The sequence below is a fragment of the Enterococcus sp. DJ147D b genome (assembly GCF_058216655.1).
The window spans coordinates 461,374-576,716 of record NZ_CM177104.1; the positions used below are offsets into that span (position 1 = coordinate 461,374).

Sequence of the window (115,343 nt, forward strand, 5' to 3'; positions counted from 1 at the left end):
CAAATTGATCTTGAAAAAATTCCGGGAAGTGGAGCAGCTGGTGGCATAGGTGGAGCGTTATTTTTGCTTGGGGCACAGATGATTAATGGCTTTGAATTAGTTAGCCAAATGCTTGGATTAGAAGAAAAAGTCAAACAGGCAGATTTGATTGTTACGGGTGAAGGAAGAATCGATCAACAGACAATTCATGGAAAGGTTCCTTATGGTGTCGCTGTGTTAGCAAAAAAATACAATAAACCGATTGTTGCTTTTTGTGGTAGTCGCCAGCCGGATCTAGGTGAATTAACCAACTATTTACCAGCAGTTTTTAGTATTCAATTAGGGCCAATTCGATTAGATGAGGCAATGGAACATGAACGAACAATGGAAAATATTGCTATTTTGGCAGGAAATATTTGTCACCTTATCCAATGTTAATTTTTTTGATTGACAAAAATTTAAATTCTATGTTAACGTAATAGGCAAATAAGCCAAAGTGAGGGATCCGTGCATTGAAAAAATAAGTCAATTGATTGAAGCTGCATTCAGACTGTACCTTGAGAAGACAAGGGAGCAGTGTGCAGATTTTCAGGATTGGCTAGTTTTTCAATGGAGGGGTCTTTTTTTGTGCCCATACCCTTGTGCCCAGTTCTGAGAATAGGACTGGGCTTTTTTTACGAGGTGAATGATTGATGTCTAAAATTGAAATAAAACAACTAACTTTTGGTTATGATAACCAAGAAACAACTATTTTTAATGAAGCGAACTTAAACTTCGATACACAATGGAAATTAGGATTGATTGGCCGAAATGGTCGTGGTAAAACAACGCTCTTAATGATTTTACAAAACAAATTACCTTATCAAGGACAAATCATCCATCAACAGGAATTTGTCTATTTTCCGCAAAAAACACAAGATACTAGTCGCTTAACTTATTATGTCTTGACTGATGTGACTGACTTTGAGATTTGGGAAATTGAACGCGAATTGAATTTGATGGGAACAAATCCGGAAATATTGTGGCGTCCATTTGATACTCTTTCTGGTGGAGAAAAAACAAAAGTCTTATTGGCATTGTTATTTGTAGACGAAGCGCACTTTCCATTGATTGATGAACCAACGAATCATTTAGACTTAGCAGGTCGGCAACAAGTAGCAAAATACTTGAAGAAGAAACATCAAGGATTTATTGTGGTTAGTCATGATCGAACGTTTATTGACGAAGTGGTGGATCATGTATTGGCAATTGAAAAAACACAGTTAGAGCTCTATCAAGGAAATTTTACTGTTTATGAAGAACAAAAACGCCTTCGTGATGAATTTGAATTGGCGCAGAATGAAAAAATAAAAAAAGAAGTTAGTCGATTAAAAAAAACAGCTGCAGAAAAAGCAGAATGGTCTCGTTCCCGTGAAGGCGATAAAACGAAGAAGCGTGTTGGATTTGTTGATACGGAAGACCGCCGAAAAAACCTTGGAGCAATTGGGGCGGACGCTGCTCGAACAATGAAACGCTCGAAGGCAATCGTCAATCGAATGGAAACCCAGATTGGTGAAAAAGAAAAATTGTTAAAAGATATTGAATATATCGATGCATTGACAATGAATTATCAGCCTTCCTATCATAAACGTTTGTTGAGTGTTGAAGATTTACAATTGGGCTATGAGTCACCATTGTTTAAAAAAATTAGTTTTGCGGTTGAACAGGGGGAACGAGTTGCATTAGCGGGACCAAATGGTGCTGGAAAGTCTTCAGTAATTTACTACTTACTCGATCAATTTCAAGGAACTGCTGATGGAAAAGTGAGTTATCCTCAGAATCTTCGCATCAGTTATGTGCGCCAAAATTATGAAGATAATCGTGGAACACTTAGTGAATTTGCTGAAAAAAATCAAGTGGACTATCAAGCTTTCTTAAACAATTTGCGAAAATTAGGTATGGAACGCGAAGTCTTTCATAATAAAATCGAACAAATGAGTATGGGGCAACGGAAAAAAGTTGAGTTAGCGAAATCGTTAGCGCAACCTGCTGAATTATATATTTGGGATGAACCTTTGAATTATTTAGATGTGTTCAATCAAGAACAACTAGAACAATTGTTACTCAGCATAAAACCAGCAATGCTCTTTGTGGAACATGACCAAACTTTCTTGAAGAAAGTCGCGAATCAAGTGATTACTTTAATGCCGATTAACTAGTTCTTATTTACTTGAAAGGTGGACGTTATTGCCAGCTTTTGGTATGTTGTAGGTAGTTTGTAAAAATCAAAGACAAAGAGCAAAGGGAGTTTTATGAGATGTTATATGTAACTAGGCATGGAGAAACTACTTGGAATGTTCAAGGACTTGTTTGTGGAAGAGCAGATGTTCCTTTAACAGAAAAAGGAAGACAGCAAGCAAAAGCATTAGCAGATAAAGTTGCGACACTTGAGGTGCCAGTAACTAAAATCATTCATTCGCCATTACAACGAGCAAAAGATACAGCACAAGCTGTTGCTGATAAAATAGATTTGCCACTAGTATCTGACGCACGTTTGATGGAAATGGATTTTGGTGCATATGATGGCATGCCTAGTAATGAAACGATATTTCAAGAAGCACGTTTAGAATTTGGGGTACGATTTCCAGAAGGTGAGTCACTCTTTGATATGTACGCGCGTGTAGTGCCAGTTTTACAGGAATGTCTAGCAGATGAAGAAAATACTTATCTGCTAGTCTGTCATAATGCGTTGATCCGGGCAATCAATGCTTATTTTACGCCAATGCCAAATGATAAATTTTTTGATTTCTTTGTGGAAAATACCGAATTACTATCCTATAACTAAATGAGTAAAAGTAGCGTGACAAAGAATAGTCACGCTATTTTTTTGTTTATTGAAGAAATAAAATTTAATTATTTTTATAAAAGTATTGAAATTTCATTTCTTAAGCGTTATACTCTGTTCATAGAAATGAAGACGGATACATAAAGCGAGGGATAAACATGTTTGGGTTTTCAATATTTATGAATGAACCATTAACTCTGCAAAAGAAAGCGTACATTCATAAAATGGCAACTAGCGGTTTTATTGGTATCTTTACTTCGATGCATATTCCAGAAGATGACGTCAGTGCTTATCAAGCACGACTAAGGGAATTGGGTGAAGAAGCGAAAAAAAATCAGCTAGAACTAATGGTGGATATTTCAGGAGATGCGTTGAAGCGAGCCGGATTTTCTTTCACTGATCTAACACCACTAAAAGAAATCGGTGTAACCGGTTTACGAATGGACTATGAATTATCAAATGAACAGATTGCTGATTGGTCACATCAATTAAAGATTAGTTTAAATGCTAGCACGATCACACCAGAAGATATTAGCGAGTTAAAAAGGTATCAAGCAGATTTTTCTAATCTTGAAGCGTGGCATAATTACTATCCACGTCCAGAAACGGGCTTAGCTAAATCATGGTATCAAGAAAAAAATCAATGGTTAGCTGATCAAGGATTTACAATTCAAGGATTTGTTGCTGGTGATACTGATTTACGAGGTCCTTTATATCAAGGATTACCTACTTTAGAAAAACATCGTGGTGTACATCCACTAGCAGCAGCTCTAGAGTTAGCTGAGTGTAAAACGGATTTGATTTACATTGGTGATGCAGGTTTATCAGAAAGCGTGCAACGACAATTTGCAACTTATCAAAATGAACAAATGATTTCATTACAAGTAGAAGTAATTGATGAAAACTTGAGTGAATTAGTCCTAGGAACGCACGTTAATCGCCAAGACGAAGCAAGAGATGTCATTCGAAGTGCTGACGCACGATTTAAGAAAATCCCGCCAATTTCACCTAATCAAACGATTGAACGAACAGTCGGAAGCGTTACGATCGACAATGAGAATTATCTTCGTTACATGGGTGAGATTCAAGTAATCAAAAGAAATTTACCAGCTGATGAAAAAGTGAATGTCGTGGCTCAAGTGATTGCAGAAGACTTGCCATTGATTCAACAGATTCATGCAGGTACCAACTACCAACTAATTCGTAAAGAGGGAAGAAAAGATGAGCAAAATTAATTTAGAGAACTTAACAACAGAACGTAGAAACCAAGAAACATTTGGACTGGATGAGATGAGCGTAACCCAAGCGGTTGAATTGATGAATCGTGAAGATCAAAAAGTCGCAGAAGCAGTTGCAAAAGAACTAGGTAGTATTGAACCAGTGATTGCCCATACGATTGACTCATTTAAAAAAGGTGGACGTTTGATTTATATGGGTGCAGGTACAAGTGGTCGTTTAGGTGTACTAGATGCAGCAGAATGTGTACCAACATTTGGTGTTGAGCCAGAAATGGTGATTGGCTTAATCGCAGGTGGTGAGGCAGCAATGACCGTGGCTGTTGAAGGTGCAGAAGATTCATTCGAGCTTGGCGAAGAAGACTTGATCCATTTAAACTTAACGAAAAATGACATGGTCATCGGGATTGCCGCAAGCGGACGCACACCTTATGTCATTGGCGGTTTAGATTATGCACGTTCAATTGGTGCATTAACTGCAACGATTTCTTGCAATAAAAATGCTGAAATCAGTAAACATGCAGATTTCCCAATCGAAGTCGATGCAGGGCCAGAATTTTTGACTGGTTCAACGCGTCTGAAGTCTGGGACAGCTCAAAAATTGATTTTGAATATGATTTCAACAATCAGCATGATTGGTATTGGAAAAGTCTTCAATAATTTGATGGTCGATGTTAAACCAACCAACGAAAAATTAGTGGAACGTTCAAAACGAATTATCATGCAAGCAACAGAAGTTGACTATGAAACTGCTGAGCGATACTTTAATGAAGCAGAACAAAATGTTAAATTAGCAATCGTTATGATTTTAACAAATAGTGATAAAGAAACAGCGCAGGATAAATTAGTTGAGGCAAATGGTTTTGTAAAAGGAACCTTATAAGGGGGAGCAACTGATGGCTAAAAATGAATTGACTTTAGAAGAACTAGCAAAACGTATTTATGAAGAATCTGGTGGAATGGACAATGTTGAAAGCATTGTCCACTGCATGACACGCGTACGAATGAAAATCAAAGATGATGAACTCGTTGACATAGAAAAATTAAAAGCGATTCCAGGTGTCTTAGGTGTTGTTGAAGATGAACAACTACAAGTAATCATCGGCCCTGGGAAAGTAAACAAAGTTGCTCAACAAATGGTTGATCTCGCGGGTGTGAAATTAGGTGAAAAATTGCCAGAGCATGCTACAGCAGAACACGCAGCAAATTCAGGCAAAGATTTGGTGAACGAACGAGCACAAGCAATGAAAGCAGCACAAAAATCAAAACAGAAACCATCGAAAATCAAATCAATCTTAAAAGATATTTCTAATATCTTTGTACCAATGATTCCCGCTTTTGTTGGAACGGGGATTGTCGCGGGGATTGCCGCTGTATTGGCTAACTTAGTTACAGCAGGAAGTCTTGATGCAGCAACTTGGCAACAATATATCGATGTAATGAATATCCTGAAAAATGGAATGTTCAGCTACTTAGTCATCTACACGGGGATTAACGCAGCACAAGTTTTCGGTGCAACGCCAACTCTTGGTGGGGTAATTGGTGCCGTTGTGATGCTAACTGGAATGAATCCAGAAGCCCCATTGAAAAATTTATTTACTGGTGAAGCTTTGGCAGCGGGGCAAGGTGGGATTCTTGGTGTAATTTTTGCCGTTTGGTTACTTTCAATAGTAGAAAAGAAATTACACAAAGTGGTACCAGATTCAATTGATATCATCGTGACACCAACATTATCTCTGATCGCAATTGGCTTAGTGGAAATCTTCTTGATTATGCCATTAGCTGGATTTATTTCAGACGGCATGGTCGGCGGAATCGATTGGGTATTAAATGTTGGCGGAGCATTTGCAGGGTTTGTTCTAGGAACATTATTCTTACCAATGGTTATGTTTGGATTACACCAAATTTTGACACCAATCCATGTGCAAATGATTGATGAAACAGGTCGTACACTATTGCTTCCAATTCTTGCGATGGCAGGTGCTGGGCAAGTTGGTGCAGCGTTAGCTTTATGGGTTCGTTGTAAAAAAGATAAAGAATTAACAGAAATGATCAAAGGTGCTTTGCCAGTTGGTATCTTAGGAATTGGTGAACCACTAATTTATGGTGTAACTTTACCACTTGGTCGTCCATTTATCACTGCATGTATTGGTGGTGGTATCGGTGGTGCAGTGATTGGAATGATTGGTAATGTGGGTGCGATTGCTATTGGGCCTTCAGGTGCAGCATTGATTCCATTAATTTCAGATGGTAAATGGTGGGGCTATGTTCTAGGTTTACTTGCAGCTTATGCAGGCGGATTTGTGGCAACATTCTTCTTTGGAATTCCGAAAGAACAATTAGAAAAAGAAGCGTTAGCAGAAGAAACAAGTGGCAATGCAACAACAAATGAAGTTGTATTGACAGCAGTTGCTGATGGAACAGTTTTATCATTAGAAGAAGCAAGTGATCCTGTCTTTTCGCAAAAGATGATGGGGGAAGGATTTTTTGTTGAACCAACTAACGGACAAATTTATTCTCCAGTTGCTGGTACAGTTCAATCCGTCTTCCCAACAAAACACGCAATTGGTATTACAACACAAAATGGAATCGAAGTATTACTTCATATGGGAATCAATACTGTTGATCTTGGTGGGGCGCCATTTGATGTGAAAGTGACAGAAGGACAAAAAGTGACGACTGATACATTGGTAGCAAATGCTGATCTTGATGCAATCAAAGCTGCTGGAAAAGAAACGTCAATGATGGTTCTTTTGACAAATATGGATCATGTGGAAAATTTTGTTCTAGAAAAAACAGGTGAAATGAAGGCTAAAACAGCTGTGATGGATGTGAAAACAGTATAAGGAGGTTGCAGCTCCAAGCGATCAGCTCCGAAAAAATAATTGAGAAGCCACTCAAACTTTTTGATCTGAACAAACGTACAGTAATTCCAGCTAGCAACAAAGAAAAGAATCGCCCGACGACGCTTTTATAAGTGTCGTCGGGCGATTCTTTTTATCGTTAATTGGTTAAGTTTATTACCTAATCAATGTTCTTCTAGTTTATTGATTGTCAACAAACACTTGAGTCAATGTTTGATAGATTTGTGCCACATCAGTTGGTGTACCACGTAGTTCATAATCAGCTAAAAAAGGAAATCCAAACTGTTGTGCGTATTGTTTAGCTGTTAAACAATATTGATTATTGAAATTTTTGTTGCCGCTACCAACAACACCTAAACAATAGCGATAATTATTTTGAAATTCTAGATATTCACGCATCGTTTCAGTCAAAATTTCAGTATCACCATTATCAACTCCGTTCCCGCCTTCCAAATAAGTCGGAACAAATGTAAAGAAGGGTTCAGTTTCTTGTTCAAAATCACTATTTTCATGAATTTCTTTCAGCGTGATTTCAGGTAAAGTGTTATCTTCTTGATGTTTTTCTTGTGCATATTCCATCAAGTGACGAGCGAAAGCACGCGTATTACCAGAGATTGAGATATATAAAATGTTCATTTGAGTTCCTCCTATTCGTCTGTTTAGTATAGCATGTTTTTTAGGAAACAGAAGAAAGAAAAAGGCGAATGTTTATGCGGTGTTATGTGAATAATTAGAAAAAAATGTATAAAATAATAATTTTGTGAGAGTTTTGATGAAATGACGAAAAGCAACAGTGGTTTGTTATAATTTGATAAAAGCGGTTTTTTATTTGGAGGATACTTGCATGAATGAGATAGAGCGACAGAAAAAAGGGATCGGGCTAATTCCGTTAGCTGCCATGGTCATTGGTTCGGCGATCGGAGGCGGCGTTTTTGGTATCATGACGGACATCTCTGGTTCAGCAGGAGGTGCAGCGCTCTTTAGTTGGTTACTTGTCGGCTCGGCAATGTTGATGTTATCTTTGTCTATTAACAATTTGAACAAGAAACGACCAGATTTAGAAGGCGGAATCTTTAGCTACGCGGAAGCGGGCTTTGGTCGGTTCGCAGGATTTATCAGTGGTTGGGGCTATTGGCTGACTTGTTGGTTAGGAAATGTTGCTTTTGCAACGTTACTGATGAGTGCATTGGGCTATTTTTTCCCAGTATTTGCTGGTGGCCAAAATATTCCTTCCGTGGTGATGAGCACTCTTTTACTTTGGGGATATGCTTGGTTGGTCAATCGTGGCGTAGAAAATGCGAGTATCGTAAATGCAATCGTGACGATTTGCAAATTAGTTCCACTCTTTTTGTTCATTGTTGTAGCAATCAGTACGTTCTCGATTCAACAATTTATTGCAAACTTTTCAAGTGATATTATTTTGACAGCCAATGGGCAAGTTGTTCCATTTTCAAGTCAAATTTTAAGTTGTATCATGGTAATGCTCTGGGTCTTTGTCGGGATTGAAGGAGCATCTGTTGTTGGTTCGCGTGCAAAGAAAAAATCAGATGTTGGGAAAGCAACGATTTTAGGGATTCTTGGCTTAATTTTGATTTATGTGTTAGTTTCCATGCTTCCATACGGAACGATGCCCATGAAAGAACTTCAATCGATCCAAACACAACCAGCTATGGGATACGTGTTTGAGAAAATGGTTGGTAAATGGGGAGCCATCGTGATAAATGGTGGTTTGATTATTTCTTTATTTGGCGTATGGCTTTCGTGGACGATTTTGCCAGTAGAAACAATGCGTAATATGGCACAGGATGGTCTGTTACCAAACAGTTGGGGCAAAGTAAATGCGCAAGGTGCGCCGACTTTCGCAATTGTTTTAACAACGTTATGTACAAATGTCTTCTTGTTATCACTTTTATTTACGGATAGAGCGTATAATTTTGCGTATACTTTGGGGACGGCAGCAATTTTCTTTACGTGGTTATTTCTTGGATTGTATCAAATGAAGTTGTCTTATCAACGTCGTGAAATCGGACAGTTTTTGATTGGATTATTAGCAAGTGCCTTTCAAGTTTGGGCAATGTTTGTTGTTGCTTTTAATGAAGTCATGCTCGTTTTAGTTCTTTTCTTGCCAGGTATTTACTTCTATCTTCAAGCTAGAAAAGAGCAGGAACAACCAGTCGACCATGTGAAAATCGATCGCTTCTTGTTGATTTTAGTCACTTTAGTAGGGGTCGTAGCCTTACTTCTATTTGGGACAGGAAAACTTCATGTGTAGTTGATAGCAAGTTCTTTAAAGAGTGAAAAAAGTTATGAATAGAAAGTCTTGAAATAATAAACAAAGAAGGTAGCTAAGGGGAAGAACCTTAGTTACCTTCTTTTTTGTTTAAAAGGGGAAAGCTACTTGCACACTATTAATAGCGTAATACAAATCAATAAAAATGATAGCTGTTTTTGACGTAACGTACGCAAATTGACCGAATTCATTTTTTTCTTTTTTAATGACCACTTGTCATTTTGATGCCAACGATACTAATCAATAAAAGTCCGACAAAAAGCCAAGTTGCTGTATTCAATTTGTCATGAAACAAGACAACACCGATGATAACGGAACCCAGTGCTCCAATCCCTGTCCAGATAGGATAAGACAAACTCATAGGTAGGTGTTTGATGGCTTTTGATAAAAAATAAAAACTGGCAATCATGCCAATAATCGTATAGATCGAATAATTGACTTTTGAAAAACCATCACTCCATTTCATCATTGTTGACCAGAATACTTCTAGAACCCCCGCTACAATTAATTCTAACCATGCCATAACCAATGCTCCTTTCTAAAATTTTGAACACAAAAAAGAGGAGGACCATTCCTTCAAAGACCTAACGGAATGATCATCCTCATATGCTACCCGGTGGCAGCTTTGTATTCGATTGATAGTGTCAGTATAGCACATTTTACATACGTTGGCATTTCTAAAGATAAAAAAACATTATCCAACAAAATTGTAAGAGAAATAATTGTTCTTAGAATGGTGACATTCCTTATTACTTAGTATACTTGACAAATGTTATTAAATAATGAAAATCGTTGGAGGTTCAAGAGTGGCTTTTAAAGGAATAAATAGTTTTCAATTAAAATGGTTCGCAATTGTTTTTATGGTCGTGGATCACGTAAATAGTTATTTTGGGTCACAGTTAGGTTTTCCCTTGTGGGTAGCTTGGTTAGGGAGATTTGTTGCACCATTATTTGTCTTCTTATTAGTAGAAGGGTTCAGGCATACACGGAGTCGAGCAAAGTATGCGAAGCGTTTGGGCTTGGCGGCACTTGTCACGGCAAGTGGAAATGTCGTGTATCAATTGCTGACAGGCGCTTATATTGATCCTTTGACACATCAACCTAATTACTTTTTGTTTTTAGGGCCGCATAATATTTTTCTTACGCTATTTCTTTTGTTTTGTATGATGTGGGTGCTAGCTGTCATGAAACAAAGCAGTGTAGGTCGAAGAACTATTTTGATTTTGACATTTTTAGTTTTGCTTGTACTCACGGCAGCATCAGAAGGAGGGATCTATCTGATTCCAATGATGCTTATGATGTTTGTTTTCCAAGAAGAAAGGCAAAGAAACAAATTATTCATCGGTATTTTTGTTTATACTATGATTTTACTTGGCCTAGCTATTGCTAGTTATGTCCAGATGCCGGTATATCAAAGTTTGTATGGTTATTTAACTTTTGATAACGAATTTATGATGGTGACAGTTGTTCCATTAATTGGATTGTATAATGGACAATTAGGTGGAACAGGTAGTAAATGGAATAAATATTTCTTCTATGTTTTTTATCCTGTTCACCTTTGGATCATTTATTTTATCTTCTACTTGATAGGCTAAAGTTCTTATAAAAAACTGTAATCGTTGTGTGACTGATTACAGTTTTTTTGATTTTGACAACCAATTGACAGAATTTTCGCACATTGAAGTTTTTTCATTTGATTTCATCTATATTTTCATTCGGATTTGTTTTATAATTAAAAAATATCTTGTTATTTGGGGGATGAAAACAAATGGAGAATTATCTGAGCCTTTTAGGCGTTTTAATTGTTATTATTGGTTTTGCACTAAAATTAGATTCAATCTTGATTGTGATGGTTGCTTTAGTCGTGACTGCTTTAACAGGTGGTTTAGGGATTAATGGCATGCTTGAATTATTAGGAACCAGCTTTGTAAATAATCGAGGAATGGCTATTTTTATTATTATCATGTTAGCAACCGGAACGTTAGAAAGAAATGGGCTGAAAGAGTCTGCTGCCGCTTTGATCCAACGATTTAAAAAAGTTTCAGCTGGCATGATCATCGATATTTACGGAGTTTTCCGAATGATTTTTGCGGCATTTAATGTAAGCTTTGGGGGCGTTGCAGGTTTTGTTCGTCCAATTATTTTACCAATGGCATTAGGTACCGTTGAATCAAAAGGACTGAAAGTTCACCCAGAACACGAAGAAGAGCTTAAAGGAATGGCATCTGCTATGGAAAATATTTGCTGGTTCTTTGGACAAGTTTTATTTATTGGTGGTGCGGGCGCCTTGCTTGTACAATCAACACTAAAAGATTTAGGTTACGAAGTGACTTTAGGACAACTAGCCTTGGTTGAAGTACCAGTAGCCCTTACGGCATTAGTTGTTTCTAGCATTTATTTCTATTTGAAAGAAAAGAAATTAGCGAAGAAGTACTATTCTCAAGAAAAGGAGCAATAAGATGAATTTTTTTACGAATCCTGCTATTTTATTAAGTGATAAATTACTTGAAATTTTATATATCATCATGGGTCTAGTCTTGATTTATACAGGGCTACGAAATCTACTTGATAAAACGAATCCGCATCGCTATGGCTCGGCCTTTTTTTGGGCAACATTAGGTGTCGTGATTGCGGCTGGTCGATGGCTGCCACCGCTAGTAAGTGGTATCTTGATTTTTGCTATGACGATTCCGGCCATTGCGAAAAGAGTCAGCAAAGGTGACAGCCACTTGCCTTCAAAAGAATATATGGAAAAAATGTCAAGTAAACTAGGCATGAAAATTTTTATTCCAGCGTTAAGTATTGGGGTATTTGCAATTCTGTTTGCCTTGTTCACTAAGTTAGGTGCTTTAGTCGGTGTTGGTGTCGGCGTCTTTGCAGCGATGGCAATCTTGATGTTCTTTTCTCGCGACAATCAGCCTACCACGTTCTTAGATGATGCAGCTGATATGTTAGGAACAGTTGGTCCGTTGAGTATGTTGCCAATGTTACTTGCTTCATTAGGTGCTGTGTTTACTAGCGCAGGAGTAGGAACGGTGATTTCAAATGCTGTCGGTACGATTGTTCCTGAAGGAAACGTGAATATTGGGATTATTATCTATGCAGTGGGAATGGTTATCTTCACAGTAATTATGGGGAATGCCTTCGCAGCAATTACAGTTATGACGGTTGGGATTGGTGCACCATTTGTCTTTAGTCAAGGAGCAAATCCAGCGTTGATTGGAATGGTTGCTTTGACTTGTGGTTTTTGTGGGACACTCTTGACACCGATGGCTGCAAACTTTAATATTGTGCCAGTCGCTATGTTAGAAATGAAAGACAAGTACGGCGTAATCAAAAATCAATTATTTATTGCTTTATTTATGTTAGTATTCCAAATTGCTTATATGATTTTATTTAAATAATTAGGAGGAACAAAAGATGAAAGTATTAGTAACAGGTTTTGATCCATTTGGCGGCGATAAAGTAAATCCAGCATATGAAGCTGTAAAAAAAATGCCTGCAGAGATTGCGGGAGCAGAAATTATCAAATTAGAAGTACCGACTGTATTTGGCAAAAGTAGCCAAGTAGTTAGAGAAGCCATTAAAGAACATCAACCAGAAATTGTTATCTGTGTTGGACAAGCAGGAGGTCGCTCAGCCGTTTCATTTGAACGAGTAGCAATCAATCTAGCAGAAGCGCGTATTCCTGATAATGAAGGAAACCAACCATTTGATACGGTATTGGAAGAAGATGGACCAGCCGCTTATTTCACTACATTGCCAATCAAAGCAATGACTAAAAATGTTCACGATCACGGACTACCAGCATATATCTCTTACACTGCAGGAACGTTTGTCTGCAATGATATCATGTATCGTTTATTACATGTCCTTCACACAGAATTTCCAACCATTTGTGGTGGCTTTATCCATGTGCCATTTTCACCTGATCAAGTAATTGATCGCCCAGTAGGTACAGCTTCTATGTCATTAGATGATATTGCCGATTCATTAACATATGCGGTTGAAGCTGCAATTGAAAATGAACACGATATTTCTGGTAATGCAGGTACGACTCACTAATAATTAGCAATCAAATAGTAGAGGTAGAGGCTGGCAACTAACGAATCGTTAGTTCTCAGCTTCTTTTTTAAGGGGGAAACGTTATGGAAGAATGGAAAGCAGTGTTTGAAGAATGGTTTCCCAAAGAACTAAACAAAAAGAATTATCCAATCAAAGTATCAAAACAATATACCAGCAATCAACGCTTTGAAATTTATGAACGATTGACGAAACCACAACGCCAATTAGTTGATCAATATCGGCGCTATTTAATCAATTCACGCTTTATGGAAGAAAATTATTTAGCTGCTACAGACTGGGTATTTGCTGATTTTAAAATCAATCCTTTTTTTCGGACTTCCCGAAGACAAGAAAAGTTATATTGTGATTGTGGGCGAGAATTAAAAGTTCAATACATCGTTAAATCGCCAAAAACAGGAAAAATTCTAAAACTAGGAATCAATCACTTTGCCGAACATTTGCACGTTTCACCAACAATCGCGAGTTCAATCCATCAAGGGATGACAAAAGTTGATTTAGCATTGGATGAGCTACTATGGCTAAAACAACAAAATATCGAATTTCCAGAAGAGTTGTGGCAAGAATATCTCTTTTCTTTGTACCACAATCGACGAATAAAACGTCCGTATTTGCCAGACGTTCATCTGGCTAAACGAGTAGCAGATTTTCGACAAGCACAGATGCCTATTTATTTAGCAGACTATCAGGCACTAGCGCATGAAATCAAAAAAATGGGGGAACAGATTGCCAATCAACCAAAGAAAAGTCGAGCAAAGAAGGAATTATTTGAGGATTTTACAGAAGAACTAACGAGGGACGTTGAAGAATTTCTGACAAATTACCGTTCATTTTTGCGAAAAGATTGGCAAGTTGTCTTGCGAGATACAAAGGCGAAATTACCAGTCAGTTACTTTGACTCGTTGATTGCGGAACTGCGTTTGTTTAATCGAGAACAACCAACACATCAGTTAGCTGAAGCGAGGGAGTGTGCACAACAACAGCGTTTTATCCAACCGGCTATCTACACCTTGATTTGGGAAAAGTATGCTTGTTATGGATTTACAGAAGGTTTTTTTGATAGTTTGCCAAGAGTGATCCGTAATGGGTTTTTAAAAGCCCTACGTCGAGAATCCTCGCCGACCGCTAAAGTCAAATCAACCAGTAAACAGGTAGGCACACAAGAATGGAAAGACCTTGCTCACTCGCTCCACAACCAAAAAATCGCTGAAGTGCTTGTTGATTTTGAACAACGAGAGTATGTTTTTTCAAAAGAACAAAAAAAAGCGTTAGATTATTATCAAAAACTAGAACATTCTCTTTACTTAGAAAAGCCAGAAGTTAAATCACTATTGAAAGAATTGTTATAAAAAAACTACTGTGACGAAAAAGTCGCAGTAGTTTTTTTTTGTTTCAAGATGTTTTCAGAGTTGAACGTTTTGCGCCACAACCTTTATCCACGGTGTTCCCAAAACAACTCCTCAATATAGCTTGCATTCACATCAAAATATGAAAAGCTATTTTGAGTGTCTGTTCGCTATCTAGTCGGAGCTGAACGTTTTGCGCCACAACCTTTATCCACGGTGTTCCCAAAACAACTCCTCAATATAGCTTGCATTCACATCAAAATATGAAGAGCTATTTTGAGTGCCTGTTCGCTATCTAGTCGGAGCTGAACGTTTTACGCCACAACCTTATGCATGTTGATGCGTCTGATAATATTCTTCTTCCATTTTTTGCATTCTTTCACGTTCTTTTTGGTTGTACCAAGGAGAAACTGTAAAGGCCAAAACATCGTTTAATAAGTAAACAGAGCTGTTAACAAACATTGCTAGACTTGCAGAACCATGTGTAAACGATACATACCAAAGAACCATTTGAGCTAGACCAGAAGCTAACCACCAATAGTATTGATTGTTGTATCGCAAGAAGCTAATGATACCAGCTGAAAGACTGATTGAAAAAGCAATTGCATCAATCCAAGGACGAGGATCGTCAGTATAACGACCAATCAAGAAGCCTGAAACAAAATAAACAAGAATTGTGCCGATAATTGCGATGAACCAACTTTTACCAGTAAATTTACGAATTTTTGAAGCCATATTGTGGTTCCATTCTTTACTTAATAAAACCGGAATGTCCAAAGTCACCATATAAGCAATCTGTTCACCAATACTTAAATAATTTTTAGCTGAAAAGCCAACAATGATGAAACAAATGGCAGATAAAATGCCTAAGACACCATTCACAGATTTCGCAGCGTTGATCGATAGGATACATAAAACACCTAAATTAGTTCCGATAAAGGCAATAATCGATAGCCAAGTAATAGGGCTATTCACGAGTGTCATTATTTGACATCCCAGACTAAAAAAGAAAAGATAATAATTTTGTTGAGGCCAGCCTTTTAGCTGATGAGCTAGAAAATGAAAATATGATTTCATGTATAAGAACTCCTTTAGACACAAAATGTAGTGTCTCTAGATTTTTTTACCACAATCTATTGTATGCTTTTAAATGATAAAATCTAGTCTTACAATTAAAAAAAATCTGTGTTATGATATTTTTATTTTAAATTTCTGAAAAAAAGAAAACATTTCAAAGCATAGCTTAAACAAAAAAGCCAAGAGTCAATTAACTGACTCTTGGCTTTTCTTTTTATTGAAGTGAGAATGTCATCTGAACTGGATTATGGTCTGAGTAAGCAAACTGCGTATCAATTACTTGGATATTTTTGACTGAAAGATTGTCAGAAACCAAAAATCCATCAATTAACGTGACGAAAGTTTTGTTTGGCTGATAAGCTTCGTTTAAATTGCGTACAGAAGGAACTGCTTTTTCAGCTAAATTTTTGCGAACGATGTGCATGCCCTTCGGTAAAAGTTCTTCAGGGAATGCGTGTGTCCAACTTAGTTCTTCTTTTGCTTTGCCAAAAATTTTTTCGCTGTCAGGTAGTAGCGTATGATTATAGTCGCCTCCTACAATAACATAATTTTTTTCTGCTTGATCTTTTTTCAATTGTGCAGCTAGTTTTTTGATTTGTGCTTTTTGGATAGCAGGATCTTTTGTATAAGCCGAAAGATGTAAGTTATAAAGGGAAAGAAATCTGCCGTTTGCAACAGGAACCTTACTTACTGTAAATGCACGGTCTAAGTCAAAAAATTTATTGAATCCAGTCTCGATGGGTAAAGAATACCGTCTACTTTCAGCAATCATTCCTTTACTAAAAGTAACCAGACCGGATTGTGATTTACCAATCGGTTGCGTGATTGGATAAAAAAGATAAGCTGAGTTATAATTTTGACCATAAACAGATGAATAGTCGCTAAAATTTTGTGAAAGTGCGGTAACTTCATCCACGTTATAAGAACGAGTTGCCTTTTTGTCAACTTCTTGAAGGAAGGCAAAGTCTGGTTGTTGTTCTTGAATAACATCCTGAATTTTCTGTAAGTTATGTTGAACATTTTGTTTAGTAAATGCGCGTGACTCAGTGCCTCCATCCATGAAAAAACTATAATTAGGCGGATAGGCGGCATAACCAATATTATAGGTCATGATTCGATAATCTTGAGTTGTCTGGATATCTTTAGCTGCCCTACTTGACTGGATAGGGAGTACCTGATCATCGGCTTCTCGGTGATAACTTAGATACACATAGCCAACATAGACTGTTATAATAAGTGAAAGAATTGCGAGTATTGATAAAAGTATTTTTAGTGATTTTTTCATTTTTTCCTCCTTGAAACATCTTTATCTTAGCAGTAATTCAACTAAGAAGCGAGGAGTTTGTGATTATAATAAATAGATGAAATTATCATGATTCTAAAAGTTTTACTAACAAGTTTTTGTTTTAGTTAAGAAAGGAAAAAAAATAATGAACTTATCAACTATCCACCATGTAGCAATCATTGTTTCTGATTATCAAAAATCACGAGAATTTTACGTCGAAAAATTAGGCTTTGAAGTAATTCGTGAAAATTATCGTGCAGATAGAGATGATTACAAACTAGACTTAAGATTAGGAGAGACTGAATTGGAGATCTTTGGAATTGCTTCTGCACCAGCAAGACCCAATTATCCAGAAGCATGTGGGTTACGCCATCTGGCTTTTAAAGTCGATCGGATTGAACAAGTTATAGCTGAACTTCAGGAAATGGGGATTGAAACAGAGCCGCTTAGAACAGATACCTTTACAGGGGAAAAAATGACGTTTTTCTTTGATCCAGATGGCTTGCCACTTGAATTACATGAATAGATAACAAAACTGTCACTTCTTTTTCACTTGCTTCGATTTTTCCAAAAATAGAGTCTTGGTATACTGAAAAAAAATTGGGAAAAGGGAGTAAGCAAATGAAAAAAATCGTTCTTACTTTGGCTGCTTTAGTGTTCGTTGGTGTTGCGGGTGGAATGGGTTTGTTAAATGCGACTTTTCAACCAGATGATCTGAGTGAGCAAGATTATCAAATTTCTCTAGAACAAGCCATTTCAATTTTTGAAGAGGAAGCACACAGTCAGAAAGTAACAAGTATCGGCTTTTTTTTACCTGATGAAGTTAAGAGAACTGCTAGTTCAGCTTATAGTTATTTATTTGTAGACAAAGATCATGAAGTTGTTGTCAATCCAACGACAGGAAAAGCAACGATGAGAGCTGTTAGCCAACAAAAAAAACAAAATCAGAAACAATTAGATATAAAAAAACTGCGCAACGTCAAAAAACCACAAGTGGCTATGAAAGAGGCAATCGCTGTTTCTGGGAATAAACGAGCGAAAGTTCATGCTTGGGAAATTCTCGAAAAAGAAGGAAAGTTTTACTACAATATCCATCTTTTAGCTGAGAAAAAAATCCGACAATTTTTAATATCAACATAGTCCGAAAAGAGAAGGTTATCACTTCTCTTTTTTTGCATATAAGAGTAATCTAAAAGTGTGAAAACTGAAAGGAAGTTGAGATTATGGAAAAGATGATGTGCCCACATTGTGGTAAAAGATTTGCGTATCATGAAGTTGGAAATGTTGTAGAACACGTGGATAAAGAGGTGCCAATTGTCTGTCCTTATTGTCGCGAAGAAGCAGCGAAACGAGTCTCTCACGGTTACTTTGTTACCCAAAAAATTGAAAATTATTTAAAATAACGAATTTTGCACTTTCTTTTTCCAAATGCTACAATGGCAAGAAAAGGAGAGAGAATAACTATGATTCGTTTTGCAAAAAAAGAAGACGGACCTGAAATTGCGCCGTTGATTTTGGTCATTTTGAAAGATATGGAGTTACCTTTTGTTCAAACCTTTGGTGAGCAAAAAACAATTGAAGTTTTAATTGATGCAATAGCTGATCCTAACTATCGTTATAGCTATACTCGTGGGATCGTTGAAGAAATAGATGGCAAAGTGGCAGGTATTGCTTTTGGTTACACAGATGAGGAAGAACCTGTGATTGATTTGCCTTTGGCTGATATTTTAGAAAAACATGGACTCCCACGTGATCAATATTTATTTATAGATAAAGAAACGCTTCCTAATGAATGGTATCTGGATACGATTTCTGTTTCTGAGAAATTTCGAGGAAAAGGAATTGGTTCTAAATTATTAGAGGCGTTGCCAATGTTAGCAGAAAAAGCGAACCGAGCAACCATCGGTTTGAGTGTAGATCAACAAAATCCACAAGCAAAAAAATTATATGAACGTCATGGTTTTAAGGTTGTTGAAGAAATGAAAATCAGTGGACATCAATATGAACACATGCAAAAAACAATATAAAAGTAGTTTGTAGATTGATTAGGTTTGAATAATAGAAAAAACTCCTGAGACACTCAGTATGTCTCAGGAGTTTTTTATTGAATGGATCTATTTGTAAATCGCACTAGTGTCTGTTGTGAAGAGTGTTTCGTTATCTGTTCCGATTATTGGATCAGTGATAACGTCCCACATAGCAGAATCGTATTTTAATTGTGCTTGGAACTCATATCCCATAGGTGCATCTGGGATTGGAAGCGTTGGGTATTGTGCTAAAAATCCACCGTAATCAATAGTGATATCTGCTGTTACATCTCCTTGACCAATCCAGAGTGAAGTTGGGACTGTAATCAAAATACGGTCTGAATAAGATTGAACGTTTTCTGGAGAAATTGGCTCAGTGTTATGTCCTAGAATTGTTTTTGCCGATACATTGCCTGTAATGTGTTTTGCAAAATCAGGTACAGAAGCCACGAACTTAAATTGTTCAGGTAGTTTAATCATTAATACACCAATATCGCCATCAACAAAACCGTAGTTTTGAGCACTGTAGTGTAAATCCATTTTTCCTGTGAAATCTAGTCCTTCAATATAAGGAACCATTTGACCTTCTAAGTTTCCATTTGCAGCAACAATCAAAGTGTAAGGATCAATTCCAACGTCACCTTCTTTAACTGTTGATGTTTGAATAACGTTATTTTCTTGAACATCTGCGTGCACAAGTGGTGTTCCAAGTGTGCCAACTGCTAAAAGTAACCCTAATGAACTTGCTAAAACTGTTTTTTTCATTTCTCTACCTCACTTATTTTTTTGTTATATAAATTTTATTACATAACTGATGATACAGATGGTATGCGTTTTCGTCAAACGGCGATATATAACCATAACATTTGTGTTTTTACTAAGTGAAAAGATTGTTGTGAAAAGAATAACATGTGCATTTTATGTTTTTTAAAATAACGATTTTATTTTATGTTATGTTTTTTTTAGTTTATTTAATTTTGAAAATCAATCTTAAAAAATGAGGAATGTCAAGTGACGCAAGGAATCTAGCATTAAAATTGAAAAATAATAATAAAATAACTTTGACATTCATTTTTTTAAAAAATATTATTAAAGCATACTTAGTAAAGGGGATGAAAAAATGAAGAAACATTTGTATTGCAGAAGGATTTTGAAGGGTATTGTATCCGCAACAATGATTTTGACTTTAACGGGTCAAATCATCGGTAGTCAAACAATTATTACACATGCAGAAGAAGTTGTAGGTATTCAAAGTAGTTCGGGATTAACACAATATGTGGAAAATTTTACTCAGCTGAAAAATTATTTAGAGGGAAACAACAATATCACAAATGTGATTGTTAAAAATGATATTGTGATGACTTCTGGGATCTCAATCAGTAAGAATAAAGCATCGGTAACAATTGATTTTCAAGGACATAAGTTGACAGAAAAAAATTCCTCAAGTCTTTATGATACAATTCACGTTTCTTCTAATACAGGAACAAAAGAAGTTAATTTGAAAAATGCAGTAATTGAAGGAAAAAATTACTATGGAACGATTGGGATTGCTGAAATTGCTAAAAATGTGACAACAAATTTTGAGAATATTAGCTATACTGGACCACAGTTCCTTAGAAATTCTGGTGGAACTGCGACTTTTTTTGGAAATAATACGTTTGAAATCGCAAATGTTGATTCTGTTTCTCCAGTCAAACAATTTGCGGAAGTTGCAAATATGTCGATTGCAGGTAATTTTGATGTGAAGCATGTTGGAAATACAGATACAACCTTTAATTTTACTTCAGCTCATCCTTCCTTGACCATCAATGAAGATGCACAGGTGAATATTTTGAATGAAGGTGCCCAAGCATTCCAAAATAGTGCTGGCAACTTGGATTTAAGTATCAAATCTGGTGCACAGGTAAAATTTATTTCTGCTGCAGAACTTAGTAAAGATAATGGTTTTAGTACAGTAACAATTGATCGTAATGCGTTGCTATCAGTCAATCGTGAAAAAACAATCCACCCAGGATCACCAACACTCATTGTTAATAAAGAATTAGTAGCTAATCCTGAATCAAGTATTGTGATTGACCATAATGAGAATGTCCATGCAGATGTTATCAAAACTGGACCTGACGTGACTATGACTTTTAATGGAATGAAAAAGCTTGAATTAAAAGGGATTTTGGGGGATCTTGCGACGAACTTTGGCGAAAGAGGGATTCTTAATCTTACAACTGATCATATTGCTGGTTGGGAGACATCTATAACTGAAAAACCGGATTTCGCAGTTAATGAACACTTGGAAGCTAGCTTTAACATGAAAGGCGGTAGTATTGGAAGTGTGATCCAGTCGAATATCGCGGATATATTAAGTAAGCTAACGTACAAAAATCCTTATAAATTAGTAATTGGTGATGACATCGCAGAAGAAGTTCCTAAACCTTCCTTTAATGAAGTTTATGACAGAGATAACAAAATAACTGGGATAGGTGTTCCCGGAGATACGATCATCGCAACCATCAACGGTGTTGAGATTGGTCGAACTGTGGTAGGCTCGGATGGAAAATGGTCAATTGATATTACACCACAAGAGGCTGGAACGGTTATTACAGTGGTACAAGAAAAAGATGGGCAACAAAGTGAGCCTGTTGATCAAGTAGTGAGGCATTTAGATGTCGAAACAATTAATCACTTCAAATTAGGTTATTGGCAATCTTATGGTCTGATCTTGGAAGGATCCATTGATAATGCTGATTACGACTTGACGAATTCAGATAATGTTCATAAAGTGATGTCTTTATATGATGCTGAGAATAATGCGGTATTTTCAGTGAACTGTGTTAATACAGATTGGTATAATACAGGAGTGTACAATGGTTATCAAGCAATCATTACGAAAGATGACTTAGCTCAACTTCCATCAGGCACATATAAATTGGTTATCTCGATGTCAATAGGTGATCACTATGATTCAGAAGATTTAGATGTGACGCCAGGTTCTGGACAAAATCCAGATCCGAATTATCATACGATTTTTAAAGAAATTGGTTCTACTACATTACCAAGTAATACGACAGCGACACCAATCAATCAAGGAAATGTTGGTTATATCCAAATTGGTTGAGACGCACGCGTACGAAAACTAAAATGATCCACTTAAAAGATGTATTTGGAAATCTTCTACGGTTTCTGGATATGTCTTTTTGTTATTTTAATTTTGGGATAATCATATTATTTTCCAAAATTTTAATTGCGATTAAGAATTTAAAAAGGAAATCTGTTTTTTGATGATGTTAAGATGTTCGACAGGATCAAAGAGGTAGAGAATTTTACGAGGGGGGAAAAATCATCATAGAGATTTTAGCATAAAGATATCTCTTATCCATATCTGAAAAGTTTGAGGAGTGTAACTATGTTTGTTTTACCAGATATTGTTTTTAATGCACTGAGTTTTATTTGTGTCTGCCTGATTATCTTAGTGTTTGGAAATTTGATTTTTTTTACAACATTATCTATTTTTGGCATAAAAAAACCAAAAAGAGATTACTCAATTGTCTCTCCAACGAAAAAATTTTTGTTTTTAGTCCCAGCGCACAACGAAGAAGATGTAATTGGAGATACGGTTCAAGCCCTATTGAATCAGCAATATGATCATGAACTTTTTGATATTGTCGTAATTGCTGATAATTGTACGGATAATACAGCGAAAGTTGTGAGTGAATTAGAAAATGCGTTAGTTTTTGAGAATCATTCAAAACCGGATGAACCAAGAGGAAAACCACATGCAATCGCGCGATATATCGAGACAAATCACTGGAAAAAGTATGATTATATTGCCTTTATTGATGCAGATAATATTGTTGATGAAAATTACTTAACCGAGATGAATTCACAAATTATTGCCCATCCAGAGTTTGTTGTTATCCAAGGATATTTAGGAATGAAAAATGTTGCAACTTCGATTACTGCTTCAGGCTATGCTGCTGTGTATTTTATTACAAATAGAGCTGTTCAATACGCTAATTATTTGCTCGGTTGGAATGCAGCAATTGGTGGAACTGGATTTATCTTGGATACGATCTACTTAGAACAACGTGGTTGGAACCCCAGAAGTTATACGGAAGATTTTGAGCTACAAGTAGAGCTTTCTATCGAAGGGAAAAAAAGTGGTTGGAATCATTTTGCAGTGGTTCATGATGAAAAGCCAAATTCATTTAAAGCTAGTCATAATCAACGGACAAGATGGGCACAAGGACATTGGTATGTTGCATTTTCGACAACATTCAAGCAAATTAACTCCTTATTTAAAGTAAAGTCAATCAATGAATTTATGAGCAAATTTGAAACGTTGTTTTATTCTTATTCAATGGTCAGACCAGTTGCATTTTTGATTATTTTATTTTTTAGTCTTCTTGATTTTAGGTTATTAGGTTATTTGCCACAATTATTCTCACTATTGATTTTTTGGGTAGGGATGGAAGCATTCAACTTTCTTTTGATTCCCACCTTGTATTTTCTTGAAGAAGCGGAACCGTATTTTAAAGCAAAGAAAACTTTGATGAGTAAAGTCAGCTTTTTCTTAAGACTTGTTTATAGTTTTATATACAACTCTTTGACATATATGATTGCGCAAATTGTTGGGTTCTTTACATGGTTCAGACCCCAAAATAAATGGAATAAAACAGTTCATTCAGCCAAATTTGAAAAGGTGGAGTAATCAATGGTACGGAAAAATAAACGAAAAATTTATAGCAGAAATCTTTTATATTTACTGATTGTTTTTGGCATATTAGCTCTTTTTTTACTATCAGTATAAAGGAAATGGAGAATGAAATATATGAAAAAAATCCTGATAATTTTCGGGACCCGTCCTGAAGCAATCAAGATGATTCCGTTAATTTTAGAAATGGAATCAAGTAAAATGTTCAAACCAATCGTTGTTGTAACTGGTCAGCATCGAGATATGTTGGATCAAGTCTTAGAGTTATTCGAGATCACGCCAGCATATGATTTGAACATTATGAAAGAAAACCAAACATTAGCAGATACTACCCAAATGATCTTAGAAAATTTAGGAGATGTTTTAGAAATAGAGAAACCAGATATGGTATTTGTACATGGTGATACGACGACTACTTTTGCTTCAGCGTTAGCAGCGTTTTATAAACAAATACCGATTGGTCATGTTGAGGCAGGTTTACGAACGTGGGATAAACACAGTCCGTTTCCAGAAGAGATGAACCGACAAATGACGGATGTTCTTAGCGATATTTATTTTGCACCAACTACGATCAGTAAAAAAAATTTAGTAAGAGAAGGGCATATCGAAAAGAGAATCTTTGTCACGGGAAATACAGCAATTGACATGATGAATTATACGATTCAGGAAAAATATGAGAATTCAATTTTAGAAAAAGGAAAGCGAACAATTTTAGTCACGATGCACCGAAGAGAAAATATCGGTCAGCCTATGATCGACGTTTGTCAAGCAATCAATGAACTGATTGCTGAATTTCCAGATGTTAATGTCATTTTTCCCATTCACAAAAACCCTAAGGTACGAAATTTAGTTGCTAGTCATTTAAGTCAATCGAAACAAGTGAAGCTGATTGAACCATTATCTGTTAATGATTTTCACAATGTGCTTAGTCGTTGTTATTTAGTTCTTACTGATTCAGGTGGAGTACAAGAAGAGGCACCCTATACAGGTGTTCCTGTTCTTGTGTTGAGAAATACAACGGAGCGCCCAGAAGGTGTAGCTGCAGGAACCTTAAAATTGATTGGAACTCAGAAAGAAATGGTATACAAAGAAGTTAAAGAACTACTTGTGGATGCTTCTGTGTATGAAAAAATGAGTGGGGCAACCAATCCATATGGAGACGGCCACGCGAGCAAATATATCCTTGAAGCATTAGCAAATTATTTTCATTTTTGATTTTTTTTATAAATTCAAAATGGCTTTTGAAAAATAGAAAAGAAATCATAGTGAGAAGAAGGTATTCTAGATTACGAAAGGGGGCGTTATTTTCTAAGATGATAGAAAGGGGAAGGAGGGAAGCAAACTTGAAAAGAATCAAAAAGAAGACATTCAAAACGATTGGAATCAGTTCGATGTTACTTCTAAGTGTATCTTCCAGTTTAGTAGGCTCAAGTGTCTCGGTAGTTGCTGAAAGTTCAAAAGAAGTCGTTGAAAAAACGATTAGTAGTACGGATCCGACAAATGAAAAAGTAACAGTTGATACGACAAGTACTAGTGAGACGTCAACTTCAGAAACGAAAACTAGCACAGACCCAACGACAGACAAAACTGTAACAACTGATACAACTACTAAAGCAAGTGACGATGATCAAAAAATCAATACGGTATCTCTTGAAGATGGAAGTGTTTCCTATAGTGCAGATGCTAATGAATATTCTAAGGGTGGAAGCTATGAAGGAAAGGTTCATCTAACAAATAAAGACGGTAATTCGATTCCAATTGGAACAAAGATCGTTATCACATTTCCGTTAGATGGTATTGATATCAATGGTTTAGTCCTTTCAGATCCAATAATTGCGGAGTACTTTAATGCGACGAAAGATCCTGCTACTGGAGTAGTGACTTTTGAGCTGAAAAAAGAAATTGTGGGGAATGCAGATATTTCATTTGTTGTTGCAGGAACAATCATTGGCGAAGAGGGGAAAAGCTATAACGTGAATATTACTTCTACTGATCCAGACGGTACGACGCACGCTGTTAACAATGCGAATCCTAACTTTAAAGTAAAAGATGATGGAGAAAATCCGCCACCTGCTTACGGACTGGCAAATGCCTTTTGGGGAATCTCGACAGAAGATGCTGGTAATTTTATTGGTAAGAACGGCACAGAGGTTGAAGGTCTTCCAACAGGAATGTTTGGTCGTGGAAGTGACGTAATCCAAAACTTTGTTGAGGCCAATCCATTGATTAACTACGAGCTAGGACCAGACGATTTCTATACGATCATTTGGCAAATAATTCCTTACGATGGTGAAGGAAATCGAGTAACCGATGCGAATATCTCAGTTGATGCCAGTGATTTTAAGTTATATAACCGTTGGTCAACTGGCAAATTACAAGCAATTGATCCCAGTGAATATAACTTACGAATAGAGCCTTCTGGAGGTATTCAAAAAGTAACTGCTACATTTAGAACGAAAAATGAAGGTAGTTTACTTGGTAGCAAAGTCAGAGTCTTGATGTCAGCGCAAGCACATGTTGATAGTGATTCGCTTACTTATCATACAAGTGCATGGGTTTATAAAACGAATAAAGCTACTAGTGAAACAATAACCGATAGATTTGACTTAAATAACTTATTTAGCAGTGAAGGTGAAAGTACAATTTTTCCAAATATAAAGGCTGAAGATAAAACCTTCTATACAGGTTATTTGAATGATTCGAACATCAAAGAAGAAATCATGAAGAATATCACGGCGAAAGACACGAATGATGGTGATATCACTAAGGACATCACGGTTGATTACTCACAAGTCAATCCGAATGTAGTGGGTGATTATCCAGTTGAATACACAGTAACGAATTCAACCAGTCATACTACTAAAAAAACAGCGATAATTCATATTATCGAAAAAGCAGCAGCAGCCCCCATTACAGTGATGTACCTTGATGAAGATGGCAACGAAATCGCACCTAACAAAGTGCTCATTGGAAAAATCGATGACCCTTATCAAACAGAGGCGCTAACGATCGACGGGTATCAGCTATTGACAACTCCAGATAACGCAACCGGTAAATTTACGGATCAAGCACAGACCGTTAAGTATGTCTATCGTGGAAATTTGTTATTTGTGGAAGCACCTGAAACAATCAGCTTTGGTGAACACCCTCTATCAGGAAATGATGAAACGTATCCTATACAAGACAAAAAGAATGATTTGAAAATTCAAGATTTCCGAAAATTAGGCTCTCAATGGAGCGTAACTGCACAACTCACGCAAGAATTTACTGGTAAACAAACGGGTAGAAAACTTGATGGAACACTGAATTATAAGGATGAAAACGGTGTGGTACAAACTATTAATTCAGCTAATTCTGCAATGATTTACTCAAAACAAACTGAAAACCATGAAGTGACGGATATTTCTCAAAACTGGAATGATGACTTTGGACTATTCCTTCACGTGAAGTCGGGTGGCGCAGTGCTTGATGAATACGATGCAACGATACAATGGACTGTTGAAGATACAGTTTCCAATAATTAGGAGAGGCGATCGAGATGAAAAAAATGAAATTACTGACATTAATCGCTTCCGTTTTTATGATATTTGCTTGTTCATCACGAATTACACTCGCACGAGAAGTTGACAAACAAGATTCTCAAGCTGTTGTCGGCTTCTACAAAACTTCTGACGATAATTCGAATAGTAATTCATCAGATCAACCAGATACTTCAGGCAAGATTAATGATCAGCCACAAGAAAAAACAGAATCACCAAAAATTGACCAAAGTTCAGGAAAAAACCTTCCAAAAACAGGGAGTCAAGATGAACGTTATTTATTTATTATTGGGTTAGCCATAGTTTTATCTATGTTAATTATATTTTTAAAAAAAAGAAAAGAGGACGAACAAAAATGAAAAAACTTTTATTATCAACAGCAATCTTATTCGGTACTTTAACAATTGGTGGGACTACAATCCATGCTGACGCAGTGGATTCGAAAATAACTGACGGAAATGTCGGCTTTACTACACCTGCTGATGGATTGAAATTAATCGAAGCAGCAAACTTAGATTTTGGTAATCATCCAATTTCTGCAAACGACGAAAGTTATAAATCTGAAACAGATACAAAAGCAACTGTTCAAGATATTCGTGGAACACTAACAGGTTGGAATTTACAAGTTGCTCAAACAGGCCAATTTAAAAATGGTGAAAATGAATTGACAAATGCACAAATCACATTGGATACACCAACGTTAGATGCATCATCAACTGCGGTTGCAAACGTTAAAACAGGCATTGCATTGAAACCAACAGGTGAAGCAAGCTTAATTATGGATGCTCAAAAAGGTGAAGGGAATGGTACAGCAGTTGAAAACTTTGCGAAAGGTTCTTCAACATTAAGTGTTCCAGGTGCTACTGTTAAAGTCCAAGGACAATACAAAACAACTTTAACATGGACATTGAATGATACAGTTGAAAATAACTAAAACTGTATAATTTAACCATTGATATAGCAAGATGACTGCCAAAAGTCATCTTGCTATCTTTTGTAATTTTGGAGGAGAGTGCAATATGAAAAAAATAATAAGCTACCTGGCAATTTTAGGGATTGCTTTATTCGTTACTCTGATTAGCTTTAATCCAGTCTATGCTTCAGGTGTAGACTATACAGTTCAACCACAGTCATCTGATAAACAAGTTGATCCAGCACTTACGTATTTTGATTTGCGACTTGAACCTAAAACAAATGACAAACTCAACGTGGTAGTCAAAAACGCTAGTGATCATGAAATCACTGTGTATACTTCTGTCGATGTGACTTCTACCAACTCAAATGGAGTGGTTGAATATAAAAATAGTAAAAATTTCCAACATACTCAGTTAAAAAATAACTTGTCAAAGATTATTCAACCAGATGTGAAAGAGATAAAATTGAATGCAAAAGAATCAAAGATTGTCTCTTATACAGTTAAGATGCCAGAAAATGAATTTGATGGTGTGTTAGCTGGAGGAATCAATTTTATTCAAAAGAACAGTGACGACAAAGATGAAGAGAACAAGAATGGGATGGCAGTTAAAAATGAATATGGTTATACGATTGCTGTGGTTTTACATGGAAAGAACAAAATCACAAAAAATAATGTCACTTTGAGCAAAATCACACCAAATCAAATCAATGGACGAAATGGGATCAAAATTCCAATTCAAAATGAAAGTGCCGCTTTTTTGAATAAAGTTCAAGTGAAAGCTGCAATCTATACAAAGGAGACTGACGAAAAGAAATATGAGACAAATGTGTCAGGTGCCCAAATTGCCCCCAACTCTGTGTATGATTTTGACTTAAGTTTGAATGAGAAAAAATTAGAGCCGGGTAAGTACACTGCCAAAGTCACTGTATTATCAAAAGAGCAAAAATGGGCATTCACACAAGACTTTACGATAAAAAAAGAAGTTTCGCAAAAATTAAATGAAAAAGCCGTTGTGAGGGCCGAGGACAGTTACACGTTATATATCATCATTGGTATCATTCTATTCGTATTACTTTTATTGCTTTGTATCTATCTTTTTGTTCGAAAAAATAGGGAAATTAAACGGTTGAATAACCAATTAGAAAATAAAAGAAAAGTTAAGTGAAGTGATGAAGACAATATTTTCTGATAGTGAATTTGATAAGTTAAGAGTGTTCTCCTTCATAGAAAATGCCGAAAATGAATTCGTATCTGTCAAAGATGTTGAATCAAAATTTGATATGACTTATTTTATTGCGAATAAAGTAATTAATTCATTGGTCAGTGACTTAGAGTCAATGGAGCTAGATGAATTTTTCTTTATTGAAAAAGTAAACAATAAGTACCGGTTTCAGAAGAATGGGTTAGATTCAATCAACAGACTTATTTGGAAATATGGAAGAGAATCCTTTGTTTTCTCATTACTTGATTATTCGATCCAGTTTCCAGAAAAAACAATTGAAGATTTCTCGTTTGATTATTATACGAGTTTATCAAAGGCTTATAAAACTAGGACAGAATTGATTGAATTTTTTGCTCAGTATTCGATTGATTTCTTTTCACATGACTATCTTGAAGAAGAATTCAGATTTTTAGTGGCGCAATTATATACAGGCATCTTTAAATTTTATGAATATCCGTTCGGGGCAGATATTTTAGATCAAGTAACAGATATCATCGAATTTTTAAAGACCAAAAGAATAATTATAGATATCAATGGATTTGAAAAACTAAATTTAGAGATGTATTTGGGACTGTCCTTATTAAGGATCAAGGAACAGGTTTCAACAGACAAAACAACAAAAAAGTTGTTTGAGTTGAAAAGAGAAAATTTAATAGATATCAAGAACTACATGAAAGAAAAATCATTTAGTGAAGAAGATATAGAAATGTTATTCAACTTCCTTTATGTTAATCAGTTCATTGATAAGGATTATAATCGTTTGGATATCAATCCAGAACTGAATAAGAAGATGAACTTTATTTTAGAGCATTTTTTTGCAATTCCTGAGATTCAAGTAGAAAAAGAACGTTTAGTTGATCCCATACGTAGCATTCTGTTAAAACACGTAGTATACAAAGGATTAATAATGGATCAGCAAATTTTTAACTACTTGAATGTTTTGGAAGAAAATTATGGTGAAATCATTCAAGTAGTGAATCATTTTACTAAGAACGTGGAGATAATCAAGATTATTGGAAATCAAACAGAAAATAAATCACTCTTACTAGAGCTTACTTTTTGTTTGATCAATAAAATATCATGGAGTGCATTAAGAAAAGTAATTACGATATCTGTCGATTTTTCAATTGGTCCTGAATATAACTGTTATATTATGGAAATGATTGAAAATCTACCGTTTGCTAATTTAAATGTGAATAATATTTTTAATGAAGAAACAGATATTTATGTATCAGATGTCTTGGGAGATAATCTCAACACACATTACATCATTTGGAACAGTCCGCCAACAGCAAAAGATTGGAAAGTGTTCGGCGATTTAGTCACAGAGTTAAAGGATAAAAAATAATGAAAAAATATATGTTGATCGTATTATTTAGCAGTTCTTTGTTAGCAATCGCTAACCAGGTAAATGGTCAGACAAATGCTGATTTGACTTCGCAAACAAAGAATCAAACCGTTGAACAAGTCCATGAGCATCAGGATGTGACGGATGTGACTAGAATCGGATTTTATAGAAAAAGAAGAGAACGTTCTCCGTTATTAAATCAACCAGTCCACTTTGCACCAAGGCATGAACTTAAACCAGTCGTTACGAAATTGAATGATGGTGGCTTGCAAAGCTCTTCGTTGGGTAATATCTATAGTTCCATTTCAGGTACATTGATATTTGGTCAAAAGAGGTTGCTGAAATGATAAAAAAAGTAATCCAAATTTGTCTATATAGTATTGTTTTTTTATTTGGTTTAGGGCTGATTTTTCATCAGCAAATTCAGAATTATTTTATGGTAAAAATGGAAACAGAGTATAATATCAATCATTTTTCTAAAGAAGAAATCAAAAAAAATGAGCAAAGACAGGATCAAAATTATGATTTTGCAAACGTGGAATCCATTGGCTATGGAGAAATATTAAAATCAAGGTTAGGAAAAAATAGTTCAGACCTACCAATTATTGGTGGTGTCGCGATACCTAATATAGAAATTAATTTGCCGATTTTCAAAGGTATTTCCGAGTACTCACTTTTATATGGTGCAGGTACTTTATTTGAACAAGAAAAAATGGGAGAGAAAAATTATATATTAGCTAGTCATCGAGCCTCTAATCCCAAATTATTGTTTACACCGCTTGAGAGGATTACTCTCGGAGACAACATTTATATTACGGATTTAACAAATATCTATATTTATAAAACAACGAGTAAGAAAAAGGTACCACCCTCTGATACATCTGTATTAGCTGAGCCAGAAAATCAAAAAATAATTACATTGATTACTTGTGGCGATATGCAGGCAACAACTCGATTAATTGTTCAAGGAACTTTGGTTTCTAAAATAAAAATTGATAAAAAAAGTGAATCTTTACAGCGTATATTTGATGCACCTGTTCGAACCTTCTAACATATATCAAAAAAGAAGTAGACAATGTGCTTTCCTTTCGACGAATCGTTTGTTTATTCACACATAACTTGAAATTTTGAGTTGGCGAATGTCTACTTAGTCCATCATAATAAAAAAACAAAGCATATACTTGCCTTCACTCAAGGACTTTTGCCTAAGTTTGAAGGCAGTTTTTTTGTGTTCATTGTAGTGAAAAAAAGCTGAATTACTAGTGGGATTCACGAATAAAATCATTTTTATAATCTCGGACATATTCTTGGATGGTTCGTGGCGGAGGATGTAATACCTGTTCAATCGTGCTCGTCACTTTTTTAGCATTCCCTAACTGAGTAATCAGATAAAGCATCACCATGACATGTACATAGTCTTTTGGTATACCACGCTGAATCAGTACTCGACGAAGATTAAATAAAGTTGGTTTACTGTAAGTGATTTTTGTGCCCAAAATCGTGTCATTACTTCAGTTATCTCGTCATAAGTTAGTACTCTTGCTCCAGTGAGTTCTAACTCTTGGTTCAAGTAAGCATAATTTGTTAAGCAATCAGCAGCTACTTCACCAATATCTCTGGTATCAATAAAATTTGTTTTTGAATGACCAGCTAGAATAAACAGAGCATGGTTGTTCTTGATATCATTCTGATATGTCGTGTTTAAATTTTGAATGAAGAAATTAGTATGGATAAAAGTATGAGATATCTCTGCTTCACGAATCATTTTTTCAATTCTATGATGAGGAGCCACCAGTTTTTTTTCAACACCAATTAAAGAAACGAAAACGATTTGCTCGATATTTTGTTGTTTGGCATAGGCTAAAAAAGAAGGTATATCTTCTTTTGGTTGTAGAAGACTACATGAAAATTTAAATTGTGAGAGAAATCAACAATTTTTATAGTATATTAGTTATTTTAAGTAAACCAAAAGTGATTTTTTAGCTTATTTAAGTTATCTATTGTTGGAATATGGGAATTAACATTTTCTGTTGTTGTTATTTGATGGTAAACTATTTTTGAAATCAGCTGAATTCAAAAATAATATTTACAGGGGGAACAATAATGCCCAAAAAAGTATTTGTACTATTTTCTGTACTGTTAGTTTTACTTAGTGTAGTAGTACCTGCATCGGTTTCAGCTCAAACCATCGAGAAAAATCAGCTATCAAAGGTAGAATTAAGTGAAAGCATGAATTTCCAAAAAGGAATTAAAAAATCAAAGCTGGTTTTTGCTAATTTATCTGATCAGCAAAAAAAGCAGAGATAGATAAATTAGCCAGTGAATTAGAGTTTATGTTTACACAAGCATTACTAATAAATGAACAAGGAGATATTGTTGGTATTGATTATGCGAAGCTAGAAGAGAAGTATGGGACAAAGCGAACTAATTCTCAGGGGTACTCCGAAATAAAAGATTTCAGTTTAGTACGACAAAATAATTTGGTGCGTGGTGCATTTTTAGATTGTATGTCAAGCTCGATAAAAGATTTCATTGGTGCAACTTTATGGTCTGCAATTATTAGTGCCGGTGTTATGGGGTTCATTAAACAAATGGCATGGCGTGAAGTAGCTGCTTTAATTGTTGAATTTGCTGGTGCAGAATTTACAGTAATAGCATTGGTAGGAACATTATCATGGATGGCAATAAACTGTGCATAAGAGACTCTACTGCTTACCATTCATTGTTTCGTTTGTTGTCATTTTCGGAGGTTATGGGGGAGTTGATCTGATTACTTCTCATACTTATAACATCATCAGATACATAAACTTGTTCATCACTATAAATATATTCATGACAATTTATATGCTAGCAAAATTATCAAAAGAAGAAAAACAGAAAAAAAAGTGGTTTTTATTTGGGTATCTTTTTATTCTAATTCTTTGTAGCGTATTCGCTCATGCAAAATATGACCATTCAATGATTCCGGTTGAATCGTTTACAAATCAACAGATGTTAATAAATGTAGATAAACGCGACTTGGAACTGACAAAAGAAAATAAACGATTTTATAAGAAACATACAGAAAAATTTACGAATATTTCTTCTGATTTCTCTTTATCTAATCTCAATAAAAAAACTGGATATCTTTATGTTGGAAGAATCACTTGCGAGTTTTGTCGGTCCTTCATACGCTATACTGCTTATACGAACCAAAAGATAGATCAGCCTATCTTTTATATAGATACTGATAGGTTGACATTTCAAGAAAAGCAGATAATGTATGCTAAGTTAAAGATTTCTGGCGTGCCATCTTTTTTTAAAACAAAAAAGGGGAGTTACACACGATTTCAGGGCAATACTATCGCTGATTTTAATTATTTTGTTCAGGGCAAGTAAGTTACCTAGAATTCAATTTTGAAAGGAGGGATGACACAAGTTGTCATCCCTCCTTTTTTGATACCTCGGTCCTTTTTTAGAGTTAACTGCTTGAACAAAATCTTATTTCACAATGGCGCTAGTATCTGACGTAATATAAGTTTCCTCTACGGTCGCATTCAGAGGCTCTGTTTGTTCGTCCCATTCTTGTGCACTATATTTTAATTTTGCTTGAAACTCATAACCAATCAAGGTATCTGGAATGGTCACATCTGGTCGCTCAGCTAAAATTTGTCCATAACTGAGTACAAAATTTAAAGAAATAGTTCCTTCATCTAATTCACCAGTTTCTCCTTTCCAAAATGTGTCGGGTAGGTGTACAATAATACGATTGTCAGAGACATCCATGATTTCGGTAGTCAATTTTGCTTCTTCATGGCCAAATATTGAAGAATAAGAAACATTTCCACTAATAAATGTTAGAAAATTTGGTAAATGAGTAATCTGAGTGAATTCTTCAGGGATCTGGAGAAGAATAGCAGCGTTGTCGCCTTTGATAAAATCAGTATTCTTTACTGTATAATGAAGTGTTTGAGTGCCTGTAAAAGGTAATTCTTGAATGTAAGGAACCATTTGACCAGCTAGTACTCCACTTGTTCCTTCTTTTATTTCGGTTTGTTCCTCAAGCGTTGTCGCGAACGAATGGGTTGTAGTGTCGCTGACTTGTGCATAGGCTACTGGACCAGTCAGAGTTACAATGAATAATGTAGTAATTAAACTTGTTTTTAATAACGATTTCATTTTTTATACCACCTTTATTTAATTATTTTTAATCATCATATCACTAATATACACGTGCTTTTTATTTGGATTTTAAATGAACTTTAGAAAAAATAAATAACGAAAGTTTTTTTGGCATATTAAAAAATAGATTTGAAAAATAAAAAGGAGGAAATAGTGAATCATTGCTAAATTAAAGGTGTAAAAAAATAAACATAGAGGAGGAACGTATAGTATGGATGATGAAAGGAAGAAAGAATTAGATACCACAATTATAGAAAATAAACGATTTTGTAAAAAATTATTGGATAAAAATTTAGCGGATTTAGAAAAATTGATAGAAAATTATCAAGAAGAAAAGGGATATTCAGAAATTTTATTGATTGAAAGAATCAAAGATATTACGAAAAATTTAGAGGATATTTCAATTGATATTTATACGACTGATGAAATTGAACGCACGTTGTTCACGCTTATCTGAAAAAAAAGTCTGGGACGCATTTATACGCCCAGACCTTTACTTGATTGGAGGCTGTTTGCCTAGAAACTGTTGTAGTTTTTTCCAATCATTAATACTTGGTGGATAAGCCCATGAAACAATTTGTGTACAGTCTTCAGATGATGTTTCGAAATCTTTGAGCCGGTCAGTGATGAGAATATCAGGATGATCAGTGGTCAATTTGATACTTGAATGACTGTTTAGACTTAGTTTTGAAAGAATCAACCTTTGGTATTTTGAACCACCAATCAAATCTAGTTTAAGCTTGATTTCACTAGTAACAATGTTTTCAAATAGTTCATCAAGAATAAGTAAAAAGATAAAAATAATATAGCGGTTTTGACTATTGAACATATCAAAAGAGTCATCAAATAATAAATGAATCAATTGAACTTTATCGGGAAACAACTCAATTAAGTAAAATTGTTCAACAAAAAATAAAGCATCTACCCGTTTACTATAGATTAAGAAAACATCTTGGATAAAGTTTTTCATTTTGAAAAAACCATAATCAGGATTGATTCGATTTTTAAATGAAAGATTTTGTTGATCTAATCTATCAATTATACGAACTGTTTTGGTATAGGCGACTGAAACTAACTCAGAATTAATAATTGTTGTCGACATGAGGAGGATGTTTTCTACTTCTAAGAAATATTTAATTTCCTGATACCAAGTTAACGCAGTCTTTTCAGAGAGAGCAAATCTTTTTTGCAAGTCTTGGGTAAATTGATTCTCATAGCTAGTATTTGTGAAAATCGAATCAACTAAATAATAATTTCCTTTCATTCTGATAATGCCAATTGTGACATAGTATTTAATTTTTTTCCTATCTTGTGAAGAAAGATTTGCTAGCTTGAAATGAGTTTCGATTTTTCTGGTCAGATTTTCAGCTTCCATTTCCAATTTATTGGAAAAAACATAATCTTCATTTCTAAAAATGTTGATATAGATGGAATAAAAAAGATTTCGAATACTCAATTCATCACCAGAAATACATAAATTTTCGTCCAGTTTTAAATGATAACCATTTAAAAATTTGTCTAATTTGTTAACGATGCTATAGGCATAGGAAAGGCTTAAGAAATTGTCATTCGCAAATTTAGTTACACTATATTCTTTTTTCAACAATATACGATCGAGCAGTTTGAAAGCCATATTATTTTTACAATAGTTTTGAATGAGAAGGTTAAAAAGAAAACTTGAATTTGCTTTGATGAAAACACTACCACGACTGCTTTTATCAATCAAAGTAAAATCACTACGATAATAATATTTGACATCATCGTTTAAATTATCTACCAATTTAGATACTTTGTAATAGGATAATCCGCTATACTTTTCAATTTCTTGGATGCTTCGTTCCTTATTTGAATTGATTAGATAGAAAAAAATCCTTATCTTAGATTGTTCTTCTTTCGATAGTAAACTTTCCATTTTCAAGCTCCTTTTGATAAAAACAATACAAGCACTATTGCCTTTACTATAAAATAATAGAATTATAAAAATAAAATAACTCTTTTGTGTTATATATAAGAGTTAAATTGTTATAATATATTATATAAATATTATAACAATAATTAGTATAACATAAACAAAAATAACATCTTTTTTAATATTAAAATCCTGTTTTAAATAATAAAAAAGACGTTGTATGTACGTTATAGTAGAATTTATTACAATTATTCATCCGCTGTTTATCTCAAATAAATGATTTGATTGTTGAATTATGCTGAGAATGAAAAATCAAAAAATAGTTTCCTGTTGTGTTAAATTCTGTAACATAGCAGTTGTTTTCTAATGGATTCAATCTTTAATGTTGTTATCAAAAGAGGAATTTAAATAAAATAATCATCCGATTTTTTATTTTTTAAATCAAAAGTGAAAATAAAAAAAGTATTTACTTGTGTGTTTTGCTATACTTTTTTTGTGTTGATCACAAATAGAGTAATGCCCAATTCTATTTACACTTCCATCAAACCCAGATTTATTCCAATAGCCATTAACGCTTGGTTCAGTAAAGTGATCATTGCTGGACTTTTTTTCTTTCATTTTTTACTTCATATAATACGGATAGATGAATTATTTTTGTCTGGTAGCTAATATTATTCTTGTTGCTTTCATTAAATGGAGCATTTGAACGCTGTTATTACTATTACTTAGGCTGTTTCTCTGGCTAGTCAGATCATTAATAAAAAGCCCTCCCAAAAAGATTAACTTTTGAGAGAGCTTTTTATTTGTTGAAAGGAGCTAATTCAAATCCAACCGAAAATCAAGTGGACGCTCCTTATTTTTGCTTTTATGATAGAGCCAATAATCTAAAACAGCAGCAATACAAATGCAAAGTGGCGCATCTTCATCCTTGGTCACATCTAGTACATAGTAATCACCAGTAAACAACGTAGCTTTGTTCATCGCCATGATTGGCTGATTGAAATGATGGATGTGGTAACGATGATTGTAAATATCACCTTGAACTGTCCAATGAAGGTGACGAATATAATAAAAATCACCTGGCCAATTAAAAATTTTCTGCATGGTGCCAACTTTTTCAAAATCTTTGTAAAGTTCAAAGCGAGTACCAAATGTCAGGCTGACTTGCTTGATGTGCGCAACGAGTTTTCCATTCATTGAATAAAGCGAAAGTGCATCGCCTTTCGTTCCCCAACGACCAACCATTAAGAAAAGTGATTTTCCATCCTCATTTTTAACGATTGTTCGAGTCGCACGACTAAGCTGTTTTTCTTGAATGAAAAATTCTGACATCGTTATCCCTCTTTTCTAACTAAGAACTATAAGTCTTCAGCAATCGCACGTAAAATTGCTTTGCCAACGCCAGATTCTAAATTCGTTGCAGTTGTGTATTTTGCATATTCTTTCACGTCGATTTCTGCATTTCCCATAGCGAAGCTCACGCCTGCTACTTGTAACATACTGACATCATTGAAATTATCTCCGATAGTCATAACATCGTCTAAAGAAATGCCACGGTCGTTTGCTACGTGGGCAACAGCAATCCCTTTTTGGGCGTTTTTATGATTGACTTCAATATTGTTTTGACCAGAAGAAGTAACTGTTAGATTACCAAGCTCGTCAATTTGTTTGCCGACAGGGCCCAGAACACTAGGTCCTTCAGTATGGAAACAAATAATTTTTAAGACTTCAATTTCCTCATCTTGTTGTAAAAGATTGCGAATACTATCGATGTAATTAATATGAAGTAATTCTAAATTTGCAGAAGCCATTGCGATGGCCATTTTGTAAGTCAAATGTGGTAAGTGCGTTGCAACCATGGAAGCAAAACTTTCAATTCTTTTTGCTTGGCTTTCAGAATATAAGCCTTTATTTGTCGAAACTTCATAATAGATGTTGTTTTGATCTAAAATGTCTAGTACAAGTGTTGCTTCTTGATTGGGGATAGCAACTGTAAAAAGAGAATTGCCTTCTTTATCAAAAACTTGCGCACCGTTTAAAGTAATCATTGCACAATCGATACCAACTTCGTCTAACGCTGCACGCGCTTCCTGATAATTACGACCAGTGGCTACCATGAATTCGATTCCAGCTTTTGTGGCAAAGCGAATCGCTTCGGCATTTTCCGGTGTCACGCTCATGTGTGAATCTAATAATGTACCATCCATATCGGATGCAATTAGTTTGATCATAATTGTTTACCGTTCCTTTCTAATTCTTCTTCTTAGTTTACCATATTAAGGAGGCGAGGCGGAGAAGATTGTCCCTTGTTTAAGAATAATTTGTAGGTTATCCTTTGAAAAGGAGGTGGAGGATTTTGAAAGAAATCATTCATAATAGTTGGCAAGAAATCTTAGCAGCTGAATTTGAAAAACCTTATTATCAATCTTTACGTGAATTTTTAAAAACAGAATATCAAACACAAAAGATACATCCCGATATGTATCATATTTATGAAGCATTAGAATTAACGCCCTATGAAAAAGTCAAAGTAGTCATTTTGGGTCAAGACCCTTACCATGGTGTAAATCAGGCACATGGTTTATCTTTTTCAGTACAACCAGGCGTGAAGACACCGCCCTCACTGGTAAATATTTACAAGGAAATGCAGTCGGATCTGGGAATTTCACCAGTCCAGCATGGGAATCTAGTCTCTTGGGCAAAGCAAGGCGTTTTATTGTTAAATACCGTCTTGACTGTTCGAGAAGGACAAGCCTATTCACATCGTGGCAAAGGCTGGGAACAATTGACGGATCGGATCATTGAAAAATTAAATGAACGAGAACAGCCAATCGTCTTTATTTTATGGGGGAAACCGGCTCAAGAAAAAATCAAGATGATTGATCGTAGCCGTCATATCGTTTTGACTTCTCCACATCCAAGTCCATTGTCAGCACATCGTGGCTTTTTTGGCTCGAAACCATTTTCAAAAACAAATGATGCGTTGGTAGCTTTAGGTGAAACACCCATTGAATGGCAACTACCTGAAACAGTGTAATAAAACAGCGCTTTCCTGTTATAGTGCAGTTGTATATATATGTGAAAAACTTCATTTTTATAGCATTTATGACTAATACAGATAAAATAAACTGTTCTTTTTTTTGAGAATAGTGTATGATTGGATATATAAAATATCTGGAGGTCATCTCGTGGAATTGTTTGATAATTTAAGATTTAAAATTGTTCGTCGTGGTATTAAAATCGTTTTTCCAGAAGCAACTGATGCAAGAATTTTGGGAGCTGCCGCTCGTTTGAAAGCAGAAGAATTGATGGAACCAATTTTGATTGGTAACCCAGAAGAAATCAAAAATGCAGCTCATGCACGCGGTATCAAGGCTTCAGGTTTTACAGTCATTGACCCTGCTAATTATGCACAATGGGATGAAATGGTTGATGCTTTTGTTGAGCGTCGTAATGGAAAGGCATCCAAAGAACAAGCACAAGAAATTTTAAAAGATGTCAATTACTTTGGTACAATGCTGACTTATATGGGAATTGCTGATGGCATGGTTTCTGGTGCTATTCATTCGACTGGCGACACAGTTCGTCCAGCATTACAAATCATCAAAACAAAACCTGGTGTGAGTCGTACAAGTGGTGCGATGATCATGGTTCGCGGAAGAGATCAAGAAAAATATGTCTTTTCTGACTGTGCAATCAATGTGAACCCAACGGCTCAAGAATTAGCTGAAATCGCGGTAGATTCAGCGAAAACAGCTGAGTTATTTGACATCGAACCAAAAGTTGCGTTGATGAGTTTTTCAACAAAAGGTTCTGCTAAAGCAGCTGAAGTAGATAAAGTCGTAGAAGCAACAAAAATTGCGAAACAATTAGCACCTCAATATATGATTGATGGTGAATTACAATTTGATGCTTCTTATGTGCCCGCAGTTGCACAATTGAAAGCACCAAATTCGGATGTTGCAGGACAAGCAACTGTTTTCGTTTTCCCAGAGTTACAATCTGGAAATATTGGGTATAAAATTGCGCAACGTTTTGGTAACTTTGAAGCAATCGGCCCAATCTTACAAGGACTAAACAAGCCAGTTTCTGATCTGTCACGTGGGGCAAATGAAGAAGATGTTTATAAATTGTCTATTATTACTGCAGCGCAAACTTTGATGGACTAATAAGGTCGCGAAAAAGGGTGTGGTACCAAGCGTTCATTTTCAGATAAAGAATGAACAACTGGCTCCAACAAGCAAGTCAGCGACCGTTTTATTTTCAAACATTTGATTCTTGATAAGGGTGTATGACCTCGGTCGTGCACTCTTATTTTTCTTTAAAAATTGGCTGTTCCGCGTTATACTTGCACATAGAAACAGGACGAAGCATAGAGGATAGAAAGTAGAGAAGAGAAATGATTGAATTAACAGGATTAGAAATGACGGAAGAACTTGCGAAGGTAATTGGAGAAGTTGCTGAAGCTGGTGATAATTTGATATTAACGGGTGATCTTGGTGCTGGAAAAACGACAATGACTAAGGGAATTGCTTTGGGATTAGGCATTGATCAAATGATCAAAAGTCCCACATATACAATCATTCGTGAGTATGGACAGGGAAGATTACCGTTGTATCATATGGACATCTATCGTGTGGCGGCAAGCGGTGCAGACTTGGGATTAGATGAGTACTTTGAAGGTGATGGACTATCTGTTATTGAATGGGGAAATTTATTGGAAGAAGCTGTGCCAGAAGATTATCTGGAACTGATTTTAGAAAAAAGTGATACAGATTTGAACAAACGCTATGTGAAATTTCGCGCATATGGTAGTCAAGGAGCAGATTTTGAAAAAAGAATACGAAATGGATGGGAAAAAATCAATGGCTGAGGAAATTAGTGTGGTAATCCGTGAGGCTACTCCAGAAGATGCGCAAGAAATTTTGTCAATGAGTAAACAGGTTGGTAGCGAAACAGAGTTTTTAGTGATGGATGAAGAAGGATTGCAGTTATCACCAGAAAGACTGGCTTTAGAACTAGGTTATTTGGCTGAAAGTACGAATAATTTGTTGTTGGTTGCTTTAGTTGGGGAAAAAATTGTTGGGACAGCTTCCGTAAAAGCTACTAATGAATATCGAATCGCTCACATCGGAGAAATTGGAATTAGTTTACTAAAAGAGTATTGGGGATTTGGATTAGGAACATTGCTGATTGAAGAAATTATTGATTGGGCAAAGAACAGTAAAAAAATTTTTCGCTTAGAGTTACAAGTTCAAGTTCGAAATGAACGAGCAGTACATTTGTATCAAAAATTGGGGTTTGAAATCGAATCAACGATGCCAAGAGGTGCGAGAAGTGATGCAGGTGAATTTTTAGATGTTTATCAAATGAGTTATTTGGATTTATAATATTAGATCTGTTTCTGCTAAAATAATCAAATCAAGTGTGGGCACAAAAAGACGAGTTTTATCAATAAAATTAAAAACAGGAGAACAACAATTGTCAAAAGCTAAAAAAATTTGCTTATAATAGGGATAGGAATTGTTGTTTATTTGCTTACCGTATATCTTTATGGACACATCATTTTATTTGCAGATTCTTTCGATCAATTGTATCAATCTGATTCAGGGATAATTAAAAATTTTAGTAGTGTTTTGCTAAGGTTATTGTTTACCCCAGCGCTCAGACTTATGAAAATTATTGTATGAATAGTTCTTCTGGTTATTGTAAATAAAAATAAGAACCTTGTTTATCGAATGGATAAACAAGGTTCTTATTTTTTAAATTTTGAAGTGATTTAGTCGTTCGGAGCTGGACACTTCTTTCCAATAAGCCCAAATGACTAAAAAATTTGAGAAGCAATTTCTGGTCATTTATTCTTATTTCTCGAAGCTGAACGCTTGGCTCCATAACCTTTTTTCACAATCTTACTTCAAAGTAACCAATTTCTTAAGCGGCTCCGTCCCAAAATGCTTTTCTTGATAAAGCAAAATTTCAGCACAAGCTCGACTATCTTCTAACGCATCGTGATGATGATCTAGTGAAATAGAAAGATTCTCACAAACCGTATTGAGTTTATGGTTAGGGAATTCTGGAAATAGTTTGCGACTACTTTTCACCGTACATAATGATAAATAATTTGGTTGATCGAGGTGATAGTAGTCCAAACAGCCGGCTAACACTTTAGTATCAAAAGCGGCGTTATGCGCAACTACTAGCCGATTTTGTTGAAAATAATTTTGAATCGTTGACCAAACTTCTGGAAATTTTGGTGCATTTCGCACATCTTCTTGATGAATGCCATGAATTTGAACATTACGCCAGAAAAAAGGTGTTTCCGGCTGGATCAAGGTATAGTATTCATCAACAATCTGACTATTTTGAACCATCACTAATGCCAATGAACAGGCACTATGTGGTTGATGGTTAGCTGTTTCAAAGTCCATTGCAACGAAGTTCATTTTCATAAACCCCCCTTTAAAAAGTATTCTAACATAGATTATCGAAAAATAAATTGTTTCTAGAAATCAAAACAAATCGTTACATTTTTAAGTCTAGCTCTACTGGGCAATGATCACTACCAAAAATTTCAGTATGGATTTTGGCATCGATTAAATTGCTATCCAAAGAACGACTTGTTAAAAAATAGTCGATGCGCCAACCGGCATTATTTTTCCGTGCATTGAAACGATAGCTCCACCAAGAATAAATGCCTTCTTGCGTTGGATAAAAATGACGGAAAGTATCAGTAAATCCTGTAGCAAGCAAATGAGAAAAGGCATTGCGTTCTTCAAGGGTAAAGCCAGCATTCTTTTGATTTGTTTTCCAGTTTTTTAGGTCAATTTTCTCATGTGCTACATTTAAATCACCACAGATGATGACTGGCTTTTGTTTGTTTAACTCATTTAAGTAGTTTTCAAAAGATTTTTCCCATTCAAGTCGATAAGCTAATCGCTTTAATTCGCTTTGCGAGTTTGGCGTGTAGCAGGTAACTAAGAAGAAGTTTGGGTATTCTAATGTAATCAAACGACCTTCTTGATCGTGTTCATCAATTCCCATACCGTAAGAAACAGTTAGTGCCTCTTCCTTAGCAAAAATGGCAGTACCTGAATATCCTTTTTTGACTGCGTAATTCCAATATTGATGATAACCAGGCAAGTCTAACGCTATTTGTCCTTCTTGTAATTTCGTTTCTTGTAAACAAAAGAAATCTGCATCTAACTCATGAAAGACTTCCATAAAATTCTTTTTCATAATCGCTCTAAGGCCGTTAACATTCCAAGAGATAAGTTTCAAAATAGACACTCCTTTTTACTTAAGTACGTCTTTTTTCTGTTCTCATTGTACTTCAATTTTATCAAAATGAAAAATGGTGTAAAATTAAGTTAAGAAAGAATTATTGGAGGAGAAAAAATGAAGATTGGCGTAATCGGTATTGGCAACATTGCAGAAAAAGCGTATCTACCCACTTATGCAAAAAATCAAGGAACATTGACCTTTTATTTTGCAACTAGAAATGAAGAAACGAAAAAAAGAATCAAAGAGATGTATGGCTTTTCTCATTTGTATGAAACGATTGATGAATTGATTGCAGAAAAAATCGAAGCATGTATGATTCACGCAGCAACAAAAGTTCATTATGAACTCGCAAAAAAATGTTTAGAACATGGAATCCATGTATTTATTGATAAACCATTAAGTACTTCGTTGAATGAAGTAGCTGAGTTACAAGCTTTGGCAGAAAAAAATCAAGTTGTATTGATGATTGGGTTTAATCGTCGCTTTGCACCGATGGTTGATGAATTGAAGCAATTGCCTAATAAACGTCTGATCCAGTTGCAAAAAAATCGAATAGCTGCACAAGAAACAACGGAATTTGTTGTGTATGATCTTTTTTTACATTTAGTAGATACAGCTGTTTATTTATTGGATGAACCCATTACTCGAGTGAACAGTAAGATCATTGAACAGAATGATTATCTAGAGCTTGCAATCTTGCATCTCGAAACGGCTAATCAAACGGCTATTTTAACAATGGATTTGAGAAGTGGTGCGAATACGGAACAGTATCAAGTAACCAGTGAACAAGGGACTTACGAAGTTCGTAATCTGACACAGATGACGATTCAACAAGAGGGACAAACACGACTAAAGGAATTTGGCGATTGGACGAATACTTTAGAAAAACGCGGGTTTGAGCCAATGGTCATGGCATTTTTTGAACAAATTCAACAAGCGCAATCAAATAATCAACAGTTAAAACAAGCAGGAGTCTATCAGAGTCACGAGCTTTGTGAACAAATGATCCGGGTGCATCTTCGTCATCTGCTTTAACATCGAGGGTAGTAACTTTGTTTTAAGCGTGATAGAATGATGTGGATGTTTGAAAAGAAAGGAAAATCCTCAGTGAATAAAGAAGAATTAATGAAGCACTTACCAGAGATAACTTTGCTCTTAGATGAACCGTTGATGAATTATACATTTACCAAGACTGGTGGACCAGTAGATGTCCTTGCTTTTCCAAAGAGAAAAGAAGAAGTCAAAGAAATCGTTGACTATTGCAGAATGAATCAAGTGCCTTGGATGGTATTAGGAAACGCTAGCAATTTGATCGTTCGTGATGGCGGGATTCGTGGTGTAGTTATTATGTTGACTGAAATGAATGCTGTTCATGTAGAAGATACAGTTGTTGTGGCAGAAGCAGGTGCGAAACTAATTGATACAACTTATGCAGCTTTGGCGGAATCATTAACAGGCTTTGAATTTGCTTGTGGAATTCCAGGAAGTGTTGGCGGGGCTGTTTATATGAATGCGGGAGCGTATGATGGTGAAATCAAGGATGTCCTTGCAGAAGTCGATGTTTTACTTGAAGATGGAACGATGCAAACACTAACCAACGAAAAAATGAATTTTTCTTACCGTCATAGTGAAATCCAAAATATGAATGCAATCGTGTTAGAAGCACGTTTTCAATTAAAAAAAGGAGACTACCCACAAATTAAGGCGCGAATGGATGAACTAACTGAATTGCGTCAATCTAAACAACCTCTTGAGTATCCCTCTTGTGGCAGTGTATTCAAGCGTCCTGTTGGGCATTACACTGGACAATTGATCCAAGAAGCAGGTTTACAAGGTTTAAAATGGGGTGGCGCACAAATTTCTGAAAAGCATGCAGGATTTATTGTCAATATTGATCATGCAACGGCGACAGATTATGTGGAATTGATTGGTCATATTCAACAAGTCATCAAGGAAACGTTTGATGTGGAATTGGAAACGGAAGTTCGAATCATTGGTGAATTAGCTCCAGAAAAAAATTCAACAAAATTTTAAGAGAAGGTTGTGGCACCAAGCGTTTAGCTCCGAAAAAATAAAGAATAACTGGCAAAAATGGCTGTCCATATTTTTGGACAGTTATGAATTATTTCGAGGAGTTGCTTGGGGAACACCGTGAAGAAGGTTGTGGCACTAAGCGTTCAGCTCCGAAAAAATAAAGAGAATAAGAAACAATTTCTTACAAGTTTGTGTGATTATTTAAGAAATGGCGTTAAAAGTTGTGACAATCGTCACAACTTTTTTTGTTGATCTAAAATTATGTTATTTCTTTATTTGTCAAATGCTTGATAGTGTCTGATTTTTTTATCTGTCTTTTAAATTTTTCTCATAGCTGTTGTTATTGTGATTTTGTTCACTTATAATGAGCTTTGGGAAAAAAGGAGGAAAAAAATGAAAAAATTATTAGCGAGTTTATTTATTGTGACATCTGTTATCACGATGAGCGCCTGTTCATCAGATAATTCAGCTTCAAAGGAATCATCAAACTCAAGTACAAAAGAAACAACAGATGTGTCTTCTGGTGCATCTGAACAAGCATATACAGATCCAAAAGAAATGAAAGATTCCTATGACCTAGTGATTGTTGGTGCTGGTGGAGCTGGAATGACTGCTGCAATTGAAGCAAAAGATGCTGGATTAAATCCAGTTATTTTGGAAAAAATGCCAGTTGCGGGCGGAAATACTTCAAAATCTTCGAGCGGAATGAATGCCTCTGAAACTAAATTCCAAAAAGCAGATGGCATCACAGATTCAAATGACGCGTTTTATGAAGAAACCTTAAAAGGTGGTGGAGGAACGAACGACAAAGAAATGTTACGCTACTTTGTTGATCATTCAGCAGACGCTATTGATTGGTTAGACACAAATGGTATTACTTTAGATAACTTAACGATCACAGGTGGGATGAGTGAAAAACGTACGCATCGCCCATCAGATGGTTCTGCAATTGGTGGCTACTTAGTTGAAGGGCTTTTGAAAAACGTTCATGAACGTGAAATTCCAATTTTTGTAAACACTGATGTTACAGATATCAAGAAAAATGACGGTACAGTGAATGAAGTAACTGTACAAGTACAAGGTGAAAAACCAAAAGAAATCACTGGAAAAGCAATTGTTGTAACAACTGGTGGTTTTGGTGCAAGCAAAGAATTGATCGAAGAATATCGTCCAGACCTGAAGGGTTATGTAACAACTAACCAAGAAGGTTCAACGGGTGATGGCATCAAGATGATTGAAAAACTTGGTGGACAAGCAGTGGATATGGATAAAATTCAGATTCACCCAACTGTTCAACAAGACAAAGGTGTTTTGATTGGTGAAGTTGTCCGTGGTGAAGGTGCAATTCTTGTCAATAACGATGGTGAACGTTTTGTAAATGAAATGGATACTCGTGATAAAGTATCAGCAGCAATTACTGCTTTGCCAGACAAATCAGCTTACTTGATCTTTGACCAAGGCGTACGCGATCGTGCGAAAGCAATTGATTTCTATGATGAAAAAGGCTATGTTACAGCTGGTGATAGCATTGAAGATTTAGCAAAAGCAATCAATATTCCTGAAGAAACATTAGCAAAGACAGTTACTACTTGGAATAGCGAAGTAGCAGATAAAAAGGATACACAATTTAATCGTACAACTGCGATGGACAATGATTTATCAAAACCAAAATATTATGCAATCAAAATCGCACCAGGGATCCACTATACAATGGGTGGCGTGAAAATCAATACGAACACAGAAGTATTGAATGCAGATAATGAACCAATTAAAGGTTTATATGCGGCTGGTGAAGTAACTGGCGGCTTACACGGGGATAACCGAATTGGTGGAAATTCAGTAGCAGAAATTATTATTTTCGGACGTCAAGCGGGGCAACAAGCTGCCAAATTTGTTTCTGAAAACTAAAAACAAGCTTGGGATAAGTAATATCCCAAGCTTGTTTGTTACTTTAGCATTTCAACTTTACAGCAGCAAACAAGCATGCAAACTATTTTTTAGTTGGCATGCTTGTTTGCTTTTTCCAAGTGAACTGACTGGAGCTTACAGTTTCTTTAAATGAACATCGAGAACAAACTTACTTTGATTACTAATAAAATAAGATTTTGAAAATTCAAATGCCCGACCTTTTTGATCGTAACCAATTTGTTCGATTACCAATACAGGATCATTTTTTTTGATACCTAAAGAGTCACTAACTTCTTCATTTGCATGATCTGCATAAACAATTCGGCGTGCATCAACTAACTGTAACTTCGCTTCATGACCTAAATAGTCATAAACGGATCCTTGCAAGATTTCTTCGGTGATTGGTGCGATAGCGACCGGCATAACGACATGTTCGAAACTATAATATTGGCCATTCAATAAACGAACGCGCTTAAATTCATAAACAGGGTCCGTTTTATTTAAAGATAAGTTTTGCTGTTCTTCTTCTGTAGGCAAACGAGCATCAAAAAACAAAATATTACTTTTGATTTCTTGATCACGATGGGAATAAGTTACCCCAACCGGTAAATCTAAGGGAAGTAATTCGCTTGTGTTGTTTTCAATTGTTGGACGAATATATGTACCCGAACCTTGCTTACTAAATATTAATCCCTCATTTTCTAATAAAGATAGTGCTTTTTTTAATGTAATGCGAGAAACATCATATTTTTCTGCAAAAAATTCTTGGGTAGGTAATAAAGTCCCAGCACGATAATGATTTGTTAAGATATCACGCTTAATATCTGAGTAAATTTCGCGGTATTTGTACAATTTGTAAACCTCACTTTTTATTATTTGTATACACATTTTAATATAAAAAAGATAATTTGTATATATAATTATAAAATTAAGTGTTTACAAATTATCTTAGTTGTATATAATTAAATCAGAAAACGTTTTCTCTAAAAAGTAGAAAAGGGAGTATTACTATGAAATTTGATGTACAAAAACTTCAAGAACCATTGTTAAAAGTTTCAGCTTGGGTTGAAGGCAATACTATTCTACAGGCTGTAAAAAATGCGTTTGTCCGCACTATCCCATTTACTGTTGTTGGGTCATTTTCCAATTTAATTAAAATGCAGATCGATGCGTTGATTAAAAATCAAGGGATCGATAATGCAATTCTAACAAATATTAGTAACTTATTTGGTTACTTAGGAAATGCTACATTAGGAATCGTTGCTATTATTGTTGTCTTTTCTTCAGCTTACTCTTATGCGATTGAATTAAAACAGAAAGAAAAAAATGAACGCTTAAATCCAATTATTGCAACATTACTTGCATTGTCTGCTTACTTTGTAATGGTACCAAATAATGTGAATTATCTCGACTCTAAGGCAGAAATAATCGAAGGTTTTGCTTCTTCTTTCTTCAGTTATGAAGGTATGTTTACCGCATTGATTGTTGGAATGATCGCAGTTGCTTTATTTGCTCGATTTACACGAAGTAAATTTACGATCAAGATGCCGGGGAATGTTCCACAAAATGTTTTTGATTCCTTTTTCTCATTGATTCCGATCAGTGAAGTATTATTGATTTTTGGTGTTCTTCGTATCGTGATCCAATCATTAGGATATGTTTCATTGTTACAAATGATTTCTGAAGTGTTAATCAAACCATTGTTGACTGTTGGAACAGGCTTACCTGCAATTATTATTGTCATTTTATTACAACAAATTTTATGGTTCTTAGGATTACATGGTTTTAATATCGTTTGGGGAGTTGTTTCCGCGTTTTGGTTACCGGTTTTCTTAGAAAATGTTGCGAAGTTTGCAGAAACACAAAGTTTTGCTGGCATCTCAATCGCACCAAATACTATGACAAATGTTTATGCAATGATTGGTGGTTCAGGGGCAACCTTTGGCTTGATCATCGCCATGCTAATTTTTACGAGAAAAGGTGAAAAAGAACGAGAAGTTGCCAAATTAGCATTGATTCCTGGTTGTTTTGGTATTAATGAACCAGTTATTTTCGGATTACCAATTGTTTTAAATCCATTGATGTTCATTCCTTGGATCGTTGTACCAATCGTCAATGCCGTGATTGCTTATGTGGTAACTTCACTTGGCTGGGTCGTTCCATTAGTTGTTTTAAATTCAGGGAATGAACCAATTTTTATTAGCACTTGGGTCTTAGGCGCCTTCCATATTAGTCCAGTCATCTTGACTTTTGTATTGGTGGTCCTAGATATCATCATGTATGCACCTTTTGTCATTTTGAATCAACGACAAGAAAGAGCAGCAGACCAATTGATGGCTCGTTCAGCTGAATAATCGAATGAATTGTAGAAGAATAGAGGAGTGTCACTCATGAAAGATATTTACACAGTCGCACATACCCATTGGGATTTTGAATGGTATTTTACCCGTCAAGAAGCGCGCGTTCAATTTATTTTCCATATGGATGAAGTTTTAGAAGCTTTAGAAACAAATCAATTAGATTATTATACGCTTGATGGTCAAATGTCGATTATTGAAGATTATTTAGCTCTGTTTCCAGAAAAAGAAGCAGATATCAAAAAATTTGTGACAGCAGGACGCTTGTTCATTGGTCCATGGTTCACACAAATTGATGAGATGACTACGTCAGGTGAATCGATTGTTCGTAATCTAAAAATTGGCATTGCAGAGGCCAAAGCATTAGGTGGTGTGATGCGAGTTGGTTATCTACCAGACTCTTTTGGACAAGGACAAGATATGCCCAAAATTTATCAAGGATTTGATATTTCTCACGCATTGTTTTGGCGAGGAATGCCAAGAGAAGCGGAAGCTCGTTACTTTTACTGGTCAAGCAATGATGGCTCAAAAGTCTTAACAGCAAATATCAAAAACGGATACTATGCTGGTGTGGAATTGGTTGAGCAAAATCAATTTGATGATCTTGCAGAAAAAATCAGTACACAGACACCAAGTGAAACACATTTGTTACCAGTAGGTGGTGACCAACGAGCAGTTGACTTTGATTTGAAACAACGAATCAATTTAGCCAATCAAGAAAGCGAAGCAACGACTCGATTCATTGAAAGCAACTATCCGATTTTCTTTAAATCTTTAGAAAATGAATCTGAAAAACTTCCTGAGTTCTCTGGAGAATTTATTGAACCGTCTGATTCAAAAATCCATCGTGGCATTTATTCTTCTAGATATGATTTGAAACAGGTTTACGATCGATTAGAACGTAGCTTGACGTATCAATTAGAACCATTATCTGTCGTAGCAGCAAATCATGGTATTCCTGTCAAACAAGGACTGATTACAAGCTTGTGGAAAATCGTTGCCAGAGGACAAGCCCATGATAGTGCAGGTGGCTGTAACAGTGATAAAACGAATCAAGATATCTATATGCGTGGGATTAACGGATTACAAGAAGCGCAGTCTTGTGTGGATTATTTATTGCGAAAATTGAGCATTTCTTTGAACCAAGGACAAGAAAATCAAGTATTTCTTTGGAATCCATTACCCTTTGAATTGTCAACGATTCGTAAAGTGACACTTTCAACTAAAACACCTGATTTTTCATTAGTTGATCAAAACGGTGAAAAAGTCGAAATTGAATTGTTAAGTCAAAAACGAGAAAATGCCGCTCTTTTGAGAAGAAATCCAGCAGCGATGAGTGATGAACACTACTATGTAAGTGAAGTAGCAATCAAGTGTACATTGCCTTCAATGGGATGGCTTTGTTTTACTGTCGAAGAATCGGCTGCAAGTGTACCACAGCTTGCAAAAGCAACGGAGTTAGAAAATGACTGGTATGTGATCCAATTAAAAGAAGGAAAACTAAACCTTTACTCAAAAGAATTGAAGAAATGGTACCATGATTTCTTATGGTTTGAAGACAGTGGTGATGAAGGCGACACTTATGATTATTCACCAGCGTTTAATGACTGGTTCCTAGAACTTGATTTTGCACAGCATCAACAAGTAGTGGTTGAACAAGGCAACTTGATTAGTCGAATGACGATTGAGGGAGAATGGGCATTACCTTTTGACTTACGTTCACGAAAAGAACAAGTAACCGATGGAACAGTCAGCTATACGATGGTTCTGGAATGCAACAAACAAACGAACTTGATCGATGTGCATCTAACTTTAGATAATCAAGTCCTTGATCATCGTTTACGTTTGATGATAGCAACCAAAACAGCGGCAAATGTTTCTACAAGTGATACGCCATTTGGCATCATCCAACGGCCAATTGAAGAAAAACATCTACCTGATTGGAAAGAAATTGGCTATAAAGAAGAACCAACAAGTATGCGACCAATGTTACATCTTGCCAATCTTCATGATGAAAAAGAAAGCTGGTCATTTTTAACTAGAGGTACGAAAGATTTCCAAGTGATCGATGGTGAAAGACAGCAATTAGCAATCACTGTTTTACGTGGTGTGGGTTACTTAGGGCGTCCAGATACGTGGCGAAGACCTGGAGATGCTTCGGGACTTCAAACAAAAGTTGTCCCGACACCAGATAGCCAATTAGTGGGAACAATTGTATTTGAAGGAAGCATTGTTTTAGATGAACTTTTTAATAGCCAAAAGTTACAAACAAACTATTTAGAAACAACACAAGAAGCGCTTGACTATCAAACGCAGGAATTGAATCGTTTTACAACACCCATCCAATATTTCCCAGTCAATCCAAAATCACTTGTTGAAGATCCGCGAGGAAAAGTGACAGCTAGTGAGTTGACTGTTGTATTTAGTAGCCTCCAATCAACCATTGATGGAACAGGGATCGAATTACGTTTGTACAATTCAACAGATATAGCACAAGAAATACCAGGAAAACTCTCTTTTGATGTACCTGCGGAAGTAAAACTACTGAATTTGGAAGGCAAAGTAATTGATTCTGTAGCCAAGAATGTAATAACGTTAGCGATGGATGCTTTCAAGCCAGGTGAGATACGAACATATGGCATTTTTTTCAATAAACAAGAAATGGAGTAGTGACGTGATCAATCAAACAGAGTTAATCAATGAAATCCAAAAATATGCAATGACTATTAACTTAAAAGACGAAAAAGCAACAAAGTTATTTCAACATGCACTCGTTGATACAATTACGAATACTGTTTCTGTAAGAGAAAATGGTGAAATCTTTGTTGCCACAGGTGATATTCCCGCCATGTGGTTAAGAGATTCAACTTTTCAAGTCTTACCTTATTTAGAAATCGTCCATGAAGTGCCCGCAATCAAACAATTGATTCATGGCGTATTGAAGCAACAATTAACGTATATCAAGCATGATCCTTATTCTAATGCATTTAACAAGGAAACTGGTGGCGGTCATTACAGTAATGACACGTCAAATATTCCAATTTCACCATTAGTTTGGGAAAGAAAGTTTGAAATCGATTCATTATGTGCACCATTTTTCTTAGCGTTTCATCTGTACAAAAAAACAGGTTATGAAGCGCATTTGACACCTGATTTTTGGGCGATTGCTGAGTTGGCAATCGATACGTTCATTACAGAGCAACACCACGAAACATCAGAATACCTTTTCCAACGTACAGATTGTCCGCCATCGGACACTTTAGCAAGAGAAGGAAAAGGCACACCGATAAGTTATACGGGAATGGTCTGGAGTGGATTTCGTCCAAGTGATGATGCGTGCACCTATGGGTACTTTGTCCCAGGAAATTTATTTATTCTAGTTATCTTAGATCAATTACTAGAATTGTTAGCAGTGAAAACGGAAGAAGACCAAGAAGTATTACGTCAAAAAATCCAGAAGTTACAAAAAGACATATCAGAAGGTGTCCAACAATTTGCTATTCTACATGACGATAATGGTAAAAGTTATTATGCCTATGAGGTAGATGGTTTGGGAAATCATTTATTTATGGATGATGCAAATGTTCCTAGCTTATTATCTTTACCGTTTTTAGGTTATGTGAAAGAAAACGATCCACTTTATCAAACGACACGTCAGAAAATTTTAAGTAAAGAAAACCCTTATTATTATTCTGGAACTTACTTGGCAGGAATTGGCAGTCCGCATACACCACCAAATTATGTATGGCCGATTTCACTTGCGATGGAAGGCTTGACTTCAACGAATCAAGACTTTGTTGAAGAAAAAATTGATCAAATTGCTAAAACCGACGCTGGAACTTTGCAGTGTCATGAGGGAGTTGATGTGGACAATCCTGAGAATTATACGAGAGAATGGTTTTCTTGGGCAAATATGACGTATTGTGGTTTGGTTTTCCATTATTTGAAATTAAATGGAAAATGAATTGCTAGTGAGGCTTGACGGGATGTTTTACAGAAAAAGAGGAGAAAACAAAATGAAGAAAATGAAGGTTGGATTTGCTGCACTCGTTTTTTTTGCTATGGCACTTTTTATTCCTGTAACAGTTCATGGACAAGAACAAGAACATTCAACACAGACGATGGTTTACTATCGAGCTTGGCGCGATAAAACGATGCAGGGTGTCAACACTAGTTTACCTGATGAAAATTGGTTGACAATGGATGACATTCCTTATGGTATCGACATTGTAAACATCTTTAGTTATGTACCAAAAGGAGAAGAAGACAAAGCAGCACCATTTTTTAAGGAATTGAAAGAACATTACGTACCTAACTTACATGCGCGTGGTGTGAAATTAACCAAAGCAATTGACTATTCCGAATTGTTGAAAGTCCCTTATGCTGGTTCATTTCCAACAGAACAAGAGTTTGATGCATATGCAAATCAATTACTAGATGAACACGTACGTGCTTTTGGTATTGATGGTCTTGATATTGATATGGAAACTTTCCCAAGTGCTGCAGACATTGCTCTTTCAGATGGTGTAATCAAAGCGTTAGCAAAATACATTGGACCACTGGCGAACAATGGCACCGTTTTTGTTTACGACACGAATGGCTCTAACTTAGCACCTTTACAAAATGTTGCATCAAGTTTTACCTATTTAGGATACCAACAGTATGGATCGGATGACACACGAACACAACGTGCAATCAATGATTATGCCAATATCATTGAAAAAGAGCGCTTTATGCCAGGTTTGACTTTCCCAGAAGAACAAGACAATAATCGTTGGTATGATACAAAAGAACCTTATGAGACAAGTAATATTTATAAAGTAGCAAAATTTACCGCAGATCATCAATTATATGGAATGTTTTTATATGCTTTGGATCGAGATGGGCGAACATATCATGCAGATGATTTGAATCATGTTGTGCCATCAAACTTTTTATGGACAAAAACGGCTATTTTGCAAGCAAAAGGATTCACTTTAGAGCAAGCAAAAAATATTGCGATCCATCATTGGAACCGAGTAAGCGAAGAAGGACCACTAAAAAATTCAGTCCTAGAAAAAATAAATTTGGCGCAATCTATTTATGAAGTGAACAAAGTATTATTAGGGTCAAGTAGCGACTTTATAAACGATGGCGCAAGCATCACCTATGATCCAATTTATGAATTAACACTTATGAAATAAAAAAAAGGTATGGCAAGTAGTTGCCATACCTTTTTTTCTATTTAGCTAGTGCGTCTGCAATTTCCTCTGTTCCCTCGGAAAGAACAATTGTCTTTCGAGAAAAAGCGGAAGTATCAACTAATTGACTTAAGAATGCAGCAACTGTTTGGCGACTGATTGTTTTAGCAGCTTGTTCACCAGGTTCAGTTAATTGAATGTGTGAAACCTTTTCCTCATTGGTCAAAGTAACTGGTTGAACAATAACATAATCTAAAGTTGTTTGATGCTTCAACCATTCGTCAGCATAGTGTTTCGTAATGTAGTAGTCGATCATTGAAGCAGGCCAGTTTGCTGGATTATCTGCAAAAACGGCACTAATCATTAGGTAACGTTTGACCTCAGCTTGTTCTGACGCACGAATGGTTTTGATTGCACCGTCAAGGTCGACTTGTAATAAGTTTTTTCCTTGAGAACCAGCAGCAAAAATAACTGTATCGATTTCTTTAAAAGCGTTGACCATTTCTGCTACAGTCCAAGTCAAATCAAATGGAACGTAAGTAACGTTGTTCGCTTCAATTAGTGATTGTTTAGCAACATCTCGAACACCAGCAATGATTTGGTGATCCGTCTTTGCAAGGTCTTCAATCAAGTGGCGACCAATTTGACCATTAGCGCCGACAACAAAAATATTCATAGGAATCTTCCTTTCCGTTCAATTTCTTTCGAACTCATAGTAACACGAAGTTATTTAAATGTTCAGTGTTAACCCTTGGAAGGGAATGAAAAAGAAAGATAATATATCAAAGTAGAAAATGAGTTGAATAGTCTAAGAATATTAGTCAAGACTTAATTTAGAGCCAATAAACTAATAAACTGATATTTATATAAAGCCTAGCAAATTTTTAGTATCCTCTCTGCGTAATTTAATTCTTTCTGACTATGAAATATTACCTTATAATGTGAGTTATTAATTATAGAAGTAATAGCTGTATGCTATATATTTTTTGTTAACGTTTACAAAAAATATGAGGGAGTGTTAAAATGAAAAAAGTTAAACTAATTATTACGATGTTGTCTTGTATGTTGCTACTGAGTATATTAGCCCCAGGTACTTCTCAAGTTATCTATGCTTCAGAAAATGATGATAGTATAGAAACAAATAAAATGTTTCAACCAGAGAAGATAACCATACTTGATTCAATCACTTATAGTAAAATATGCTGGTGCTGAAGTCAAAATGTGCTATGCAGTTCAAACTCTAGGTGATTATATAGTACCATTAGGTAATGGATGGTCAGAAAAATTTGTGAATGGTGGTATTAATGAGTACGCAACCACTAAGGCAGGTTTAGCAAACTTAAGAGATTATTTAGGCGGTGCCGCTGTAGGATTTGCTGTGAATGGGGCAGCCTATGGAGCGGTAATTGGTGGAGTTATGGGGGCTGTCGTCGGTGTTATTATTGGAGCTGGGATATTAAGTAATTGTTGTAATCAAGGACAGGCTGACATTAAAGCTATGATTAATAAAGGTAGAACAAAAGGTGGTGTTCGACTGACGTTAACAGCAGAATTTCCCATTTGTAGCCTTGATTCACAAACGCAATGTGCTATCTGATAATGTAATGATTATACGATAGCTGATAGGAGTTTACGTATATGTTTCCGATGAGAAATTTTCTGATCTTTTCGACTGTTTTTGTAGTAATATTACTGTTTATAAAATACTATAAAAATAATCGAAGAAAATAGTTTTCGACTATTTGGAAAGTAACTATTAAAAATCAAATACATAATGAACAATAAAAAATGGGAGTAAAGTTAATCATCTTTGCGTTTCACCGCTAAAGACGGTGGCAAAGACATTACGATATCAAAAAGAAATAGCTAGTCGTCTCGCTAAAGTGACGACTAGCTATTTCTTTTTGTCGTTTTTAAGCACAGCCACAATCAAACCAATCAATGCGATGGTAAACATACCAAAACCAAGAATGATTTGAATTGTTTCATATGCGGACAAAAGGGTTACTCCTTTCGTAGCGTCCGGTACTTATATTCATAAGCACCACCACCTTTCGAAAAGTAACCACCGTCATTCAACTTCACTGTCAAATTTGATTATAGCATAAACCTTCCTAAACATAAGTAAATGTTTGGGAAGGCTTTCTTTTTTATTGCTTTCTTTTGTTTAATGAATGTGAGAAAAGCTAGACTAATCATTCAGGGAGATCGTTTTTGAAGCTAAATGCTTTGCACTACAACCTTTTTCTACGGTGTTCAAGAAGTAACTCCTTCCAAATAAGCCTAAATTACTCAAAAATTTGGGAAGCAATTTCTGGTAATTTTTTCTTATTTATTGGAGCTGGGCACTTCTTTCACAACCTTTTACACGGTGTTCCCCAAGCAACTTCTCGAAATAATTCATAACTGTCCAAAAATATGGCAAGCTATTTTTGTCAGTTGCTCATTATTTTTTCGAAGCTGAACGCTTGGAGCCACAACCTTTTTTACAATTCTTGTGTAGGGTTTACCTTAATCAACTTAAGAAGAACACTTGCCACAGCTGCAGTTGCTAGTCCTGCCACAATTGCCTCAGGAATTCCACTAGTAAAGATCACAGCAAGAATCGCCGAGTAGACCGCATTTGCACTTGCACCAATTACCTGAGCATAATCTTGTTGGAATAAAAAATAAATCAAATTCATTACTAAAATCGTGTTTGTAAGTGAGCCGACCAATCCTGCGATAAATAAGGCAACAGGAGAAGTATTTCTCTTAGAAAAGCGCTTGATACCTAAATAAACAAAGTAGGGAACGATACCAATCAAAATTCTTGGAATAAAAACCACCAGCAATGCTTTCCAACTACCTTGAGTGGTACCAATCACAGGAACTAAAGGAGAAAAAACAAAGGAAAGTGGGGTTTGGATAATGGTGCTACGGATTAAGCTGATGAAGCCGAAGACCCCACCAAGAAATGCGCCTAATCTTGGCCCTAAAACGATTGATGCAATAATGACTGGAATATGCATCGTCGTTGCATTGATTGGACCAATCGGAATAAAACCGAGTGGTGTGACTGCTAGTAAGATAAGAATAGCTAAAAACATTGCGGTTAAAGTGAAATTTTTAGTGTTTTTCATCACTTTTCCTCCTCTACATTGTTCGTTGATTCAAGTGTAACAGCACTTGATCAATAATTATTTGGACATCTGCCAATGCGCCTTTGCCAAAATCACCACAAGCTAGTAGGGATTCTCTTGGTTCGATTTCTTGATAACCAACAGATTTCAAAGTGGTTAAGTTTCGTTGGTTGATTGGATTTGTGTACATGTTCGTGTTCATAGCTGGTGCAATCAATTTGGGTGTTTTTTGAGGTAAAGCAAGTGCAACTGTAGAAAGTAAATCATCCGCAATTCCATTTGCTAGCTTTCCAATGATATTGGCTGTTGCCGGAGCAACTAGAAAGAGGTCAGCTTGTTTTGCTAATTCAATATGGTTGATTACTTTAGGGTTAGCTTCTTGCATGACATCTGTGTGAATTGGACGTTTGGCTAAAGATTGTAAAGTTAACGGTGTAATGAAATGCGTGCTGCTTTCAGTCATGATGACTTCAACTTGATAACCTAACTTCGTCAATTGGTTGGTGATATCTGCACTTTTGTAGGCAGAGATACTTCCAGAAATACCAAGTAGAACAGTTTTCATTTAATCATCTCCTTTATTTTTTTGAACATTTGTAACAATCAGATCCGCAATTTCTTTTTTTGTAAATGCTTCAGTAACGGTTCCATCTGCTGCGAGTAAATACCCGTGATGGTGTTCTTGAGAAATTTCAGTTAAGTCATTAGCTAGAATGAAGTCAGTTTGATTTTTGACCAGACTTTGTTGCGCAATATTTAGTAAGTGTTCTTTTGAAACATCCACAAGTAACTTAAATCCAACAATACATGCAGTAGGTTGCCAGTTCCGCAAATAACTAATGATTTTGGGTGTTTTTTCTAAAACAATGACTAATTGATCTGTGTCAGAAGAAATTTTCTTGGCAGAGTTGTTGTCAGCTTGCTTTGTTTGGGTCAGCCAGTTGTCAAAAGAAGTTTCAGTCACTTCATTTGTACCAAAACTTTCAATGAAATGCTCTTTTGACAAACTAATACTAGGGGTGAAATCACTGACAGCCATACTGTGAATGATGACGTCATATGTTTTTGTTTGTAAAAGTGTTTCTAGAGTTGTTAATAAATCATGTGTCGATTCAATCATATGCAAGTGAATCATGGTACTCGGCTTAGGTAACACACTGTTTTTGGTGGTGACATAGTCAATGATTGCTTCGGGGTTTTTCGAAAAAGCATCCGCGATTTGTTTACCTAGACGACCAGTTGAATGATTGATTATTGCACGTACTTGATCAATTTTTTCCGTGGTTCCACCAGCAGTTATCAAAATATTCATTATTCTTCACCTATATGAACTAAAGTTCTTCCTTGATGTGTTCCTGCCAACAATTGAGCAATTGTTTCTGGTAATTGGGCAAGCAAAATTTCTGTGACCAATAAGTCATTCGCAATTGCTAGTTCAGCCAATTGGTTCCAAATTTTTTCTCGTCGTTCATGAGGCACATTGACGGAGTCGATCCCAATCAACTGAATGTTTCGTAAAATAAAAGGTAAAACGGTTGTAGTTAATTCAATCCCACTGGCGTTGCCACACAACGCAGCAGCTCCATTATAAGAAATCAAAGGTAAAAGTTGACTCAATTGAGCGCCACCAACTGTGTCGATTACATAATCAACGGTTTGTTTTGCTAGTGGTTTTGGTTTTTCTGGTAAAAAAGCAGCTGGTTGAACAACTTGAGTTGCACCTAATTTTTTTAGCCAAGATGCAGCAGCTGTTTTCCGAGAAAGACCAGTGATAGTTGTAAAACCTAATTTATGTAGTAAAGCGATTGCTACACTACCTACACCGCCTGAAGCACCTGTGACTAACACGTGATTCGTTGGCTTCATTCCTTGTTCTAACAACGCATTGACTGCAAGAGCCGCAGTCAATCCAGCTGTTCCTAAAATCATTGCTTGTCGTGTACTTAATTGTTCAGGTAACTTGACTAGCCATTCACTTGGAACCGCTTGATATTGACTGTATCCACCAGGATGAGTAACGCCTAGTCCGTAGCCAGTAACTAAAACTTTTTCACCGGGTGAGAAGTGTTCAGTTGAACTTTTGATAACAGTTCCAGCTAAATCAATACCGGGTGTCATCGGGTAAGTCCGAATCACATTTCCAGATTCACTGCTAGCTAAAGCATCTTTATAGTTAACATCTGAGTAAGCAACTTTAACAAGCACTTCATTGTCTCTTAGATCAATGGGTTCTTGCTCAATAATTTTTGCTTGAAATGTTGGTTCCTTTGTTACTTGAAAAGATTTAAAAGTTTCCATAATAAAATGAAACCTCCCTCAAAATTTTCTTATATCATACCATAAACACATCATTTTTTTCGGAGTTCTTTCTCTAAGCTTTTATAAAAAAATAGCGAATGCCTCCTGAAAATTTTTTTCTTTTCTCTAGACGTAAAATTCTTTTTTTTATCACACGTTTTTTTCTCAAAAAAATAAACTGAAAGGGTTGCGTTTTTTGTTAAAATTCGTATACTAATACAGGTGATTGTAAACTTTAAGTTTACTATTAGAAAACTTCCGTTGGAGGAAAAAATGGAAATTGGAGAAAAGTTACGAAATTTACGAATTCAAAAGAACTTGACACAAGAAGAACTTGGCGAACGGACAGATTTATCAAAAGGCTATATTTCTCAATTGGAAAGAGACTTGAGTTCGCCCTCAATGGAAACTTTTTTTTCCATACTCGAAGTCTTGGGTGTCTCACCAGAAGAATTTTTTCGCCAAGAGGCACCAAGCTTGCAGATCGTTTATTCAGCAGAAGACCATACGATTTATTTTGATGAAGAAAATGGGTATGAACTGGAATGGTTAGTTTCTGATTCAAATGAAAAAGAAATGGAACCTGTTCTCTTGACGTTTGAGTCAGTTGGTGAGTATAAGACATTTGAACCTTCTTTATCTGAAACGTTTATTTTTGTGTTAGAAGGGGAATTAGAGTTAACCTTAGGTGAGAAGAGTTATTTTGCAAAAGCTGGTCAGTCTGTTTATTATCAAGCGACGAAGCAACATCAGTTAAGAAATCACTTGACAACTAAGACGAAAGTATTGATTGTTGCGACAAAATCGTATTTATAAATTGGAGGTAGGAAGAAGTGGGGAAACCAATTATTGCGTTTGATCAAGTAGTGAAACGCTATGACGATGAAACGATTTTAAAAAAGGTTAGTTTTGAAATTGAACAAGGAAAATTTTATACATTATTAGGGCCTTCCGGATGTGGAAAAACAACGATTTTACGAATTATTGCTGGTTTTACGGAAGCGACTGAAGGGGATATTTATTTTGAAGGGAAACGACTAAACGATCTTCCTGCCAATAAACGTCAAGTAAATACCGTTTTTCAAGACTATGCATTATTTCCTCATATGAATGTATTTGATAATGTTGCTTTTGGCTTACAAATAAAAAAGATGCCTAAAGATGAAATTCGAAAAAAAGTGACTGACGCACTAAGAATGGTCCAACTTCCTGGCTACGAAACGAGAGAAATCAGTGAAATGTCTGGTGGACAGAGGCAGCGTGTCGCGATCGCACGCGCCATCGTTAATGAGCCCAAAGTCTTGTTACTCGATGAGCCATTGTCTGCTTTGGATTTAAAATTACGAACAGATATGCAATATGAATTACGCGAATTGCAACAGCGTTTAGGAATCACTTTTATTTTTGTGACACATGACCAAGAAGAAGCTTTGGCAATGAGTGACGAAATTTTTGTTATGAATAAAGGAAAAATTGTTCAAAGTGGTACACCAGTGGACATTTATGATGAACCAATCAATCATTTTGTTGCTGATTTTGTTGGAGAAAGTAATATTGTTGATGGTGTGATGATTGAGGACAACTTAGTTGAATTTGTTGGAAAACAATTTGAGTGTGTGGATGGTGGAATGCGTCCAAATGAACCGGTCGAAGTTGTTTTACGCCCAGAAGATTTGAATATTACGACACCTGATAAAGGAAAATTAGTTGTTACAGTAGATACTCAGCTATTTCGTGGCGTACACTATGAAATTATTTGTTTCGATGAACAGCACAATGAATGGATGGTTCACTCAACGAAGAAAGCCAAAGAAGGAAGTAAAGTAGGCCTTTCTTTTGAACCAGAAGATATCCATGTTATGCGTTTCAATGAATCAGAGGAAGACTTTGATGCACGACTAGAAAGCTATGAAGAGTAAGGAGGCTGTGTCATGAAAACAATGCGAAGAATTTATTCAGTCCCTTATATGCTTTGGTTAGGATTATTTGTAATTGCACCAGTTATTATGATTATTTATCAATCATTTTTTGACATGAATGGACACTTTACTTTAGCAAATTATGCTACGTACTTTACTTCAGGAACCTATCTTTGGATGACTTTCAACTCTGTTTGGTATGCGTTGTTGATTACAGTTTTTGCGTTGTTGATTAGTTATCCGACAGCTTATTTTTTGACTAAATTGAAACATAAGCAATTGTGGTTGATGCTGATTATTTTGCCCACATGGGTCAACTTATTGCTGAAAGCTTATGCGTTTATTGGGATTTTTAGCATCAATGGAAGCGTTAATCACTTTTTTGATTTCATGGGTATTGGAACTAAGCAAATCTTATTTACAGATGTGAGTTTCTTATTTGTTGCCACTTATATTGAGATTCCGTTTATGATCATGCCGATTTTTAACGCATTAGAAGAGTTGAATCCATCGTTAATTAGTGCAAGTCGAGATTTAGGAGCAAATAATCTAGAAACATTTCGTCGAGTGATTTTTCCTTTATCTTTAAACGGTGTGAAAAGTGGTGTCCAGGCAGTATTTATCCCTTCACTTTCTTTATTCATGTTGACGCGATTAATTGGAGGAAACCGTGTGATCACGTTGGGGACAGCAATTGAACAACACTTCTTGGTTACCCAGAATTGGGGAATGGGTTCGACGATTGGCGTTATTTTGATTATTGCGATGTTTGTGGTCATGGTTTTAACAGGTGAGAAGAAAAAAGGAGGGCGCTCTTAATGAAAAAATTCAAGTGGTCTTATGTTTATCTAGCCATTGTTTTTTTATTGTTGTATTTGCCAATCTTTTATTTGATTTTCTACTCCTTTAATGACGGCGGCTCTATGACAAGTTTCACTGGCTTTACTTGGGAAAATTACCAAGCGGTTTTTGAAGACACGCGTTTGATTATTATTGTGCTGAACACCTTCATGCTTGCCTTTTTGTCTGCACTATTGGCGACAATCATTGGGACTTTTGGAGCAATGGGAATCTATTACACGAAAAAAAGAAGATCACGGACAGCATTGTTGAGTATGAATAATATTTTATTGGTTTCACCAGATGTTATTATTGGTGCTAGCTTTTTGATCTTTTTCACTTTGCTTGGCTTTGGTTTAGGATTTCAAAGTGTGTTACTTTCACACATTGCTTTTAGTATCCCGATCGTTGTGTTGATGGTATTGCCAAAATTACAAGAAATGAACGATTCGATGGTGGATGCTGCTCGAGATTTAGGTGCCAATAATCTGCAGGTAGTGAAAAATATCATTTTACCTTTTCTTTCTCCTGGGATCATTGCAGGGTATTTCATGGCGTTTACTTATTCATTGGATGATTTTGCTGTGACGTTCTTTGTTACGGGTAACGGGTTCACTACCTTGTCAGTGGAGATTTATTCTCGTGCGCGTCAAGGAATTAGTTTGGAAATCAATGCGTTGAGTGCACTTGTTTTCTTGTTTTCAATGATTCTAGTAATTGGTTATTATTTTATTAGTAAAGAAAACAGTCCAAAAAGAGGCAAAAAAAATCGTCGCATGCGTGAGGAGGTGGCAAAACTACAATGAAAAATTTGCAATCTTTATTTTTTGGCATCGTGATGATTATTGTTGTTTTGTTATTCGGCGTTCATCAATTGGAAAAATCAAGTGGTATGGCAAATGCTAAAATTTTAACGATTTACAATTGGGGTGACTATATTGATCCTAGTTTGTTGACTAAATTTGAAAAAGAATATGGCTATAAAGTCAACTACGAAACATTTGACTCAAACGAAGCAATGTTCACGAAAATCCAACAAGGTGGAACGAATTATGATATTGCGATTCCAAGTGAATACATGATTCAAAAAATGATAAAAGAAGATTTATTGCTGCCACTGGATCATTCCAAAATCACTGGATTAAATAATATCAACCCTCGATTTTTAGATTTGGCTTTTGATGAAGGAAACAAATACTCGATTCCTTATTTTTGGGGAACGTTAGGAATTGTTTACAACGATCGATTTTTAGATGCAAAACAAATGCAACACTGGGACGATTTATGGCAACCAAAAATAAAAGATAGCTTGATGTTGATTGATGGGGCCAGAGAAGTGATGGGGCTTTCTTTAAATAGTTTGGGCTATTCTTTGAATAGTAAAAATCTTTCAGAGCTAAATGAAGCTGCAGATAAATTGAATCAGTTAACACCAAATGTCAAAGCAATCGTAGCGGATGAAATCAAAATGTACATGATTAACGAAGAAGCATCAGTTGCGGTAACTTTCTCGGGAGAAGCAGCCGACATGATGTCAGAAAACGATCATTTACATTATGTTATTCCCACAGAAGGCTCAAATTTATGGTTTGATAACATTGTGATGCCAAAGACCGCAAAAAATACGGAAGGTGCCTACGATTTTATCAATTTTATGCTTAAACCAGAAAATGCAGCTCAAAATGCAGAGTATATTGGGTATTCGACGCCAAACGCTGCGGCTAAGAAACTATTACCAAAAGAAATTTCTGGTGATAAGCAATTCTATCCATCAGATGAAACGATTGCCCATCTGGAAGTCTATGAGGATCTTGGTCCTAAATATTTGAGCATCTATAATGATCTGTTTTTGGAATTCAAAATGTATCGCAAATGATGGCAAAACTCAGTAAAACTGGCGGAAACTCAAGGGTTAAAAAACTTTGTTGACGTGCTTTTAAAAGCTCAGTTTTCCAATTTTCTACCAAAAAAAAGCGTCTTTTTAGGCGCTTTTTTTACCTTTCCACAATAAAAGTGAGTTCTCACAGAAATCTTTTGAAGCGAAAATTGAAGGAAATCGTTTATATGATCGTGGATCAACAGACATGAAGAGTGGACTTGTAGCAATGGTTCTCGCGATGATTGATTTAAAAAAAACTGGAAAAACATTTAATGGCAAAATCAAATTATTGGCTACAGTGGGTGAAGAAGTAGGGGAACTAGGAAGTGAACAATTGACCAAAGCAGGATACGTAGACGACTTGGATGGATTGATCATTGGTGAACCAACCAACTACAATTTGATGTATACTCACGTGGGTTCAATCAACTACACTGTCGCATCATATGGTAAAGAGGCCCATAGTTCAATCCCACAAGAAGGATATAATGCCATTGATCAGTTGAATGAATTCATGACGAAAGTCAATACAGAGATGAAACGCATGGCAGAGACAGTCGAAAATCCTGTTTTAGGTCGGACAATCCATAACGTAACAATTATCAATAGTGGAAATCAGGTAAACAGTATTCCAAGTTATGTACAGCTACAAGGAAATATACGCTCGATTCCAGAATTTTCAAATGATAAAGTCATTGAATTGTTGCAAAAAATCGTGGATGACTTGAACCAAGAAACTGAATTTAAACTTGAGTTAACAATTGATCTCAATAAAATTCCGGTAAAAGCAAATCCCGAATCTTCTTTGCTCCACAGTATCCAAAAACTATTTGAACAGCCATTCCCACTATTTGGTGCTGCTGGAACAACTGATGCAGTTGAGTTTCCCAAAGCAAAACAGCTATTTGATTTCGTTGTTTTTGGGCCTGGTGTACCAACTTTGCCACATCAAGTGAATGAGTATGTTGAACTTGATAATTATTTAGCGATGATTGATAGCTATCAATCAATTATTTTGGATTATGTAGCCTAATATAATAATATACGGTACTTTTTTTTGTAAGATATAAATTTCATAATAGTTTGCAATTAAGGCTCAAGACTGGTTAGTTAATGACTGACCAGTCTTTTTACGAAATTTAGTTAATCTTTTCTTGCAAAATAGAGTAAGCGAACTTTTTGACTCATATAGCAATCGAGAAATATGAAAAAGAAAGTAGAACAAACGATTAATTTAACACAATGGTCAGTTCAGTAAGGTCTCCATTTCTTAGTTATCTGAGGTTATCAAGCGAACTATTTTTGATTACGTAAATAAGATGTTTACTTTTTCTTAAACAAATCCAAAAAAAAGACAAGATTTCAATCATAATTTCTTCACAATTACGTTCTATTATAAATACATACCAACAAACAACCCTATACTTTTTCATTTTTACTCCTCAAGTAAAAATAACTCCTAAGACCGCGGCTACCCACCGCGGTCGTTTTTTTTTAATCAAAAAAGAGAAGCATACGATATTTACCGCATGCTTCTCTTTTGAAATGCAGATTTTGAGTATCAGATTACTATCTAGCTGGAGCTGACAGCTTGGAGTCACACTCTTTCCCTCGGTGTCCCCAAAAAGACTCCTCCATATAGCTTGCATTTACTTCAAAAGATGAAGAACTATTTTTGTCAATTATTTATTATTTTGTCGGAACCAAACGCTCTACGACACAACCTTATTCCTCAATCATAGTTGCCTTAATACCAAATCCTGCCAAAATTCGAGCAGAAGTATAGGTATTCAACCCTTTTCTAAAAGTAATAAAAACTTGTTTATCTTTAGGAATCTCATCTACTCGATCACGCAATTCATTCATCGGGATATTTTTGGTTGCCTCAATACTTCCCGACTTAGGCTTGTCTGCCTCTCGGATATCTAAAAAGAAACTGTTTTGTAATTCTTCTTTGGTTAATTCACTTGCTTTTATTGTTTTCACGGTATTGTTTAGCTGATTGATTGCAACGTAGCCAGCGATATTCAATGGATCTCTAGTAGTTGAATAAGGTGGAGAGTAGGGCAACTCAAGATCTGGTAAATCAAAGACAGTTAAGTTTCCAGTAATAGCAACAGATAATTCACCGATTCGTTTGTCTACACCATGTTCACCAACTGCTTGACCGCCCAAAATTTTTCCAGTTTCTTCTTCAAAAATTAGTTTGAGATTTAGTCGAGTAGCACCTGGATAGAAATTTGCATGGTCGAAAGGAGTGATAAAAATCGTTTTATAGTTAGTGATACCAGCTTCTTTTAATTGATGTTCCGTAAGACCAACATAACTTGCAGTATAGTCAAAGATTTTTGCTACACCGGCACCAATGTAACCGCGATACGTAAAAGGTGCACCATTGACGATATCTGCCAGTAGATGTCCTTGACGATTTGCAGCACTTGATAACATACTTGGTGTTGGTTGATGCGTAATTACACTGGTTGTTTCGATAATATCACCGATGGCAAAAATATCAGGAAGATTCGTTTTTAATTGGTTATCAACGATGATTTGACCACTTTTACTCATTGAAATACCAGCAGATTTAACAATTTCATTATTCGGTGCTACGCCTGTAGCAAATAAAATCATATCAGGATGTAGAAGAGCTCCGTCTGATAATTGAACTTCGTTTCCTTTTTGGCGAATGTCATTGATATGTGTATTTAAATGAACAGTTAAGCCTTGTTCAATTAATTTATCATAAACTAAATCAGCAATTTCATGATCGTAAGGAAAAGCAACTTGATCTAACTGATCGACTAAAGTAACTTCCATACCGCGATGTTTAAAGTTTTCAGCTAGTTCTAATCCCATGACTCCAGCACCTAAAACTAAAACATTTTTTGGATCATTTTTTTGAATGAAGGATTGGATTTTATCAGCATCCGTCACACTGCGCAAAACAAAACCATTTTCGGCTTGGTCTGCACCAGGAATTGGTGGTAAAGTTGGGCGGGCGCCCGCAGAAATAATTAGATAATCATAATTTGTTTGGCTGACATGATCAGTTGTTAAGTCATGAATAGTTAATTCTTTTTTATCGGGATCAATTTTTGTGACTTCATGCTTCGTAAACACATCAATATTATTTTTGATTTTTAAAATTTCAGGTGTTCGTTCAATCAATGAATCACGGTCATCGATCACTTGTCCGAGATAATAAGGAAGTGCACAACTAGCGTAGGAAATATGTTCACCTCGTTCATAAATCACAATTTCATGCTCTTCATTTAATCGGCGTAAGCGAGTCGCAAAGGAAGGACCACCAGCAACGCCGCCAATGACTACAAATTTCATAAAAACAACTCCTTTTCTAATTTGAATAGTACTATTTTATTTACAATCCAGCAAAGAATTGTGCCGGAGCAGAGGAAGGGATAAAAATGGATAAAAAGAAAAAAGCATGCGAAGCGAAAAAAGTCGCAACATGCTTTTTGGTAAGTAAATACTTGCTTTATTTTGTGTTGAAGATTTTGAATTTTTATATCAGACGAGTGTCGTGTATCATAACTTTTTAGTGTTCACCAAGCAGCTCCTTGAAATCATGTACAACTGTCTAAAAATATGAGAAGCTATTTTTGTCAGTTGCTCATTATTTTTTTCAGAGCTGATCGCTTGGAACCATCACCTTATTCATACTGTTCCAACTCAATACTCAAGTTTTCCCAAGCAACCAATTTTTCTTCTTGCTCAGCTCGCGCATGTTCCAATTGTTTGTTCAGATCGTTTAATTTTACATGATCGTCAAGAATCTCAGGATGGACCATTTCTCTTTCTAACTGTGCAATTGTTTCATCCAATTGCGCCATTTCTTCTTCGACTTGCGTAATTTTCCGACTTAAACTACGCATCAATTTTTGTTGTTCCTTACTTTGATAGTAATTTGATTTGCTAGTAGGTGTTTCAACGACTTCTGTTTGTTCTTCTTTTGCCAAAAGTTCTGCAATTTCTTCTTCTTCCTGTTTCTTTTCCAAATAATAATCATAATCTCCAAGGTACATCTTGCTACCATTTTCAGATAACTCAACCACCTTCGTTGCGATACGATTGATAAAGTAACGGTCATGAGAAACAAAAAGCAGGGTGCCATCGTAATCAATTAGCGCGTTTTCTAGCACTTCTTTGTTATCAATATCTAAGTGGTTTGTTGGCTCGTCCAGTATCAAAAAGTTTTCTTGGTTCATTGCTAGTTTGGCTAACGCAACCCGTGCTTTCTCGCCACCACTTAATAATGGAATCGTTTTTTCAACATCTTCGCCAGAAAACAAAAAGGCGCCCAATGCACTACGAATTTCTTTTTCCGGTAAAGTAGGATGTTCATCCCATAATTCTGCCAAAATTGTTTTATTTGTGTGTAAGTTTGCTTGACCTTGGTCATAATAGCCAATTGTTACGTTGGTTCCAAGGTGCTGAGTTCCTCGAATAAAAGGTAGCTGATGAATAATAGATTTAAGCAAAGTTGACTTGCCAATTCCATTTGGTCCAACGAGAGCAATTGCTTCTTGGCGTCGAATATCTAAATTGATTGGTGCTGATAATACCTCACCATCGTAGCCAATTGCAGCATCTTCTACTTGTAAGACAACATTTCCAGAAGGTTTTTCTGCATGGAAAAGGAAATGGGCTTGTTTTTCATCACCTAGAGGTCGGTCTAAGCGATCCATTTTTTCTAGCGCTTTCCGACGACTCTGAGCACGTTTGGTTGTTGATGCGCGCACAAGATTACGAGCAACGAAGTCTTCTAGTTTGTGAATTTCTGTCTGTTGTTTCTCATAAGCTTTCCAATCACTTGCAAGTTGTTCAGCTTTTAGGTCAAGATATTTGGAATAATTTCCTTTGTAATGACGCATTTTTTGACGACTAAGCTCATATACTTCAGTGACAACCTTATCAAGAAAATAACGGTCATGTGAGACAATCAGTAAAGCGCCAGTGTAACCTTGTAAATAATTTTCTAACCATGAAAGTGTCTCAATGTCTAGGTGGTTAGTAGGTTCATCAAGAATCAAGATGTCTGGATGCTGCAAAAGCATCCGAGCTAGTGCAAGACGTGTTCGTTGTCCACCAGATAAAGTATCGATTGTTTGATCGTAAAAAGAAGGATCAAATTTGAATCCATGTAAGACGGAACGAATTTCGTTTTCATAACCGTAGCCATTTTTATCGGAAAATTCGTGTTGTAATCGATCATATTCTTTTAAAAAAGAATCATAAGCAGGTGTTTCAGGAACTCCTTCACTGATTGCAACCTCTAATTCGCGCATGCGTTGTTCCATTTTGCGCACTTCTGCAAAAGCTTTTAGCATCTCATTCCAGACAGTTTCATTAGAAGACAGCCCAGTGTCTTGTGCTAGATAGCCGAGTGTGGCTGTCTTATTTTTGGTAATCGCACCTTCATCAGGAGCTTCTAGACCTGCGATTATTTTTAGTAGCGTTGATTTTCCAGCACCATTGCGACCAACTAAGGCAATTCGTGCGCCAGTGCTGATTTCTAAATGAATATTTTGAAACAAAACGTCCGCACCAAAATGGCGGGCGACTTGGTTGGCTTGTAATAAAATCATCGAATCCTCTTTTCTACTTTGTGAATTCTTCTAGGAATAAAAAGTAATTTTCAACTTGTAGTCTACCATAAATTCATTAAGACTGCGAGATTGGTGACAATGATAAAAAGATGAATAAAGAATAAAAATTCACAATATCCGAGCAATCAAATTGATTTTTTCCCATGGATACTGCTATGATGGGTAAATCAAAGAGAAATTAGAAACTCGTGGAGGTAAGCAAGTGAAAGATCATATAATTCCAAAGGCAACAGCGAAACGTTTGCCCTTATATTATCGTTATTTGAGAATTTTAAATAATGCTGGAAAGAAAAAAGTTTCTTCAACTGAATTAAGTGAGGCAGTCCAAGTCGACAGTGCAACGATTCGACGTGACTTTTCTTATTTTGGAGAACTAGGAAAACGTGGCTATGGGTATGACGTGGAAGATTTAATGCACTTCTTTGCTAAAACGCTAAATGATGATCAACTAACAAATGTTGCCTTGATTGGTGTCGGTAATCTAGGAAGCGCCTTGTTAAAATATAAATTTCATCAAAGTAACAGTATCCGTGTTAGCTGTGCTTTTGATGTCAATGAAGAAATCGTTGGAAGAATCGTTGACGGTATTCCCGTTTATCCGATGGATGATATGATGGAACAAATCAAGATCCAACAAATCGAAGTAGCTATTTTGACTATCCCTGCTTCAAAAGCACAAGAAGTAGTAAACCGTTTAACTGAAGCAGGAATCAAGGGAATTCTAAACTTTACCTCTGCGCGATTAAACGCGCCAGCGGATGTTTTGATTCAAAATGTGGATTTAACAAATGAATTACAGACATTGATTTATTTCCTACATTCAGATGCAACTTTAAACACAACGGATGAAGAATAATCTAAAAAATGTTTGTGTTAAAATAAAACATTTATCAATTTAAAACCGCCTAACATCCATTTATATAAATGGATGTTAGGCGGTTTTTCTATTTGAGCTACGTTTGTCACTGACCCTTTTTTCTATTGAAAATTTCTGCATAGCTTGGTGTGGTATCAATCTGGACTAGCTGAGTTAAAAGGGATTCAATTTTTTTTAAGTCAATGAAACGTGCTTGACGAGCAACTTCTTTTCCTTTGTGGAAAATCAAAATCACTGGGGCCGTCAAAACTTCAAAAGTACTAGCCACTTCAGGAACCTCATGAGCATCTAGATGTAAGGCAGGAAGATCGAATGAGGACAGCAACTTCTGTAGACGTGGCTCAATTGCATGACAAACACTACAATGAGGCATGGAAAGAAAAAGAACAATCGTGTCTTCCGTGTCAATGCGGTGCAGCGCTTCTGATAGCTGAGTTGTTTTCTGCATTCAAGTGACCTCACTTCTCATTTTTATTTTCTGTGACTAAATGTAGTCGGGAACGAGTGAATTGTCAATCAAGTTGTTTTTACAAAAAAAGAAGCTAAAAGATAAGAGAATAGTAAAGTTTTTTTCTGAACTTGTAATTCTTTTAGGAAAAGCGTATATTATTTTGGCAAATGACGTTGAATGAGAAGGAGAGACAACATGTTTTCTTGGTTACCCAACTCGGTTTTGCAAATGAGCACGATTTTTTTATCAATCGTTATCGAAGCACTACCGTTTGTTTTATTAGGTTGCATCATTTCGGGAGCATTACAAGTTTTTTTAACGCCGGAACGTGTTCGACGTTGGCTTCCTAAAAATAAATTTTTATCCATTTTAGTTGGCTCTGGATTAGGATTCTTTTTTCCTTCGTGTGAGTGTGGTATTGTGCCGATCGTCCATCAGTTTGTAAAAAAAGATGTTCCAGTACCAACTGCTTTTGCTTTTATGTTGACTGCACCCATTATCAATCCAGTGGTGATTTTTTCAACTTATATCGCGTTTGGCAATTCTTGGAAAATGGCAGGCTGGCGAGTGCTAGGGGCTTTTTTGGTTGCCTTAGTAGTAGGTGTTTGGTTAGCTTATTTTCAAAAGGAATCTGTCTTGAAAGAAAAATTGATTCAAAACCACTTAAATGAACGACAAAAACATTCACATCACCACCATGAATTGCCGATTGAAGACAAGAAAATGGAAAAAATAAAATTTGCTAGCATACATCGACTGGGTCAACAAATATGGCATGTCTTGACTCATGCGATTGATGAGTTTTTCGATACAGGTCGCTATTTGATTATTGGTGGGCTGATTGCGGCAGCGATGCAAACGTATTTGCCAACGCGAGTGATGTTAACTTTAGGATCAACTAAAATTTTAGCAATTATCATCATGCTGTTACTCGCATTTACGATGTCGTTATGTTCTGAAGCAGATGCGTTTATTGGTTCTTCCTTATTAAGTTTGTTCGGAACAGCACCTGTTGTGGCGTTTTTAGTTTTTGGACCAATGGTGGATATCAAAAATCTGTTGATGATGAAGCGCTACTTTAAAAGTCAATTTATCTTCGCTTTGATTTGTGTCATTGCAGTGGTTGTTATAGGTTATACATTAATCATCTAGGAGGGAAAGCAATGATCCGTTTTTTAATTTTATCAGGTTATTTTGAACTGATGATGTATTTACAAGTTTCTGGAAAACTCGATCAGTATATCAATGTTCATTATCGGTATTTAGCAATCCTTTCGATGGTTTTATCTGCGGTGTTAGCATTGGTTCAGCTCTATTTATGGGGAAAAAATGATCCAAATGAAGCAACAGCTGAGCATCACGATCATGACCACGGATTGACAAAATCAAGTCAGCGTTTGATTGCTTATATACTACTAGCTTTACCAATCATAGTAGGAACATTGTTTCCAACAGTTAGCTTGGATACTACGATCGTTGAAGCAAAGGGATTTAATTTTCCTGTTAGTAAAGAATCAGTAGGCGATCCGGAAATGCAGACGCAATATTTGAAACCTGATACGAGTATTTATTTCAATCAGTCTGATTATCAAGAACAGATGAACGAATTAAAAGTAAAATATGGAGAACAACAAACGATTCAGATCACAGATGAAAATTATTTAGAGATCATGGAACTGATCTATAATTATCCAAGTGAATTTATTGGAAAAACAATTAGCTATGATGGTTTTGTTTATCAGACCCCAGATAAAGAAAAGCAAGATATTTTCTTGTTCCGTTTTGGTATCATCCATTGTGTAGCAGATTCAGGTGTTTTTGGATTATTGACGCAGATGCCCGAAGGAGTCGTTGTTAAAAACGATGAGTGGTATCATGTGGAAGGTATGATTCAGTCTGAATATTATCAACCATTTAAGCGAGATATTCCGACTGTACATGTGACGACTGCTAAGAAAGTGACTGCGCCAAAAAATCAATATGTGTATCGTTCTTTTTAGGAAGAGGAAAAGATTGTGGCTCCAAGCGGTTAACTCCGACTAGATAGTGAGCAGACACTCAAAATAGCCCCTCATATTTTGTAGTGAATGTAGGCAATAAGAAAATTTTTCTAAAATAGTTTCCCTATATCCTTAAAGCAGTGATGAAGGATGTGAAGATGTTACTTTTTGCATGTCGAAATAGACTATTATAGGACACAGTGTTCTATTCCACACAGCAAGCACACTTTCGCAAAAATCTCCCTATTCGTTACACAAATAGAATCACTAAAAAAAAGAAGTCGAGACGATTTTGTCCCGGCTTCTTTTATTTCTTTAATAGAAACTTTTTTTTACGTTTATTGATCATAGAATCACGCTTTAATTTAAAGTTCCGAATATTATGATTAAATACCTCAGATAAAACTAGACCTAAGGCAATTGCACCAGCGATCATAATCGCTTGTACCGCATAAGTAATCGCTTCTTGATACGAACCAGTGACTAGATTTCGGACAGCTTGATAAGCTAATCCCCCAGGAACCAGTGGAACCATTCCAGGGATATTAAAAATGGTGACCGGCATCTTGAACTTTTTGGAAAAAACATCACTAATAAAGGCGACCCCTAATGAACCAAGCAAGGACCCAAATGCAGCGTTACCGCCAAAGGTAATCGTGACCCAGTAGATCATCCAGCCAAGTGCACCAGAAAAACCACACCAAATCAATGCACTGCGAGGTACATTTGTGATAATGGCAAATGCCGCCGTTGCTAAAAAACTAAAAGAAAATTGTATAAGTATCGTCCACATAGGCAGGCTCCCTTTCGATTAAAAAAGTTGAAAAATAAAAGCGATGGCAAAGCCAATCATAGTAGCTGTCATCATTGCTTCTGTTCCACGAGATACACCTGAAAGATAATGACCAGCTAGTAAATCACGAATAGCATTGGTAATTTGAACCCCAGGCACTAACGGCATAACACATCCAATAATAATCAAATCTTGATTGATTCCGATGTTTAGTCGAACACTAAGAATGGCTGCTAGCCCAATAAATAAAGAAGAAAAAAATTCTGAAAGAAATTTTATCCTGAAAAATTTTAGGCTATATAAATAAATAGCATATCCTATACCGCCAATAAGGAATGCAGTGGGAAAATCAGCTAATTCGCCACCAAATAAAACCATAATAGTTGCACTGATTACAGCTGCACTAAAAATTTGTAGCCATACAGGGAAAAAGAAACGTTCTTTGTAAATGCTTTGTAAGGCGTCATAAAGTTCGGGTAATGTTAATTCTTTAGCTACATAGCGTCGTGACAAATCGTTGACTTTGACAACTTTTTCAAGATTGATGGAACGATTGGTGATTTGTTCCATTCGGATAGTTGAAGTTCGATCAATTCCAATAAATAATCCAGTTTGTGTGACATAACTAACTAGACGATAGTTGCCAGAAGCTAAAGCAATCCTGCTCATCGTATCTTCTACCCGGTACATTTCGGCGTTGCTTTCCATCATGATTTTACCTGCAAGTAAACAAGTATCAAGTAATAAATTCAATTCTTTTTCCGACATGCCATCTTCTCCAATGTTCATTTGTTGTTTTCATTTTACTACAAAAAACAGAAATGAAGTAAAAAAGCGGATGAAAAAAAACTTGAGCAATGGAAAAAAGAGGCGTATACTTTTTTTAGTAATGCGGGTGTAGTTTAGTGGTAAAATCCCAGCTTCCCAAGCTGATGTCGCGAGTTCGATTCTCGTCACCCGCTTAATACAGAGAACGTGCTTTTATAGTCGAGAAGACAGTAGAAGTACGTTTTTTTTTGATTGAAAATAAAAAGAGAGTTTCTAAAGAGGGGAACGTATGTTAAAGTTTAGAAGGTTTGTGAGAAAAGGAGTAGATAAATGAGTAAGAAAACCACTAAGACTATTATGGGTGTTGTGATCGCGATTTTAGCAGGTGTTTTTGGAATTTCGACAACGCAAAATGATTCGGATATTTTTCAACAAATTACTGCAATTTTCGATTCAGCGCCACAAGCGACAAGGTTAGCAGATGTTCCTGAATATGATGGAAAGCATCAGGAAATCGAAATCAATCATAATCAACCTGATTTTTCTCCATCAGATCTTAGTTTAAATAAAGGAGTCTGGGAAAAATACTCTGAGATAGATCATTTAAATCGAGTAGGTTCAGCAAATGCAATGTTAGGAAGAGAATTGTTTCCAACAGAAAAAAGAGAACCCCTTTATGTAAATCCAACTGGATGGAAACAAAAAAAGTTAACAGATGGACAATGGTTATACAATCGCAGTCACTTAATTGGCTTCCAGTTAACTGGTCAAAATAATAACATTAAAAATTTGATGACAGGAACGCGTTCACTAAACACGCCTTATATGTTGGCACATGAAAATGATATTGCTGCATACATCAAAGAAACAAATCACCATGTACGTTACCGAGTGACACCTTATTTTGAAGAGAATGAACTAGTAGCGCGTGGTGTTCAATTAGAAGCACAAAGTATCGAAGATTCTAAATTGAAGTTCAATGTTTTTATTTATAACGTTCAGGACGGCTACACAATCAATTACCAAACAGGTCAAGCTGTTAAGAGTAAGAAATAAGCGAAAAGATGGTAAAGTGCGCAACTCTTTAGAGTAATCACCTGTGCTTTTTGATAGAGAAGTACGGAAATAATCAGCTCAAGAAACTTTGCTTTATTGAAGTCTGTTTTGCAATAATGGGTCACCAAAAAAGAGAGTGTGATGACAATTTTTTGTCGTCACACTCTCTTTTTCGAAAAAATTAATTTAAAATAGCCAATCCAAAAGAAAGATAGGTTGCATAAGCAATCCAAATCAAGTACGGAATGAAGCAGATAGCTGCGCCTTTAGATATACTACGAAATTCACGAATACTGAAAATAATTGTAAGTAATAGAAATAGACTAATAAATGAAGCAATCCAAAAGTATGATCCGCCGAAGAAAAGAATACTCCAAATAAAATTAAGTACCAATTGAACACCAAAAAGAACGTAAGCAAGTGTTTTCTTTTTCGCACTTTTGCTGTCAATCACTAGAAATAATGCTAGACCAATCAATGCATAAAGTACAGTCCAAATGATTCCAACTATATTTCCTGGTGGTGCCAAAAACGGCTTATCTAACTGAGCATAGATAGCGGGAATATCACCAGCAAAAAATCCTGATACAGATCCTATTAATTCTACACCAACGATACAAGCAAGCAATTTAAAAAATCTATTGAGCATATCGTCCCTCCTTTACTATTTGAAGTTTTCATGTACTTCATGTACTCTCTACTTATTAGTATAGTAAGAATGATTCGTAAAAGAAAAAAAGATGCTCAAGAAAAATAATCTAATGTTAGAAAAATCATGTTCTATTGATTCGGAAGATTTTCTAAAGCCAAGAGATTGGCAACTTACAAAATTTGTAAGTTTTGTCTTTTTCTAGTAAAATGAGTGTGGATAAGGTAGAATGAATACCTTGTGGGAAAGAGGTGTAGAATCATGGGTTTTACAGATGAAACCGTACGTTTTGATTTTGATGATAATCGCAAAAAAGAAGTCGGTGAAACATTAGCAATCGTTTATCGGGCTTTGGAAGAAAAGGGCTACAATCCTATTAACCAGATTGTCGGCTATTTACTTTCTGGAGACCCGGCCTACATTCCTCGTTATCGTGACGCACGAAACTTAATCAGACGTCATGAGCGCGATGAAATTATGGAAGTAATTGTTAAAGATTATCTTTCAAATCATGGAGTGAATTTATGAGAGTAATGGGCTTAGACGTTGGCTCAAAAACAGTTGGCATCGCAGTAAGCGATCCATTTGGTTGGACTGCCCAAGGTGTAGAAATTATTCGAATTGATGAGGCAGTTGGCGAATTTGGTTTTGATCGACTAAAAGAATTGGTCGCTGAATATGAAGTGGATCGATTTGTTGTAGGATTGCCCAAAAATATGAATAACTCAATTGGACCAAGAGCAGAAGCTTCCATGGCTTATGGAGAAAAAATCAAAGAACTATTTTCTTTACCGGTCGAATTTCAAGACGAACGACTAACAACAGTTCAAGCTGAACGCATGTTAGTAGAACAAGCAAATACGTCACGAGCAAAAAGAAAAAAAGTAATTGATAAATTAGCCGCAGTCATGATTTTACAAAACTATCTTGACGGTTCGGGTAAACAACTATTTTAGAAAACGAAAAGAGGAATTGATATGACAGAACATAATCATTCACATGATCATGACCATGAAGGACATGAGCACATCACATTGGTTGATGACCAAGGAAACGAAACACTTTACGAAATCTTATTGACAGTTGATGGACAAGAAGAATTCGGTCGTAACTACGTACTATTATACCCAGCTGGAGCTTCTGAAGATGAAGACGTTGAGTTACAAGCTTATGCTTACATCGAAAACGAAGATGGTACAGAAGGCGAATTGCAACAAATCGAAACAGACGCTGAGTGGGATATGATTGAAGAAGTATTCAATACATTCATGGCTGAAGAAGAAGAGTAACCCAAAAAGATGTTCCTAATTAGGAACATCTTTTTATTTTGCAAAAAATCAAAAGAATTTTGTTAGCACATGATCAATTGAATATTTAAGTTCCCTTTAAGCTTCTCTTCTTACACTGTCTGTAACGAGGTGAGTGAGAAGATGAAAAAAATATGTAGCTTGTTTTTAGTAATGGGTGTCTTGTTCTTTGCTGCTAAATCTTTGGGAATATTTGAACAAAAAACAACAGCTGAACAAACAGGAAGCACTCAAACAACTGAAACGAAAGCAACCAGTACCACAACAAGTAATCGTGAAACATTCAAGCAAATCAAAATTGGAAAAGAAGATAGCATCGTCTATGCAGATGAAAGATTAACTACTGAACTTACAACAGTTAATGGAGGCGAATTAACAGAATATCTTTCAGAAACAGATGACTGTTATCAAATAAAAACAAACGCTGGGACAACTGGATATTTAGCAAAAACGGCTGGAACAGTACTTGTACAAGAAATACAAAACCAGCCAACCAGTTTGTCTGAAGCAGTGATTGTTCTTGATCCAGGACATGGTGGTGATGATGTCGGCGCATTGAGTAATGACGAACGAGTCGAAGAAAAGACGATTACGTTAAGTACAGCCAAAAAAGTAAAAGCAGCTTTAGAGGCAGAAGGAGCAACCGTTTATTTGACACACGAGACAGATGAGTTCATTCAACTTGGTGAAATCTGTACATTCAGCGAAGAAAAATCAGCGGATGTCTTTATTAGCTTACACGCTGATTCAACAGAAATTGCTAATGAAGCTACAGGAATCACTACTTATTACTATTACGAGAAAAATGAGGAACTAGCACAAACGATTGCTGATGGTTTTTCTGACTTGTCCTTGAATTCCCGTGGAATCGCCTATGGCAATTATCAAGTCTTACGTGAAAACCTTCAACCAGCGATCTTGGTGGAGATGGGGTATATGAATAATGATTCTGACTTGGCTGAACTAGTAACGGATGATTACCAAGAAAAATTTGCAGAAAGTTTGACAAACTCATTACTTACTTATTTTAGTGAGTAACATTTGTCCGTAAAAAAAAGAATATAAATTGATTCGTCGTGTGTTTCATTCAGACTGTAGACAAAGACTTCAGATATCTTCGTTCAAAAAAGACATCTGAAACCTTTGTCTTTTTTCATAAAAATCAACAGGAGTACACATTCATTATAGGATTTCATTCAGATCTATTGTGAGAAAAATAAGTATCGTATGCCCTGATTTTTCCATTTTTGATATGAGATATATTGACTGATGTTTTTTTATATCTGTCAAAAGTCGTTTAATCGTTTCTTCAATTTTTGTATATCCCTAGACAAAAATTGTGCCTTGGAGAAATCTAAAAGTATTGTTATTCTTTTTATATGTTATCTATTTCTAAATTGCTTTACAGAATTTGTCATTCACATAAAAGATGATACTTCATCATTGTTCTACGCAATCATTCTTGTTTATCATACTTATTAACGACAATAGGTTTGATAGACACAGATTGTTAGCAGCCGATTCATAAAGATATCGGTTTTTAGAGAGTTTTAGAGAGTGTACCCATTTCATGATACAGTTATCTACTGTTACAATGGATTTAAATAAAAATTAGGAGAAAAAAACATGGTTAATCAAAATTTGTTGAAGTTCGAGGACGCTTGGGATATAGTGAAGCACGAACCAACGGTATGGGAATTCATTGAAATCAAAAATGATTCTTTCTACTACAAAATAAATCAGGAAGAACTGTTTCTAAGTAGTTTTAAAAGTAAAAATCTACCGTCATCTCCTTATACATTAACATTTTTGGGCAAAGTACTGACAAAGTTGAGTCCTTTAGCGAATATCATGTCACGACGCCCAGGAACAGAAGAAGTTACTTTTTATGTTTTACTTAATACACCACAGTCGGGTCTTTTTGGAAAAAAAGTAGACAAAAAAATGTTAGAGGTTGCCGCTCCACCTCTTGTTTGGAGGAGACAACAAATCAAAGAAGGAATAAGGGAAAATATCAAAGAGTACATAGAAAAAAATGAATCCTTCTATTTTCTTGATATTGGCTCAGGAGCAGGTTTTGATAGTCTCGAGATTGAACGCCTAATACATAGAATCAATGACTTAACAAATAATTGCTTTAATAAGCCTTATGGAAGTCTAAATATCGATATTGACTCAAAATGGTTGGGAAATAATCAATTAATAGCAGAAAAATTATTTGGTTCGAATCATTTTATAACAAGAGAAAATATATCTATTTTTGATTTTTGGGAAAAATATCCAAAGGCAATGCTTGGACAATATGATCATTTAATTATTTCTTGTAATGGTTTTGCGGAATTTTTATCTGACGTAGAACTTCGAAATCTATATGAAAAAATATTTCTGTTTGCACAAACATTTAATGGAACTGTTGATATTATCTTGCCTTTTGCGAATAAAAATAAAAAACAAGAATCTCTTGGGCATAAGATTGGTTTCAAATTCAAGGCAAAAGAGAAACAGGAAATAATCAAGATGATCAAAGAGATTTTTATAAAGTACAAAGTGAAATCTTGTGAGAAATATAGCCATATTGTCATGACTGTACAAAAAGATAGTGATTAATTGAATACATCAAAAGCATGAAATCCAGATCATAGCCTAAGGGATATGTTCTGGATTTTATGCTTTTCTCCATTGTTTTAGTCCATTTTTTACGATCGATTTTAAGATGGAAGTATCAGTGAGAAACAATGGATTAACTTTCACAAATGCTAAACACCGATTTTCTGAGCATTGTTTAACTAGGAAGATATGTAGCATTAAGCTCGAATAGCTTATACTTAAAGTAAGCACCAGAAAATTACTTGAAGACGAGCTGAAGACATTCAGCGAAAGTTCAGTAGCTACAATGATTGTAAAAAGAAATAGCTTTTGTGAAGGAGTGTTCGAATGAATTTATTACTTAAAGAGGTCGACGAATCTAATTGGCGAGATGTAATTGCGCTATCTGTTTCAGAAAATCAACTAAATTTTATAGAAACGAATGCAGCTTCTTTACTGGAAGCCGCCTATGATGTATCACTAGGGTGGCGACCGTTAGCCATGTATGATGGTCAGAAACTTGTCGGTTTTTCGATGATTGGTGCTCAAAAGGAGCAATCTATGTGGTTAGATCGATTGATGATTGAAGCGAGCTCACAGGGAAAAGGGTATGGTAGTTTATTTTTGCCTTTACTTATTGACTTGATGAAAGAACAATATGCTGTTGAGCGTATTTATCTAAGTGTGCATGACGAAAACGAAAAGATCATCCCTTATTATCAACGCTTCGGATTTGTTGATAGTCAAAGGTATGATCCAGAAAATGGTGAACGAATCATGTATTTAGATATGTAGGTTAAGACGTTCAAATTTTATTTATTTTTTTGTTAGCTTTTTGATAACGAGTATCAAGGTTAAAATCACTAACACAACTATCAAGAAGGCAAACAACATTTCGAATAGCAGGCTTACTTTGACGATCAAATCACCCATGGGCAGTCTCCTCCTTTCTCTAACAAATAAAAATGAGCTCGATGTGCATTTATCTCTGTTTATACTTAAAATAGCGATACTATGTAAAATCAGAATTTCTTGTTCAGTGATTAGAAGACTACAAGAAAAATGATTTATTTTCCTCTTATCTATTGTTTATGTTTAGAAATTCAATCGATTCCGCATTTTTTAGTAGAAAGTTCCCATTTTGTCCCCACAAAAGATTGCTTAGTAAAAAGTAATCTTTGTGAGGATTTTTGTTTGTTCAGTATTTTCAAAAGTTTAATAGGATGATCAAATTAGCTTTTGTGCTTTTTGCGTATTAGCAAAATGGAGTTTTGCATAATTGGCTAATAAAGGTAGACCCCCTTTTTTTAAAACACGCGCTGCTACGAGATCTGATTTTGAACCGGCACCAGACGGTAAAGTTATTCCAAGTTCAGCAGAAGCTTTATCTAGTTCTTCTAGAAAGCTTGCGCGACTAATGATAGAAGCTGCAGCAACTGCTAGATGATATTGTTCACCTTTTGTTACAAAATATAGTTTTTCTTGAATTTTATTTTTTTCTAGCCGTGCGTATTTTTGGAAATTTGCTTCGGGCGTAAATTGATCAATCAAAATCGCTTCAGGCTTGGTGGGTGAAAGTTTTTGTAAAAGCAAATAAATTGCTTGGTTATGCAATGCAACCTTCATCCTAACAGCATTATATTCAGGTTGTATTTCATTATATTTTTTTGGTGTAAGCACCAATAGTTGATAAGGAATCGTTTCCTTCAAAATTTTGGCTAACTGAATGATTTGAGCATCTTTCAATTCTTTTGAATCTCTGACGCCTAAGTTTCTCAAAATTTCTAAGTGTTTTCGATCAACGTAAGCGGCACAGACAGTGACGGGTCCGAAATAGCTTCCGTTTCCCACCTCATCACTGCCTAGGACGGAAAGCTGACTAATATTATTGGGTAGTGAAGAGGAAGATTTGACCTTCGTTTTTTTTACAGGTGATGACGCATTAGAGGATTCCCAACGACGGGCTTCTTGCTCGGCGTTTGCGCCTTGAAACATGACTTTTCCAGAAGTATAGGCAGTGATTGTTGTACCATTTTTTTTAGCAGAGAAAGTTGTATAAGGGATTTTTTTTTGTAGCAAGTTTGCTTGATAAGCATTTTTCATTTCATCCATTTTTGATTCAGAAACTTTGATTATTACATTACTCATTTTAGTCCTCCACTATTTGCTGTGACCATGAGGTTTTGATACATTGACAGGATCAAGGTGTCCCTGATGAGACATAGCATTTTTTAAAATTTTATCATATAATAGTAAAGTATGTTTAAGAAAAATGTGCGAAGTACACACGTATAAAAACTTCGTGGTACACTAAATAGGAATTTTATTATGGGAAGGAAATGGTTCGTATGGCGCATGAAAAAACACGCTATAAAGCAGTGATTGCCAATCAGACGTATACGATTATTGGTCGTGAAACGAAGCATCATATGGATATCGTTACAAAATTAGTGAATGACCAATTGATGGAATTAAAACAATTATCGCCACAGATGGATAACGAGCAAGCCGCAATTTTAATGGCGGTCAATGCGCTTTCGGATCAATTGAAGAAGCAAGAGAGACTCTTGGAATTAAATGAAGAAGTTGCGCACTTGAAGAAAAAAATGATTAAGTTTACTGAGTTAGAAAATCGTGTGAAACGGATGGAAGCTATCGAAAATGAAGCACGTGAAGTTTTGAAAGAAAATGGTCAACCTGATCGTGAAATCAAAAATCCTGTTGAAGCACAACAAATTTTGAACGAGAAGCGTAAAGGCCAAATCAAGCAGAAGTCTTCTACTTAAGCAGAAGTTTTTGAGTAGAGCTAGAGGAGAAAGGAACATGGCATGCTAAGTTTATTGATTATTCTTTTTTTACTGATTGCCTTTTTTTCTGGTGCGAAAAGAGGATTTGCTTTACAAGTCGTCTATACTGTTGGCTACTTGTTATCTTTTCTTGTCGCACAACATTTTTATAAGCAGTTAGCGAATCATTTGGAATTATACATTCCTTATCCGGCTGTAACGCCAACATCGAAGTTGGTCTTTTTCGATCAAACGATTTCTTTTAGTTTAGATCAAGCATTTTATGCGGGTATCGCATTTCTTCTTATTTTGATGGCAGGTTGGTTGATTACACGTTTTGTTGGCATTTTTGCTCACAGTCTAACTTACCTACCAGTGTTGAAGCAAGTCGATTGGTTAGCCGGTGGTCTTTTGTCAGTTGTTGTAACTTTTGTCATGATTTTCTTGCTTTTAAGCTTGCTTTCATTTGTCCCTGCAGATTTTATCCAAAACCAATTTAGAAATAGTGGACTTGCTCGCTATATTGTTGAAAATACACCAATATTAACAAATAAAATCTATGATTTATGGGTTACGAGAGTGATTGGATAAGGTTGTGACGCAAAGCGTTCCGTTCAGCTTCAAACAATAAGGTGTACTTTCTAAAAATAGCAGTTAGCTGTATATTTTTGTATTATTTTGAGAAAAAGTTTATGACATAAAAGTTAGTCTCAAAGTGAAAAAACTACTGGCTTTTGAATGTAGCTAGTTGCATACGAGTTAAAATATGTGAACAGTCTGGGGGACTAGTTGATCCCAGACTCCTTTTTATAGTTAAAGTGAAGTAGGTGAAAAAATGAATAAGCGAATTTTAGAAACATTAGAATTTGAAAAAGTAAAACAGATGATCCAGCAATTTGTTGTGACAGCCCAAGGAAAAGAAGAGCTTGCGCGATTAGTTCCAGAAAATCAATTGACAAAGATTAGTAATGCTCTTCAAGAAACAGAAGATGGGCTAAAAGTGCAACGATTACGTGGGGGGATTCCAATTCCCAAATTAGAAAATATTCGACCACATATGAAACGAATTGAAATTGGTGCGGATCTGAATGGATTGGAGCTGGCACAAGTTTCTCGTGTGTTATCTACAACGAGTGAACTAACCCGTTTCATCGATGATTTAAAGGACAGTGAGATTGCGTTTAATCGTTTGTACATGTGGACAGAGCAATTAGTAACAATCCCTGTTTTAAGCCGTCGATTAAAAGAAGCAATTGATGAAGATGGTCGAGTAACAGATGATGCTTCGCCAGAATTAAAAATGATTCGTCAAAATATTCGTCGCAGTGAACAAACAGTCCGCGAACAATTAGATAGCATCGTACGTGGGAAAAATGCCAAATATCTAAGTGATGCAATTATTACTATGCGTAATGATCGTTATGTTATTCCTGTTAAGCAAGAGTACCGTGGTGTTTTTGGGGGTGTGGTACATGACCAAAGTGCCTCAGGACAAACCTTATTTGTTGAACCGAAGCAAATCGTTGATCTAAATAACCGGTTACGTCAATATCAGATTGCGGAACGAAATGAAGTGCAACGAATCTTAAGTGAATTGTCTGCAGAATTAGTCCCATATCGTCAAGAAATCATTCATAATGCGTATGTTATCGGGCAATTGGACTTGATGAATGCAAAAGCACGATTTGGGAAAGAAATCAAAGCAATTGTGCCAACAATCAGTGAAGAAAACTTTGTTGTTTTGAAACAAGCACGTCATCCTTTGATTGATCAGGAAAAAGTAGTGCCAAATGATATTTCCATTGGTGAAGGATATCAGGCAATTGTTATCACTGGACCAAATACCGGTGGGAAAACCATCACGTTGAAAACGCTTGGATTACTTCAATTAATGGGACAAGCAGGTCTTCCAATTCCAGCTGAGGAAGAAAGTCAAATCGGTGTTTTTGAAGAGATATTTGCGGATATTGGAGACGAACAATCCATCGAACAAAGTCTTTCTACTTTTTCTTCTCATATGACAAACACTGTAGAAATTTTGTCAAAAGTGAATGAAAAAAGTTTGGTGCTTTTCGATGAATTAGGTGCTGGGACAGATCCGCAAGAAGGGGCAGCCCTTGCGATTTCAATCTTGGATGACTTGGGTAAAAAGTCTGCCTATGTTATGGCAACGACTCACTATCCTGAATTAAAAATTTATGGTTATAATCGAGCAAATACCATAAATGCGAGTATGGAGTTCAATGTTGATACTTTGAGTCCGACCTATCGGTTATTAATTGGCGTTCCCGGTCGAAGCAATGCATTTGAGATTTCCAGCCGTTTGGGGTTATCATCAGAAGTAATTGAGGAAGCAAAACAATTGATGGATGACGAAAGCCAAGATTTAAACGAAATGATTTCTGACCTAGAAACGCGTCGAAAAATGGCTGAAACGGAATATTTAGAAATGCGCCATTATGTTGAAGAAGCAGAAGCACTTCAAGCAAACTTGAAAGAAGCATATAGTTATTTCTTTGAAGAACGCGAAAAAGAATTGGAAAAAGCGAAGAAAAAAGCAAATGAAGTGGTTTCTGAAGCGGAAGAAAAAGCAGAGAAAATCATTGCTGACATTCGCAAAATGCAACAACAAATTGGACAAACCAATGTGAAAGAACACCAGTTGATTGATGCTAAATCACAATTAGCTGACTTACATCAAGAAGAAACTCTTAGAAAAAATAAAGTATTACGCAAAGCAAAACAACAGAAGACCTTAAAAGTAGGAGACGAAGTTTTAGTTACTACTTATGGTCAAAGAGGAACTTTGTTGAAGAAAAATGGAAATCAATGGCAAGTTCAAATTGGTATTTTGAAAATGAACGTGTCAGAAGAAGAACTAACACCTGTTGCGCCTGAAAAAGAACCAAAACAACGAGTAGTTCACGCTGTCCGTTCTGAATCAAGTAGTCATGTGCCAAATCAGTTAGATTTACGGGGAAAACGTTATGAAGAAGCGTTAAACGAAGTGGATCAATATTTGGATTCAGCGATTTTAGCTGGTTACCCACAAGTGACGATCGTTCATGGAAAAGGAACTGGTGCGTTGCGTCAGGGAATCACAGAGTATTTAAAAAATCATCGTAGTGTGAAAAGCTTTGAGTTTGCACCCGCAAATCAAGGTGGAAATGGCGCAACAATTGTTAAGTTTAAGTAAGACTTACTAATGGTAAGCAAATTATTCGATGGATTGAGTTTCAGGTGTTATACTAGCCAGAGATTAATAAAAAACGGAGGTCTTTTTTATGTCACGTGAAATCACAGATCAAACATTTAACCAAGAAACAGACAAAGGATTAGTTTTAATCGACTTTTGGGCAACTTGGTGTGGCCCTTGTCGAATGCAAGCACCAATTTTGGAACAATTACAAGAAGAATATGATGAAGATGAATTCCGCATTGTAAAAATGGATGTTGACGAAAATCCTGAAACACCACAACAATTCGGAATCATGAGCATTCCAACACTACTTTTGAAAAAAGATGGTCAAGTAGTAGAAAAAGCAGTGGGTGTTCATTCAAAAGAACAATTGCGTCAAATGGTTGATCAATACTTGTAAGAAGTAAACATCAAAATAAACAATTGTGAGAGGTCGGCAAATAGTCGACCTCTTCTTTTTGATGTTAATTGACAAAAGGGGAACTTTTGTTCTTGACAACCATGTTATAATAAATAAAAGAATGACGAAGAGGGGAGTACCTGATGAACGAAAGAATTAAGAACAAATTAGCTTTACTTCCTGACCAACCGGGCTGTTACTTAATGAAGGATAAGAATGGAACGATTATTTATGTTGGTAAAGCAAAAATTTTAAAAAATCGAGTTCGTTCATATTTTACTGGTAGTCATAATACAAAAACAGAACGATTAGTCAGTGAAATTGAAGACTTTGAATATATCGTTACAGAATCAAATATTGAAGCATTGCTTTTAGAAATTAATTTGATCAAAAAAAATGATCCTAAATATAATATTATGCTAAAGGATGACAAAACGTATCCCTTTATCAAAATTACGAATGAGAAGTATCCACGTTTGGTTATTACACGAAAAGTTCTCAAAGATAAAGCAACATATTTTGGTCCCTATCCTGATGTTGGTGCGGCTAATGAAACTAAAAAAATTTTAGATCGATTGTTTCCTTTACGTAAATGCAAACCAAGTCAGACAAAAGAACCTTGCTTGTATTATCATCTGGGGCAATGTTTATGTCCGTATTTTTTTCATGTTGATCCGGCTGTTTACACAGAAATCGTGGACGAAGTCAAACGATTTCTAGGTGGCGACTATGCAGCGATTGAAGCAGAAATCCAGCAAAAAATGGAAATAGCAGCTGAAAATATGGAATTTGAAAAAGCTGCAGAGTATCGAGACCAAATTCGAGCAATCGATACTGTGATGACACGCCAAAAAATGACAAATACCGACTTGAAGAACCGTGATGTTTTTGGTTATGCAGTTGATAAAGGCTGGATGTGTGTGCAAGTGTTTTTTGTTCGTCAAGGAAAGTTGATTGAACGTGATGTATCCATGTTTCCATTTTATAATGAACCAGAAGAAGATTTCTTAACCTATATTGGACAATTCTATCAAGAAAACGAACACTTCATTCCACAAGAAGTGCTTATACCAGATACTATTGATAAACCAAGTGTGGAGGCGTTGCTTTCAACTAAAGTTTTACAACCGCAAAGAGGAGAAAAGAAAAAGTTGGTTGAATTAGCAAATAAAAATGCTCGCGTGGCATTAAATGAACGTTTCGATCTTATTGTTCGAAAACAAGAACGAACAATTGGTGCTGTAGAAAAATTAGGTAATGCCATGAATATTCCAACACCGATTCGCATCGAAGCTTTTGATAACTCAAATATAATGGGAACATCACCTGTTTCGGCTATGGTCGTGTTTATTGATGGAAAACCTGCTAAAAAAGAATACAGAAAGTATAAAATCAAAACAGTTCAGGGACCAGATGATTATGCATCGATGAAAGAAGTGATTTATCGCCGTTATTCTCGTGTGCTGAAAGAAGGCTTACCGCTTCCTGACTTAATTTTGATTGATGGCGGTAAGGGCCAAGTGGATGTTGCCAGAGATGTATTAGCGAATCAGTTAGGTGTTGATATCCCGATTGCTGGATTGGCAAAAAATGATAAACACAAAACAAGTGAGCTTTTGTTTGGTCCTGAACTTTCTGTGATTCCATTAGAGCGAAATTCTCAAGAATTCTTTTTACTTCAACGAATCCAAGATGAAGTACATCGATTTGCGATTACGTTTCATCGACAATTACGCAGCAAAAATAGTTTTGCTTCTCGTTTGGATGGAATTGACGGACTTGGTCCTAAGCGAAAGAAAGCCTTACTCAAAGAATTCAAATCTTTAAAAAATATCACTGCAGCATCAATTGAAGACTTGCAATCAATTGGTCTACCAAAGAACGTTGCTCAAAATGTACACGACAAACTAAGTCAAAACTAAGATGAGGATACTTTACAAACCTTGTAAAGTGTCCTATTATTTTTTATATAAAGAAAAAAATGAATTGAAACAAGTTTTTTTTGACCAATATATTTAAGTCAAGAAAGCTTGTCTCTTTTTGTATCTGCTTTAACTTTTTTTATGAATGGAATGAAAAGCAACACTTAGGGAAGAAAAGGAGTGAAATGATGTTAGAGGTTACAGACTTAGTTAAGACATTTGGCGACTATACCGCAGTCGACCACGTATCTTTTCGGATACCAGATGGAAAAATCATGGGGTTGATTGGACAAAATGGTGCCGGGAAAACGACCACGTTTCGTTTGATTTTAGATTTTTTGACTCAAGATCAAGGAGAAATTTTGTGGAATGGTAAACCCTTAGGGGAAAAAGAATATGATATTATTGGTTATTTACCTGAAGAACGTGGGCTATATCCAAAAGTTACGATTCAAGATCAATTGATTTATTTTGCAGAATTACGTGGGAAAACACGAAAAGAAATCGAACCTAAGATTGATTTTTGGATGGAAAAATTTCAAGTCAAAGGAAAGAAAACCGATAAAGTGAAGTCTTTATCTAAAGGAAATCAACAGAAGGTACAATTGATTGCTACATTGATTCATGAACCAAAATTGATTATTTTAGATGAACCGTTTAGTGGGTTAGATCCAGTGAACGCAGAATTGTTAAAAGATGGCATACTTGAACTAAAAGCAAAAGGGTCATGTGTTATCTTCTCTAGTCATAATATGGATAATGTGGAAAAAATCTGTGATCATTTGATTATGTTACGAAACGGGAAAATGGTTCTAAATGGTAAGGTCCATGAAATTCGCGAATCTTTTGGTCGAACAAAATTATTTTTAGAATCAGATTTAACACAAGCTGAAGTTGCTGAAGTTGAAGGTGTCGAAAAAGTCGTTATACGTGAAGATGATTCACTTGAAATTACTTTGTCAGATCCAGCGGCGGGGAAGGAAATCTTTACTCGTGCGACGCAATTTGGCTATATTCCAATGTTTAATCAACAGCCACCAACGCTTGAAGAGATTTTTAAACTGAAGGCAGGTGAGTTCGATGCGTAAATTTTGGATTATTACAAAAGATGTTTATTTGAAAAATGTCAAATCGATTTCTTTTCTAGTGATGATTTTGGTACCATTTATTATGATGGGGATCATGTATGTAGCTGGAAACTTTGCACAAAATAATAGTGAAGTAAACAAAATCGGTATCTTATCAGAAAATCCTCAACTGAGTGAACAGTTGAGCCAGCTAAAATCAGATGAATTTAGTTTTGAAAAAGTAGATTCTGAAAAGGATGCACAGAAACAACTTGAAGATGAAAAAATTGACGCGTATCTAGTGGTTGCAATTGATAACAATGAGGTCAAAGGAACATTATACAGTGAAAATTCATTGGGACAAAGCACCCAATTGTTGATTCAACAACAATTGACAGGTATTCAATCAACTGTTCGTGCTAGTCAACTTGGCCTTTCTGGAGAAGAAGTGGCAAGTTTAAGTGAAATGGCTGGTTTGACTAGACAAAAAGTGAGCTTCGACGATCAAGGGAAGATGACTACTGGCGAGGATAACTCACTAGTGCAATATGTCGTAAGTTACGTGGTTACTATTACGCTATTTATTATTATTTTGACGTATGCACAAATCATTGCACAAGAAATTGCGTCGGAAAAAGGGACAAGAATCATGGAAGTTATTTTGTCTAGTACCACGGCACAAAAACATTTTTATGGGAAATTAACAGGTGTTTTGTTGGTAGCTTTGACACAGATGGGCTTGTATGGCGTTATCTTTGGGGTAGGGTATCAACAATTTAAAAATATGGATATGGTCAAAGAAATCTTGTCAGGTATTTCTTTAACGAATATCTTTGGTCCATTCTTGTGGTTCTCATTAGCGTTCATGATTTTAGGGATTCTGATTTTCTCTGTGTTGGCAGCATTATGTGGTTCATTAGTTAACAAAGCAGAGGATACGGCAAAAGCTATTCTACCTGTGACTTATCTTTCATTAGGTGGTTATCTTTTGGGCTTGATTCTTGGAGCATCAGATCCTAATAATATTGTGATTCGGATTACTTCTTATATCCCGTTCCTTTCTTCTTACGTTATGCCGATTCGTTTGGCAAATGATACAGTGGGTTTAGGTGGTGCATGGATCTCGTTGATTGTTTTAATCTTAATAACTATTTTCTTAACAATCGTTTCAGCGAATATGTATAAATCAAATGTTCTTGTATATAGTGAAGGTGGTATTTGGAGTTCATTGAAACAATCTATTTCAATTATGAGAAATGAACGAAAAAAAGGGTAATTTATACTCATGAAAGAAAAGGCAGTTCATATTTCTTTAACCGAATGTAAATCAAGACTCAGACAAGTTTGTCTGAGTCTTTTTTTGAATAGACCAATTTTTTTATTTTTATTTATTTTAACTGTTTTAAACTTGTTTAAAAAGATCGTTGGTAATAGAATATGAACTATACCGATTAAGGAGGGCCATTGATGGATCCGTATCTAGAATTATTGTCAGAAAAATTTCCAACGACTGAAGCTATTTTAACTGAAATTATTAATTTGGAAGCAATTTTACAGTTGCCTAAAGGAACGGAATTATTTTTAAGCGATATTCATGGTGAATTTCCGGCTTTCGATCATATTCTGCGAATTGGTTCAGGAAACTTAAAGGAAAAAGTTCGCGAATTATTTGGTAATCAATTATCAGAAGAGGAAAGAAATCAGTTAACTTTGTTTGTTGCTTACCCAGAATACGTGCAACAAACAACTTGGTATACACAACAAGAAAAAGAACGACTAGTTGTACAGTTGATTGATCTCTTAGGATTTACCTCAGTCAAGTATACTCGATCTAAAGTTAGAAAAAGTTTACCTAAAGAATACAGTTACATTATCGAAGAACTTTTATATTTGGATAATCGACTACAGGGAAAAAAGGCTTACGCGCAAAAAGTGATTGAACAACTTGTGCGTTTAGGCGAAGTCGATCGTTTTTTAGAAAAACTTGCGTTAACGATTCAAACGCTAGTAATCGATCATTTACACATTGTGGGAGATATTTTTGATCGTGGAACCCAAGCAGCAAGGGTAATGGATCGACTAATGGCACAATCGTCCATTGATATTCAGTGGGGAAATCATGATATTTTATGGTTAGGTGCATTTTATGGATCAAAAGCTTGTTTGTTGACTTTACTTCGTATTGCAACACGCTATAATTATTTGTTTGAGCTAGAAAAAGAATACGCCATTAATTTACGACCATTATTTTCATTTGCCCATCAAACCTATAAGAAAAATCCTGTATTTACCCCTAAAAATAGCGAAAATGTGACTGACTCTGAACGAACGGAACTGGAACAAGTCCATCAGGCATTAGCAATCATGCAATTCAAAGTTGAAGAGCAATTGCTCATGCGACGCCCAGAATTTGAAATGGATGAGCGTCAACTGTTACACAAAATTGATTATGAAAAAGAAATAATCGATTTAGAAGGAGCAAGTTATTCGATTAAAGGGGGATGCTTTCAAACAATTTCTTCCCAAGCACCTGAACAATTGACCAAAGAAGAGGAGCAGATAATCGATAGTCTGATGTATTCCTTTCAGCACTCATTACGAATGAAAAAACATATGGAGTTCTTATTGAAAAAAGGAGCGATGTATCTCACGTACAATGACCATTTATTGTTTCATGGGTGTATTCCAGTGGACGAAAAGGGCAATTTTTTAGCTTTAGAGCAAGAGAAAGTTAGTGGAGGAGTTGAATTGTTAGCATTTTTTGAAGAAAAAATTCGAGAAAGTGCAAAAACACCGGGCATTGGAGAAGACTTAGCAACAGATTATATTTGGTATGCTTGGAGTGGAAGAGTTTCACCTTTGTTTGGAAAAAGCAAAATGGCAACTTTTGAGCGCTATTTTTTAGAAGAAAAACAGACACATGTGGAAAAGAGTAATGCCTACTATCGTTTAAGAAATGAGTTATGGTTTAGTCAAAAGGTCTTGTCCTCATTTGGCATAAAATCAGCTGGCTCAGTTATTATCAATGGGCATACTCCTGTGAAAGTTTGCAAAGGTGAGTCACCAGTTAAAGCGGAGGGAACGGTTTTGGTGATTGACGGAGGTTTGTCTAAAGCATATCAGAAAACAACAGGAATTGCAGGTTATTCACTGCTTTTGAATTCTTATGGTTTCCAGTTAGTTACGCATTATCCATTTGTATCAGTCGAACAGCAATTGGCACAAGCAAATGAAGGAACCTATGTGAAAAAGGTGATCGATCAAAAGGTACCACGTCGTTTAAACCGAAATACGACAAAGGGAAAAGTCCTCCAACAAGAGATCAATCATTTGCATCAATTATTAGCTATTTATTCAATTCGATAACTGACGTAAAAAAAGCCAGAAGCAATGGACAAATTGCTTCTGGCTTTTTTGATAGAGTGTTCAATTTTTTATAATTCATTAACGAAGTAATCAAAGAGACTTTGATCTAGTGGATTGACTTGGTGAGTCAATTCAGGATGCCATTGAACACCCAAAATTTTTTCTTCAGGATTTTTGCTTTCGACTGCCTCGATGATTCCATCATTAGCAATAGCAATTGCTCTCAATGAGGGGGCTAAGTCTTTGATTATTTGATGGTGATAAGAATTGACAAAATAAGATTCTGGTAACAAAGACCCCAGCAGACTATTAGCAGAAACCTTTACTTCATGAGTAGCAAAAGTTGGAACCGTTGGTTGTTGTTCATGTTTGACAGCCCAATTGGGATAGAGGGAAAGGTCCTGATACAAGGTTCCACCTAGTACGACATTCACTAATTGTGTGCCGCGGCAAACAGAAAAAATCGGTTTTTTTTGTTTGATTGCTTCTTTGATCAAGGATTGTTCAAAAAGATCACGACTGATATTTGTTTCTTGTAACTTTGGATGTGGCTCTTCTCGGTACAATCGAGGGCTGATATCTTGTCCCCCGGCTAATAATAATTTATCGATACGGCTGATAAAGGCAGCGGCATAGCTTGGTTCAAGTATAGGAAAGACAAGCGGTAACCCACCTGCTTGTTTGACTGCTTGAACAAAGCCATGTGGGGTGTAGGTAACTTCATTTCCTTGAAAAGTATCTGTTGCTTTATTTAAATGATTACCGGCAATTCCAATAATAGGTTGCATAGTTGTTCCTCCAGACTGTAACTAAATTGATTGTAACAACTTTTGAAAAAAAGTGGAAATACTTTGAATTTTTTTTGTCATCTTGAAACCCTGATACTATTAGGGTTAGTTAGACTTTTTTCGTAAGAAGTCAGTATAAAACGCTCGAAAATGGTTGAACATTTACCCCGTTTTGCTATAATAAAAGACAAATTAAAATAAAAAAGGTTGGGCGTAAGCTTTCAAGGATCAAGTTCTTCAAGGGGTGAGAAGAACAGTTGTTGAAAGTAGCTTGATTACTAGACAGATATCGTTAGAGGTAGCTGACTTTCAATGAACTTGAAAGGCAGCTACTTTTTTTATCGAAAGGATGTGAACGATTTGTTAGAGATTTTAGAAAAGATTCGTAAAGCAGAAGAAAAAAATGAAGAACAGATGCAAGTTTTACGTACTGAGATGCAGGAGTTAACAAAGCAAAAAGAAGACGAGCTTCACACAATTGAAGAAAGAAAGCGCCAAGAACAAACTCAGCTTCTTTCGGAAAAAAAACAAATCAAAGAAGCAACACTTAAAAGCAAACAAAAGCAGCTAGATGAAGAAGTTCAGCAGGTTCAACAAACACTAGCTGAACAGTATGACAAGCATCAAGAACAAGCAATTGATCTAATTATTGAAAGGGTGAAAGAATATGTCCGTCACTAAGATGGAAAAAGTCACGCTCATTTCAGATCAAAAGAACCAAGAAACGATTTTACAAGCCATTCAAGGAATCCAACAAGTCGAATTTCGCGATTTATTTCAAGAAACGACAAATAATCATTGGGTCGAAACTTACTTTCCGCAGGTCAAGATTTTTTCTGAGGATACGAGTAAACATGAATTAGAGCAACGACTGCAATCAATACGTGAAGCGGTTCAATTTATTGGACATCATGGTCATTCTCAACAAAAGTTGGTCCATTTAAAGCGGACGGAACTTTCTTTACATGAGTTAGAAGCTGCTTATTCAGAAACTGATTTTTTGAGAAAGTTACAAGAAGTCTTGGACTTGAAAAAACAGTGGGAGAAGCTAAGTGAACAACAAAAAAAACTAATGGAGGAAGAGGAATGGCTTTTAAAGTGGCAATATTTGGATGTCATTCCTGCAACTTTTGATAGTCAAAAAACAGTTCTTGTTTTAGGAAGCATGGGAACGAATAGTTTGGCGCTTTTCCAAAATGCTGTGGCACAATTACCTGTTTATATGAAAGAAATTTATTCTACAACAAAATCTGTTTACTTGGCGTATGTTACTTTGCAGGAAGCAGCGGAACAAGTAGCAGAAATCGCCAGTCGACAAGGCTTAACGGTAATGAACTATCCCTATGATGACGTGCCAAGTAAGGTTTTAACTAAAATCAAAGAACAATTGTCAGAAATACAAGTAGCTCAAAAAGAACTGGCCAACAAGATTGGTTCATTCCAAGAATTGATTCGTGAGTTTGAATGGGTGGAAGAAGTGACATTGGCACTGATTGAACGTGAAAGAGTTAAACAACAATTTGTTCGTTCAAAACAGTTACTTGTTCTACAGGGGTGGATTGGAATAGATGCAAAGACAGATTTGATGACTGCTTTAGCCGAAAAACTCCCAGCTTCGGCTGTTCATGTTCAGTTTGAACTACCGACTGTCGAAGAAATCCAGACAGAAGTGCCAACAAAATTAACCAATCATCCACTGATTGAGCCATTTGAATTACTGACAGAGATGTATAGTTTGCCAAAATATGAAGAAGTTGATCCAACTCCTTGGTTCATGCCATTCTATCTTGTCTTTTTTGGCATGATGGTTGCAGACGTTGGATATGGGCTATTGTTATTGATTGGTTCGGTTCTGTTGCAAAAATGGGCTGTTTTGCCACGTGGATTGGCAAGATTTGTTAAATTTTTTGAGATTCTATCTATCCCAACGATTATCTGGGGGTTAGTTTACAGCTCATTTTTCGGGGAGGCATTACCAAAAAGTATCTTTGGTATACCACTGCCATTTCCTATTTTATCAACAACAGAAGATGTGAATACGATTTTGATTTTGTCAGTTATTTTTGGCTTGATTCAAATTTTAGTTGGTTTATTTGTTTCAGCAAAAGAAAATTTGAAAAGAAAAGCGTATTTAAATGCGATTAGCGAAGGCTTTGCTTGGCAAGGTATCTTGATTGGGATCGTTTTTGCTGCAGTCGGGGTAATTGTTTTAAAACAGAAACAATTTTTATATCTTGGTGGCGGTATCGCGATGTTGTCGGCACTTTGCATTGTGATTATTCCAATCATTCAGTCTACTTCAAGGGTAAAAGGTGCTGCTAAAGGCGTATATAACTTATATGGATTAACGAGTTATATTGGTGATCTAGTTAGTTATACTCGTTTGATGGCACTTGGGATTTCTGGTGGCAGTATCGCCGCCGCGTTTAATATGTTGGTAGCATTCATGCCGCCAGTAGCACGATTTAGTGTTGGGTTGCTTTTGATTGTTCTCTTACATGCATTAAATCTATTTTTAACATTGTTGAGTGCGTATGTTCATGGTGCTCGATTACAATATGTCGAATTTTTTGGCAAGTTTTATACAGGTGGCGGGCGAGCATTTCAACCACTTAAAACCGCAGAAAAATATGTCAATATCAATCATCGAAAACGAAAAAAATGAATAATGGAGGAATTTTAACAAATGATGGATTACTTAATTACAAATAATGGTGGAATTGTTTTTGCAGTATTGGCGATGGGCGTGGCTACGATTTTTTCAGGAATTGGCTCGGCTAAGGGTGTTGGAATGACTGGTGAAGCAGCAGCTGCATTGACAACCAGCCAACCAGAAAAATTTGGTCAGGCACTGATTTTACAATTGCTACCAGGAACACAAGGACTTTACGGCTTCGTAATTGCTTTCTTGATTTTTATCAATCTAAGTGGTGACTTATCAGTGGTTCAAGGAATGAATTATCTAGGTGCGTCTTTACCAATTGCATTTACAGGCCTATTTTCTGGTATCGCACAAGGAAAAGTGGCAGCAGCAGGTATTCAAATTTTAGCGAAAAAACCGGAACATGCAACGAAAGGAATTATTTTTGCTGCGATGGTTGAGACCTATGCGATTTTAGGCTTCGTGATTTCTTTCTTATTAGTTTTAAACGCGTAAATATGAAGGAGGAGAATCAATGGATGCCATTGAACAAATCATTAAACAAATGAATGAGGACGCAGCAAATGAACGTGCTGCTTTTGAAGCGGCAGAGCGCAAAAAAATCGAGCAAGACTTCAAACAAAAATCGGAACAACTAATGGCTACTTTTCAGCAACAAGAGCGTAAGCAACTCGAGTCGTTGGAGCGACATTATCGACAATTAGAAAATCGTCAACAAGTTGAAGCTCGACAAGAAATGCTGAATAAAAAACAAGTTTTTTTAGATAAGCTATTTGATGAAGCAATTGAGAAAATGGAAGCGTGGAAACAACAAGATACTCTAGCATTTGTTCAAGCAGCCTTGGATCCATTGGCATTAAAAGGAGAAGTTACTTTTCGGGTAGGAGAAAAATCAGCAGATATTTTTACAGAAGAGAGAATAAACAATCTATCGCAAAAATTACCTTTTACCTTAGTCAAAGATCCGAAGGTGATTCCCAATGAGGCTGGCTTTGTATTAGACAGTGACGGAGTTCAATATAACTTTTTATTTAGTCGTTTAGTGACAGAGTTAAGAGGTACGATGGGCTACGAATTAGCACAGCAATTGTTTACTTAAGGAGGGGAACGATGAACTATCACGAATTAAATCCTTTGATTCGCGGGAGAGAGCTTGAATTATTGACGAATGAAGATTTCGAGCGATTGATTCAAGCCCCTTCAATTGACTCATTTGGCGAACAATTAAAAACAACGATTTACCAACCTTATGTTTATGAAGGATTTGAATATGAACTGGAGCAAAACTTAGCGAAGGAGCAAAGTGAATTATTTGCATGGTTGAAAGAACGAGTCCCTGAGCCAGAAATTCTCTGGATCTATACGATGCGTTTTACTTTTCATAACTTGAAAGTGTTGACTAAAGCGGAACTTACCGGGAAAAACTTAGATCATTTATTTATTGATGATGGTTTCTATTCATTGGATAAGTTGAAAGAAGCGATTCGGACACAAGATTCGATTGAACTACCGGAGACATTACTTGCTAGTATCCGTGAAGTATTTGATTACTTTGAGGGAGCAACTATTTTACAGGGAATCGATGTGATTTATGATCGTCATTTTCTAACGGAACAGCGCCGACTTGGCGAGAAGCTCGGTTACAAGGAGCTGTTGACGGAAATTATTGCATTGATTGATCTCACGAATATTACGACGATGGCGCGCGGACTGATCCAAGGTCGAACAAAAGGATTTATGACAACGGTTCTTTCAAGTGCGGGTGGCATCGAAAAGGAAATCTTTTTATCTTTTATTGGTCAAGATTTAGAAGTGTATAATCGTTTTTTATTAACGACCGACTATGCAGAAATTATTCGTCCTGCACTAAAAGAAACGAAAATTGATCTAATTACTTTAGAACGTTTGAAGGATGACTATCTTTCTTCACTTTATCAGGAGGCACAAACACAGGCTTTTGGACCATTACCTCTACTTGCTTTTTTAAATGCAAAAGAAGTAGAAGGCAAGAATTTGCGTTTGTTAGCAGTTGGTAAACGTAGTCAGTTTAGCCCAGAACAAATCAGAGAGCGGGTGAGAACAATCTATGGGGCATAAAATTGGAGTAATTGGCGATAAGGCGTCTGTTTTACCCTTTCAGTTAGTTGGTTTTGATGTTCACTTTGAAACAGATTCAAAAAAGGTGCGTCGACTCGTGGAAAAAATGGCAAAAGAGAACTATGGTGTGATCTATATCACAGAACAATGTGTGTCTTCTATCCCAGAGGTGATTGCTCGCTACCAAGAACAACTGATGCCAGCAATCGTGCTAATCCCTAATTATCAAGGAACAGAAAAGATTGGAATAACAGAAATTCAAAACAATGTTGAAAAAGCCGTAGGTCAAAATATTTTATAGTAGGGAAAAGGAGCGAATGATTTGCAAATTGGAAGAATTATCAAAGTGTCTGGACCACTTGTGATGGCTGAAAATATGAGTGATGCTAGCATTCAAGATATGTGTTTAGTAGGAGAGCTTGGTGTGATCGGCGAAATCATTGAAATGCGTGGTGATGTCGCTTCTATCCAAGTTTATGAAGAAACATCAGGAATTGGTCCAGGTGAGCCAGTACGTTCAACTGGCGAAGCATTGTCTGTTGAACTGGGACCAGGAATCATTTCACAAATGTTTGATGGTATCCAACGTCCGTTGGATACCTTCATGGAAATTACACAAAGTAATTTTTTAGGTCGAGGTGTACAACTGCCAGCTTTAGATCATGAGAAAAAATGGTGGTTTGAAGCAACAGCTGAAGTGGGCGAGTTTGTCGTTGCTGGTGACGTCATTGGAACTGTGGCTGAAACAAAAGTAATCCAACACAAAATCATGGTTCCAAATGGGATCAGTGGAAAAATCATCCGATTAGAATCAGGCAATTTCACGATTGATGAAGTTGTTTGCGTTCTTGAAACGGAACAAGGAAGTAAAGATCTCACGATGATGCAAAAATGGCCAGTGAGGCGAAGCCGACCAATTAAGGAAAAATGCAACCCAGAAGCGCCTATGATTACTGGACAACGAGTGATTGATACTTTCTTCCCGGTGACAAAAGGAGGGGCTGCGGCTGTTCCAGGACCGTTTGGAGCTGGAAAAACAGTTGTTCAGCATCAGATTGCTAAATGGGCAGATGTTGATATGGTTGTTTATGTTGGTTGTGGCGAGCGAGGAAATGAGATGACCGATGTCTTAAATGAATTTCCTCAATTGATTGATCCAAATACTGGCGAATCCATCATGGAGCGAACAGTTTTAATTGCAAACACATCGAATATGCCAGTTGCAGCACGAGAAGCATCGATTTATACAGGGATTACAATTGCTGAGTATTTTCGTGATATGGGATATGACGTGGCAATCATGGCAGATTCTACTTCTCGCTGGGCGGAAGCTTTAAGAGAAATGAGTGGTAGGTTAGAAGAAATGCCAGGAGACGAGGGATATCCTGCTTATCTCGGTTCACGTTTAGCTGAATATTATGAGCGGTCAGGGCGAGTAATGACTCTTGGTTCCGTGTCTAGAGAAGGAAGTATTACAGCAATCAGTGCCGTTTCTCCTTCGGGGGGAGATATCTCTGAACCAGTGACACAGAATACATTGCGTGTAGTAAAGGTTTTCTGGGGATTAGATGCAAATCTAGCACAACGACGCCATTTTCCATCAATCAACTGGATGCAAAGTTATTCTTTGTATTCGACGGAAGTTGGGCAATATTTAGATCAAGTATTGCAAGCAGATTGGTCACAAATGGTTACAGAAGGAATGCGTATATTAAAAGAAGAAGAACAATTAAATGAAATCGTTCGTTTAGTTGGGATCGATTCACTTTCTGATAACGATCGTTTGACTTTGGAAGTTGCAAAGTCACTTCGAGAGGACTACCTTCAGCAAAATGCTTTTGATGACGTTGATACGTTTACGTCAAGAGAAAAACAATTCAAAATGTTGAAACTGATTTTAACATTTGGCCAAGAAGCGCGTCGTGCGCTGTCTTTAGGGTCTTATTTAATTGAAATTATGGAAGGAACGGTTGCTCTTCGTGATCGGATTGCTCGAAGTAAATATATACCAGAAACTGAAATCGAACAGCTTGATACACTCTTAAGTGAAACGAAAGAAACAATCCAAAAAATCATTGCGGAAGGAGGAATGACGGTTGATTAAAGAATACCAAACGATTGGTGAAGTAGTGGGCCCTTTGATGGCAGTGGAAAAAGTAGCAGGCGTAAAGTATGAAGAACTGATTGAAGTTCGTATGCAAAATGGTGAGATTCGTCGTGGACAAGTATTAGAAGTTCAAGAAGACAAGGCTATGGTTCAGATTTTTGAAGGAACTAGTGGTGTCAATCTTCGTGATTCCGCAGTACGATTTCTTGGTCATCCATTAGAGCTAGGTGTTTCTGAGGACATGATTGGTAGAGTCTTTGATGGCTTGGGTCGCCCGAAAGATCATGGCCCAGAAATTTTAGCAGAGAAAAAAGTCGATATCAATGGAGAAGTGATCAATCCAGTTGCACGAGATTATCCTGATGAATTTATCCAAACAGGTATTTCAGCAATCGATCATTTGAACACACTAGTTAGGGGGCAAAAGTTACCTGTCTTCTCTGGTTCGGGACTCCCACATAAAGAATTGGCTGCTCAAATTGCACGACAAGCAACCGTGCTAAATGAAGCGGAAGATTTTGCTGTTGTTTTTGCAGCAATTGGGATAACATTTGAAGAGGCAGAGTTTTTTATGGAAGACTTCCGTCAAACTGGAGCAATCGATCGAAGTGTGATGTTTATGAATCTGGCTAATGATCCTGCGATTGAGCGGATTGCTACGCCACGAATGGCATTGACAGCAGCAGAATATTTGGCTTATGAAAAAGGGATGCATGTTTTAGTTATTATGACAGATATGACTAACTATGCGGAAGCGTTACGAGAAATTTCTGCTGCGCGACGCGAAGTCCCAGGTCGTCGTGGGTATCCAGGATATTTATATACAAATTTAGCGACATTATTTGAACGTGCAGGTCGAATTCGTGGCCTAAAAGGTTCTGTCACTCAGATTCCGATTCTGACGATGCCTGAAGATGACAAAACACACCCGATTCCTGATTTAACAGGATACATTACTGAGGGACAAATTATTTTATCACGTGAATTGTATAAGAGCGGAATTCAGCCACCGATTGATGTGTTGCCTTCGCTATCTCGGTTAAAGGATAAAGGGACAGGTGCCGGAAAAACAAGAGCGGATCATGCTGCTACGATGAATCAATTATTTGCAGCGTACGCGCAAGGAAAACAAGCGAAAGAACTTGCAATCGTATTAGGTGAATCAGCTTTATCTGATGTGGATAAAATCTATGCAAAATTTGCTAACCGCTTTGAAGAAGAATATATCAATCAAGGATTTACCACAAATCGATCAATTGTCGAAACACTTGATCTAGGTTGGGAATTGCTTTCGATGTTACCAAGGACGGAATTAAAGCGAATTAAAGAAGAATTGCTAGAGGAATATCTGCCTGAAAAGGAAGTGTGATCATGGCAAGACTAACGGTGAATCCAACACGCATGGAGTTTACTCGTTTAAAAAAACAACTAACGACAGCGACCCGTGGCCATAAATTATTGAAAGACAAGCAAGATGAATTAATGCGCCAGTTTATTTTATTAGTTCGCAAAAATCATCAACTTCGTCAAGAAATGGAAGCTGAACTACAAGCTGCCATGGCAAATGTTGTTCTAGCGAATGCGTCTATCAATGAAGCGTTCATCGAGGAACTGTTTGTTTTACCCACCGAAACGATGGAATTAGCAGTGACTGAAAAAAATATTATGAGTGTCAAAGTACCAGTGATGAACTTTCAATATGATGATCAATTGGGAGAGGCTCCGTTAGAGTACGGTTATTTAAACTCCAATGCAGAATTAGATCAAGCAATTGAGCAGTTTACAAAGGTTTTGCCGAAATTGTTGGCGTTAACGGAAATCGAAAAAACGTGCCAATTGATGGCAAGCGAAATTGAAAAAACACGTCGCAGAGTAAATGCCTTAGAGTATATGACGATTCCTCAATTGGAAGAGACAATTTATTACATTCAAATGAAACTCGAAGAAAACGAACGTGCCGAAGTGACTCGTTTAATCAAAATCAAAGACATGGGAAATGATCATTCATAGTAACTATATCCCCACGTATGCAAAAAAGAGATTTGATGAAAATCAAGTCTCTTTTTCTCAAAAATAAACTAATATAAGAAGAATAGGAAGGCAGTGAACTTGTTTGAAGATACGATTGACTCAACGCTTTCAAAAATTATCAGCAGTACAATTATTAGCTTTCGGTTTTTTTACGCTGATTTTTATCGGAGGAAGCTTATTGTCCTTGCCATTTTTTAGTCGAAGTGGAGAGGCAACCAACTATCTGGATGCATTGTTTACAGCAACATCAGCGATTTGCGTTACTGGATTAGCTACTTTAAATACTGTTGAACATTGGAATGGTTTGGGACAATTGGTCTTGCTGATTTTAATTGAAATTGGCGGATTAGGTTTTATGATGGTGCCAATCTTATATTTCACGCTTGTTCGAAAAAAGATTAGCTTGAGTACACGTATTGTGTTAAAAGAAGCGTTGAATTTAGAAAAAATGGCTGGTGTGACTGATTTGATGCTCTATATTTTCAAGTTTGCTTTAGTCATTCAACTGGTAGGTGCCATCGCATTATCTATCGTGTTTATTCCTGAATTTGGTTGGCTCAAAGGAACTTGGTACGGCATTTTTCATGCGGTTTCTAGTTTTTGTAATGCAGGTTTTGATTTATTAGGTGAGAGCCTGGTCGCATATCAAACAAATAATTATTTGCTACTGGTGATTTCAATATTGATTATTGCTGGTGGATTAGGATTTATTGTTTGGCGTGACTTGTTGAACTTCCATCAAACGAAAAAAATCAGTTTACACTCAAAGATTGCTTTGAGTATGACGGGAATTTTATTAGTAGGCAGTTTTTTCGTTTTTCTTTTTACAGAAAAAAATGGCACACATTTTTCACAAGGCGATTTTAGTAATCGAATAGTTCACACGTTCTTTTTGAGTGTGACACCTCGCACAGCAGGCTATTCGTCGATTGACTATTCTAAGATGAGCCATGCTGGTCTGATTCTGACGATGTTTTTGATGTACATTGGTGGAACTTCTGGCTCTACTGCAGGGGGGCTTAAAACAACAACTTTAGGTGTATTGCTCGCGCAGATGCGTTCGATGTTTAAGGGAAGGACAAGAGCCGAAATTTTTGGACGTACGATACGACAACCAACTATTTTGCGCGCACTGACTTTATTTTTTTTAACACTCACTCTTTGCGTGGTGGCAGTAATGATATTATCAATTACGGAGTATGTGCCAGAAAAAATGGGACTTGAATATATTGCATTTGAGGTCTTTTCTGCTTTTGGCACAGTTGGCTTGTCAATGGGATTGACGCCAGATTTATCAGTTGTTGGCAAATTGTTGATTATGACGTTGATGTATACGGGGCGTGTCGGTGTGTTGACGATTGCTTTTTCGTTGATGAAGAAAGTTCATCAACAAGAAATAAAAATCAAATACCCAGAAGAAAGTGTGATGATTGGGTAAGTCAAAATAAAGATAGTTTTTTGACGGAACTCCAAGCAAAAAGCCCGATTCAAATTTTTTGAATCGGGCTTTTTAAGTGGGGGGATTATCCACGGATAACTTCGATTTTGTAACCATCAGGATCAATCACAAAGTAGTAAGAAGGAGCAGTTCCAGGTAATCCTTTTAAGTCAGTTATATTTAAACCAGCAGCTTGGTGTTTTTCATGCAATGCTTCCAGATCATCTACAGCAATTGCGATATGGCCATAACCGTTTCCTAGATCGTATGCCTCATGATCGTAGTTGTAAGTCAATTCTAATTCGTAATCATCTCCAGGCAAAGTTAAGTAAACGAGTGTGAATTTGTTTTCTGGAAAATCACGACGGCGACTTTCTTCAAAACCAAACGCGGTTTGATAAAATTCAAGAGATGCGTCAAGGTCTTTTACGCGGACGCAAGTGTGTGCCATTTTCATAAATAAAAACTTCCCTTCTTTTTTTATAATGATAGCAAAGAATAACAACAAAAATAAATATTGGTGCTTGTTCATGAGAAAACTCTCATGTAGAATAAAAAGAAAAAGGTGGGAAGATGAATGGATTATCCAGTTTTTGGAGAAAAAAAACAGTCAGCCAGCTACCAAACGCGATATGCTGCATATATCATTGTAGAAGAAGAAACAAAAATAGCTTTGGTTGAAGCACCAAATGGCGCATTTTTCCTACCGGGTGGAGAAATCGAAGGACAAGAAACGAAAGAAGAAGCCATCGCTCGAGAGATGATTGAAGAGCTTGGTATCACAGTAGTTATTGACTGTTTTTTAGGACAGGCGGATGAATATTTTTATTCCAACTACCGTGCGACTTATTATTATAATCCGGGTTATTTTTATGTTGCTAAAAGCTGGGAAAAAATCGGGGAGCCAACTGAAACAACCAATCGTATTTGGTGGGTCACTCCTGCGGATGCGATTGTCAAGCTGAAAAGAGGCAGCCATCAATGGGCAGTTAAAAAATGGTTGGAAAGTAAAGAAGAAGCTGAAACAAAAAGTTGAAATCGTCAGTACAGAATGAATTTTTTTGAACTTCAACAATGAAGTTAGAGGATGAGCTTTACAGAGGGTTATAAAAAATTTATCTCTAGCTGATAGTTGATTAATGGATGAAAGAGAAAGCAAAAAATGGAACAATCCCTGGTAAGGGGTTGTTCCATTTTTTTGTTAGTTAACTAGTAGTCTTTTTGAAATGGAAAGTATTTAAATAAATTGTGCAAATGGCTTTAGTTTAGCACATATTTTTTGATTGCTTCAGCTACACCATGTTCTTCGTTTGAAGTTGTTAATACGTTAGCTGCTTCTTTTACGATTGGGAGAGCATTTTCCATAGCTACTCCGAGACCTGCATATTCAATCATAGATAAATCATTTTCATTATCCCCAATTGCCATGACTTCGTCTTGCGTGATTCCAAGATGTTGTGCCAAGTTCGCAACTGCTGTTCCTTTGTTTGCTTGTTTATTCAAGACTTCAAAATAAAAAGGTGCGCTTTTAACAGTGGTATATTTGTCGCGAAATTCTTGAGGAAGACGAGCAATTGCTGCATCTAAGATTTCAGGTTCGTCGATCATCATCATTTTGACAATATTCATATCTGGTGTCATTTCTTCAGGTGTACGATATTTCAACGGCATTTTTACAAGACCCGATTCGTGGACAGAATAAGGGCTGATGTCTCGGTTAGGAGTATAGATGGCTTGTTCATCAATTGAGTGTAAGTGGCTGCCAACTCGGCGCGCCATCACTTCGATTTCTAAAAAGTCTTCGTGAGTCAACCCATGACGTGCGATAATGTCCCCTGTTTTTGTTTGTTGAACTAAAGCACCATTATAAGTGATGACATAGTCTGTATCTTTGAATAGTTCTAACTCTTCAAGTTGTTCCCTGACACCAGGTAATGGACGACCTGTACATAAAACAATGTTTACTCCTTGCTTGTCCGCCTGCTGAATTGCTTTTTTGACTTCCGCTGTTAATTCACGTTGATCGTTTAACAACGTGCCATCGATATCGATAGCGATTAATTTGATAGACATAATTTCCTCCAACATTTTTCTTACTTATTTTCAATTAGAGCGCCATTTTGAATGTGACTGGCAAATTCTTGATAGGTTTCATCAAAGAGATCATAATGGTCTCTCAAAGTGGGATCAACCATTTCTTTTGGAAAAAAGAATCGTTCATCACCTTGTTCTTGACCAGCTAATGCTGCAACTAATTGGCTAACCTTGGATAATTCTATCAAAGTTCCGTCATTTCTCAAAATCTCAATTTGAGTGCGATGTCGGTTTTGCTCTGGGCGATAAAAATCATAAGGCAAATCATAACTGGAATTGATTGCTGTGTAGTACACAGGATTGTATCCCACTTTTTCAACTAGTAGAGTAAGTTCTTCAATCAGTGGTGAGTTGCGCTCACCAGAAAAAGTGGCAGATTTTAATGGTTTTCGATTTAAAAATCGTTTTGCTAAGTCACTTAAAATCGGATCAGCAGATTCTGTCCATTGTGTAAAGTAGGTTCCTAATACGCCATCATCAAGCTTCAAGTAATCATCCAGTGTAAATGATTCAGCCAAGAAAGGAAGTAGAAGTTGTGCATGCATTTCAAATGAAGCGGGGTCTTCTAGATAAAGTTCGTGTGCCCGATGAAGTAAATGTTCTAAAATGACTTCCATGCCACGAGAAACCGGATGAAAATAAACTTGGACATACATTTGGTAACGGCTAACAATATAATCTTCCACAGCATGCATACCATTCATTGAAAAGGCGATACCACCTTCATAGGGACGAATCACTCGTAAGATCCTAGTCAAATCAAAAGTTCCATATTCTGTCCCTGTGTAATAAGCGTCTCTCAATAGATAATCCATACGATCGGCATCAATTTGACTAGAAATCATTTGAACGACCTGTGGATTGGGATACGTTTTTTGGATCACACTTGCCACTTTTTCAGGAAAGCCGTCTTCGACTCGATTCAAGATTTGATACACTTCTGTTTCCGGAGAAGTAATGATTTCCACAGTGATTGCTTCGTGGTCTGTATGGAAAATGTGTTCAAAAGTGTGCGAGTAGGGACCATGACCGACATCGTGAAGAAGTGCCGCGCAAAGCGTAACCAATCGTTCTTTATCGTCCCAACCATTTTCACCAATTTTTTCTTTTGAATAGTTCCGTGAAAAAATATCGCAAATTCGACGGGAAATTTCATACACACCCAGTGAATGTGTAAAGCGACTATGTTCTGCGCCATGAAAAGTAAATGAAGCTGTCCCTAATTGTTTGATACGTCGTAGTCGTTGGACTTCTTTTGAGTTGATTAAATCCAAAATAACTTGATGCTGTACATGGATATAATTATGGACAGGATCACGAAACACCTTTTCAATAGGGAGAACTTGGTATTTATAAGGAATTGTCATACTATTGCTCCTTTAAGATAGAATTTCTGTCAGCCATTCTTGTTAGCTGTGTCTTCCATTCGTCTGCTGACACGTAGTTTTGTAACCAGTCAGTTGAAGGAAAGAAAGTGAGAGGCTCAGATTGCACCATGAGGTTTTGAAAAGCTGTTGCTAAGCGGAATTTAACTTCAGAAACAGTCAATTGTTGGTGCAAAAGGTCGCTAAGATTCGCCATTTTTTCTGGTTGGACAGCAGGATAGCCATCTGCACCAAAAGCTTCTTTTAATGAAATTTGATAAAAGGTTCGCATCAACTCGCCGCGTGCTAGTTGATTCCCAGTGACGCTTAAATACATCATGACTGCAATCCCATTTTTGATTCGACGTTGAGCAATTCCTGCAAACTTTTTCCCAGAAATACTTAAGTCATATGTTCCAGGACAATAGGAGTCAGAAATTTCAAATGCTTCAATTGTCGCTTCAGGAAAAGCTTTTCTGGTCAAAGTTAACATTCGTTCATAACCGTCATCAATTGAAATTTTTTTGTCATCTGTTTGTGGAAATAGTAAAGACACATTTAAAATGCCCGTATCAGAAACGATACCCAAGCCTCCCGAATTTCGTACCACAGGCGTATAACCAAATTCACGAATTGATTGAACACCTTCATCAAAGAAAGGTGTACGAGTATCTTTCATTCCAAAAATCACTGCCTTGTTATATTGCCAGAAATGAAGAAATGTTTGTTGTCGCTTCTTCGTCTCTGCGGTTAATAAATCGGTCAATGCAAAAGGGGAAAAGTCATTGCCTTGATAGATGTCTTGATCCAATAAAATAGGAGGATTCATTTCATCAACTCCTTGTTCAGTTAGTTCCCTTATTTCTCTTTCAGTATACCTCAAAAACAAGCAGAAGTTTTTAAGTACGCTTCTTATAAGAAAAACTGACAAGTGACTAAATTTGGGTAAAAAAAGTAAAAAAAGTAAAAAAATAAAAAGTATACAAGTTGGTTGACAAAATAGCTGAAACTGGGAACAATAAGCCTATGAGAAGTAAAGGAGAATGCGAGATGGATTTATCACAAGGAACACCAATTTCAATAAAGCTACGCACAAAAGTGAAACAACAAGGTGAAGTTCAAGATTTTTATTTTGATTTAAATGGTCAAATGGTAAAAATTGGCGATACGTTATACATACGGTATAAAGAAGTTCAAGAAGAAACAGGGCAAGAAGTTCCTGTGACAATCAAAATCATTCCTGATGGCCATGTTCAATTGATTCGAGCAGGAGAAATGCGAATGCGCCTTAAATTTGGTTACAAAGAACGTTTAGAAACAGCTTATAAAACACCTTACGGAATGATCTTGATTCAAACATTTACGAATGAATTGCATGTTAGTCTAAAAGATCGACCAGCTTCAGGAAACATTGTGATTGCCTATGATTTATTTATGGGGGAAGAAAAATTAGGTGAATATTATTTAACCTTAGATTTTACAGCATAATTTAAAAGAAAAGTTTGATTTTTTATCGTTGATTTTGTATGATAAGGGATAGACTGTGAAAGGACGTGTCCTGATTGGAAATTAGTGTATTTGAAGGTGCAAACAAAAACGAATTATCAATGATCGAAGTTGCACATGCGATTTTAGAACAACATGGTGATGTGATGGATTTTTCTGATTTAGTTAATCAAATCCAAAACTATCTTGGCAAAACAGATGGAGATATTCGTGATTCATTAGCACAGTTTTATACTGACTTAAATATTGACGGCAGCTTTATTTCTTTAGGCGACAACCGTTGGGGCTTGCGCTCATGGTACGCAATTGATTCAATTGATGAAGAAGTAAATCATGGAATTGACGAAGAAGATGAAGATAAACCTCGTCGCCGCAAACGCAAAAAAGTGAATGCCTTTATCAATGATGATGAAGATGCAATTGACTATAACGATGATGACCCAGAAGATGCTGACTTGTCTGATGAAGATGATGATGATTTATTTGAAGATGATGATGACGACGATGAAGAAATCGCAGCATACAACTCTGATCTACAAGAAATCGGTGCGGATGACAATAGCGACGATGAAGAAGTATTACCAGGGAACATTGAAGAAGACTTAAGCATTATCGAAGACGAAGACGATGAAGATGATGATGAAGAGTATGACAATGAAGAATTTTCTGAAAAAACAGAGTAATGACATCCTTTACTTGAAAAGCGCTACGTTCTAATTGAAGAAATGTATATGTAGGATCAGAACCAACTAGCTGGAAAATGGCTGGTTGGTTTTTTTGTCGATGGTAAAAGAGAACAAACAGAGGCTGTGACAATACTTTTGTCACAGCCCCTGTTTCAATACATGATGTTTCAGACGCGACTTCCTCGAAAGTAAGTCGAAACTCCACAAGGAAAGGAGAAGCCAACTGCTTCTGTCATAACCTCTTCTTTAAAATATAGAAAGCAAAGATACTTAAATTATGCTAAAATGGCTATTGAACGCGTCCTGAGGGAATCGAACCCCCGTCTCAAGAACCGGAATCTTACGTGATATCCACTACACTAAGGACGCAAGCACTGGCATAATTGTAACCAACCAAAAAATAATTTACAAGGGGATAAGGCAAAAAAATGAAATTTCAACAGAATTTTTCACAAAAACAACAACAAACGCAAAAATTGGCTATGACTCAGCAATTGCAGCAATCAATCCAAATCCTCCAATATAATAGTGAAGAATTATTAGCTTTTGTTGAAAATCAGGCGCTAGAAAATCCTTTGGTTGAAGTAGTCGAACCAGAATGGCAACCAGACTACAAAAAAACAAGCAACAATTATGATGGAGAAGAAACAAGCTATCTGAATCAAATTCCTGATACAAAGGGATCATTGTTTGAATCGTTGATTGACCAAGTACATTTGAACTACCGTGATACATTTTTACGTAAAATGATTTTGTATTTGATTGAATATATTGATTTAAATGGTTTTTTAACAATTGATCTAGCGGATGCGGCCAAAGATACAGGTGCATCAGCAATCCAACTATTAGATGCACTGACGTTGATCCAACAGCTAGAACCGGCAGGAGTAGGGGCTAGAAATCTTCAAGAATGTTTAATGTTACAAACAGAACGAGACGATTTTGCTCCAGCATTAGCTTACATCGTTTTGGAGGAATGCTTTGATGAACTAGTCCAACGAAAATGGAAAGAAATCGCACAAAAATTCTCAATTGAACTTAGCGAGGTCCAACATATTTTTGACTATCTTCAAACATTATCACCAAGTCCTGGTAGAATTTTCGACAACAGTCATGAACTTTATATAATTCCAGATGTGAAAGTTTTGGTCCACGACGACAATGAAGTTCAAGTGGTCTCAAATCGAACAAGTCAACCAACTATTCGTTTTCAAGAAAACTATTTCAAACAAATGAATCAAAAAGCAGATAAAGAAACAGCTACTTATTTGAAAGAGCGAAAACAAGAATTTGAGTGGCTACAAAAAACGATGGTGCAACGTGGTGATACGATTTTAAAAGTTGCGCAAGTAATCGTTTCACGTCAAAAAGATTTCTTTATCGATGTTAATCGGCCCATTAAGCCATTGACCTTAAAAGAAGTGGCTTCAGAAGTTGACGTTCATGAGTCAACTGTGAGTCGGGCTGTTCATGGAAAATACTTGGAAACAACTTTTGGTATTTTTGAACTGAAAAAATTTTTTACGACTCGCATAGCAAGTAACAACTCGGCTGGAACGGAAGACTTATCCGCCGAGATGGCAAAGAAGAGACTACAAGAGTTAGTCGACCAAGAAAATAAGGCGAAGCCTTTGTCGGATCAAAAATTAGTCGAGCTTCTAAAAAAAGAAGAAATTGTGATTTCAAGAAGAACCGTTGCAAAATACCGAGATCTTTTGGGAATCCCGAGTTCATCAAAAAGAAAACGGTATGATAAATAAAAAAAGAAAGGCTAGTAAAAGTATTTCACTTTTCTAGTCTTTTTTAGTTGAAAAGTTATCCAGAAACTGTTAGACTAACGCATGTGAGGTTGAAGTTTTCCTTTTAATGAAAAAAGAAAGTAAAACAATCAATTTTATTTTTTATCGTACATGGGTCGTTTTGAGTCTACATTGGACATTTATAGTCCAACTAAGGAGATCGCTATGCTAGATGAATTGAAAATGATTGAATCCGTTGCACCAGATATTATTGAAGTTCTTCAAGAACGCTATAAAATTTTGCGGAATATTTATTGGATGCAGCCGATTGGTCGACGTAGCTTATCTGAAAGTATGGGGATGACAGAGCGAGTTTTGCGAACAGAAACAGATCTTTTGAAAAATCTTCAACTAATTGACACGTCAAAAAGTGGTATGACGTTGACCACAAAAGGTGAGGAAGTTTATCAAAGCCTTGAAAACTTCATGGATCAGCTTTTAGGAATGCATCAGACAGAAAAAAAGTTGGCTGAGTATTTTGGTAATCAACGTTGTATTGTCGTTTCAGGAAATAGTGACGCACAACCAAAAGTGACAGATGCTTTTGGGGATGCTTTAAACGAATCCTTGAACTTGCTTCTTCCAGAGGGTGAGAATATTATCGCCGTAATGGGAGGAACCACGATGGCTGTTGTCGCTGAACAGTTGACGAATTTGGAAAACAAGAAACGACATAACTTGTTTGTTCCTGCCAGAGGAGGAATTGGCGAGGCGGTTACCGTACAAGCAAATTCAGTTAGTGCTAGAATGGCAGCTAACACAAATGGGGATCATCGAGCATTGTATGTTCCAGAGCAACTAAGTTTAGCTACCTATAATTCTTTACTCAATGAACCATCTATTCAAGAAGTGTTAAACTTGATAAGTCAGGCGAATTGTGTTATTCATAGTATTGGACGTGCTTTGCATATGGCAGCACGCCGAAAAATGACTGAAAAAGAATTGATTATGTTGAAGCAGGCGAATGCTGTAGCGGAATCCTTTGGTTATTTCTTTAACGAAAATGGAGAAGTTGTTTACAAGGTTCCGAGAATCGGTATCGAACTGAAAGACTTGACACAGGTGCCAATCATTCTTGCGATTGCTGGTGGAAAAACAAAAGCCAAAGCAATCCGAGCGTATATGAAAAATGCACCAAAACAAACGTGGCTGATCACAGATGAGGCCGCAGCAAATGAGATTTTAAAAGGGGTAACCCTTTAAAATAAAAATTTTTTTGATTTTCATAAGGAGGAAATCTTAAATGACAGTTAAAGTAGGTATTAATGGTTTTGGACGTATCGGACGTCTAGCGTTCCGCCGTATCCAAGATGTAGATGGAATCGAAGTAGTAGCAATCAATGACTTAACAGATGCTAAAATGTTAGCACACTTGTTAAAATATGACACAACTCAAGGACGTTTCAACGGAACAGTTGAAGTTCATGAAGGTTCTTTCAACGTTAACGGTAAAGAAGTTAAAGTTTTAGCTAACCGTAACCCTGAAGAATTACCATGGGGCGAACTAGGCGTAGACATCGTTCTAGAATGTACTGGTTTCTTCACTTCTAAAGCAGCTGCTGAAAAACATTTAACAGCTGGTGCTAAACGTGTTGTTATCTCTGCTCCTGGTGGAGACGATGTTCCAACAATCGTTTATAACACTAACCACGAAACATTAACTGGTAAAGAAACAGTTATCTCAGGTGCTTCATGTACTACTAACTGTTTAGCTCCTATGGCTAAAACATTGAACGACAAATTTGGTGTTGTTGAAGGATTAATGACAACTATCCACGCTTACACAGGTGACCAAATGACTCTAGACGGACCACACCCTAAAGGTGACTTCCGCCGCGCACGCGCTGCTGCTGCAAACATCGTTCCTAACTCAACAGGTGCTGCTAAAGCTATCGGCTTAGTTATCCCTGAATTGAACGGTAAATTAGACGGAGCTGCTCAACGTGTTCCTGTTCCAACTGGTTCATTAACTGAATTAGTAACAGTTCTTAAAAAAGAAGTTTCAGTTGACGAAATCAACGAAGCAATGAAAGAAGCTGCAAACGAATCTTACGGTTACAACACTGACGAAATCGTTTCTTCAGATATCGTAGGTATGACTTTCGGTTCATTGTTTGATGCAACTCAAACTAAAGTAATGACAGTAGGCGACCAACAATTAGTTAAAACTGTTGCTTGGTACGACAACGAAATGTCTTACACTGCACAATTAGTACGTACTTTAGAATACTTCGCTAAACTATAAGAAACACGTACGAGTGTAAATTTAAACAAGTACACTTAAAA

The 115,343-nt window shown here is 36.2% G+C and carries 112 protein-coding genes, 2 tRNA genes, 1 pseudogene and 1 other annotated feature (1 of these 116 running past the window's edge); of the genes and pseudogenes, 83 read left to right on the forward strand and 32 right to left on the reverse strand.

The features are described from left to right. The 6 genes from AC4BD1_RS02245 to AC4BD1_RS02270 all read left to right on the forward strand — a co-directional run. Positions 1 to 417: the 3' end of a glycerate kinase gene (locus AC4BD1_RS02245; RefSeq protein ID WP_490485761.1), read on the forward strand. 702 nt of this gene lie to the left of the window's left edge; only the last 417 of its 1,119 coding nucleotides appear in the window; the start codon falls outside the window, past its left edge; its stop codon occupies positions 415 to 417. A gap of 254 nt (positions 418 to 671) precedes the next feature. Continuing rightward, entirely contained in the window at positions 672 to 2,177 is a 1,506-nt protein-coding gene (locus AC4BD1_RS02250) for an Lsa family ABC-F type ribosomal protection protein (protein WP_490466862.1), read from the forward strand. A 98-nt stretch (positions 2,178 to 2,275) separates the two neighbouring features. Further along, the gene (locus tag AC4BD1_RS02255) at positions 2,276 to 2,803 is read left to right on the forward strand and encodes a histidine phosphatase family protein (protein WP_490466863.1); all 528 of its coding nucleotides are present in this window, start codon (positions 2,276 to 2,278) and stop codon (positions 2,801 to 2,803) included. A 158-nt stretch (positions 2,804 to 2,961) separates the two neighbouring features. After that, a complete protein-coding gene (locus AC4BD1_RS02260; protein ID WP_206910611.1) occupies positions 2,962 to 4,038 on the forward strand; it encodes a DUF871 domain-containing protein in 1,077 nt (358 codons plus the stop codon). Beyond that, positions 4,025 to 4,921, forward strand: coding sequence for an N-acetylmuramic acid 6-phosphate etherase (gene murQ / locus AC4BD1_RS02265; RefSeq protein WP_206910613.1), 897 nt, complete (start codon positions 4,025 to 4,027; stop codon positions 4,919 to 4,921). The genes AC4BD1_RS02260 and murQ overlap by 14 nt, the downstream gene beginning before the upstream one ends. A gap of 13 nt (positions 4,922 to 4,934) precedes the next feature. Continuing rightward, positions 4,935 to 6,884: a glucose PTS transporter subunit IIA gene (locus AC4BD1_RS02270; RefSeq protein ID WP_206910615.1), complete on the forward strand. Its 1,950-nt coding sequence runs from the start codon at positions 4,935 to 4,937 to the stop codon at positions 6,882 to 6,884. Between the two features lie 198 nt (positions 6,885 to 7,082). Here the strand turns inward: AC4BD1_RS02270 and nrdI are convergent, their stop codons facing one another. Then, positions 7,083 to 7,538 (reverse strand): class Ib ribonucleoside-diphosphate reductase assembly flavoprotein NrdI, encoded by a 456-nt coding sequence (nrdI, locus tag AC4BD1_RS02275; protein WP_490485762.1) that lies wholly within the window; start codon positions 7,536 to 7,538, stop codon positions 7,083 to 7,085. A 208-nt stretch (positions 7,539 to 7,746) separates the two neighbouring features. Here nrdI and AC4BD1_RS02280 point away from each other — a divergent pair, with 208 nt between their 5' ends. Then, positions 7,747 to 9,174 (forward strand): basic amino acid/polyamine antiporter, encoded by a 1,428-nt coding sequence (locus AC4BD1_RS02280; protein ID WP_490485763.1) that lies wholly within the window; start codon positions 7,747 to 7,749, stop codon positions 9,172 to 9,174. 220 nt (positions 9,175 to 9,394) lie between these two features. On the opposite strand, the gene AC4BD1_RS02285 is transcribed toward AC4BD1_RS02280, so the two are convergent. Next, positions 9,395 to 9,715 carry a DMT family transporter gene (locus tag AC4BD1_RS02285; protein ID WP_067485163.1) on the reverse strand — a complete coding sequence of 107 codons (321 nt, stop codon included), beginning with the start codon at positions 9,713 to 9,715 and terminating at the stop codon, positions 9,395 to 9,397. Positions 9,716 to 9,998: 283 nt separating this feature from the next. Here AC4BD1_RS02285 and AC4BD1_RS02290 point away from each other — a divergent pair, with 283 nt between their 5' ends. The 5 genes from AC4BD1_RS02290 to AC4BD1_RS02310 all read left to right on the forward strand — a co-directional run bounded on the left by AC4BD1_RS02290 (position 9,999) and on the right by AC4BD1_RS02310 (position 14,624). After that, positions 9,999 to 10,787 carry a TraX family protein gene (locus AC4BD1_RS02290; RefSeq protein ID WP_490466867.1) on the forward strand — a complete coding sequence of 263 codons (789 nt, stop codon included), beginning with the start codon at positions 9,999 to 10,001 and terminating at the stop codon, positions 10,785 to 10,787. Positions 10,788 to 10,960: 173 nt separating this feature from the next. Next, positions 10,961 to 11,650, forward strand: coding sequence for a DUF969 domain-containing protein (locus tag AC4BD1_RS02295; RefSeq protein WP_206910623.1), 690 nt, complete (start codon positions 10,961 to 10,963; stop codon positions 11,648 to 11,650). Between the two features lies 1 nt (position 11,651). Further along, positions 11,652 to 12,596, forward strand: a complete 945-nt coding sequence (locus AC4BD1_RS02300; protein ID WP_206910625.1) for a DUF979 domain-containing protein — start codon at positions 11,652 to 11,654, stop codon at positions 12,594 to 12,596. Positions 12,597 to 12,612: 16 nt separating this feature from the next. Further along, a complete protein-coding gene (pcp, locus tag AC4BD1_RS02305; protein ID WP_490485764.1) occupies positions 12,613 to 13,257 on the forward strand; it encodes a pyroglutamyl-peptidase I in 645 nt (214 codons plus the stop codon). A gap of 83 nt (positions 13,258 to 13,340) precedes the next feature. After that, entirely contained in the window at positions 13,341 to 14,624 is a 1,284-nt protein-coding gene (locus AC4BD1_RS02310; RefSeq protein WP_490485765.1) for a hypothetical protein, read from the forward strand. A 324-nt stretch (positions 14,625 to 14,948) separates the two neighbouring features. Here AC4BD1_RS02310 and pnuC read toward each other — a convergent pair whose 3' ends face one another. Both pnuC and AC4BD1_RS02320 read right to left on the reverse strand, forming a co-directional pair. Next, positions 14,949 to 15,698: a nicotinamide riboside transporter PnuC gene (gene pnuC / locus AC4BD1_RS02315; RefSeq protein ID WP_206910633.1), complete on the reverse strand. Its 750-nt coding sequence runs from the start codon at positions 15,696 to 15,698 to the stop codon at positions 14,949 to 14,951. Positions 15,699 to 15,912: 214 nt separating this feature from the next. Then, positions 15,913 to 16,983, reverse strand: coding sequence for an endonuclease/exonuclease/phosphatase family protein (locus tag AC4BD1_RS02320; protein ID WP_490466869.1), 1,071 nt, complete (start codon positions 16,981 to 16,983; stop codon positions 15,913 to 15,915). A 145-nt stretch (positions 16,984 to 17,128) separates the two neighbouring features. Between AC4BD1_RS02320 and gloA2 the strand changes: the two genes are divergently transcribed. The 4 genes from gloA2 (at position 17,129) to AC4BD1_RS02340 (ending at position 19,010) form a co-directional block, all read left to right on the forward strand. After that, positions 17,129 to 17,509, forward strand: a complete 381-nt coding sequence (gloA2, locus tag AC4BD1_RS02325) for an SMU1112c/YaeR family gloxylase I-like metalloprotein (protein ID WP_490466870.1) — start codon at positions 17,129 to 17,131, stop codon at positions 17,507 to 17,509. A 95-nt stretch (positions 17,510 to 17,604) separates the two neighbouring features. Beyond that, positions 17,605 to 18,123: a PepSY domain-containing protein gene (locus AC4BD1_RS02330; RefSeq protein ID WP_206910641.1), complete on the forward strand. Its 519-nt coding sequence runs from the start codon at positions 17,605 to 17,607 to the stop codon at positions 18,121 to 18,123. Between the two features lie 83 nt (positions 18,124 to 18,206). Continuing rightward, a complete protein-coding gene (locus AC4BD1_RS02335; RefSeq protein WP_490485766.1) occupies positions 18,207 to 18,386 on the forward strand; it encodes a hypothetical protein in 180 nt (59 codons plus the stop codon). A 60-nt stretch (positions 18,387 to 18,446) separates the two neighbouring features. Continuing rightward, entirely contained in the window at positions 18,447 to 19,010 is a 564-nt protein-coding gene (locus AC4BD1_RS02340; protein ID WP_206910643.1) for a GNAT family N-acetyltransferase, read from the forward strand. A gap of 87 nt (positions 19,011 to 19,097) precedes the next feature. Here AC4BD1_RS02340 and AC4BD1_RS02345 read toward each other — a convergent pair whose 3' ends face one another. Beyond that, a complete protein-coding gene (locus tag AC4BD1_RS02345; protein ID WP_206910645.1) occupies positions 19,098 to 19,775 on the reverse strand; it encodes a hypothetical protein in 678 nt (225 codons plus the stop codon). 355 nt (positions 19,776 to 20,130) lie between these two features. On the opposite strand from AC4BD1_RS02345, the gene AC4BD1_RS02350 reads away from it, so the two are divergent. From AC4BD1_RS02350 to AC4BD1_RS02395, 10 genes are all read left to right on the forward strand, one after another. Further along, positions 20,131 to 22,122 carry an Ig-like domain-containing protein gene (locus AC4BD1_RS02350; RefSeq protein WP_490485767.1) on the forward strand — a complete coding sequence of 664 codons (1,992 nt, stop codon included), beginning with the start codon at positions 20,131 to 20,133 and terminating at the stop codon, positions 22,120 to 22,122. A gap of 288 nt (positions 22,123 to 22,410) precedes the next feature. Then, on the forward strand, positions 22,411 to 23,715 hold the full coding sequence (locus tag AC4BD1_RS02355) for a glycosyltransferase family 2 protein (RefSeq protein ID WP_490466872.1): 1,305 nt from the start codon (positions 22,411 to 22,413) through the stop codon (positions 23,713 to 23,715). A gap of 120 nt (positions 23,716 to 23,835) precedes the next feature. Next, a complete protein-coding gene (gene wecB, locus AC4BD1_RS02360) occupies positions 23,836 to 24,933 on the forward strand; it encodes a non-hydrolyzing UDP-N-acetylglucosamine 2-epimerase (RefSeq protein WP_206910651.1) in 1,098 nt (365 codons plus the stop codon). A 128-nt stretch (positions 24,934 to 25,061) separates the two neighbouring features. Beyond that, positions 25,062 to 27,242: a MucBP domain-containing protein gene (locus AC4BD1_RS02365; RefSeq protein WP_490485768.1), complete on the forward strand. Its 2,181-nt coding sequence runs from the start codon at positions 25,062 to 25,064 to the stop codon at positions 27,240 to 27,242. A gap of 14 nt (positions 27,243 to 27,256) precedes the next feature. After that, positions 27,257 to 27,616 carry an LPXTG cell wall anchor domain-containing protein gene (locus AC4BD1_RS02370; protein ID WP_206910656.1) on the forward strand — a complete coding sequence of 120 codons (360 nt, stop codon included), beginning with the start codon at positions 27,257 to 27,259 and terminating at the stop codon, positions 27,614 to 27,616. After that, on the forward strand, positions 27,613 to 28,191 hold the full coding sequence (locus AC4BD1_RS02375; RefSeq protein ID WP_490485769.1) for a WxL domain-containing protein: 579 nt from the start codon (positions 27,613 to 27,615) through the stop codon (positions 28,189 to 28,191). The genes AC4BD1_RS02370 and AC4BD1_RS02375 overlap by 4 nt, the downstream gene beginning before the upstream one ends. Before the next feature lie 85 nt (positions 28,192 to 28,276). Beyond that, positions 28,277 to 29,338: a WxLIP family cell surface protein gene (locus AC4BD1_RS02380; protein WP_490485770.1), complete on the forward strand. Its 1,062-nt coding sequence runs from the start codon at positions 28,277 to 28,279 to the stop codon at positions 29,336 to 29,338. Positions 29,339 to 29,342: 4 nt separating this feature from the next. Beyond that, positions 29,343 to 30,743 (forward strand): hypothetical protein, encoded by a 1,401-nt coding sequence (locus tag AC4BD1_RS02385; RefSeq protein WP_490466876.1) that lies wholly within the window; start codon positions 29,343 to 29,345, stop codon positions 30,741 to 30,743. Next, entirely contained in the window at positions 30,743 to 31,090 is a 348-nt protein-coding gene (locus AC4BD1_RS02390) for a hypothetical protein (RefSeq protein ID WP_206910670.1), read from the forward strand. Before AC4BD1_RS02385 ends, AC4BD1_RS02390 begins: the two co-directional genes overlap by 1 nt. Next, a complete protein-coding gene (locus AC4BD1_RS02395) occupies positions 31,087 to 31,794 on the forward strand; it encodes a class A sortase (protein ID WP_490466877.1) in 708 nt (235 codons plus the stop codon). Before AC4BD1_RS02390 ends, AC4BD1_RS02395 begins: the two co-directional genes overlap by 4 nt. Before the next feature lie 387 nt (positions 31,795 to 32,181). Here AC4BD1_RS02395 and AC4BD1_RS02400 read toward each other — a convergent pair whose 3' ends face one another. Then, positions 32,182 to 32,508 (reverse strand): hypothetical protein, encoded by a 327-nt coding sequence (locus tag AC4BD1_RS02400; RefSeq protein WP_490485771.1) that lies wholly within the window; start codon positions 32,506 to 32,508, stop codon positions 32,182 to 32,184. A gap of 338 nt (positions 32,509 to 32,846) precedes the next feature. On the opposite strand from AC4BD1_RS02400, the gene AC4BD1_RS02405 reads away from it, so the two are divergent. From AC4BD1_RS02405 to AC4BD1_RS02415, 3 genes are all read left to right on the forward strand, one after another. Then, positions 32,847 to 33,050, forward strand: a complete 204-nt coding sequence (locus tag AC4BD1_RS02405; protein WP_490466879.1) for a hypothetical protein — start codon at positions 32,847 to 32,849, stop codon at positions 33,048 to 33,050. Positions 33,051 to 33,076: 26 nt separating this feature from the next. Continuing rightward, on the forward strand, positions 33,077 to 33,442 hold the full coding sequence (locus AC4BD1_RS02410) for a hypothetical protein (RefSeq protein ID WP_490466880.1): 366 nt from the start codon (positions 33,077 to 33,079) through the stop codon (positions 33,440 to 33,442). 145 nt (positions 33,443 to 33,587) lie between these two features. After that, positions 33,588 to 34,121, forward strand: a complete 534-nt coding sequence (locus AC4BD1_RS02415; protein ID WP_490466881.1) for a DUF6568 family protein — start codon at positions 33,588 to 33,590, stop codon at positions 34,119 to 34,121. Between the two features lie 102 nt (positions 34,122 to 34,223). Here AC4BD1_RS02415 and AC4BD1_RS02420 read toward each other — a convergent pair whose 3' ends face one another. Then, entirely contained in the window at positions 34,224 to 34,901 is a 678-nt protein-coding gene (locus AC4BD1_RS02420) for a hypothetical protein (RefSeq protein WP_490485772.1), read from the reverse strand. A 214-nt stretch (positions 34,902 to 35,115) separates the two neighbouring features. Between AC4BD1_RS02420 and AC4BD1_RS02425 the strand changes: the two genes are divergently transcribed. Beyond that, positions 35,116 to 35,361 carry a hypothetical protein gene (locus AC4BD1_RS02425; RefSeq protein ID WP_206910679.1) on the forward strand — a complete coding sequence of 82 codons (246 nt, stop codon included), beginning with the start codon at positions 35,116 to 35,118 and terminating at the stop codon, positions 35,359 to 35,361. A 36-nt stretch (positions 35,362 to 35,397) separates the two neighbouring features. On the opposite strand, the gene AC4BD1_RS02430 is transcribed toward AC4BD1_RS02425, so the two are convergent. From AC4BD1_RS02430 to AC4BD1_RS02440, 3 genes are all read right to left on the reverse strand, one after another. Then, positions 35,398 to 36,816 (reverse strand): helix-turn-helix domain-containing protein, encoded by a 1,419-nt coding sequence (locus AC4BD1_RS02430; RefSeq protein ID WP_206910681.1) that lies wholly within the window; start codon positions 36,814 to 36,816, stop codon positions 35,398 to 35,400. Between the two features lie 813 nt (positions 36,817 to 37,629). Next, on the reverse strand, positions 37,630 to 38,145 hold the full coding sequence (locus AC4BD1_RS02435; protein ID WP_206910683.1) for an LURP-one-related/scramblase family protein: 516 nt from the start codon (positions 38,143 to 38,145) through the stop codon (positions 37,630 to 37,632). Positions 38,146 to 38,171: 26 nt separating this feature from the next. Beyond that, on the reverse strand, positions 38,172 to 39,044 hold the full coding sequence (locus AC4BD1_RS02440; protein ID WP_206910685.1) for a Cof-type HAD-IIB family hydrolase: 873 nt from the start codon (positions 39,042 to 39,044) through the stop codon (positions 38,172 to 38,174). Positions 39,045 to 39,169: 125 nt separating this feature from the next. Between AC4BD1_RS02440 and AC4BD1_RS02445 the strand changes: the two genes are divergently transcribed. The 4 genes from AC4BD1_RS02445 (at position 39,170) to AC4BD1_RS02460 (ending at position 42,203) form a co-directional block, all read left to right on the forward strand. Further along, complete coding sequence (locus tag AC4BD1_RS02445) at positions 39,170 to 39,850, forward strand: uracil-DNA glycosylase (RefSeq protein ID WP_206910687.1); 681 nt, start codon at positions 39,170 to 39,172, stop codon at positions 39,848 to 39,850. A gap of 151 nt (positions 39,851 to 40,001) precedes the next feature. Then, positions 40,002 to 40,982 carry a phosphate acetyltransferase gene (pta, locus tag AC4BD1_RS02450; protein ID WP_071868813.1) on the forward strand — a complete coding sequence of 327 codons (981 nt, stop codon included), beginning with the start codon at positions 40,002 to 40,004 and terminating at the stop codon, positions 40,980 to 40,982. Between the two features lie 230 nt (positions 40,983 to 41,212). After that, on the forward strand, positions 41,213 to 41,686 hold the full coding sequence (gene tsaE, locus AC4BD1_RS02455) for a tRNA (adenosine(37)-N6)-threonylcarbamoyltransferase complex ATPase subunit type 1 TsaE (RefSeq protein ID WP_490466882.1): 474 nt from the start codon (positions 41,213 to 41,215) through the stop codon (positions 41,684 to 41,686). Next, positions 41,679 to 42,203: a GNAT family N-acetyltransferase gene (locus AC4BD1_RS02460; RefSeq protein WP_490486009.1), complete on the forward strand. Its 525-nt coding sequence runs from the start codon at positions 41,679 to 41,681 to the stop codon at positions 42,201 to 42,203. Before tsaE ends, AC4BD1_RS02460 begins: the two co-directional genes overlap by 8 nt. A 519-nt stretch (positions 42,204 to 42,722) precedes the next feature. Here AC4BD1_RS02460 and AC4BD1_RS02465 read toward each other — a convergent pair. Further along, positions 42,723 to 43,256, reverse strand: coding sequence for a 3'-5' exonuclease (locus tag AC4BD1_RS02465; RefSeq protein WP_206907019.1), 534 nt, complete (start codon positions 43,254 to 43,256; stop codon positions 42,723 to 42,725). Positions 43,257 to 43,335: 79 nt separating this feature from the next. Further along, positions 43,336 to 44,091: an exodeoxyribonuclease III gene (locus tag AC4BD1_RS02470; protein WP_206907021.1), complete on the reverse strand. Its 756-nt coding sequence runs from the start codon at positions 44,089 to 44,091 to the stop codon at positions 43,336 to 43,338. A 117-nt stretch (positions 44,092 to 44,208) separates the two neighbouring features. Here AC4BD1_RS02470 and AC4BD1_RS02475 point away from each other — a divergent pair, with 117 nt between their 5' ends. The 3 genes from AC4BD1_RS02475 (at position 44,209) to AC4BD1_RS02485 (ending at position 48,036) form a co-directional block, all read left to right on the forward strand. Further along, on the forward strand, positions 44,209 to 45,129 hold the full coding sequence (locus AC4BD1_RS02475) for a Gfo/Idh/MocA family protein (protein ID WP_490466883.1): 921 nt from the start codon (positions 44,209 to 44,211) through the stop codon (positions 45,127 to 45,129). A 72-nt stretch (positions 45,130 to 45,201) separates the two neighbouring features. Further along, complete coding sequence (gene murB / locus AC4BD1_RS02480; RefSeq protein ID WP_490466884.1) at positions 45,202 to 46,128, forward strand: UDP-N-acetylmuramate dehydrogenase; 927 nt, start codon at positions 45,202 to 45,204, stop codon at positions 46,126 to 46,128. Positions 46,129 to 46,521: 393 nt separating this feature from the next. Continuing rightward, entirely contained in the window at positions 46,522 to 48,036 is a 1,515-nt protein-coding gene (locus AC4BD1_RS02485) for a flavocytochrome c (protein ID WP_206907027.1), read from the forward strand. A gap of 135 nt (positions 48,037 to 48,171) precedes the next feature. Here the strand turns inward: AC4BD1_RS02485 and AC4BD1_RS02490 are convergent, their stop codons facing one another. Beyond that, the gene (locus tag AC4BD1_RS02490) at positions 48,172 to 48,888 is read right to left on the reverse strand and encodes a GntR family transcriptional regulator (RefSeq protein WP_490466886.1); all 717 of its coding nucleotides are present in this window, start codon (positions 48,886 to 48,888) and stop codon (positions 48,172 to 48,174) included. Positions 48,889 to 49,046: 158 nt separating this feature from the next. Here AC4BD1_RS02490 and AC4BD1_RS02495 point away from each other — a divergent pair, with 158 nt between their 5' ends. From AC4BD1_RS02495 to AC4BD1_RS02510, 4 genes are read left to right on the forward strand one after another with little or no spacing between them, the layout of a single operon-like run. Beyond that, complete coding sequence (locus AC4BD1_RS02495) at positions 49,047 to 50,390, forward strand: PTS sugar transporter subunit IIC (protein WP_206907030.1); 1,344 nt, start codon at positions 49,047 to 49,049, stop codon at positions 50,388 to 50,390. A gap of 36 nt (positions 50,391 to 50,426) precedes the next feature. Beyond that, entirely contained in the window at positions 50,427 to 53,063 is a 2,637-nt protein-coding gene (locus AC4BD1_RS02500; protein WP_490466887.1) for a glycoside hydrolase family 38 N-terminal domain-containing protein, read from the forward strand. Continuing rightward, positions 53,029 to 54,357: a glycoside hydrolase family 125 protein gene (locus AC4BD1_RS02505; protein WP_206907034.1), complete on the forward strand. Its 1,329-nt coding sequence runs from the start codon at positions 53,029 to 53,031 to the stop codon at positions 54,355 to 54,357. The genes AC4BD1_RS02500 and AC4BD1_RS02505 overlap by 35 nt, the downstream gene beginning before the upstream one ends. 52 nt (positions 54,358 to 54,409) lie before the next feature. Next, positions 54,410 to 55,576, forward strand: a complete 1,167-nt coding sequence (locus AC4BD1_RS02510; RefSeq protein WP_490466888.1) for an EndoS/ChiA family endoglycosidase — start codon at positions 54,410 to 54,412, stop codon at positions 55,574 to 55,576. 37 nt (positions 55,577 to 55,613) lie between these two features. Here AC4BD1_RS02510 and AC4BD1_RS02515 read toward each other — a convergent pair whose 3' ends face one another. Next, a complete protein-coding gene (locus tag AC4BD1_RS02515; RefSeq protein WP_490466889.1) occupies positions 55,614 to 56,249 on the reverse strand; it encodes an SDR family oxidoreductase in 636 nt (211 codons plus the stop codon). A gap of 498 nt (positions 56,250 to 56,747) precedes the next feature. Between AC4BD1_RS02515 and AC4BD1_RS02520 the strand changes: the two genes are divergently transcribed. Next, the gene (locus tag AC4BD1_RS02520; RefSeq protein ID WP_490466890.1) at positions 56,748 to 57,170 is read left to right on the forward strand and encodes a glycine zipper family protein; all 423 of its coding nucleotides are present in this window, start codon (positions 56,748 to 56,750) and stop codon (positions 57,168 to 57,170) included. A 297-nt stretch (positions 57,171 to 57,467) separates the two neighbouring features. On the opposite strand, the gene AC4BD1_RS02525 is transcribed toward AC4BD1_RS02520, so the two are convergent. The 5 genes from AC4BD1_RS02525 to AC4BD1_RS02545 all read right to left on the reverse strand — a co-directional run bounded on the left by AC4BD1_RS02525 (position 57,468) and on the right by AC4BD1_RS02545 (position 60,993). Next, a complete protein-coding gene (locus tag AC4BD1_RS02525; RefSeq protein WP_490466891.1) occupies positions 57,468 to 57,572 on the reverse strand; it encodes a putative holin-like toxin in 105 nt (34 codons plus the stop codon). 487 nt (positions 57,573 to 58,059) lie between these two features. Then, entirely contained in the window at positions 58,060 to 58,695 is a 636-nt protein-coding gene (locus AC4BD1_RS02530; protein ID WP_490466892.1) for an ECF transporter S component, read from the reverse strand. Between the two features lie 13 nt (positions 58,696 to 58,708). Beyond that, positions 58,709 to 59,260: a phosphopantothenoylcysteine decarboxylase gene (gene coaC / locus AC4BD1_RS02535; protein WP_490466893.1), complete on the reverse strand. Its 552-nt coding sequence runs from the start codon at positions 59,258 to 59,260 to the stop codon at positions 58,709 to 58,711. After that, positions 59,261 to 60,007: a phosphopantothenate--cysteine ligase gene (locus AC4BD1_RS02540; RefSeq protein ID WP_490466894.1), complete on the reverse strand. Its 747-nt coding sequence runs from the start codon at positions 60,005 to 60,007 to the stop codon at positions 59,261 to 59,263. After that, a complete protein-coding gene (locus AC4BD1_RS02545) occupies positions 60,007 to 60,993 on the reverse strand; it encodes an acrylyl-CoA reductase family protein (RefSeq protein ID WP_490485773.1) in 987 nt (328 codons plus the stop codon). Before AC4BD1_RS02545 ends, AC4BD1_RS02540 begins: the two co-directional genes overlap by 1 nt. 273 nt (positions 60,994 to 61,266) lie before the next feature. On the opposite strand from AC4BD1_RS02545, the gene AC4BD1_RS02550 reads away from it, so the two are divergent. The 6 genes and pseudogenes from AC4BD1_RS02550 to AC4BD1_RS02575 all read left to right on the forward strand — a co-directional run. Beyond that, complete coding sequence (locus AC4BD1_RS02550) at positions 61,267 to 61,809, forward strand: helix-turn-helix domain-containing protein (RefSeq protein WP_490485774.1); 543 nt, start codon at positions 61,267 to 61,269, stop codon at positions 61,807 to 61,809. Positions 61,810 to 61,826: 17 nt separating this feature from the next. Continuing rightward, positions 61,827 to 62,912 (forward strand): polyamine ABC transporter ATP-binding protein, encoded by a 1,086-nt coding sequence (locus AC4BD1_RS02555; RefSeq protein WP_206907050.1) that lies wholly within the window; start codon positions 61,827 to 61,829, stop codon positions 62,910 to 62,912. A gap of 12 nt (positions 62,913 to 62,924) precedes the next feature. After that, entirely contained in the window at positions 62,925 to 63,731 is an 807-nt protein-coding gene (locus AC4BD1_RS02560; protein ID WP_490485775.1) for an ABC transporter permease, read from the forward strand. Next, the gene (locus AC4BD1_RS02565; protein WP_490485776.1) at positions 63,731 to 64,558 is read left to right on the forward strand and encodes an ABC transporter permease; all 828 of its coding nucleotides are present in this window, start codon (positions 63,731 to 63,733) and stop codon (positions 64,556 to 64,558) included. Before AC4BD1_RS02560 ends, AC4BD1_RS02565 begins: the two co-directional genes overlap by 1 nt. Then, positions 64,555 to 65,628: an ABC transporter substrate-binding protein gene (locus AC4BD1_RS02570; protein ID WP_206907054.1), complete on the forward strand. Its 1,074-nt coding sequence runs from the start codon at positions 64,555 to 64,557 to the stop codon at positions 65,626 to 65,628. The genes AC4BD1_RS02565 and AC4BD1_RS02570 overlap by 4 nt, the downstream gene beginning before the upstream one ends. Before the next feature lie 130 nt (positions 65,629 to 65,758). Continuing rightward, a pseudogene (locus tag AC4BD1_RS02575) lies at positions 65,759 to 66,664 on the forward strand (ArgE/DapE family deacylase); the annotation flags it as partial. A 692-nt stretch (positions 66,665 to 67,356) separates the two neighbouring features. On the opposite strand, the gene AC4BD1_RS02580 reads toward AC4BD1_RS02575, so the two are convergent. Continuing rightward, a complete protein-coding gene (locus AC4BD1_RS02580) occupies positions 67,357 to 68,970 on the reverse strand; it encodes an FAD-dependent oxidoreductase (RefSeq protein ID WP_490466923.1) in 1,614 nt (537 codons plus the stop codon). A gap of 332 nt (positions 68,971 to 69,302) precedes the next feature. Further along, positions 69,303 to 71,237, reverse strand: a complete 1,935-nt coding sequence (locus AC4BD1_RS02585) for an ABC-F family ATP-binding cassette domain-containing protein (protein ID WP_490466924.1) — start codon at positions 71,235 to 71,237, stop codon at positions 69,303 to 69,305. 223 nt (positions 71,238 to 71,460) lie between these two features. Between AC4BD1_RS02585 and AC4BD1_RS02590 the strand changes: the two genes are divergently transcribed. Next, on the forward strand, positions 71,461 to 72,114 hold the full coding sequence (locus tag AC4BD1_RS02590; protein WP_206907060.1) for a redox-sensing transcriptional repressor Rex: 654 nt from the start codon (positions 71,461 to 71,463) through the stop codon (positions 72,112 to 72,114). Between the two features lie 106 nt (positions 72,115 to 72,220). Here AC4BD1_RS02590 and AC4BD1_RS02595 read toward each other — a convergent pair whose 3' ends face one another. Continuing rightward, complete coding sequence (locus tag AC4BD1_RS02595; RefSeq protein WP_490466925.1) at positions 72,221 to 72,583, reverse strand: thioredoxin family protein; 363 nt, start codon at positions 72,581 to 72,583, stop codon at positions 72,221 to 72,223. A gap of 198 nt (positions 72,584 to 72,781) precedes the next feature. Between AC4BD1_RS02595 and AC4BD1_RS02600 the strand changes: the two genes are divergently transcribed. Together AC4BD1_RS02600 and AC4BD1_RS02605 are read left to right on the forward strand one after the other, a co-directional pair. Beyond that, entirely contained in the window at positions 72,782 to 73,738 is a 957-nt protein-coding gene (locus tag AC4BD1_RS02600; RefSeq protein ID WP_206907064.1) for a permease, read from the forward strand. Between the two features lie 11 nt (positions 73,739 to 73,749). Beyond that, positions 73,750 to 74,586 (forward strand): TIGR03943 family putative permease subunit, encoded by an 837-nt coding sequence (locus tag AC4BD1_RS02605; RefSeq protein WP_490485777.1) that lies wholly within the window; start codon positions 73,750 to 73,752, stop codon positions 74,584 to 74,586. A gap of 307 nt (positions 74,587 to 74,893) precedes the next feature. On the opposite strand, the gene AC4BD1_RS02610 is transcribed toward AC4BD1_RS02605, so the two are convergent. Together AC4BD1_RS02610 and AC4BD1_RS02615 are read right to left on the reverse strand one after the other, a co-directional pair. Further along, positions 74,894 to 75,379: a threonine/serine exporter family protein gene (locus AC4BD1_RS02610; RefSeq protein ID WP_206907068.1), complete on the reverse strand. Its 486-nt coding sequence runs from the start codon at positions 75,377 to 75,379 to the stop codon at positions 74,894 to 74,896. Between the two features lie 18 nt (positions 75,380 to 75,397). Continuing rightward, positions 75,398 to 76,147 (reverse strand): threonine/serine exporter family protein, encoded by a 750-nt coding sequence (locus AC4BD1_RS02615; protein WP_206907070.1) that lies wholly within the window; start codon positions 76,145 to 76,147, stop codon positions 75,398 to 75,400. A gap of 123 nt (positions 76,148 to 76,270) precedes the next feature. Between AC4BD1_RS02615 and AC4BD1_RS02620 the strand changes: the two genes are divergently transcribed. Together AC4BD1_RS02620 and AC4BD1_RS02625 are read left to right on the forward strand one after the other, a co-directional pair. Further along, positions 76,271 to 76,341: transfer RNA gene (locus tag AC4BD1_RS02620), tRNA-Gly, on the forward strand. A 136-nt stretch (positions 76,342 to 76,477) separates the two neighbouring features. After that, positions 76,478 to 77,203 (forward strand): DNA/RNA non-specific endonuclease, encoded by a 726-nt coding sequence (locus tag AC4BD1_RS02625; protein WP_206907071.1) that lies wholly within the window; start codon positions 76,478 to 76,480, stop codon positions 77,201 to 77,203. 181 nt (positions 77,204 to 77,384) lie between these two features. Here AC4BD1_RS02625 and AC4BD1_RS02630 read toward each other — a convergent pair whose 3' ends face one another. Beyond that, a complete protein-coding gene (locus tag AC4BD1_RS02630; protein ID WP_490466927.1) occupies positions 77,385 to 77,852 on the reverse strand; it encodes a TspO/MBR family protein in 468 nt (155 codons plus the stop codon). A 261-nt stretch (positions 77,853 to 78,113) separates the two neighbouring features. On the opposite strand from AC4BD1_RS02630, the gene AC4BD1_RS02635 reads away from it, so the two are divergent. The 6 genes from AC4BD1_RS02635 (at position 78,114) to AC4BD1_RS02660 (ending at position 82,540) form a co-directional block, all read left to right on the forward strand. Next, entirely contained in the window at positions 78,114 to 78,380 is a 267-nt protein-coding gene (locus AC4BD1_RS02635; RefSeq protein ID WP_067481587.1) for an IreB family regulatory phosphoprotein, read from the forward strand. Continuing rightward, on the forward strand, positions 78,377 to 78,808 hold the full coding sequence (ruvX, locus tag AC4BD1_RS02640; protein ID WP_206907073.1) for a Holliday junction resolvase RuvX: 432 nt from the start codon (positions 78,377 to 78,379) through the stop codon (positions 78,806 to 78,808). Before AC4BD1_RS02635 ends, ruvX begins: the two co-directional genes overlap by 4 nt. A gap of 21 nt (positions 78,809 to 78,829) precedes the next feature. Further along, positions 78,830 to 79,141 carry a DUF1292 domain-containing protein gene (locus tag AC4BD1_RS02645; RefSeq protein ID WP_067481590.1) on the forward strand — a complete coding sequence of 104 codons (312 nt, stop codon included), beginning with the start codon at positions 78,830 to 78,832 and terminating at the stop codon, positions 79,139 to 79,141. A gap of 141 nt (positions 79,142 to 79,282) precedes the next feature. Then, complete coding sequence (locus AC4BD1_RS02650; RefSeq protein ID WP_206907074.1) at positions 79,283 to 80,197, forward strand: N-acetylmuramoyl-L-alanine amidase family protein; 915 nt, start codon at positions 79,283 to 79,285, stop codon at positions 80,195 to 80,197. 588 nt (positions 80,198 to 80,785) lie between these two features. After that, positions 80,786 to 81,766, forward strand: coding sequence for a hypothetical protein (locus AC4BD1_RS02655; protein ID WP_206907075.1), 981 nt, complete (start codon positions 80,786 to 80,788; stop codon positions 81,764 to 81,766). A gap of 327 nt (positions 81,767 to 82,093) precedes the next feature. Further along, a complete protein-coding gene (locus AC4BD1_RS02660; protein ID WP_490485778.1) occupies positions 82,094 to 82,540 on the forward strand; it encodes a GNAT family N-acetyltransferase in 447 nt (148 codons plus the stop codon). A gap of 432 nt (positions 82,541 to 82,972) precedes the next feature. On the opposite strand, the gene rnhC is transcribed toward AC4BD1_RS02660, so the two are convergent. Next, positions 82,973 to 83,893 carry a ribonuclease HIII gene (gene rnhC, locus AC4BD1_RS02665; protein WP_206907078.1) on the reverse strand — a complete coding sequence of 307 codons (921 nt, stop codon included), beginning with the start codon at positions 83,891 to 83,893 and terminating at the stop codon, positions 82,973 to 82,975. 200 nt (positions 83,894 to 84,093) lie between these two features. On the opposite strand from rnhC, the gene zapA reads away from it, so the two are divergent. The 8 genes from zapA (at position 84,094) to AC4BD1_RS02705 (ending at position 94,485) form a co-directional block, all read left to right on the forward strand. Next, positions 84,094 to 84,531: a cell division protein ZapA gene (gene zapA, locus AC4BD1_RS02670; RefSeq protein ID WP_490485779.1), complete on the forward strand. Its 438-nt coding sequence runs from the start codon at positions 84,094 to 84,096 to the stop codon at positions 84,529 to 84,531. 42 nt (positions 84,532 to 84,573) lie between these two features. After that, entirely contained in the window at positions 84,574 to 85,122 is a 549-nt protein-coding gene (locus AC4BD1_RS02675) for a CvpA family protein (protein WP_490466929.1), read from the forward strand. Between the two features lie 244 nt (positions 85,123 to 85,366). Next, positions 85,367 to 87,727: an endonuclease MutS2 gene (locus AC4BD1_RS02680; protein WP_206907082.1), complete on the forward strand. Its 2,361-nt coding sequence runs from the start codon at positions 85,367 to 85,369 to the stop codon at positions 87,725 to 87,727. 88 nt (positions 87,728 to 87,815) lie between these two features. Continuing rightward, entirely contained in the window at positions 87,816 to 88,130 is a 315-nt protein-coding gene (gene trxA / locus AC4BD1_RS02685; protein WP_206907085.1) for a thioredoxin, read from the forward strand. Positions 88,131 to 88,273: 143 nt separating this feature from the next. Further along, complete coding sequence (uvrC, locus tag AC4BD1_RS02690) at positions 88,274 to 90,052, forward strand: excinuclease ABC subunit UvrC (RefSeq protein ID WP_206907087.1); 1,779 nt, start codon at positions 88,274 to 88,276, stop codon at positions 90,050 to 90,052. 188 nt (positions 90,053 to 90,240) lie between these two features. Then, positions 90,241 to 91,140 carry an ABC transporter ATP-binding protein gene (locus tag AC4BD1_RS02695; RefSeq protein WP_206907088.1) on the forward strand — a complete coding sequence of 300 codons (900 nt, stop codon included), beginning with the start codon at positions 90,241 to 90,243 and terminating at the stop codon, positions 91,138 to 91,140. Further along, entirely contained in the window at positions 91,133 to 92,395 is a 1,263-nt protein-coding gene (locus AC4BD1_RS02700; RefSeq protein WP_206907091.1) for an ABC transporter permease, read from the forward strand. The genes AC4BD1_RS02695 and AC4BD1_RS02700 overlap by 8 nt, the downstream gene beginning before the upstream one ends. Positions 92,396 to 92,586: 191 nt before the next feature. Beyond that, a complete protein-coding gene (locus AC4BD1_RS02705) occupies positions 92,587 to 94,485 on the forward strand; it encodes a fructose-1,6-bisphosphatase (protein ID WP_490485780.1) in 1,899 nt (632 codons plus the stop codon). Between the two features lie 68 nt (positions 94,486 to 94,553). Here AC4BD1_RS02705 and AC4BD1_RS02710 read toward each other — a convergent pair whose 3' ends face one another. Next, positions 94,554 to 95,273: a gamma-glutamyl-gamma-aminobutyrate hydrolase family protein gene (locus AC4BD1_RS02710; RefSeq protein WP_490466931.1), complete on the reverse strand. Its 720-nt coding sequence runs from the start codon at positions 95,271 to 95,273 to the stop codon at positions 94,554 to 94,556. A gap of 205 nt (positions 95,274 to 95,478) precedes the next feature. Then, positions 95,479 to 95,527 (forward strand) — a sequence feature (sodium ion sensor (DUF1646 type); this cis-regulatory element may regulate processes involved in with the transportation of sodium ions). 106 nt (positions 95,528 to 95,633) lie between these two features. Between AC4BD1_RS02710 and AC4BD1_RS02715 the strand changes: the two genes are divergently transcribed. The 10 genes from AC4BD1_RS02715 to AC4BD1_RS02760 all read left to right on the forward strand — a co-directional run bounded on the left by AC4BD1_RS02715 (position 95,634) and on the right by AC4BD1_RS02760 (position 105,608). Then, entirely contained in the window at positions 95,634 to 95,954 is a 321-nt protein-coding gene (locus AC4BD1_RS02715; protein WP_490466932.1) for a hypothetical protein, read from the forward strand. Beyond that, on the forward strand, positions 95,941 to 97,938 hold the full coding sequence (locus AC4BD1_RS02720) for a V-type ATP synthase subunit I (RefSeq protein ID WP_490485781.1): 1,998 nt from the start codon (positions 95,941 to 95,943) through the stop codon (positions 97,936 to 97,938). Before AC4BD1_RS02715 ends, AC4BD1_RS02720 begins: the two co-directional genes overlap by 14 nt. A 21-nt stretch (positions 97,939 to 97,959) precedes the next feature. Then, on the forward strand, positions 97,960 to 98,430 hold the full coding sequence (locus AC4BD1_RS02725) for a V-type ATP synthase subunit K (protein WP_206907102.1): 471 nt from the start codon (positions 97,960 to 97,962) through the stop codon (positions 98,428 to 98,430). A gap of 19 nt (positions 98,431 to 98,449) precedes the next feature. Then, positions 98,450 to 99,034, forward strand: a complete 585-nt coding sequence (locus tag AC4BD1_RS02730; protein ID WP_206907104.1) for an ATPase V — start codon at positions 98,450 to 98,452, stop codon at positions 99,032 to 99,034. Positions 99,035 to 99,045: 11 nt separating this feature from the next. Then, positions 99,046 to 100,032, forward strand: a complete 987-nt coding sequence (locus AC4BD1_RS02735) for a V-type ATPase subunit (RefSeq protein ID WP_490485782.1) — start codon at positions 99,046 to 99,048, stop codon at positions 100,030 to 100,032. Continuing rightward, a complete protein-coding gene (locus AC4BD1_RS02740; protein WP_206907108.1) occupies positions 100,022 to 100,333 on the forward strand; it encodes a V-type ATP synthase subunit F in 312 nt (103 codons plus the stop codon). Before AC4BD1_RS02735 ends, AC4BD1_RS02740 begins: the two co-directional genes overlap by 11 nt. 21 nt (positions 100,334 to 100,354) lie before the next feature. Then, positions 100,355 to 102,136: a V-type ATP synthase subunit A gene (locus AC4BD1_RS02745; RefSeq protein WP_490485783.1), complete on the forward strand. Its 1,782-nt coding sequence runs from the start codon at positions 100,355 to 100,357 to the stop codon at positions 102,134 to 102,136. After that, positions 102,129 to 103,508, forward strand: coding sequence for a V-type ATP synthase subunit B (locus AC4BD1_RS02750; protein WP_490466935.1), 1,380 nt, complete (start codon positions 102,129 to 102,131; stop codon positions 103,506 to 103,508). Before AC4BD1_RS02745 ends, AC4BD1_RS02750 begins: the two co-directional genes overlap by 8 nt. 2 nt (positions 103,509 to 103,510) lie before the next feature. After that, positions 103,511 to 104,149, forward strand: a complete 639-nt coding sequence (locus tag AC4BD1_RS02755) for a V-type ATP synthase subunit D (protein WP_490485784.1) — start codon at positions 103,511 to 103,513, stop codon at positions 104,147 to 104,149. Between the two features lie 115 nt (positions 104,150 to 104,264). After that, positions 104,265 to 105,608 carry a TrkH family potassium uptake protein gene (locus AC4BD1_RS02760; protein WP_490485785.1) on the forward strand — a complete coding sequence of 448 codons (1,344 nt, stop codon included), beginning with the start codon at positions 104,265 to 104,267 and terminating at the stop codon, positions 105,606 to 105,608. A gap of 85 nt (positions 105,609 to 105,693) precedes the next feature. Here AC4BD1_RS02760 and gloA read toward each other — a convergent pair whose 3' ends face one another. Continuing rightward, a complete protein-coding gene (gene gloA / locus AC4BD1_RS02765; RefSeq protein ID WP_490486010.1) occupies positions 105,694 to 106,065 on the reverse strand; it encodes a lactoylglutathione lyase in 372 nt (123 codons plus the stop codon). 120 nt (positions 106,066 to 106,185) lie between these two features. Between gloA and AC4BD1_RS02770 the strand changes: the two genes are divergently transcribed. After that, positions 106,186 to 106,644 carry an NUDIX hydrolase gene (locus AC4BD1_RS02770; RefSeq protein ID WP_206907117.1) on the forward strand — a complete coding sequence of 153 codons (459 nt, stop codon included), beginning with the start codon at positions 106,186 to 106,188 and terminating at the stop codon, positions 106,642 to 106,644. Between the two features lie 224 nt (positions 106,645 to 106,868). Here AC4BD1_RS02770 and yidA read toward each other — a convergent pair whose 3' ends face one another. From yidA to AC4BD1_RS02785, 3 genes are read right to left on the reverse strand one after another with little or no spacing between them, the layout of a single operon-like run. Then, a complete protein-coding gene (gene yidA, locus AC4BD1_RS02775; protein ID WP_206907119.1) occupies positions 106,869 to 107,681 on the reverse strand; it encodes a sugar-phosphatase in 813 nt (270 codons plus the stop codon). Positions 107,682 to 107,701: 20 nt separating this feature from the next. Next, positions 107,702 to 109,069 carry an HD domain-containing protein gene (locus AC4BD1_RS02780; protein ID WP_206907121.1) on the reverse strand — a complete coding sequence of 456 codons (1,368 nt, stop codon included), beginning with the start codon at positions 109,067 to 109,069 and terminating at the stop codon, positions 107,702 to 107,704. A 1-nt stretch (position 109,070) separates the two neighbouring features. Beyond that, complete coding sequence (locus AC4BD1_RS02785; RefSeq protein WP_490485786.1) at positions 109,071 to 109,895, reverse strand: lipoate--protein ligase family protein; 825 nt, start codon at positions 109,893 to 109,895, stop codon at positions 109,071 to 109,073. A 221-nt stretch (positions 109,896 to 110,116) separates the two neighbouring features. Here AC4BD1_RS02785 and AC4BD1_RS02790 point away from each other — a divergent pair, with 221 nt between their 5' ends. Next, on the forward strand, positions 110,117 to 110,554 hold the full coding sequence (locus tag AC4BD1_RS02790; protein ID WP_206907125.1) for a YwiB family protein: 438 nt from the start codon (positions 110,117 to 110,119) through the stop codon (positions 110,552 to 110,554). Between the two features lie 74 nt (positions 110,555 to 110,628). Further along, positions 110,629 to 111,255: a DNA-directed RNA polymerase subunit delta gene (gene rpoE / locus AC4BD1_RS02795; protein ID WP_206907127.1), complete on the forward strand. Its 627-nt coding sequence runs from the start codon at positions 110,629 to 110,631 to the stop codon at positions 111,253 to 111,255. 300 nt (positions 111,256 to 111,555) lie between these two features. On the opposite strand, the gene AC4BD1_RS02800 is transcribed toward rpoE, so the two are convergent. Beyond that, positions 111,556 to 111,627 (reverse strand) — tRNA-Arg (locus AC4BD1_RS02800). Between the two features lie 59 nt (positions 111,628 to 111,686). Between AC4BD1_RS02800 and rpoN the strand changes: the two genes are divergently transcribed. The 3 genes from rpoN to gap all read left to right on the forward strand — a co-directional run bounded on the left by rpoN (position 111,687) and on the right by gap (position 115,302). Further along, positions 111,687 to 113,018: an RNA polymerase factor sigma-54 gene (rpoN, locus tag AC4BD1_RS02805; protein ID WP_206907130.1), complete on the forward strand. Its 1,332-nt coding sequence runs from the start codon at positions 111,687 to 111,689 to the stop codon at positions 113,016 to 113,018. A gap of 150 nt (positions 113,019 to 113,168) precedes the next feature. Then, positions 113,169 to 114,260, forward strand: coding sequence for a sugar-binding transcriptional regulator (locus AC4BD1_RS02810; protein WP_206907132.1), 1,092 nt, complete (start codon positions 113,169 to 113,171; stop codon positions 114,258 to 114,260). Between the two features lie 40 nt (positions 114,261 to 114,300). After that, the gene (gene gap, locus AC4BD1_RS02815) at positions 114,301 to 115,302 is read left to right on the forward strand and encodes a type I glyceraldehyde-3-phosphate dehydrogenase (RefSeq protein ID WP_206898410.1); all 1,002 of its coding nucleotides are present in this window, start codon (positions 114,301 to 114,303) and stop codon (positions 115,300 to 115,302) included. The last annotated feature ends 41 nt before the right edge of the window (positions 115,303 to 115,343 follow it).

Excerpts from the sequence above, each read along its gene's own strand:
- AC4BD1_RS02595 (WP_490466925.1), bottom strand. The coding sequence starts at position 72,583 with ATGCAGAAAACAACTCAGCTATCAGAAGCGCTGCACCGCATTGACACG.
- AC4BD1_RS02810 (WP_206907132.1), top strand. The coding sequence starts at position 113,169 with ATGGGTCGTTTTGAGTCTACATTGGACATTTATAGTCCAACTAAGGAG.
- AC4BD1_RS02495 (WP_206907030.1), top strand. The coding sequence starts at position 49,047 with ATGAAATTTGATGTACAAAAACTTCAAGAACCATTGTTAAAAGTTTCA.
- trxA (WP_206907085.1), top strand. The coding sequence starts at position 87,816 with ATGTCACGTGAAATCACAGATCAAACATTTAACCAAGAAACAGACAAA.
- AC4BD1_RS02645 (WP_067481590.1), top strand. The coding sequence starts at position 78,830 with ATGACAGAACATAATCATTCACATGATCATGACCATGAAGGACATGAG.
- AC4BD1_RS02475 (WP_490466883.1), top strand. The coding sequence starts at position 44,209 with ATGAAGATTGGCGTAATCGGTATTGGCAACATTGCAGAAAAAGCGTAT.
- AC4BD1_RS02610 (WP_206907068.1), bottom strand. The coding sequence starts at position 75,379 with ATGTGGACGATACTTATACAATTTTCTTTTAGTTTTTTAGCAACGGCG.
- pnuC (WP_206910633.1), bottom strand. The coding sequence starts at position 15,698 with ATGAAATCATATTTTCATTTTCTAGCTCATCAGCTAAAAGGCTGGCCT.
- AC4BD1_RS02255 (WP_490466863.1), top strand. The coding sequence starts at position 2,276 with ATGTTATATGTAACTAGGCATGGAGAAACTACTTGGAATGTTCAAGGA.
- AC4BD1_RS02700 (WP_206907091.1), top strand. The coding sequence starts at position 91,133 with ATGCGTAAATTTTGGATTATTACAAAAGATGTTTATTTGAAAAATGTC.
- AC4BD1_RS02350 (WP_490485767.1), top strand. The coding sequence starts at position 20,131 with ATGAAGAAACATTTGTATTGCAGAAGGATTTTGAAGGGTATTGTATCC.
- coaC (WP_490466893.1), bottom strand. The coding sequence starts at position 59,260 with ATGAAAACTGTTCTACTTGGTATTTCTGGAAGTATCTCTGCCTACAAA.
- gloA2 (WP_490466870.1), top strand. The coding sequence starts at position 17,129 with ATGAACTTATCAACTATCCACCATGTAGCAATCATTGTTTCTGATTAT.
- AC4BD1_RS02395 (WP_490466877.1), top strand. The coding sequence starts at position 31,087 with ATGATAAAAAAAGTAATCCAAATTTGTCTATATAGTATTGTTTTTTTA.
- rpoN (WP_206907130.1), top strand. The coding sequence starts at position 111,687 with ATGAAATTTCAACAGAATTTTTCACAAAAACAACAACAAACGCAAAAA.
- AC4BD1_RS02705 (WP_490485780.1), top strand. The coding sequence starts at position 92,587 with ATGGATCCGTATCTAGAATTATTGTCAGAAAAATTTCCAACGACTGAA.
- AC4BD1_RS02710 (WP_490466931.1), bottom strand. The coding sequence starts at position 95,273 with ATGCAACCTATTATTGGAATTGCCGGTAATCATTTAAATAAAGCAACA.
- tsaE (WP_490466882.1), top strand. The coding sequence starts at position 41,213 with ATGATTGAATTAACAGGATTAGAAATGACGGAAGAACTTGCGAAGGTA.
- AC4BD1_RS02415 (WP_490466881.1), top strand. The coding sequence starts at position 33,588 with ATGCTAGCAAAATTATCAAAAGAAGAAAAACAGAAAAAAAAGTGGTTT.
- AC4BD1_RS02545 (WP_490485773.1), bottom strand. The coding sequence starts at position 60,993 with ATGGAAACTTTTAAATCTTTTCAAGTAACAAAGGAACCAACATTTCAA.
- AC4BD1_RS02600 (WP_206907064.1), top strand. The coding sequence starts at position 72,782 with ATGTTTTCTTGGTTACCCAACTCGGTTTTGCAAATGAGCACGATTTTT.
- AC4BD1_RS02680 (WP_206907082.1), top strand. The coding sequence starts at position 85,367 with ATGAATAAGCGAATTTTAGAAACATTAGAATTTGAAAAAGTAAAACAG.
- AC4BD1_RS02430 (WP_206910681.1), bottom strand. The coding sequence starts at position 36,816 with ATGGAAAGTTTACTATCGAAAGAAGAACAATCTAAGATAAGGATTTTT.
- AC4BD1_RS02740 (WP_206907108.1), top strand. The coding sequence starts at position 100,022 with ATGGGGCATAAAATTGGAGTAATTGGCGATAAGGCGTCTGTTTTACCC.
- gap (WP_206898410.1), top strand. The coding sequence starts at position 114,301 with ATGACAGTTAAAGTAGGTATTAATGGTTTTGGACGTATCGGACGTCTA.
- AC4BD1_RS02655 (WP_206907075.1), top strand. The coding sequence starts at position 80,786 with ATGGTTAATCAAAATTTGTTGAAGTTCGAGGACGCTTGGGATATAGTG.
- AC4BD1_RS02500 (WP_490466887.1), top strand. The coding sequence starts at position 50,427 with ATGAAAGATATTTACACAGTCGCACATACCCATTGGGATTTTGAATGG.
- AC4BD1_RS02635 (WP_067481587.1), top strand. The coding sequence starts at position 78,114 with ATGGGTTTTACAGATGAAACCGTACGTTTTGATTTTGATGATAATCGC.
- murQ (WP_206910613.1), top strand. The coding sequence starts at position 4,025 with ATGAGCAAAATTAATTTAGAGAACTTAACAACAGAACGTAGAAACCAA.
- AC4BD1_RS02585 (WP_490466924.1), bottom strand. The coding sequence starts at position 71,237 with ATGATTTTATTACAAGCCAACCAAGTCGCCCGCCATTTTGGTGCGGAC.
- AC4BD1_RS02625 (WP_206907071.1), top strand. The coding sequence starts at position 76,478 with ATGAGTAAGAAAACCACTAAGACTATTATGGGTGTTGTGATCGCGATT.
- AC4BD1_RS02380 (WP_490485770.1), top strand. The coding sequence starts at position 28,277 with ATGAAAAAAATAATAAGCTACCTGGCAATTTTAGGGATTGCTTTATTC.
- AC4BD1_RS02505 (WP_206907034.1), top strand. The coding sequence starts at position 53,029 with ATGGCATTTTTTTCAATAAACAAGAAATGGAGTAGTGACGTGATCAAT.
- AC4BD1_RS02375 (WP_490485769.1), top strand. The coding sequence starts at position 27,613 with ATGAAAAAACTTTTATTATCAACAGCAATCTTATTCGGTACTTTAACA.
- pcp (WP_490485764.1), top strand. The coding sequence starts at position 12,613 with ATGAAAGTATTAGTAACAGGTTTTGATCCATTTGGCGGCGATAAAGTA.
- wecB (WP_206910651.1), top strand. The coding sequence starts at position 23,836 with ATGAAAAAAATCCTGATAATTTTCGGGACCCGTCCTGAAGCAATCAAG.
- AC4BD1_RS02570 (WP_206907054.1), top strand. The coding sequence starts at position 64,555 with ATGAAAAATTTGCAATCTTTATTTTTTGGCATCGTGATGATTATTGTT.
- AC4BD1_RS02565 (WP_490485776.1), top strand. The coding sequence starts at position 63,731 with ATGAAAAAATTCAAGTGGTCTTATGTTTATCTAGCCATTGTTTTTTTA.
- AC4BD1_RS02650 (WP_206907074.1), top strand. The coding sequence starts at position 79,283 with ATGAAAAAAATATGTAGCTTGTTTTTAGTAATGGGTGTCTTGTTCTTT.
- AC4BD1_RS02510 (WP_490466888.1), top strand. The coding sequence starts at position 54,410 with ATGAAGAAAATGAAGGTTGGATTTGCTGCACTCGTTTTTTTTGCTATG.
- AC4BD1_RS02410 (WP_490466880.1), top strand. The coding sequence starts at position 33,077 with ATGTTTACACAAGCATTACTAATAAATGAACAAGGAGATATTGTTGGT.
- AC4BD1_RS02260 (WP_206910611.1), top strand. The coding sequence starts at position 2,962 with ATGTTTGGGTTTTCAATATTTATGAATGAACCATTAACTCTGCAAAAG.
- AC4BD1_RS02310 (WP_490485765.1), top strand. The coding sequence starts at position 13,341 with ATGGAAGAATGGAAAGCAGTGTTTGAAGAATGGTTTCCCAAAGAACTA.
- AC4BD1_RS02615 (WP_206907070.1), bottom strand. The coding sequence starts at position 76,147 with ATGTCGGAAAAAGAATTGAATTTATTACTTGATACTTGTTTACTTGCA.
- AC4BD1_RS02420 (WP_490485772.1), bottom strand. The coding sequence starts at position 34,901 with ATGAAATCGTTATTAAAAACAAGTTTAATTACTACATTATTCATTGTA.
- yidA (WP_206907119.1), bottom strand. The coding sequence starts at position 107,681 with ATGTCTATCAAATTAATCGCTATCGATATCGATGGCACGTTGTTAAAC.
- AC4BD1_RS02695 (WP_206907088.1), top strand. The coding sequence starts at position 90,241 with ATGTTAGAGGTTACAGACTTAGTTAAGACATTTGGCGACTATACCGCA.
- AC4BD1_RS02345 (WP_206910645.1), bottom strand. The coding sequence starts at position 19,775 with ATGAAAAAAACAGTTTTAGCAAGTTCATTAGGGTTACTTTTAGCAGTT.
- AC4BD1_RS02720 (WP_490485781.1), top strand. The coding sequence starts at position 95,941 with ATGTCCGTCACTAAGATGGAAAAAGTCACGCTCATTTCAGATCAAAAG.
- AC4BD1_RS02730 (WP_206907104.1), top strand. The coding sequence starts at position 98,450 with ATGGATGCCATTGAACAAATCATTAAACAAATGAATGAGGACGCAGCA.
- AC4BD1_RS02390 (WP_206910670.1), top strand. The coding sequence starts at position 30,743 with ATGAAAAAATATATGTTGATCGTATTATTTAGCAGTTCTTTGTTAGCA.
- uvrC (WP_206907087.1), top strand. The coding sequence starts at position 88,274 with ATGAACGAAAGAATTAAGAACAAATTAGCTTTACTTCCTGACCAACCG.
- rnhC (WP_206907078.1), bottom strand. The coding sequence starts at position 83,893 with ATGAGTAATGTAATAATCAAAGTTTCTGAATCAAAAATGGATGAAATG.
- AC4BD1_RS02725 (WP_206907102.1), top strand. The coding sequence starts at position 97,960 with ATGATGGATTACTTAATTACAAATAATGGTGGAATTGTTTTTGCAGTA.
- AC4BD1_RS02295 (WP_206910623.1), top strand. The coding sequence starts at position 10,961 with ATGGAGAATTATCTGAGCCTTTTAGGCGTTTTAATTGTTATTATTGGT.
- AC4BD1_RS02400 (WP_490485771.1), bottom strand. The coding sequence starts at position 32,508 with ATGATTCGTGAAGCAGAGATATCTCATACTTTTATCCATACTAATTTC.
- AC4BD1_RS02405 (WP_490466879.1), top strand. The coding sequence starts at position 32,847 with ATGCCCAAAAAAGTATTTGTACTATTTTCTGTACTGTTAGTTTTACTT.
- AC4BD1_RS02770 (WP_206907117.1), top strand. The coding sequence starts at position 106,186 with ATGGATTATCCAGTTTTTGGAGAAAAAAAACAGTCAGCCAGCTACCAA.
- AC4BD1_RS02755 (WP_490485784.1), top strand. The coding sequence starts at position 103,511 with ATGGCAAGACTAACGGTGAATCCAACACGCATGGAGTTTACTCGTTTA.
- AC4BD1_RS02300 (WP_206910625.1), top strand. The coding sequence starts at position 11,652 with ATGAATTTTTTTACGAATCCTGCTATTTTATTAAGTGATAAATTACTT.
- AC4BD1_RS02460 (WP_490486009.1), top strand. The coding sequence starts at position 41,679 with ATGGCTGAGGAAATTAGTGTGGTAATCCGTGAGGCTACTCCAGAAGAT.
- AC4BD1_RS02785 (WP_490485786.1), bottom strand. The coding sequence starts at position 109,895 with ATGAATCCTCCTATTTTATTGGATCAAGACATCTATCAAGGCAATGAC.
- AC4BD1_RS02370 (WP_206910656.1), top strand. The coding sequence starts at position 27,257 with ATGAAAAAAATGAAATTACTGACATTAATCGCTTCCGTTTTTATGATA.
- AC4BD1_RS02340 (WP_206910643.1), top strand. The coding sequence starts at position 18,447 with ATGATTCGTTTTGCAAAAAAAGAAGACGGACCTGAAATTGCGCCGTTG.
- AC4BD1_RS02320 (WP_490466869.1), bottom strand. The coding sequence starts at position 16,983 with ATGAAAAAATCACTAAAAATACTTTTATCAATACTCGCAATTCTTTCA.
- AC4BD1_RS02440 (WP_206910685.1), bottom strand. The coding sequence starts at position 39,044 with ATGATCAAACTAATTGCATCCGATATGGATGGTACATTATTAGATTCA.
- AC4BD1_RS02580 (WP_490466923.1), bottom strand. The coding sequence starts at position 68,970 with ATGAAATTTGTAGTCATTGGCGGCGTTGCTGGTGGTCCTTCCTTTGCG.
- ruvX (WP_206907073.1), top strand. The coding sequence starts at position 78,377 with ATGAGAGTAATGGGCTTAGACGTTGGCTCAAAAACAGTTGGCATCGCA.
- nrdI (WP_490485762.1), bottom strand. The coding sequence starts at position 7,538 with ATGAACATTTTATATATCTCAATCTCTGGTAATACGCGTGCTTTCGCT.
- AC4BD1_RS02285 (WP_067485163.1), bottom strand. The coding sequence starts at position 9,715 with ATGGCATGGTTAGAATTAATTGTAGCGGGGGTTCTAGAAGTATTCTGG.
- AC4BD1_RS02250 (WP_490466862.1), top strand. The coding sequence starts at position 672 with ATGTCTAAAATTGAAATAAAACAACTAACTTTTGGTTATGATAACCAA.
- AC4BD1_RS02515 (WP_490466889.1), bottom strand. The coding sequence starts at position 56,249 with ATGAATATTTTTGTTGTCGGCGCTAATGGTCAAATTGGTCGCCACTTG.
- AC4BD1_RS02280 (WP_490485763.1), top strand. The coding sequence starts at position 7,747 with ATGAATGAGATAGAGCGACAGAAAAAAGGGATCGGGCTAATTCCGTTA.
- AC4BD1_RS02465 (WP_206907019.1), bottom strand. The coding sequence starts at position 43,256 with ATGAACTTCGTTGCAATGGACTTTGAAACAGCTAACCATCAACCACAT.
- AC4BD1_RS02425 (WP_206910679.1), top strand. The coding sequence starts at position 35,116 with ATGGATGATGAAAGGAAGAAAGAATTAGATACCACAATTATAGAAAAT.
- AC4BD1_RS02270 (WP_206910615.1), top strand. The coding sequence starts at position 4,935 with ATGGCTAAAAATGAATTGACTTTAGAAGAACTAGCAAAACGTATTTAT.
- AC4BD1_RS02605 (WP_490485777.1), top strand. The coding sequence starts at position 73,750 with ATGATCCGTTTTTTAATTTTATCAGGTTATTTTGAACTGATGATGTAT.
- zapA (WP_490485779.1), top strand. The coding sequence starts at position 84,094 with ATGGCGCATGAAAAAACACGCTATAAAGCAGTGATTGCCAATCAGACG.
- AC4BD1_RS02630 (WP_490466927.1), bottom strand. The coding sequence starts at position 77,852 with ATGCTCAATAGATTTTTTAAATTGCTTGCTTGTATCGTTGGTGTAGAA.
- AC4BD1_RS02530 (WP_490466892.1), bottom strand. The coding sequence starts at position 58,695 with ATGAAAAACACTAAAAATTTCACTTTAACCGCAATGTTTTTAGCTATT.
- AC4BD1_RS02385 (WP_490466876.1), top strand. The coding sequence starts at position 29,343 with ATGAAGACAATATTTTCTGATAGTGAATTTGATAAGTTAAGAGTGTTC.
- AC4BD1_RS02330 (WP_206910641.1), top strand. The coding sequence starts at position 17,605 with ATGAAAAAAATCGTTCTTACTTTGGCTGCTTTAGTGTTCGTTGGTGTT.
- AC4BD1_RS02485 (WP_206907027.1), top strand. The coding sequence starts at position 46,522 with ATGAAAAAATTATTAGCGAGTTTATTTATTGTGACATCTGTTATCACG.
- AC4BD1_RS02790 (WP_206907125.1), top strand. The coding sequence starts at position 110,117 with ATGGATTTATCACAAGGAACACCAATTTCAATAAAGCTACGCACAAAA.
- AC4BD1_RS02435 (WP_206910683.1), bottom strand. The coding sequence starts at position 38,145 with ATGTCAGAATTTTTCATTCAAGAAAAACAGCTTAGTCGTGCGACTCGA.
- AC4BD1_RS02335 (WP_490485766.1), top strand. The coding sequence starts at position 18,207 with ATGGAAAAGATGATGTGCCCACATTGTGGTAAAAGATTTGCGTATCAT.
- gloA (WP_490486010.1), bottom strand. The coding sequence starts at position 106,065 with ATGAAAATGGCACACACTTGCGTCCGCGTAAAAGACCTTGACGCATCT.
- AC4BD1_RS02550 (WP_490485774.1), top strand. The coding sequence starts at position 61,267 with ATGGAAATTGGAGAAAAGTTACGAAATTTACGAATTCAAAAGAACTTG.
- AC4BD1_RS02735 (WP_490485782.1), top strand. The coding sequence starts at position 99,046 with ATGAACTATCACGAATTAAATCCTTTGATTCGCGGGAGAGAGCTTGAA.
- AC4BD1_RS02560 (WP_490485775.1), top strand. The coding sequence starts at position 62,925 with ATGAAAACAATGCGAAGAATTTATTCAGTCCCTTATATGCTTTGGTTA.
- AC4BD1_RS02355 (WP_490466872.1), top strand. The coding sequence starts at position 22,411 with ATGTTTGTTTTACCAGATATTGTTTTTAATGCACTGAGTTTTATTTGT.
- AC4BD1_RS02675 (WP_490466929.1), top strand. The coding sequence starts at position 84,574 with ATGCTAAGTTTATTGATTATTCTTTTTTTACTGATTGCCTTTTTTTCT.
- AC4BD1_RS02780 (WP_206907121.1), bottom strand. The coding sequence starts at position 109,069 with ATGACAATTCCTTATAAATACCAAGTTCTCCCTATTGAAAAGGTGTTT.
- AC4BD1_RS02660 (WP_490485778.1), top strand. The coding sequence starts at position 82,094 with ATGAATTTATTACTTAAAGAGGTCGACGAATCTAATTGGCGAGATGTA.
- AC4BD1_RS02540 (WP_490466894.1), bottom strand. The coding sequence starts at position 60,007 with ATGAATATTTTGATAACTGCTGGTGGAACCACGGAAAAAATTGATCAA.